Source organism: Phenylobacterium sp. LH3H17 (assembly GCF_024298925.1).
GTDB lineage: Bacteria > Pseudomonadota > Alphaproteobacteria > Caulobacterales > Caulobacteraceae > Phenylobacterium.
This window is the reverse complement of sequence record NZ_CP101283.1, coordinates 779,448-891,097: the sequence shown is the minus strand read 5'-3', so window position 1 is coordinate 891,097 and position 111,650 is coordinate 779,448. Positions and strand designations below refer to the sequence as shown.

Sequence of the window (111,650 nt, the reverse complement as noted above, 5' to 3'; positions counted from 1 at the left end):
TGGCGCGGCCGGCGCATGGATCCCATGCTGATGTTGGGGGGCGCCGCGCCGGCCTGAGCTCGGCTACCGCGCGCGCTTGTAGACCTCGCTAGGCCAGCGGCGGTGGGTCCAGAACCACTCGGCGGGACGTTGGAGCACCTGGGCCTCGATGAAGGCGTTGACCTTGCGCACCCCGGCCTCGATGTCGGCGGCCATGTCACCGGTCTTGGTGAGCGCGATGGGATCGTGGACCACCACGCGGAAGCGGGCCTTGTGCTTGCGCTGCACGGACATGGGCTGCAGCACGGTGTCGAACCGCAGGGCGAGGCGCGAGGGCCCGGGCGCGGTGTGGACGGTGCGGCCGAAGAACGGGGCCGCCACCCCGCCGTTGAACTTCTGGTCGTTCATCAGGGCCACGGACTCGCCACGCCCCAGGGCGGCCAGGAGTTCGCGCGCGCCGTCGCCGCCCTTGGGCGCGAAGTAGCGGACGCCGTAGCGGAAACGATAGTCACGGACCCGCGCCTCCACATACGGGTTGTTCATCGCCCGATAGGTGATCTGGCTGACCACGGGCGAATTCACGATCACCGCGGGCATCACCTCGAAATTCGAGAAATGGCCCGAAACGAACACCACGGGCTCCTTCTTGGCGGCGATCTGCCGCAGGCGCGCGGCGTTCACCACCTCGACGCGATCCGGGTCGCCGATGATCCGGTCCATGATCAGCAGCTCCAGGAAGGTGCGGCCGGTATTGTCCCATTGGGCGCGCAGCAGGCGTCTAATCTCGGCGTCGGAGGCCTGCGGGAAGACGATGCGCAGGTTGGTCTCGGCGACCCGGTGGGCGCTGGTCAGCGGGCCTAAGGTCTTGAAAAACCAGGCGCCGAAGTCGGAGACCGCGTCCACCGGCAGGGCGCGGGCGAGCAGGATCACCGCGTCGAAGGCCAGGGCCTCGAGGCGCCAGAGGAAGTCCTGCCATCGGGACGGTCCAGCCTGCGTCATGTCCCTCTAGTAGTCGTGTCGTTCCCTTCCGTGCAACGCGAACTCCGCTCGCTTGGCGCGCGATTTGCGCGATCCAGCTCAAGCCGTTTCGTTTTGGGACGGCTCCAAGCAGATGCGAGGGGGGCGATATGGAGCCCATGGGCAACAACATCGACGTTCACCTGGGCAAGCGTCTTCGCCGGCGTCGCCGGCTGCTCGGCCTGACCCAACAACAACTGGCCGGCGCCTGCGGCGTCCGGTTCCAGCAGATCCAGAAGTACGAGTGCGGCGCCAACCGCATCTCCGCGGCCCGTCTGTGGCAGCTCTCCGAGGCCCTGGAAGTGCCGGTCGGCTACTTCTACGACGGCTTCGCCGAAGCCGCGCAGCGCGAGACCGCGGGCGAAGGTGAAGCCGGCGGCGAGATGTTCGCCCGCAAGGAAACCCTCGACCTGATCCGCGCCTACTACCAGCTCGGCGAGCGTCCGCGCCGCCGCCTCCTAGACCTCGCCAAGTCGCTCAACGGCGACCATCCCATCGCCTGAGCCCAACGCGACATTGGCGACCCGCGGGCCCTGGGGGGGGATTTCGCGGGGACCGGCGGCGGGGTAAAGCGGGAGCCATGCCCGACTCCATCCTCGCCGCCGGCCGTCTTTTCGAACTGGACAGCTTCCTGATCGAACTCAACGCCGCCTCGGCGGCGGCCATCGAACCGCTGTTTCGCGCCGACCACGGCCTGGAGGACAAGGGCGGGCTCAAGGGCTTCGATCCCGTCACCGCCGCCGACAAGGGCGCGGAGGCCGCGATCCGAAAACTGATCTCGCAGCGCTATCCCGACCACGGCGTGATCGGCGAGGAATACGGCGAGGATCGCCCCGACGCCGAGTTCGTCTGGGTGCTGGATCCCGTCGACGGCACTCGGGCCTTCATCGCCGGCCTGCCGCTCTGGTGCACCCTGATCGGCCTGCGCCACCACGGGAAACCCGTGCTCGGCTCCATCGGGCAGCCCTATCTCGGCGAGCTCTATATCGGCCATGCCGGCGGTTCGCGGCTGATCTCGCGCGGCGCGAGCCGGCCGCTGAAGGTTAGGCCCTGCCCCAAGCTCACCGACGCCATCATCTCCACCACCGATCCGGAGGGCTGTTTCGACGGGCCGGAACTGGGCGCCTGGACCCAGGTGCGGGCCGCCGCCAAGCTGGCGCGGCTGGGCTGCGACGCCTACGCCTACGCCATGGTCGCGGCGGGCACGATGGACATGGTCATCGAGGCCGGCCTGAAGTCCTGGGACATCGAGAGCGCCATCCCGTTGATCGCGGGCGCGGGCGGCCTGGTCACCGACTGGCGCGGCGCGCCGGTCGGCCAGCACGGGGGCCAGATCGTCATCGCCGGCGACCAGGCCTGCCTCGACGAGGCCCTGGTCGCCCTGCGACGGTCGGCGAAATAGCTACTTCTTCGGCGCCGGCTTCTTCGCGACGGCGGGCTTCTTGGCGGTCGCGGGCTTGGCGGCGGCTTTCGGCGCTGGCTTGGCCGCTGCGGGCTTGATCGCCTTGGGGGCGGCCGGCTTCGCGGGCGCCTTCTTCGGCGCGGCGGCCTTAGTCGCGGGCTTGGTGACGGCGGGCTTCGCGGCGACTTTCGCAGGCGCCGTCTTGGCCGGCTTAGCGGCCGCCTTCGGAGCCGCGACCTTGGCGGCGGCGGCCGGCTTCGCGGCGGCTTTGGCGGGAGCCTTAGGCGTGGCGGCCGGCTTCGGCGCGGCCGCCTTGGCAGGGGCCTTCTTCGCCGCAGGCTTCGGAGCCGCGGGTTTCGGGGCCGCAGCCTTGGGCGCCGCAGGTTTCGGAGCTGCCGGCGCGGCGGGCGCCGGAGTGGGAGCCGGGGTGGGAGCCGGAGCGGCGGCCACCGGAGCGGGCGCCGGCGCGGCGGCGGGAGCCGGGGCCGGGGCCGGGGCCGGGGCCGGGGCCGGGGCCGGCGACTTGCCCGTCAGAGCGTCGAACGCCCGCAAGAAGATGTTCCGCATAGTGTCCGTCTCCATCAGGATTTCGTGGTAGGCGCCCTGCACATCGAGGAACTCGCCCTTCGGCAGTTTCGCGGCCACGGCCCTTTGCGCATCATTGTCGACAAGCTTGTCTTTTTCCGCCGAGCAGATGACGACCGGAATCGCCACGCTTTTCAAGTTCCCCGCCTGGCCGAGATAGGCGGTCGCCCGGAAGGCGAAGTCCAGCCAGCCCCAGGTGGGGCCGCCCAGGGCCAGATCCGGATAGGCCGCGACCTGAGCCTGGGTCCGCGCCCAGCGGGCGCGGTCATGGGTGAGCACGTTGGTCTCGAAGGTCTCCGTCGCGTTGGACGGCGGCCGGGCGTAGCGTCCGCCGCGGCCCAACAGCACGTTGAGGCCGGCCAGCCCGCGGGCGATCACCAGCGGGATATTGCCGGTGCGCACGCCTAGCATGGGCGCGGAGAGCACCGCGCCCTCGAAGTGCCTGGCCTGGCCGTGGGCGAGCGCCAGCAGGGTCAGGCAGCCGCCCATGGAGTGGCCGAGGGCGTACCACGGCTTGGGCAGGCGCGGGCCATAGGCGGCCAGCAGGGCCTCGAAGTCGCGCAGGAAGGCCTGATAGCCGTCGGCGTGGCCGGCCAGACGATCGCGCAGGTCGCGATGCGACAGCCCCTGGCCGCGCCAGTCGTGGGTCAGCACCACGAAGCCGCGGGCCGTCAGCTCCTCGACGACCTCGAAATACTTTTCAATAGGTTCGGTGCGTCCGCCGCTCAGCACCACCGAGCCCAGGACCTTCCCCTTGGCCGGGAACAGGGCCGCGCGCAGGCGGGCGCCGCCGGCGCCGCTGAACCAGTCGGCCTCGCCTCCCTGCGGGATCGGCGCGGTGGGGGTGGCGATAAGGGGTGCGGTCACGGACGTCTCATCCGAGCTTGGAGAACAGCGCTTGCATCTGGGGCTGCAGCGACATGGCCAGCCCCATGTCCGACAGCTTCAACCGGCCGGTCATCACCGCGGTCATGGGATCGAGCTGCCGGCGGCCCAGGGCCTCCAGGTCGGCATGCTTGACCGATAAGGTCAGGTCGGCGGGCTTGTCCTCATTGGTGACCGCGCCGCCGTCGATGTGGATGAAGCCTTCGCCGCGCAGGTCGATCTTGAAGCTCTTGCCCAGACCCGCGTCCTCGCCGACTGCGGCCTTCACACGCTGCGTCAGTTCCTGAAGGGTCGCCATACGGGGATCGTCTCTCACGGGGAAGTGAGCGGCACCTTCGCCCCTGGCGAGCGGCAAGTAAACGGCGCCGCTAGGGTTCCAGTTGAAAAGCGCCACCGCGCCCGTCGATCACTCCGCCTAGGCTGGCGGAGAGGCCGCCGTGGCGGCAGGCGCCGGGCAGGTCTCGGATATCCGCCTAGCCTCGGTGGTCGCCCGGCCGCTGAGCGGCAAGCCCGACCAGGAGGTGTCGATATCGGCAACCATCTTGAAGGTTGTCGGCGAATAGGAACCGGTGGCTTCCAGCAGGGCGGTGTGGCCGTTCCTGGTGGCGCACTTGCCCTTCAGCGTGATCTTGCCGCCTTTGAAGATCCTCGTGGGATAGTCGCATTTGTAGTGGCGGTTGGACGGCCCCATCATGAACTTCTGCACCTCCGAGGGGGTGATGCATCGGTTCTCTTTCTTTGTCTGGCTGATCACCGCGCTGACCTTGTTGGTCACCGCCCAGTAGCCGGGCAGGATCGCGCCGTCCTGGGCGAACGCCGGGACGGCGAAGGCGCCGGCCACGAGGGCGGCGAAGAGGGGCGTGCGAAGCATTCCTGGCCTTTAGCGTGAAGCGACCGTGCCGTTCTAGCCCGGACAAGATGGCCCATTTCTGACGCCGGCCGCGAGGTCCCGTTCATCTGGCGCGCGGCAGCCGTGAGTGGCGGTGAGCTACGAGGGCTTCACGAACCGCAGGGTCATCCGATCGCTCTCGCCGATCTCGTCGTACTTGGCGCGGTCGAAGGCCGGATCCTGGGGCTCGCCGCGCGGCGCGGTCAGGCGCACGGGCGGCAGGGTCCAGACCCCGAAGGGATGGCTGCGCGTATCCTTGGGGTTGGCGTTGATCTCGCTGGCCTTGTCCAGGGCGAAACCGGCCTCCTGGGCCAGGCGCACCGCATAGGCCTGATCGACATAGCCGTCGGCGGCCAGGGCGTCCTGCACCCCGCCGGGCGCGGCGCGGTGCTCCTCCACGCCGAGGACGCCGCCAGGCTTCAGCGCCGCGAAGGCGTCACGGAACGCCTTCTCGACGATGCCCGCCGCCATCCAGTTGTGCAGATTGCGCAGGAAAAGCACCAGATCGGCGGTCCCGGCCGGCGCCACCGGACCGCTGGTCGCCCCGAAGGCCGTGATCTCCACCGCGCCATAGAGCTTGCGGTCGGCTTCCAGCTTGCGGCGGAAGGCCTCGACGGTCTCGACGGCGGCCGGGTCGGCGGGCTCCAGATTGGCGGCGATCAGCTTGCCGTCGTTGGCCGCCAGATAGGGCGCGAGGATATCGGTGTACCAGCCCGCGCCGGGCCAGAACTCCACCACCGTCTGGCCGGGTTTGAGGCCCCAGAATTCCAGGCTCTCGACCGGATGGCGCCAAGGGTCGCGGGCCTTGTCGGCGGCGGTCCGCCAGCTTCCGGCCACCGCGTCCTGCAGGGTCATGGCGTCCTTGACAGGAGCTGCGGGCGCGTCGGCCTTGCGGCCGCACGAGGCCAGGGCGAGCCCGCTCAACAGGGCGCTTCGGCGCGAAAGCAGGGCCATTGAATTCAAGGAATACGCCCCATTCGAAGAACCACCGTCCGGGTTAGACTGACCCGAGACGGTGGTCAAAGCGTGGCTACTTCTTCACGAAGCGCAGGGTCATCCGGTCGCTCTCGCCGATGGCGTCGTATTTTGCGCGGTCGAAGGCGGGGTCTTGGCTGCGCCCGCCCTGTACGGTCCAGCGCGACGGCGGCAGGGTCCAGACGCCGAAGGGATGGTCCTTGGTGTCCTTGGGATTGGCGTTGACCTCCGACTTCGCGGCCAGCTTGAAGCCGGCCTTCTCGGCGGCGGCGATCACATTGGCCGTGGAGACGTAGCCGTCGCGGGCGTCGGCGATCTGGTCGCGGGTCGGATCGGCGCGGTGCTCCTCGACCGCCAGGACGCCGCCCTTCTTGAGCACCGTGGCGAAGTCCTTCATCGACTTGTCCATCATGCCCTCGGTCCACAGCCAGTTGTGGATGTTGCGCGCGGTGATGACCATGTCGGCCGAACCCGGGGCGCCGAGCGGGCCGGACACCGCGCCGAAGCCCACATAGGAGATCTTCCCGAACTTGGCCTCGTCGGCGTACTTGGCCTCGAAGTCGGCGCGGGCCTTGCGGCCGGCGTCGGTCATCTTCGGATTGGCGAGATCGCCCACCCCGGCCACATAGGTCCCGCCGGTGGCCTTGGCGTAGGGCGCCAGGATCTCGGTCCAGTAGCCGGAGCCCGGCGAGATCTCGACGATGGTCTGCTTGGGCTTGACGCCCCAGAAGGCCAGGGTCTCGTAGGGGTGGCGCGCGGGGTCGCGGGCGACATGGGCCGCGCCGCGCTCGGCGCCGGCGACGGCGGCTTTCAGCGCCTTGTCCTCAGCCGCGGCGGCGGGCTGGGAAAGCGCGATCAGCGCGCCGGCGGCGAGCAGTACAAATCGACGGGTGGACATCTTTCGAGCGCCTCAGCTGTTTGCGAATTGGGCGCGAGCCTAGTGTGCATCGCGATCCTGGCAAGGCGTCTTGCGAGGCCCCCCTTGAACCAGAATTCAGCTCTCCCACCTAAGCAGTCGAAGGCGCTGGACATCCGGGCCTTCCGGGCAATGCACGAGGCCGACTTGGCTCGCGCGCCGTCCGACAACATCGCAACCTTGCTTACTGAAGAAGGCTCAACATGCGCACTATCGACTTCTCCCCGCTGTATCGTTCGGTCGTCGGTTTCGACCGTTTGGCCGACCTGCTGGAAACCGCCCGCGTCGACGCGGCCGCCGGCTATCCGCCCTACAATATCGAGCGCACCGACGAGAATGCCTACCGCGTCGAGATCGCGGTCGCCGGCTTCCGTCCGGATGAACTGAACATCGAGGTCAAGGAAAACCTCCTGACCGTCCAGGGTCGCAAGGCCGCCAACGACGACCAGCGCAAGTACCTCCATCGCGGCCTGGCCGAGCGCAACTTCGAGCGCCGGTTCCAGCTCGCCGACTATGTGGTGGTCACCGAAGCCGCGCTCGCCGACGGCCTGCTCTCCATCTCTCTGAAGCGCGAGCTGCCGGAGGCCCTGAAGCCCCGCCGGATCGAGATCGCCACCTCGACCCAGCCCGACCTGATCGAAGGTGGGAAGGCCGCCTGACCGCCCCACAGCCAGGTGGACTTCCCTTCCGGGCGGCGCGCCCCCTCCGCGCCGCCCGCCCCCTTCTACGAACTGGCCGGCGCGAGTCATCGCGCCGGCCTTTTCTTGGTCTCACCAGCTGACCGCACGGCGGCGGCGGAGCGGCTGCCGGACCTGCCCGGAATTCCCGAGCTTCGCCACCGGCGAGCCGGACGGGTAGCTCAGAACGCCCCGCCGCGACCCTCGCCGGCGACGAAGCGGGCGGCGCCTTCGCGGGCCTCGCCCGACCGCAGGGTCTCGAGGCCGATGTCGACCTCGGCCTGCATCGCCGCCTCCCAGTCCAGCGACCACTGGCCGATGGCCGAGAGCCTGTCGTTGCGCAGGCAGGTCTGGGGAAAGGCCGACAGTTGGGCGGCGAGCTCCAGCGCCGCGTCGAGGGCCCCGCCGCGCGGCGCGATGCGGTTGGCCAGGCCGATGGCGTAGGCCTCCTGCGCCTCCACCGGCCGACCGGTGAGGATCAGGTCCATGGCCCGGGAGTGGCCGATCAGACGCGGCAGGCGCACGGTCCCCAGGTCGATCAGCGGCACGCCGAACCGGCGGCAGAACACCCCGAAGACCGCGCCCTCGGCGGCGACCCGCAGGTCGCACCAGGCCGCCACCTCGATGCCGCCGGCCACGGCGTGGCCCTCGACGGCGGCGATCACCGGCTTGCCGAGCGCCAGCCGGGTGCAGCCCATGGGCCCGAGGTCGCCTTCGCGTTTGACCGGATTGCCCCGCGCCTCGCTGACGCCCTTCAGGTCGGCGCCGGCGCAGAAGGTCCCGCCGCGACCCTGCAGCACCGCCACGTCCAGGGCGGGATCGGCGTCGAAGGTCTTGAAGGCGTCGTAGAGGGCCTGGGCGGTGGCGCTGTCCACGGCGTTGCGTCGCTCGGGACGCTCGATGGTGACGATGGCGGTGCGGCCGCGGGTCTCGACGCTGACGGTGTCCATGCTGGGTCTCCCGTTGAGATGACCCGAGACTAGCGGCTGCCCGGACGCCAGCCCACTGGAGACTAGGCGGCCAGCACGATCTCGAGGCCGACCGAGCCCGCCAGGCCCACGTCGCGCAGGCTGGCGCCGGTCATGATCGCCCTGGTGAAGTCGCTGCCGCGCAGGTCGGCGCCGTCGAGGATCACCCCGGTCATGTCGGCGCGCTGGGCGATGGCGTAGCGCAGCTTCGCCCCGCCCAGTTGCGAGGGCTGACTGCGGCTGGGGCCAAGCGGTAGCGGGGCGAAAACCGTGTCGCGCAGATCGGTCTTGATCAGGTTGGCGCCCGCCATCCGGACGCCCCGCAGGTCGCCGGAATCCAGGATCGCCCCGCGCAGGTCCGCGCCCTCCAGGTTGGCGCCCTGCAACTGGGTCCCCGTGAGGTCCAGGCCGACCATGATTGCGCCCTTGGCGCTCATGGCGCTGAGGCGCAGGCCACGCAGCTTGTCGCCCAGGGGCCGCAGGTCCTCGCCGTCCAGCATCGCCGGTTGTCCTTCCCGTCCGCCGGTCTTGCACCACAGGTGGTTGGACAGGGCTTGGTCCAGCAGCGACGGCGCCTTGGCCATGGCCTCGGAGGTGACCACTCCGATGGAACCCAGCATGTTGGTGGCGTCGGACAGCCGCGCGGCGCCGACATCGACGTCGCACAGCACCGTGCCGGAGAGGTTGGCGCCCTCCAGGTTGGCGCCGGCCAGATCGACCCCGTCGAAGATGGCGCCGGCGAAATTGGCGTCCTTGCAGTTGGCGCGGGCGAGCTTGGCGCCCTTCAGCGAGCAGTCGGTGAAGTCGGCGGCATAGGCCGAGGCCTCGTCCATCTGCGAGCCGTGCAGGGTCGCGCCGGCCAGCACGGCGTTGTCGAGCTGGCCGTGCCGGCGCTCGTGCGACAAGGAGGCCAGGCCCTTGCTGGGATGCGGGATGGCGATCTGGCCGATGCGGAAGTCCGCCTGGCTGAGATCAGCGCGGCTGAGGTCGGCTCCGCGCAGGCAGGCGCCGCGCAGATCGGCGCGCGTGAGGTTGGCGTGACGAAGGTCGGCCTTGCGCAGGTCGCAGCCGAACAGGTTGGCTCGCGAAAGGTTGGCCCCGACCAGCTTGGCGCCGTCGAGGATCGAGGCCGAGAGGTCGGCGTCCGAGAGGTCGCGCCCCGAGAGCTCGGCCCGGGAGAGGTCGACGAACCGCAGGGCGGCCCGTTTGCCGCCGGGCTTGCCGGCGACGAAGCGCTCGTGAGCCACGACGATCATCTCGATCTCACCCGCAGAAAGCTTGCGGCGACCCGACAGCCCGATGGCGCTCACGGAACGATCTCCCTCTTAACCTCACGATGCCGGTCGTCTACGCGCGGAAGACCGACTGAACCGTTAAGCCTACTGGGAGCCGTGCGGCTGACGCGTCAGATGGCGTCTTCCAGGCCCCGGGCGCCCCACTTCTGGGCGTTGGTGAGCACGGTCTGCTTGACCATGGCGTTGGTGAAATTGGCGCGGCTGAGATCGGCGTCGACCAGGATGGCGTGGCGGACGTCGGCGCGGGCGAGGTCGGCGTTCTTCAGGCTGGCCCCCGTCAGGTTGGCCGGCAGCATGCGGTCGGCGCCGATCAGCAGCGGTCCGAGCTGGGCGTCGCGCAGGTCCGCGCCCGACATCTTGGCCCCCACCAGCCGCGCGCCGCGCAGGTCGGCCCGGCGCAGGTTGCAGTTGCGCAGGTCGGCACCGTCGAGCTGGGCGCCCTGCAGCTGCACACCTTCCATGTCGAGGCCGTAGAACGTCGCCCCCTTGGCCGACAGCGCGGTCAGGTTGAAACCGCGGATGGTCTCCAGGGCCCGCAGGTCGGCGTTGTCGAACACGCTGGGCGTGCCCTCGGAGCCGCCGGTCTCGCACCACTTGGCGTGGTCGCGGATCATGGTCTTGTAGGGCAGGTCCTCGACGGACTTGCCCGAGGGCTCGTCCGTCAGGGCGCCGCGCATGTCGGCCTGGCTGACGTTCCACGCGAAGGTCTTGGCCCCGACGAGAATGCAGTCGCGCATGTCGGCTCCGGCGAGGTCGGCGCCCGACAGGTCCGCGCCGGCCATGTTGGCGCCGGACATATTGGCCTGCTTGAGGTTGGCCCGGACCAACTTGGCGTCCTTCAGGATCGCATCGCTGAAGTCGGCCTTGATCGCCATGACGCCGGACAGGCGCGAGCGCTCAAGATTGGCGCCGGCCAGGATCGCGCCGTTGGCGTCGCCCACCCGGTTGTGGTGCTCCAGCACCCGCAGGCCCTTGTCGCGGTCGACGGCGGCGATGGAGCCTTCGCGCAGGTCGGCCTCGAACAGGTCGGCGCCCGTGAGATTGGCGTTGCGCAGGCAGGCGCCGCGCAGGTCGGCCCGGCGCATGGAGGCGTCGGTCAGGTTGGAGTTCTGCAGGTCGGCGCCGAACAGGTTGGCGTGGTCCAGCCGCACGCCCTGCATATGGCAGTCGGCCATGATCGCGCCGGTGAAGTCGGCGTCGCAGAGATTCTTGCCGCGAAGATCCAGCCCCGACAGGTCACGCCAGGCGAACACCGCCCGGGCGCCGCCGGGCTTGGAGGTCCAAAGGCGGTCGTGCTTGGCGCAGATGGCTTCGAACTCGGTCTGTCCGAGCTTGGGAAGATCTGGAGTAGGCGCGGTCAGGATCGACATACGGAACTTGGGGAACCCGGGGAAACTGGGCCAATCCTACCGCCCGGCAATTAACACGCTCTTTCCGCCACTTAAGGCGGTTAGGGTGAATCGTCGCAGGGTCGATAGCCGACATAGAGCGCGCTGGCCTCGCCGGCCAAAACCCCCAGTTGAACCTCGATCCCGGCGGCACGCAGCCGTTCGGCGCCCTGTCCGGCGGCGAAGGGCGAGGCGTCCTCGCAGGCGATCAGCACCCGCGCCACGCGCGCGGCGACCAGTCGCTCCGAGCACGAAAACCCGCCCGACGAACGCGCCCCGCAGGGCTCTAGGGTGACATAGGCCGTGGCGCCCCGCGCAGCTTCTCCCGCTCGATCAAGGGCTTGCTCCTCGGCGTGCGGGCGCCCGCCCGGCGCGGTCGCCCCCTCCCCGACGATCTCGCCGGCCCTTACGATGACGCAGCCGACGGACGGGTTGTCCGCGGTCAGGCCGAGGTTGGTTCGCGCCAGCTCGATCGCGCGGCGCATGTGGTCCTGGTCGGTCGCGCTCATGCCGCCTGGGGCAAGGACGTGGCGCGGCTCTCGTCGAGGTAGCGCGCCGCGATCGGATTAAGGTTAGCGTCCAGGTCGATCAGCAACGGATTTCCGGTAGGGATCTCGACGCCGATGATCGCCTCGGAGTCGAGGCCGTACAGCAGCTTGACGATCGCCCGCAGCGAATTGCCGTGGGCGGCCACCAGCACGGTCTCGCCCGCCTTGAGGTGCGGCGCGATCTCCGCGTCCCAATAGGGCTGCACCCGCTCCAGGGTGGTCTTCAGGCTCTCGGTGTCCGGCAGGACGGCGCCGGTGTAGCGGCGGTCCTTGGCGAAGTCGAACTCGCCGCCGGGCGCCAGGGGCGGCGGCGGGATGTCGTAGGAGCGCCGCCAGATCTTCACCTGTTCGGCGCCGTGCTTGGCGGCGGTCTCGGTCTTGTTCAATCCCGTGAGGCCGCCGTAGTGGCGCTCGTTCAGCCGCCAGTCCTTGGTCTCCGGGACGAAGACCTGCCCGGCGCTGGTCAGCGCCAGCCACAGGGTGCGGATGGCCCGGGTCAGCACGGAGGTGAAGGCCCGGTCGATCGAGAGGCCCGCGGCCTTGATCAGCTCCCCGCCCTTGGTCGCCTGGGCCTCGCCCTCGGCCGTCAGGTCCACGTCGACCCAGCCGGTGAAGCGGTCATCGAGGTTCCACTGGCTCTGGCCGTGGCGGAGGAGGATCAGTTTCGACAAGCGCTTGGCTCCTTCAGCGGTTGCGAGCGGGCTAAGGGCCAGGGCCGCCAGCGTCAAGGCCCGCTGGCTCCTTGTCTAAGCGCCGTCTATATGTGCGCCGATGCTCAATCGCCTGTTCTTCCCGGCGCTCGCGGCGCTCGCCCTAGGTCTGATCGCCCTGGCGATGGTCTGGCCCCAGGGGCTGGGCGACCGGTCATGGGGACCGTTCGGCCGCCCGCCGATCCAGCGCACGCCGGAAATGCAGGCGGCGATGAAGCGCGAGACCGAGGCTTCTGAGCAGCGGCTGAGCCAGGCCCGAGCCGCCGTCTCCGACCTGCAGACCCAGGCGATCTCGCCGACCAAATGACGGACCCCGCCCGATGAGCAATTTCGACGCCGTCGCGGTGGCCCGCCGCGTGCTGAACACCGAGGCCGACGCGCTGCGCCTGCAGGCCGACGCGCTGGGCGCCGACTTCGTGCGCGCCGTCGATATCCTGGGCTCGGCCAAGGGCCGGATCGTCTGCACCGGCATAGGCAAGTCGGGCCACGTGGCGCGCAAGATCGCCGCCACCTTCGCCTCCACCGGCCAGCCGGCCTTCTTCGTCCACGCCACCGAGGCCAGCCACGGCGACCTGGGCATGATCGGGCCCGACGACGTGATCCTCGGGCTCTCGAAGTCCGGCGAGGTGCGCGAACTGGCCGATATCCTGGCCTACGCCACCCGCTTCCACATCCCGTTGATCGCGATCACCGCCTCGCTCGACAGCGCGCTCGGGCGGGCCGCCACCGTGGTCCTGGAGCTGGCCGACGGGACCGAGGCCACCGCGGAGGTCAATGCGCCGACCACCTCCACCACCTTGCAGATCGCCCTGGGCGACGCGCTGGCCGTGGCCCTGCTGGAGCGGCGCGGCTTCACGGCCAAGGACTTCAAGACCTTCCACCCCGGCGGCAAGCTGGGCGCAATGCTCCGCACGGTGGGCGACCTGATGCACGGCGCCGATCAGGTGCCGCTGGTGACGCCCGACACCCCGATGCGCGACGCCCTGATGGTGATGACCGGCAAGACCTGGGGCATCGTCGGCGTGCAGGGCCCGGACGGACGGCTCGTCGGAGTGATCACCGACGGCGACCTGCGCCGTCACTTCGACGACCTGGTGACCCATACCGCGGGCGAAGTGATGACGCCTGGTCCGAGAAAGACCGTGCCGCCCGGCATGCTCGCCTCCGAGGCCCTGGCCCTGATGAGCGATCCGCCGCCGTCGGTCACCGTCCTGTTCGTGGTCGACGAGGGCCGGCCGGTGGGAATTCTGCACGTCCATGACCTGCTTCGCGCCGGTGTGATGTAACCAATGTCGCAATCGCGAAGTTCATAGGCGGCGTTCGGATAGTCTTAAGGGTGGAACACCTTTAAACACGACGCCCGACACGATCCGATGGAGTTCCGATGCTGCCCGTTCCGCGCGCCGACCTGATCCCCAATACGATCGAGTACGAGAATACGCCGCTGGTGAAGGCCACCGGCTTCCGCGAATACGACGCGCGCTGGATGCTGGGGCCGGACATCAACCTGCTGGGCATCGAGGCCCTGGGCGTCGGCCTCGGGACCTATATCCAGGAACTGGGTCAGACCAAGATCGTGGTCGGCCACGACTACCGCTCCTACTCGACATCGATCAAGCAGGCCCTGACGCTCGGCCTGGTCTCGGCCGGCTGCGAGGTGGTCGACATCGGCCTGGCCCTGTCCCCCACCGCCTACTTCGCCCAGTTCGAACTGGACGCCCCCTGCGTGGCCATGGTCACCGCCAGCCACAACGAGAACGGCTGGACCGGGGTGAAGATGGGCGCGGAACGGCCCCTGACCTTCGGCCCCGACGAGATGGGCCGGCTGAAGGAGATCGTGCTGGGCGGCCTGGGTCAGTACAAGGCCGGCGGCTCCCTGACCCATGTCCAAGGCTTCGCCGAACGCTTCATCGCCGACGTCTCCAGCCGGGTGAACATCAAGCGCCCGCTTAAGGTGGTCTGCGCCTGCGGCAACGGCACGGCCGGCGCCTTCGCCGCCGAGGCCCTGCGCCGGATGGGCGTGGCCGTGGTCGTCGAGATGGACTGCGAGCTCGACTGGAACTTCCCGCGCTACAACCCCAATCCCGAAGACCACGAGATGCTGCAGGAGATGGCCAAGGCGGTGCGCGAATTCGGCGCCGACCTGGCCCTGGGCTTCGACGGCGACGGCGACCGCTGCGGCGTGGTGGACAACACCGGCGAGGAGATCTTCGCCGACAAGATCGGCCTGATGCTGGCCCGCGACCTGTCGGAGCTGCACAAGGACGCGACCTTCGTGGTCGATGTGAAGTCGACCGGCCTGTTCGCCACCGATCCGGTGCTCAAGAAGAACGGCGCCAAGACCGTCTACTGGAAGACCGGCCACAGCTACATCAAGCGCAAGACCGCCGAGCTGGGCGCCCTGGCCGGCTTCGAGAAGAGCGGCCACTTCTTCTTCAACGACCCCATCGGGCGCGGCTACGACTGCGGCCTGACGGCGGCCGCGGCGATCCTGGCGATGCTGGACCGCAACCCGGACAAGAAGCTGTCGGAACTGAAGGACGCCCTGCCGATCGCCTACACCTCGCTCACCATGTCGCCCCACTGCGCCGACGAGGTGAAGTACAAGGTCGTCGAGGACGTGGTGGCCGAGTACGAGGCTTTGGCCAAGGCCGGCGGCACGATCCTGGGCCGCAAGATCGTCGAGGTGATCACCGTCAACGGCGTCCGCGTGGCGCTGGCGGACGGCTCCTGGGTCCTGGTCCGCGCCTCGTCCAACAAGCCCGAGATCGTGGTGGTGGTGGAGAGCACGCAGTCGGACGCCGACATGCGCGCCCTGTTCCGGGAAGAGGTTAAGCCGCGCCTGGCCAAGCGGCCGCAGGTCGGCGCCTACAACCAGGAAGTCTGACCCAGGACCGTCGTTGGGCGCGGCTTTTGCTGCACCGCGATACGAATGTGCCGTTCTGGTTCGGCGTCGTGATTGCGGGTGCGGTCGCGGCGTGGTGAAAGGCGGCCGAACCCATTTATCGAGGATAGTCCATGCACGTCGCGATGATCGGAACCGGCTATGTGGGCCTGGTTAGCGGCGCCTGTTTCGCCGACTTCGGCCACACGGTCACCTGCATCGACAAGGACGCCAGCAAGATCGAGCGCCTGCGCGGCGGCGGCATCCCGATCTATGAACCGGGCCTCGACCTGCTGGTCGCCCAGAACGTCAAGGCCGGGCGCCTGTCCTTCGACACCGAGGCCGCCGAGGCGATCCACAAGGCCGACGCGGTGTTCATCGCCGTGGGCACGCCGTCGCGGCGCGGCGACGGGCATGCCGACCTTTCCTATGTCTATGCCGCGGCCAAGGAGATCGCCGGCCTGTTGAACGGCTTCACCGTCATCGTCACCAAGTCCACCGTGCCGGTCGGCACCGGCGACGAGATCGAGAAGATCATCCGCGAGGCCCGGCCCGACGCACAGTTCGCGGTGGTCTCCAATCCGGAGTTCCTGCGCGAGGGCGCGGCCATCGAGGACTTCAAGCGCCCCGACCGCGTGGTGGTCGGCACCGACGACCCGCGCGCCCGCGCGGTGATGACCGAGCTCTACCGCCCGCTCTATTTGAACGAGACGCCGATCGTCTTCACCACGCGGCGGACCAGCGAGCTGATCAAGTACGCGGCCAACGCCTTCCTGGCGCTGAAGATCACCTTCATCAACGAGATCGCCGACCTCTGCGAGGCGCTGGGCGCCGACGTGCAGCAGGTCGCCCGCGGCATCGGCCTGGACAAGCGGATCGGCAACAAGTTCCTCAACGCCGGCCCGGGATACGGCGGCTCCTGCTTCCCGAAGGACACGCTCGCCCTGGTGCGCACCGCCACCGACGCCGGCTCGCCCGTTCGGCTGATCGAGACCACGGTCAAGGTCAATGACGAGCGCAAGAAGAACATGGCCGGCAAGGTTTCCGACGCGCTCTCCGGCGACCTGGCCGGCAAGACGGTCGGGGTCCTGGGCCTGGCCTTCAAGCCCAATACCGACGACATGCGCGACGCCCCCAGCCTCGACATCATCCCTGCCCTGCAGGCCATGGGCGCCCGCGTCCAGGCCTTCGATCCCGAGAGCGGCCACGAGGCGCGCCAGCTCTTGCGCGACGTGGACTTCAAGGACAATCCCTATGACGTGGCCCACGATGCCGACGTCCTGGTGATCATCACCGAGTGGGACCAGTTCCGCGCCCTGGACCTCGACCGGGTGAAGCTGCTGATGAAGGCCCCCGTGCTGGTGGACCTGCGCAATATCTACAAGCCCGACGAGGTCCGCTCGCGGGGCTTCAAATACGCCAGCATCGGGCGTGCCTAGGCTCTTCCACGTCAGCGAGGAGGCCGGCATCGCGCGGTTCGCCCCGCGGCCGCCGCCTTCGACGGATTCCGGCGTGGAGGGCGACTGCGTCTGGGCGGTGGATGAGGACCATCTGGTCAATTATCTGCTGCCCCGCGACTGCCCGCGCATCACCTATGGCCGGGGACCCAAGACCACCGAGGCCGACGCCGAGCGCTTCCTGACGGGCGCGCGGCGGGTGGTGGCCTTCGAGGCGGCCTGGCTGGAGCGGGTGAAGGCCTGCACCCTGCGCGTCTATGAGATGCCGGTTGAAACGTTCGACCTGGCCCTGGGCGAGGCCGGTTACTGGATATCGCGCGAGGCCGTGATCCCGCTCGCCGAACGGGTGGGGACGGACCTGATCCGGACCCTGCTCGAGGCGGGGGCCGAAGTTCGGGTGTTGCAGGATTTCTGGCCGCTCAGCGACGCCGTGGCGGCTTCCAGCCTCGAATTCTCCATCATCCGCAAGCGCAACGCCTTCCCCCGGCGTTGAGCGCAAGCCGTTACGACAGCAAATGGATGAGGGTGTTGGCGATCCATACGGCGCCGGCCCAGAAGGCAACGCCCATAACGCCGACGAAGGCAAGGCAGGCGATAGAGCTCATGCTCTTCGTCTGGCCTCGCGACGAGCGCCCCATGGCGGGGTGTCGCGACATGTTTCACTCCCAGTTCGTTTCTAAAGTCGCGCCGGTCGAGCGGTGCGAACATTACGAGGCTGTCACAAATCATCCGGCTTGGATAGTGGCGTCGCCTCTCGGGAGATACGCGCCAAAGGCGACGCCAGTTCAGGCCTATGAAGCCAGGCCGGCTCGGTTAGAGTTCGGCCGCACTTGGGGAGCGCGCGCGTGCTGTCGCTGATCGGGATCGTCATCGTCGTTGTGGGCTTCATGGCCCGGCTCAATCCGCTGCTGGTGGTCACCGTGGCGGCCCTGGTCACCGGGGTGGCGGGCGGGATGGGGCCTGTGGAGGTGGTCGAGACCTTCGGCAAGGCCTTCAAGGAGAACCGCTATGTCAGCGTGGTCTGGGTGGTGCTGCCGGTCATCGGCCTGCTCGAGCGGGCCGGACTGCAGGAACGGGCCAAGACCCTGATCGGCGCGATCCAGGCGGCGACCGTCGGCCGGCTGCTGCTGCTCTATTTCGTCCTGCGCCAGGCGACGGCGGCGCTGGGCCTGACCTCCCTGGGCGGCCACGCCCAGATGGTCCGGCCGCTGATCGCGCCCATGGCCGAGGCCGCCGCCGAGACCCGCTACGGCCAGTTGGCCGACGACACCCGACAGACCATCCGCGCCCACACCGCGGCGGCCGACAATATCGCGCTGTTCTTCGGCGAGGACATCTTCATCGCCATCGCCTCGATCCTGCTGATCAAGGGCTTCCTGGAGCAGAACGGCATCATCGTTGAGCCGCTGCAGCTTTCGGTCTGGGCCATCCCGACCGCCGTCTGCGCCCTGGCCATCCACGGGACCCGGCTGATGCTGCTGGACCGGCGCCTGGCCCGCACCCTGGCGGATGCCCGATGATCGGACTGGAGCTCCTCTACGTCATCGCCGGCGCCTTCTTCGCCGCCATAGCCGTTCTCAGCGCCCGCGACGCCAGCAATCCGAAGCGTTTCAAAAATACAGCGTTCTGGGGTCTGTTCGCTGTCTGCTTCCTGTTCGGTTCGCATCTGCCCGACCTGGTCAACGGCCTCTTGGTGATCGCCATGGTGGCGGTGGCCGGGTTCGGCGGCCTGGGCCAAGGCGCCCCGGCCACCAGCAGCCCCGAGGCGCGCCGCGAGAGCGCCGCGCGCTTGGGGAACAGGCTCTTCCTGCCGGCGCTCGCCATCCCCGCCACGGCGCTGGCCGGGACCTTCCTCTTCAAGCGGCCGGAACTGGCCAGCCTGGTCGATCCGAAACAGGCCACCCTGGTTTCGCTGATCCTGGGGGTCTTCGTGGCGCTGGCGATCGCCATGCCGATGCTGCGCGCCAGGCCGGTCACGCCGCTGCAGGAGGGCCGCCGCCTGCTCGACACGGTCGGCTGGGCCGCCGTCCTGCCGCAGATGCTGGCGGCCCTGGGCGCCGTCTTCGCCGCCGCCGGGGTCGGGACCGCCATCGGCGCCCTGGCTTCGGAGTGGCTGCCGGACGGGAGTCAGCTCGCGGCGGTGGCCGCCTACACCTTCGGCATGGCGATCTTCACCATGATCATGGGCAACGCCTTCGCCGCCTTCCCGGTGATGACCGCCGGGATCGGCCTGCCGCTGATCGTCGTCCGCTTCGGCGGCGACCCGGCGATCATGGGCGCCATCGGCATGCTGTCGGGGTTCTGCGGAACCCTGATGACCCCCATGGCGGCCAACTTCAACATCGTCCCCGCCGCCCTACTAGAGCTCACCGACCGCAACGGGGTCATCAAGGCCCAGGTCCCCACCGCCCTCCTCCTGCTGCTCGCCAACACGGCCCTGATGTATGTCCTCGTCTTCCGCTTCTGAGCTCACCCCCGACCTCGCCGCGAAGTTCGCGCGGCTGGCGCTGGGCCACGTCACCAAGCCCTATCCCTACAAGCTCGACCATGTGATGGCCGGCGACGAGGACGTACTGGCGCCCCGGGTGCTGCACCCGATCTTCCACGGCAGCTTTGACTGGCACTCCTGCGTCCACGGCTACTGGCTGCTGGCCCGGCTGCTGCGGCGGTTCCCGGACATGGCGCCCGCCGCCGAGATCCGCGCCCTGTTCGACGCCAACCTGACCCTCGACAAGGCGGCCGGCGAGCTGGCCTATCTGGCGCGCCCGACCAGCCGCGGCTTCGAGCGGCCCTATGGCTGGGCCTGGCTGTTGATGCTGGGGGCGGAGCTGGAACGGCACGACGCGGCCTGGGGTCCGAACCTGCGCCCGCTGGCCCGGGCCTTCGCCGACCGGTTCAAAGCCTTCCTGCCGCTGGCCACCTATCCGATCCGCACGGGGGCCCACGGCAACACCGCCTTCGCGCTCTCGCTGGCGTCGGACTACGCCGCGCAGGTCGGCGACGACGAGCTCGACCGGCTGATCGCGGCCACCGCCAGGGGCTGGTACCTGGCCGACGCCGGCGCCCCGGCCTGGGAGCCTAGCGGCGACGACTTCCTCTCCCCGACCCTGGTCGAGGCCGAGTGCCTGCGCCGCATCCTGCCGGCCACCGACTTCCGGATCTGGTTCGCGCGCTTCCTGCCCGACGCCGCTGATCGCGCGCCCGCCACCCTCTTCACCCCGCCCACGGTCAGCGATCGCACCGACGGCAAGATCGCCCACCTGGACGGACTCTGCCTCAGCCGCGCCTGGTGCTGGCGGTCGATCGCCGGATCCCTGGACGCCGCCGATCCGGTCCGCGCCATGGCGCTGGCCGCCGCCGACCAGCATCTCGCCGCGGGCCTGGCCCACGTCGCCGGCGACTATATGGGCGAGCACTGGCTGGCCACCTTCGCCCTGCTGGCGCTGGAGGCGGGCGACGCCCCCTCTCGCTAGGCCGGGGCGTGGGCCGCCGCGTAGAGGTCGACCTCGACGAGGCGGCTCTCGATCTCGCCGGGCGTCAGGAACGAGCCGGTGAAGCTGTTGCGGGCCAGGGTCACCAGCTCGTCGCGGGTAAGACCCAGGGCATGGGCGGTGGAGATCCAGTTCTCGGCCAGATAGCCGCCGAAATAGGCCGGGTCATCGGAATTGATCGTGGCCTTGAGGCCCAGGCGAAGCATCCGCTTCAGAGGGTGGGACGGAAGCTCATCCACCACGCAGAGCTTCAGGTTCGAGAGCGGGCAGACCGTGAGCGGCACGGCCTCGGCGACCAGACGCTTCACCAGGTCGGCGTCCTCAAGCGAGCGGTTGCCGTGGTCGATGCGGTCGACGCGCAGCAGGTCGAGCGCCTCGCGGACATACTCCGGCGGCCCCTCCTCGCCGGCATGGGCCACGAGCTTCAGGCCCTGCTCGCGGGCGGCGGCGAAGACCCGGGCGAATTTCGAGGGCGGATGTCCCAGCTCCGATGAGTCCAGTCCCACCCCGGCGATGCGGTCCAGATAGGGCCGCGCCTGGTTCAGGGTCTCGAAGGCGGCTTCCTCGGACAGGTGGCGCAGGAAGCAGAGGATCAGCTTGGAGGTGACGCCGAGCGTCGTCCTGGCCTCCTCCATGGCCGCCAGCAGGCCTTCAGCCACGGTGGCGAAGGCGACGCCCCGCTCGGTATGGGTCTGGGGATCGAAGAAGATCTCGGCGTGGGTGGCGCCGTCCTCGGCCACCCGGCGGAAATAGGCCAGGGCCAGATCGTGGAAATCGCGCTCGGTCAACAGCACCCGGGCGCCTTGATAGTAGATGTCCAGGAAGTCCTGCAGGTTGGAGAAGGCGTAGGCCGCGCGCACCGCCTCCACATCGGCGAAGGGCAGTTCGATCCCGTTGCGCCGGGCGAACTCGAACATCTGCTCGGGCTCAAGGCTGCCCTCGATATGCAGGTGGAGTTCCGCCTTGGGCAGGCCGCGGATGAACGCTTCGAGATCGGGCATCACTCGACTCCAGACACCGGTGGGAATCGCCCACATGGCGAAAGTGTCTTCTCCCCATGTCCGAAAGACCAGCCCCGGCCATCCTCGCATCCGCTCATCCCGGCGGAGGCCGGGACCCAGTTTCAGCCGCTGCGCTTGTGGATTTCCCGTCGAGTCCCAGCCTTACGATCTGGGTCCCGGCCTTCGCCGGGATGAGCGGTGGTTTGTTCAGGCCGCGGCCTTCTTCACCGCACCGACGATTTCCCTGACCACCTGGCTGACCAGCTTCTCGTCGTCGCCCTCGGCCATGACCCGGATCAGCGGCTCGGTGCCCGAAGCGCGGACCAGGATCCGGCCCGTGCCGTTCAGGCGCAGCTCGGCCTCGGCGATGACCTCCTTGACCTGGTCGGTCTCCAGCGGCTTGCCGCCCGAGAAGCGGACGTTCTCCAGCTTCTGCGGAACCGGCTCGAACTGGTGTGCCAGCATGCTCATGGGCTGGCCGCTCTCCTTCAGCACCGCCAGCACCTGCAGGGCCGCCAGCAGGCCGTCGCCAGTCGTGGAGAAGTCGGACATTATCATGTGGCCCGACTGCTCACCGCCCAGGTTGAAGCCTCCCTCGCGCATGCGGACCATCACGGCGCGGTCGCCCACGGCGGTGCGCTCCAGCGTCAGGCTGCGCGCGTTGAGATAGCGCTCAAGGCCCAGGTTCGACATCACCGTAGCGACCACACCGCCCCCGGTCAGACGGTCCGTCTTCGCCCAGGCGTCGGCGATGATGGCCATGATCTGGTCGCCGTCGACCACGCGGCCCTTCTCGTCGCAGATCACCAGGCGGTCGGCGTCGCCGTCGAGCGCGATGCCGATGTCGGCGCGGAACTCCTTCACCGCCCGGACCATGGCCTCGGGATGGGTGGAGCCGCACTCCTCGTTGATATTGGTCCCGTTGGGATCGACCCCGATCTTCACGACCTCGGCGCCCAGTTCGTACAGCACCACGGGCGCCACCTTGTAGGCGGCGCCATTGGCGCAATCGATGACGATCCGCAGGCCCGCCAGGCTCAGCCGGCGCGGGAAGGTGGCCTTGGCGATCTCGACGTAGCGCGCCTGGCTGTCGTCGACGCGGGCGACGCGGCCCAGCTTGGTGGGGGCGGCCAGGCCGTCGGCCAGGCCCTGGTCCATCAGAGCCTCGATCTCCAGCTCGCGGGCGTCCGACAGCTTGTAGCCGTCCGGGCCGAACAGCTTGATGCCGTTGTCGGTATAGGGGTTGTGCGATGCCGAGATCATCACGCCCAGGTCGGCGCGCAGGGAGCGGGTCATCATCGCCACGCCCGGGGTCGGCATCGGCCCCAGCAGGCGCACGTCCATGCCGACGCTGGCGAACCCGGCCACCAGGGCGGGCTCGACCATGTAGCCCGAGAGCCGGGTGTCCTTGCCGATCACCACCATGTGCCGGCGGTCGTCCTGGGACATGAACAGCTTGCCCGCCGCCAGGCCCACGCGCAGCGCGACCTCGGCGGTCATGGGATGGCTGTTGGCCAGGCCGCGGATGCCGTCGGTGCCGAAATAGGCGCGCTTGCTCATGGGGTTCTCATGGTGCTCGATTGGGCCGCGAAACGATCCGAAACCCAGATTTAATCGACGCCGCGTTTGCGAATGCTAAAGGCGGCTCTGCGTTGAAGACTATCGACCTGCGCGCGTTTCGACAAAGGATGTGAAGCCACCATGTGCGGCATCATCGGCATCGTTGGGAATTCCTCTGTCCAGGAGCGGCTGATCGACAGCCTGAAGCGTCTGGAATACCGCGGCTATGACAGCGCCGGGGTGGCCGGGATGGTGGACGGCAAGCTCCAGCGCCGCCGGGCCAAGGGCAAGATCCGCGCCCTGGAGGACGTCCTGGCCGACGCGCCGCTGAACGCCACGGTCGGGATCGGCCACACCCGCTGGGCCACCCACGGCGCGCCCTCGGAAGCCAACGCCCACCCGCACAAGTCGGGCCGGGTCAGCCTGGTGCACAACGGCATCATCGAGAACTTCGCCGAGCTGAAGCGCGAGCTGGAGGCGCAAGGCCGCGTCTTCGAAAGCCAGACCGACACCGAGGTCATCGCCCAGCTGCTGGACTCCGAGCTGGACAAGGGCCTGGAGCCGCTGGCGGCCCTGAAGGCCACCCTGGACCGGCTGACCGGCGCCTATGCCCTGGCGGTGCTGATCGAGGGCGAGGACGAACTGGTCATGGGCGCGCGGCGCGGAAGCCCGCTGGTGGTCGGCTACGGCGAAGGCGAGATGTTCATCGGCTCCGATGCGCTCGCCGTCGGGCCCTTCACCAACAAGATCGCCTATCTGGAAGAGGGCGACTACGTCGCCATCGACCACGCCACGGCCCGTATCTTCGACGAGACCGGCAAGGCGGTCGAACGCAAGACCCAGGTCGTCTCGGCCTCTGCGGCCCTGGTGGAGAAAGGCAACTACCGGCACTTCATGGAAAAGGAGATCCATGACCAGCCGGAAGGGTGCCAGCGGACCATCGCCGCCTATGTGGACGCCCTCTCCGACACCACGACGATTCCCGGCGACATCGATTTCACCAAGCTGGACCGGATCCAGATCGTGGCCTGCGGCACGGCCTACATCGCCGGCTTGCTGGGCAAGTACATGATCGAGCAACTCGCCGGCCTGCCCGTGGACGTCGAGATCGCCTCTGAGTTCCGCTACCGCAACCCCGCGATCAGCGCCCAGTCCCTGGCCATCGCGATCTCGCAGTCGGGCGAGACCGCCGACACCCTGGCCGCCCTGCGCCACTGCAAGGCCGCGGGGATGAAGAGCGCCGCCCTGGTCAACGCCGTCCAGTCGACCATCGCCCGCGAGGCCGACGTAGTCTGGCCGATCCACTGCGGCCCCGAGATCGGCGTGGCCTCGACCAAGGCCTTCACCGCCCAGGTCAGTCTCCTCACGACCCTGGCCGTCGCCGCGGCCCGGGCGCGCGGCCGGATCGACGCGGCGGAAGAGAACCGGCTCGTCCGGGTGCTGCTCGAAGCGCCCCGCCTGATGGCGGAGTCGATCAATCTCGAGGAGGCTGTCCGCAACATCGCGTTGGAGGTCTCCAAGGCGCGCGACGTGCTCTATCTGGGTCGCGGCCCCATGTATCCCCTTGCCCTGGAAGGCGCGTTGAAGCTGAAGGAAATCAGCTATATCCACGCCGAGGGCTATGCCGCCGGCGAGCTGAAGCACGGGCCGATCGCCCTGGTGGACGAGGCGACGCCCATCGTCATCCTCGCCCCTTTCGACAGCTATTTCGAGAAGTCTGCGTCGAACATGAGCGAGGTCATGGCGCGGGGCGGTCAGGTGATCTTCATCACCGACCCCGACGGGGCCAGGCACGCGCCCGCCGGGGCCAAGGTGGTGGTCACCGCGCCCAAGTGCGATCCGCTGATCGCACCGCTGGTGATGTCCGCCCCCATCCAGCTCCTGGCTTATTACGTCGCCGTCCAGAAGGGCGCCGACGTCGACCAGCCGCGGAATCTCGCCAAGTCGGTGACGGTCGAGTAACTCCCCCCGGTGGATTTAACGCCCGCGCTCGGCTAGTCCGAGGGGCTGTGACTGGAGGGCCTGCATGACCAGACGTGTGCGCAAGGCGGTGTTGCCGGTGGCCGGATTGGGCACGCGGGTGCTCCCCGTGGCCCGGGCCACGCCGAAGAACCTGCTGAACGTCTTCGACCGCCCGATCCTCTCCTATGTGGTCGAGGAGGCCCGCGCCGCCGGCATCGAGCACTTCGTGTTCATCACCAGCCGCGGCCAGGGCGCCATCGAGGACTATTTCGACGGCAATCCCGAGATCGAGGGCGCGCTGGAGGCCAAGGGCAAGCACGACGTCCTGGCCGAGGTCCGCCGCGACATCCTGCAACCCGGCTCCATGAGCTTCGTGCGCCAGATGGCGCCGCTGGGGCTGGGCCACGCGGTCTGGTGCGCCCGCGACGTCATCGGCGACGAGCCCTTCGCCGTCATCCTGCCCGACATGCTGATGGCCGCCCAGACCCCGGCCCTGGCCCAGGCCGTGGCCGCCCACGACAAGGTCGGCGGCAATATCGTGGTGGTCGAGGCCGTGCCCGACAGCGAGACCCACAAGTACGGCATCGTCGCCCTGGACGGCCGCGAGGGGCGTCTCAACCGCATGACCGGCATGGTGGAGAAGCCGCCCGTCGGGACCGCGCCCTCGAACCTGATCATCTCGGGCCGCTATATCCTGCAGCCGGAGATTTTCGAGCTGCTGGAACGCCAGGGCAAGGGCGCGGGCGGGGAGATCCAGCTCACCGATTCCATGGCCGAGCTGATGAAGTCCCAGCCGTTCCACGCCCTGGAATATGACGGCGTCACCTATGACTGCGGCGACAAGATCGGCCTGTTGCGGGCCAATGTCGCCTTCGCGCTCGCCCGTCCCGACCTGGGCGAGGCCGCCCGCGCCGCGATCACGGCCCTGCTCTAGGCCGGCCCGTTGCGGCTGTTCATCTACGGCTACGGTTTCGCGGCCCAGGCGCTCACCCGCAGGCTCCAGCCGCAGGGCTGGAACATCTCGGCGACCTTTCGCAGGCCCGAGGCCGCCCAGGCGATGACCGCCCAGGGCGTCGACCCGGTCGCCGCCGACGACATCGGCGGCGTGGCCGAGCACCTTGCCAGGACCCAGGCCATACTGATCGCCGCCCCGCCTGGTCCGGAGGGCTGCCCGGCCCTGCAGGTCCTGGTTCCGGCCCTGGCCCGCGCCGAGGCCTTCCCCGACTGGATCGGCTATCTGTCCACCACGGGGGTCTATGGCGACCGCAAGGGGGGCTGGGTGTTCGAGGACAGCCGCCTGGCCGCCCAGTCCACCGAGGGCGCCCGCCGGGTCGGCGCCGAGCGCGACTGGCTGGAAGTGGGCCGCGGCATGGGTCTGACGGTGACCGTTCATCGGCTGCCCGGCATCTACGGCCCCGGCCGGTCGGCCTTCGACCGCCTGCGCGAGGGCAGGGCCCGGCGCGTCGCCGCCCCGGGCCAGGTGTTCAGCCGCATCCATGTGGACGACCTGGCCGCGGGCCTGGACGCGTCGATGGCCCGGCCGCGGGCGGGCGGCGTCTACAACCTCTGCGACGACGAGCCCGCGCCCAACAGCGAGGTCGTGGCCTATGCCGCGCGGCTGCTCGGGATGGAGCCGCCGCCGGAGGAGCCCCTCGACCTGGAGGCCATGACACCCCAGGCGCGGCGCTTCTACGCCGAGAGCAAGCGCGTGGCCAATGCGCGGGCCAAGGCCGAGCTCGGCTGGCGACCGCTCTATCCGACCTACCGCGAGGGCCTGGCGGCGATCCTTGCGGCCGGCGGCTGACCGAGCCCCAGATCCTCCCCTTCTGGGGGAGGTGGCGCGTCGCCCTCTTCGGCGACGTGACGGAGGGGGCTGAAGCCCACAAGCCAGGGTCAAAGTCCCCCTCAGTCAGCTTCGCTGACAGCTCCCCCAGAGGGGGAGCATCTAGACCCCCGCCACCGCGCTCAGCGCGAGGCCGCCCAGGGCGCAGGCCATGAGCGTCGGGACCAGGCCCAGCTCGAACCGCAGCATGGCCAGCATCGCCGCCACGGTGAGCACCGCCGCGCGCCAGTCGAGGCTGGCGAGGTCCGGGAGGTCGACGCCCCCAAGCTCCACGACCCGCCGGAAGAGGACGTGCAGGGCGAACCAGACGGCGAGGTTGGCGATCACCCCCACGACAGCGGCGCTGATCGCCGCAAGCGCCGCGCCGGCCGCCTGATGGCCGCGAAGCGCCTCGGCGTAGGGCGCGCCCACGAAGATCCACAGGAAGCTCGGCGCGAAGGTGACCCAGGTGGTGAGCAGCGCTCCCAGACAGCCGGCCAGCAGAGGGTCCAGCCCGCCCGCATTGCGATAGGCGGCCAGGAAACCCACGAATTGCAGGACCATGATCAGCGGCCCGGGCGTGGTCTCCGCCAGCCCCAGGCCGTCGGCCATCTCGCCGGGGCTCAGCCAGCCGAAGCCGTCGACGGCGGCCTGGGCCACATAGGTCAGGACCGCATAGGCGCCCCCGAAGGTCACCACGCCCATGGTCGAGAAGAAGCCGGCGATCTTGGTCCAGACGCTGGCCTCGCCGAACAGCGCGAACAGCACGGCGACGGGCGCCAGCCAGATCGGCAGCCAGATCGCCGCCACCCGCAGGGCCCGGCCGCGGGACGGGACCAGGTGGGGCGCCTCGCCCCGGGCGATGATCCGGTCCACCAGCCCCGGCGTTTCGTGGTCGATGTCGTGGCCGTTCGCACCGCCGCCGAACAGGCCCGGCGCCGCCCATCCCAGGGCCGCGGCGAGCGCCACCACCAGCGGAAACGGCACGTTCAGGACGAACAGGCCCAGGAAGGCCGCCACGGCCACGGCCAGGGCCGCGCGCGACTTCAGGGCCCGACGGCCCACACGCAGCACCGCCTCGGTCACGATGGCCAGCACCGCGCACTTCACGCCCAGGAACAGGCCCTCGGCCACCGGGGTCGCGCCATAGACGACGTAGAGGATGCTCAAGGCCAGCATCACAACCGCCCCAGGCAGGACGAAGAATATCCCCGCCAGCAGGCCGCCCGCCGTGCGGTGCATCAGCCAGCCGACATAGGTGGCGAGCTGCTGGGCCTCGGGGCCGGGCAGCAGCATGCAGTAGTTGAGCGCGTGCAGGAACCGCCGCTCGCCGATCCAGCCGCGTTCCTCGACCAGCACCTTGTGCATCAGGGCGATCTGGCCGGCCGGGCCGCCGAAGCTCAGCAGGCCGATCCGCGCCCAGACCCGCGCCGCGGCCCAGAAGCTCGGCAGGACGGGGGGTTCGGTCACGCGACGTCCTCCACGGCGGCGATCAGCCGGGCGATGTCCCGGGGTCGCGACAGCCGGTGGTCCCCGTCCTTGATCAGGCTGAACACCACGTCGTGGCCGCGGATCGCCTGGGCCAGTTCCAGGGCGTGGCGCCAGGGCACGTCGGGATCCTCGCCGCCCTGCAGGATGCGAACCGGGGCGTCGACGTTCACGGGGCCCGGCAGGATCGACCAGCGCGCGCCGTCCTCCAGGAGGGTCGCGGTGATCGGATAGGGGTCGCCGTAGTCCGACGGCCGCATCCAGACGCCGGTGGCCTTGAGCTCAGCGCGGCCGGCGGCGGTGATCTCCGGGCCCATCAGCTTCTCGGTGAAGTCGGGCGCCGGGGCGATCAGCACCATCGCCTTCACGTGCTCCGGCGCGGCGGCGGCCACCAGGCAGGCGATCCAGCCGCCCATGGAGGAGCCGACCAGAACCGCCGGGCCGGGCGCAAGCTCGTCCAGCACCGCCAGCGCGTCCTCTCGCCAGCGGGTGATGGTCCCCTGGGCGAAGTCGCCGTCGGACTCGCCATGGCCGAAATAGTCGAACCGCACATAGGCGCGGCCGAGGGCCAGGGCCCAGTCGGCCAGGGCCTGCGCCTTGGTCCCGGCCATGTCGGACTTGAAGCCGCCCAGCCAGACCACGGTCGGTCCGGCCCCGGCGACGCGGCGCCAGGCGATCCTCGCCCCGTCGGGCCGCTCCAGGAATCCGGCTGTCTCGGTCATGGTGTTCTCATAACGCAAGGATGTGACGGCGCGAACGCCGCGCGGGCCTTTACCAAACGTGGGCTTACGCTATGCAAGGCGGCGTGACGCTGCCCCCAGACTTCACCCTATTGCAGGTTGTCCCCGAGCTCGAAACCGGCGGGGCCGAACAGACCACCATCGATGTGGCCCACGCGGTCGTGCGCGCCGGCGGCAAGGCCCTGGTCGCGACGCGCGGCGGGCGCATGGCTTCGCGACTGGAAGCCGACGGCGGACGCCTGGCCCAGATGCCGGTCCAGACCAAGAATCCGCTGGTGATGCTGGGCAACGCCGCGCGGCTGGTGGACCTGATCCGCAAGGAGAAGGTCTCCATCGTCCACGCCCGTTCGCGCGCGCCGGCCTTCTCGGCCCTGTGGGCGGCCCAGGCCACCAAGACGCCGTTCGTGGCCACCTATCACGGGGTCTACAACGCCAAGAGCGGGCTCAAGCGCTGGTACAACGCGGTGATGACCCGCGGCGACCTGGTGATCGCCAATTCCGACTACACCCGCGACCACGTGCTGTCCGAGCATCAGCTCGACCCGGCCCGGATCGTCTCGATCCCGCGCGGCATCGACCTGGAGCGGTTCAATCCCAGCTGGGTGACCCCCGAACGGGTCGAGGCCCTGCGCCGGGCCTGGGGGATCGTCCCGGGGGACCGGCGGGTGAAGCTGCTGCTGGCCGGCCGCCTGACCCGGATCAAGGGCCACCTGATGATCGTCGAGGCCGCCGCCCGGCTGAAGGCGCAGGGCCGCAAGGATTTCGTCATCATCTTCGCCGGCGACGACCAGGGCCGCACCGACTACCGGCTGGAGATCATGTCCGCGATCGCCGCCCACGGCCTGGAGCGTGAAGTCCTGGTCGTCGGCCACTGCGACGACATGCCGGCCGCGTACCAGGTCTGCGACATCGCCATGCTGCCCACCACCAAGCCGGAGTCCTTCGGGCGCACGGCGGTCGAGCCGCAGGTGATGGGCAAGCCGGTCCTGGCCTCCGACCATGGCGGCACCACCGAGACCGTGCTCTCGGGCGAGACCGGCTGGCTGGTCAAGGTGGACGATCCCGACGCCTGGGCGACCGCCATGGCCAAGGCCGCCGATCTCGGACCCGGCCGCCTTGCCGCCATGGGCCAGGCCGCGGCCAACCGCGCCCGCCGGCTCTATTCGGTCGACGCCATGTGCCAGGCCACCCTCGAGGCCTACGAACGCGTGCTGGCGGCGCGCGCCCCGTGAGCCGCGACATCCGCAACGTCCTGGTGATCAAGCTCTCGGCCCTGGGCGACTTCATCCTGGCGCTGGCCGCGATGAAGAAGATCCGCGAGGCCCACCCCAAGGCGCGCATCACCCTGCTGACCACCCCGCCCTTCGAGGCGCTGGCCAAGTCCTGCCCTTATTTCAATCGGGTGGAGACCGACGGCCGGCCGGAGGGGCCCAGCGCCTGGCTGCAGCTGCGCCGCCGACTGAAGGCGGCGCGCTACGACCGCGTCTACGACCTGCAGACCTCGGCCCAGTCGGCCCGCATCTTCCACCTGCTGCGCCCCTTTCCGCCCGAGTGGTCGGGGATCGCGCTGGGCTGCTCGCTGCCGCACAAGAACCGGCGGCGCAATTCGATGCACACACTGGAGCGCCAGGCCGACCAGCTCAAGTCGGCCGGCATCTGGCCCGACGCCCCGACCGAGCCCGGCAGCGCCCCGCCGCCGGACCTTTCCTGGGTGGTGCGCAACGCCCGCCAGGAGCGTCCGGTCCCCGGCGGAGTGAGGCCGCGGCCCTACGTGATCTTCGTGCCCGGCGGTTCGGAGCACCGGCTGGACAAGCGCTGGCCGGCCGAGCGTTTCGCCCAGCTCGGCAAGAGCCTCTACGACCGCGGCTTCGACATCGTCATCATCGGCGGCCCGCAGGAGAGCGCGCTCGCCCGCCAGATCCAGAAGTCGGTCGGCCAGGCCCGCGACCTGACCGGGCGCACCGACTTCGCACGGATCGCCGCCCTGGGCGCCCGCGCGGCCCTGGTGGTGGGCAACGACACCGGCCCGCTGCACCTGGCGGCGGCCACCGGAGCGGCCACCATCGTGCTTTTCTCCAGCGCCTCGAACCCGGCGCTTTCGGCCCCGCGGGGCCACGTGACCGTGCTGCAGTCCCAGAACCTGGCCGATCTGGCTGTGTCCCAGGTCCTACAGGCCGTCAACGCACTGACGCCATCTGCCTAGCCGCGCTTGATTGGGGGGACTCCCTTCGTCATATACTGGCTGGAACGACCGGCGCCCTCTCGCGCCGGGCGCGTTTCGCGTTGAAACAGCCCTAGGAGCGAAAGCCTATTCGCCGCCCCATGCAGTCGCCGCCCGTCAAAGACGGGCCGCGTATCAATGAAGACATCCGCGTCCCCAAGGTCCTGCTGATCGATCAGCACGGCGAGAAGCAGGGCGTGATGCCCACCTCGTCGGCCATGGAGGCCGCGCAGGAAGCAGGTCTCGACCTCGTCGAGATCGTTCCGAACGCCGATCCGCCCGTCTGCAAGATCCTGGACTACGGCAAGTTCAAGTTCCAGGAGCAGAAGAAGAAGAACGAGGCGCGCAAGCGGCAGAAGGTCGTAGAGATCAAAGAGATCAAGCTGCGACCGAACATCGACATCCACGACTACGAGGTGAAGCAGCGCTCGATGCACCGCTTCTTCGAAGAAGGCGATAAGGTGAAGGTGACCCTGCGCTTCCGTGGTCGCGAGCTCGCCCACCCCGAACTGGGCATGAAGCTGCTGCAAAAGGTGAAGGCCGACTTCGAGCCGGTGGCCAAGGTCGAGTACGAGCCCCGTATGGAAGGCCGCCAGATGATCATGATCCTGGCTCCGCGCTAACCGCGCCCTCCACGAGACAGAACCAGCGGCCGTCCTTCCAGGGCGGCCGCTTTTTCTTGGCCGCTTGCCAGCCGCGATGCGAATCAATACTTTAGGGCATGCTAAACCAAGGAAACCAATCCCTCGACCTGATGTTCCAGGCCCTGTCCGATCCGGGCCGGCGCAACATGATCGAGCGCTTGAGCCGCGGCCCCGCCTCGGTCAGCGAACTGGCCCAGCCGTTGGACATGACCCTGTCGGCTGTGGTCCAGCACCTGGCGGTGCTGGAAGCCAGCGGACTGGTGAAGTCGGAGAAGGTCGGCCGGGTGCGCACCTGCACGATCCAGCCGGACCGGCTGCAACTGGCCGAGCAGTGGATCAATGCGCGCCGCACATCCTGGGAGAAGCGCCTGGACCGGCTGGGCGACTTCCTGGCCGAGAGCGAAGAACCCAAGACCTGAAGGCGCCGCCTTGGCCGTCCCGTCTACGACCTAGCCATTCAGAGAAAATACTTAAGTCATGACTTGACCATCGCGCGATCGGTCGATACTTAAGTACATGCTACAGCACGCGACCTCGCTTGATCTCGCATTCCAGGCCCTGGCCGATCCCGTCCGGCGCGCCATGGTGGAGCAGTTGAGCCGCGGACCGGCCACGGTCAGCGAACTCGCCCGACCGCTGGCCATGTCGCTTTCGGCGATCGGCCAACACCTACGGGTCCTGGAGACCAGCGGACTCGTCCGCTCCGCGAAGGTCGGCCGCCTGCGGGATTGCTGGATCGATCCGGCTGGACTGCTCGTGACCGGCCGATGGATCATCGCGCGTCAGGCGAGCGTGGCGCGCACCCTCGAACGGCTCGGCGAGCATCTCGCCGCCCCGACAGACCCCTGGAGAGACCCATGACCCAACGTTCCGTCGTCCACGCCACCTTCGTCGTGGAACGCACCTATACGGCCACGCCCGCCCGGACCTTCGCGGCCTGGGCCGATCCCAAGCTCAAAGCGCTGTGGTTCCCCGCCGCGGAAGAGGCCGGCTACGAGTTCGACTTCCGCGAGGGCGGGCGGGAGTACAGCAAGGGCAGGGACTCGGAAGGCGGGGCGCTCTACACCTTCGCCGTCGACTATCGCGAGATCGTGCCCAACGAGCGCATCGTCTACGCCTACTACATGGACATGGACGAGGTGCGGATCTCGGTCTCCGTCGCCACCATCGAGTTCCACAAGCACGGGGCCGGAACCCGCATGGTGGTCACCGAGATGGGCGCCTTCCTCGACGGTCACGACAATGTCGGCCAGCGCGAACACGGCACCAACTGGCTGATCGACCGGCTCGGCGAGTCGCTGAACGAGGTTCCCGCCACCGCCTGATCGTTTCGCGGAAGTCCGACCTGGGCGGTCGGGCTTGCCGCAGGGCGCGGCTCCCCTTAACACCGATCACATGTCCGACACCGCGCCGCAGGGGGCGTCGCCGCCGTCCTCGATGGCGGCGCCGTCTCTCATCGCCGTCATCTTCATCAATATGCTGGGCTTCGGGATCATCGTCCCGTTGCTGCCCTTCTACGCCAAGTCGTTCGAAGCCCCGCCCTGGCAGATCGCGCTGATCTTCTCGGCCTATTCGGTGGGGGCGTTCTTCGGCGAGCCGTTCTGGGGCCGGCTGTCGGACAAGTACGGCCGCAAGCCGCTCCTGATCTCGACCATCACCGGCAACTGCCTCTGCTACCTGGCGCTCGCCTTCGCACCCAATATCTGGGCGGCCTTCGCCATCCGGCTGCTGGGCGGGCTGGCGGCCGGCAACGGGGCGGTGATCCAGGGCTATATCGCCGACGTCACCCCGCCGGAGAAACGGACGCGGCTGCTGTCCTACCAGGGCGCGGCCTGGAACGTGGGGCTGATCTTCGGTCCGATGGTGGGCGGGATATTCGCCCACCCGGACGCGGGTCCCGTCGGCTTCCGACTGCCGCTGTTCATGGCCTCGGGCCTGGCGGCGCTCTGCGTCATCGGCATCATGGTGTTCATCCGCGAGAGCAAGACCCGCGAGCAGACCATCACCCACCGGCCAAGCCGCTGGTCGGCCATCGGCGATGTGATCCGCCACCCGATCATCGGTCGGCTGATGCTGTTGACCTTCCTGGTGGGCTTCGCCTTCACCGGCATCGAGAGCACCTTCGGCCTCTGGGCCCAGGCGAAGTTCGAGTGGGGGCCGCGCGAGATCGGGGTCTGCTTCGCCTTCGTCGGCGTCTCCGCCGCCGTGACCCAGATGTTCGTCACCGGGCGGCTTTCCGAGCGGTTCGGGGAGGGCCGGATGCTGGCTCTTGGCATGGGGATCACCGTGCTCTCGGCCGCCGGCCAGACCATGTCGCCCGGCGGCGGCGTCACGATCGCCCTCATGTGCCTCACCGCCGTCGGACAGTCCGTCGCCTGGCCCAATGTCGGCTCGATGATCTCTCAAACCGCCGACCCGCACCGCCAGGGACAGATCCTGGGACTCAACAACGCCACCGGCGCCCTGGCCCGGGTGGTCGGCCCCTTCTGCGCGGGACTTATCTTCCCGATGGCGATCGACGGCCCGTTCATCATGGGCGCCCTGGTGGTCGCGCCGGCCATCTTCCTGGCCCTGGCGGCCAGCCGGCGGGTCGCCGCGGCCCGCACGGAGCGGCAGGAATGAGCCAGGGCCCGGCGGCGCCGCCGCAGGATCGCCGCGCCCTGTTCATCCTGCTGTCGGTGACCTTCCTCAACATCGCGGGCTTCGGCCTGGTGATCCCGCTGCTGCCCTTCTTCGGCAAGGCCCTGGACGCGCCGCCGTGGCAGGTCGCTCTGCTGTTCTCGGCCTTCTCCTTTGGCCAGTTCCTGGGCGAGCCCTTCTGGGGACGGCTGTCGGACCGCATCGGGCGTCGGCCGGTGCTGATCGTCACCATCGCCACCGCGGCGCTCTGCTACGTGGCCCTGGCCTTCGCCCCGACCATCTGGCTGGCCTTCCTCGCCCGGTTCGCCAGCGGGGTGTTCTCGGGCAACATCTCGACCCTGCAGGGCTGCATGGCCGACATCACCCCGCCCGCCCAACGCGCCGGCCGCATGGGGGTGATGGGCTCGGCATTTTCGCTGGGCTTCATGACCGGCCCGGCCCTGGGCGGCCTGCTGGCCCAGCCGGAACTCGGGCCCATCGGCTTCCATATCCCACTGTTCGCCGCGGCGGGTTTCGGCCTGGCCTCGGCGCTGGGCGTCTTCCTGTTCGTGAAGGAGACCCGGCCGCCCACGGGCGAGGCCCGCCCCCACGGCCGCCCGCCGGCCCTGCGCGAGGCCTTCGGCCATCCGATCATCTCGCGGGTGATGATCATCTCGTTCGTCATCGTCTCGGGCTTCGCGGGCATCGAGGCGACCTACGGCCTGTGGACCGAGGCTCGCTTCGGCTGGGGGCCGCGCGAGATCGGCCTGGCCTTCATGGTGATCGGGGTGATCGGCGCCTTCGCCCAGGGGATGGGCACCTCGATCCTGGTCCGGCGGTTCGGCGAGGCCCGGGTGCTGATCGCGGGCCTGACCCTGATGTTCATCGGCATGTTCGTGCAGTTCGCGTCCTTCGCCTGGCCGATGGCGGTGCTGGGCCTGGCTATCGTCGGTTTCGGCCAGTCGATCTGCTTTCCGAACCTTGTGGGCCTGATTTCCATCGCCACCCCGCCCGACCGGCAGGGCGAGATGCTGGGCCTCAACATGTCCAACAACGCGCTCGCCCGGATCGGCGGGCCGATCTATGCGGGGCAGCTGTTCTCGCTGGTCTCGCCCGGCGCGCCCTTCGCGCTCGGCTGCATCCTGATCCTGCCGGCCCTGGTCCTGGCCTTCCAGGTGCTGAGGCGGGTCCCACGTCCCTAGCGGGCGAAGAGCCCGGCCAGCAGGTTGATGGTCAGGGCCACCACCACCGTGTTGAAGACGAAGGCCACAAGGCCATGCAGGCCGCCGACCCGTCGCAGGGCCTTCGAGGTGAAAGCGATGTCCGCCGTCTGGCACGCCACGCCGATCACCAGCGAGAAATGCAGGAAATCCCAGTAGTCGGGGGCCTCGCCGCCCGGGAACAGCAAGCCGCCGGCGTCCGCCCCGGCCCTGTCGTCCGGGGCGTAGAACTCGTGGGCGTAGTGCAGGGCGAAGACGATCTGCACCAGGAACCAGGACGCCGCCACGGTGGCGAACACCAGGGCCACCCGCAGCCCCTTCATCAGCCCCGACTCGGCGCTGGCGGCCGAGAGTTCGGCGGCGATCACCCCGATGCTGGCGGCGGTGGCGAGGATCACTAACCCCAGGATCACCGCCTGGCCCTGATCCTGGGTGGCCGCCACAGCGCGAATCCGGGCTGGGGGCGCGCCCCACATCATGTGCAGGCTGGCCGCGATGAAGCTGAGGCAGGTGGCCGTCCAGCCGATGACCCCGGCGGTGACCGGGTCCGGGCCGGCGGGCGCCGCGCCGCAAGCGAGACCCACCACGAGGCCGAAGAGGAAGGCCCCCATCAGGCGTGGTCGCGCCCTGAAGGCGCCCAGCAGGCTTTTCGAACGATCGGAACTCATCGAAAGGTCGCTCCCGCGTGCCAGGCCTCTATAACCCATGCCGTCCGGCGGCGAACGCAAGGACACCAAACCCTTGCCTTCCCTCACCCTTTCGCGTATTTGCCCCGCTCTTCGGAGTCGTCTGGCCAAAAGGCATGCCAGGGCGGCTCATCAATACGCCAGAGGACGGGCCCTTAGGGTACCGCAAGTGAAATGCCCAAACTGAAGACCAAGTCAGGCGCGAAGAAGCGCTTCAAACTGACCGCGACCGGCAAGATCAAGGCCGGCGTCGCGGGCAAGCGCCACCGGCTGATCAGCCACAGCGCCAAGTACATCCGTCAAAATCGCGGCACCAAGGTGATGAGCGCTTCGGACTCGAAGACGATCAAATCCTACCTGCCCTACGGATTGTAAGAGGAGCGCTGACAGATGGCTCGCGTTAAAAGGGGCGTCACCGCCCACGCCAAACACAAGAAGGTCCTTGAGCAGGCCAAGGGCTTCTACGGCCGCCGCAAGAACACCATCCGCACGGCCAAGGCCGCGGTGGACAAGGCCGGCCAGTACGCCTACCGCGACCGCAAGGTCCGCAAGCGCAACTTCCGCTCCCTGTGGATCCAGCGGATCAACGCCGCGGCCCGCATCGAGGGCCTGACCTACGCCCGATTTATCCACGGCCTGGATCTGGCCGGGATCGAAATCGACCGCAAGGTCCTCGCGGATATCGCGGGCAACGACCCGATCGGCTTCAAGGCCATCGCCGACAAGGTTCACGCCGCGCTGGCTTGAGGTCGTTTGGGAGCTTCGGCTCCGCAAGCATTCAAGAGCCCTTCGGCGTGATCCGCCGGAGGGCTTTTTGCTGCCCTCTTCCCGCAACTCGACGCTCCCTCTAAAGCAGCCGTGTCATGACCGATCTCACCCAATTGGAAGCCGAGCTCTCGGCCGCCGTCGCCGGCGCGTCCGACCTCCAGGCCCTCGAAACCATCCGCGTCGCCGCCCTCGGAAAGTCCGGCTCGATCTCCGAGCTGCTCAAGTCCCTGGGCTCGATGAGCCCCGACGAGCGCCGCGAACGCGGGCCGTTGATCAACGGCCTGCGCGACCGCGTGCAGTCCGCCATCGCCGCGCGCAAGGCCGGCCTGGAGGCCGCCGAGCTGGACGCCAAGCTCGCCGCTGAGCGGGTCGACCTCACCCTGCCCGCCCCGCCGCGGCGCAAGGGCAGCGTCCACCCCACCATGCAGGTGATGGACGAGATGATCGCCGTCTTCGCCGAGATGGGCTTCTCGGTGGCCGAGGGGCCGGACATCGAGACCGACTTCAACAACTTCACGGCGCTCAACTTCCCGCCCAAGCACCCGGCGCGGGAGATGCACGACACGTTCTTCCTGCCCGAGGACGCGAACGGCGAGCGCAAGGTGCTGCGCACCCATACCAGCCCCGTCCAGGTGCGCGTCATGCACCGGGTCAACGAGCAGCTCCCCTCCTGGGTGGCCAACGGCCAGGAGCCGCCGATCCGCGTCATCGTGCCTGGCCGGACCTTCCGCAAGGACTCGGACCAGACCCACACCCCGATGTTCCACCAGATCGAGGGTCTGGTCATCGACCGCGCCATCCACATGGGCCACCTGAAGTGGACGCTCGAGACCTTCCTCGGCCGGTTCTTCGAGACCCCGGACGTGGTCACCCGCTTCCGTCCGCACCACTTCCCGTTCACCGAGCCCAGCGCCGAGATGGACGTCCAGTGCGACCGCTCCGGCGGTGAGGTGAAGATCGGCCAGGGCTCCGACTGGCTGGAGATCCTCGGCTGCGGAATGGTTCATCCCAACGTGCTGCGCAATGTCGGTCTCGATCCCGACGTCTGGCAGGGTTTCGCCTTCGGCTGCGGCGTCGACCGGCTGGGGGTGCTGAAATACGGCATGCCCGACCTGCGCGACATGTTCGCCAGCGACGTCCGCTGGCTGGAGCACTACGGCTTCAGTCCCTATGCGGCGCCGAACCCGGCCACGGGGCTGAGCTGATGCAGCTGCCGACCAGCGCCTTCGCCACCACCGACTGGTCGGCGATCGAACCCGTCCAGCACCCCGGCGAGACCGGTCACGCCACCTGGCGGACCCTGACCATGGGCGATGTCCGGATTCGCCGCGTGGACTACAGCCCCGGCTATCTGGCCGACCACTGGTGCGACCGTGGGCACATCCTCTTCGTCATCGACGGCGAACTCGACACCGAACTCAAGGACGGCCGCCGTTTCAAACTCACCGCCGGCATGAGCTATCGGGTCTCGGATTTCGGCGACCCGGCGCACCGCTCCTCTTCCGCCGCCGGCGCCCAGCTGTTCATCGTGGACTGACCATGAAATTCACCCTCTCCTGGCTCAAGCAGCACCTCGAGACCAACGCGACGGCCGCCGAGGTGGTCGAGGCCATGACCATGGCCGGCCTCGAGGTCGAGCACGTGAACGATCCCGCGGCCAAGCTCGCCGCCTTCTCGGTGGCCAAGGTCGTCGAGGCGGTCCAGCACCCCAACGCCGACCGCCTGCGCGTCTGCCAGGTCGACACCGTCGACGGCCGCAAGGAGATCGTCTGCGGGGCCCCGAACGCCCGGCCCGGCCTGACCACCATCTATGCGCCGCTGGGCGCCTATGTGCCCGGCTCGGGAATCACGCTGGAGGCGCGTCCCGTGCGCGGCGTGGTTTCCAATGGCATGCTCTGCTCGGCCGCGGAGCTGGAGACCGCCAGCGAGTCCGACGGGATCATGGAGCTTTCGGACGACCTGGCCGTCGGCACCCCGGCCGCGCAGGCGCTGGGGCTGGAAGCGGTCATCGATTTCGAGGTCACCCCCAATCGGCCGGACTGGCTGGGCGTGGTGGGCATCGCCCGCGACCTGGCCGCCGCGGGCCTGGGCGTGCTGAAGGACGTCGGCGTCGAGCCGGTCCCCGGCAAGTTCCCCTGCCCCGTCGCCATCCGCCTGGACGGCTCGGACGCCTGCCCGCAGTTCGCCGGCCGGCTGATCCGCGGCGTCAGGAACGGGCCGTCGCCGGCCTGGCTGCAGCAGCGGCTGATTTCCATCGGCCTGCGGCCGATCAACGCCCTGGTCGACGTCACCAACCTGATCACCTACGACCGCGCCCGGCCGCTGCACGTCTATGACCGCGCCCTGATGGTCGGCGACGTGATCGAGGCGCGGCTCGGCCGGCGGGGGACCGGTGGCGAAGTCTCCGCCGACCATCCGACACCGACCGCCCATAGCGACGAGCAACTGATCGCGCTCGACGGCAAGACCTACGACATCACGCCTGAGATGAGCGTCATCGCCGACGCCGACGGCAAGCGTCCGATCGGCCTGGGCGGGATCATGGGCGGGACCTCCACCGGCTGCTCGGAGGCCACCACCGAGGTCTTCCTCGAGGCCGCCTGGTTCGACCCGATCCGCACCGCCCAGACCGGGCGTACGACCGGGATCAATTCCGACGCCCAGTACCGCTTCGCCCGCGGCGTGGACCCCGAGAGCCTGGTTCCCGGCATCGAGCTGGCCACCCGGCTGATTCTTGAGCTCTGCGGCGGCGAGGCCTCGGAGATCGTCGTGGCCGGCGAAGCCCTGCCTCCGCCGGCGCCGATCGCCTTCGACCGCGCCTACGTAAAGCAACTTTCGGGCCTTGAGCTTCAACCCCAGCGTATCGACGACATCCTGCGCGATCTCGGCTTCCACCAGGAGGCCGACCTGGTCTTCCCGCCGTCCTGGCGGCGCGACGTGGAGGGCAAGGCCGACCTGGTCGAGGAGGTGGCGCGGATCGAGGGCTATGACGCCCTGCCCGCCCTGCCCCTGCCCGAGATGGCCAAGCCGGCCGGCGGCGTGCTGACCGTGCGCCAGGCCCGCCTGCGCGCCGGCCGCCGGGCCATGGCCGCCAAGGGCTATGCCGAGGCCGTCACCTGGAGTTTCTGCAAGCGCGAGACCGCCCGCCTGTTCGGTGGCGGGGCCGATGCGCTGGTGTTGACCAACCCCATCGCCGCCGACCTGGACTGCATGCGGCCCTCGATCCTGCCCAACCTGATCGAGGCGGCGGGACGCAACGCCCGGCGCGGTTTCGCCGACGTGGCCTTGTTCGAGATCGGCCCGTTCTACATGGGCGACCAGCCGGCCGACCAGGTGACCAGCATCGCCGCCGTCGTCGCGCCACATCCGCCGCGGCGCTGGGACGGCGTGGCCGCCGATCCGTTGTTCGAACTCAAGGCCGATCTCCTCAGCCTGCTGGACGACCTTGGCGCGCCCGTGGCTTCGCTGCAGGTGGTCCAAGGCGGCCTGTCGGACTGGTGGCACCCCGGCCGCTCGGCCGCCCTGCGGCTGGGCAAGTCGACCCTGGTCGAGTTCGGCGAGCTGCACCCGCGCATCATCAAGGCGCTGGACGCCGAGGGCCCGATGTACGGCTTCGAGCTGGTCGTCGATTCCATCCCTGAGCCGAAGAAGAAGGCCGCCAAGTCCAAGCCGGCCCTGGAGCTCTCGCCCCTGATGCCGCTGTCGCGCGACTTCGCCTTCGTGGTGGACGCCGACAGGGCGGCGGGAGACCTGGTGCGCGCCGTGGCAGGGGTCGACAAGGCGCTGATCTCAGGCGCGCGGGTGTTCGACGTCTATCAAGGCCCAGGCGTGCCGGAGGGCTCGAAGTCGGTGGCCGTGGAGGTCACCCTCCAGCCCCGGGAAAAGACCCTCACCGACGCCGAGATCGAGACCCTCTCGGCCAAGGTCGTCGCCGCGGCGGAAAAGGCGGTCGGGGCCAGGCTGCGGGGGTAGTTCTCCGCAAGGGGTGACGTCGGGAACGAGGCTAGATCCTCCCCCAGCGCGCAGCGCGGTTTGGGGGAGGTGGCGCGTCGCCCTCTTCGGCGACGTGACGGAGGGGGCTGAGGCCCGCCAACCCCGCCATTTGACTTCCGCCGACGTCACCATGGCCTCCTGCCGCCCATGGAGATCAACGGCGTCGCGCACACCTTCATCACCGCGGGCGATTTCGAGGCGTCCGTGGCCTTCTATCGCCGGCTCTTGCCCTTCCTCGGCCTGCGCGAGGTGGCCGACAGCATCGACACCTATTACTGCGTCGGCGGCCGCACGGGGTTCGGCGTCCGCCGTCCCGATCCCGAGCATGCCGGCGCGCGGTTCGAGCAGTACAGAGTGGGCCTGCATCACCACTGCTGGCGCGCCCGCGAGCGCGCCGACGTCGATGAGCTGCACGCCTTCCTCGTCACCATAGGGGCGAAGATCGTCCACCCGCCGCAGGATGAACCCTGGGCGCCGGGCTACTACGCGGTGCTGTTCGAGGATCCCGACGGGGTCCGCCTCGAGCTCAACCACGTCCCGGGGCGCGGCCTGTTCGACACGGCCACGCAGCGGGTCGGGGCAAGCCTCGATGAACGCTAGACCCTTTCCGGTCAGAAGGAATCATCTGACCGGATGAAAAGGGTCTGTCTTAAAATGCTTAGAGCGTGACGGCCGCCTGAACCGGCGTCCACTTCAGGCTGTCACGCTCTAGAAGGGCAGTAGCCGCCGGGTGCGGGAAAAGCCGAGATAGCCGACATTGGCGCCCAGCCGCAGACCGACGCCCGCGCGGATCGGCGCCAGGGTGATGTCGTCGGAGCGCAGGTAGTTCACGCCCAGGCCGGCGATCAGATAGGCCGCGCCCTCCACGCCCGGGAACCGCTGGAAGATCACTTCCGGGTACTGGAGATTGTAGCAGAGGGTGAAGACCCGGCTGGCGTTGCCGCCCAGGTCCCAGCCAATCGACGGGCCCTGCCAGAAGACCTCCATCGGCTCCTTGCCCTTCATGTAGAGCAGGCCGCGTCCATAACGGGCCCCGACCGTGATCGCCCCAGCCGCTTCCTCGCCGGCGATATAGGCTGTGGGCGTACCGTTATCCTGGAAGACCCGCTCGATGGCGCCGCCGGCAGCTTCCGCGGCCACGCCCAGGAAGTCCGAAGCGGTGGTGACGAGCTCTTCGCGCGTATAGGGCTCGGCCGGCGGATAGTTGGCGCCGCCGTGCGGAGGCGAGCGGCCGGCCGCGGGATCGCGCGGTTGGGCGGTGGCGCAGCCGGCGCTCGCGAGCGTGGCGATGCTGGAAGCGATGAGCGTGCGGCGATCCATGGCGCGGTATCCTTTAGAGCTTGGGCAGCCTCCCATCCCCGAGCGGCATGAATGCGGCGCTCAGGCTTAACGTTGGATTAACCATGGCCGCGCGGCCCCTTTCTTGCTCTCTCCCCCAGAGGGGCGAAAAAGTGCGCCGGTCTCGCCTCCGACGCGGAATGTGCTAAAGCCCGCCCACAATGACGACGCCCCTCTCCCACATCCGCAACTTCTCCATCGTGGCCCACATTGACCACGGGAAATCGACCCTGTCCGATCGCCTGATCCAGGAGACCGGCGGCCTCACCAAGCGTGAGATGACCGAGCAGGTCCTGGACAACATGGAGATCGAGCGCGAGCGCGGGATCACCATCAAGGCCCAGACGGTCCGCCTCGACTACAAGGCCCGCGACGGCGAGACCTATGTCCTGAACCTGATGGACACCCCCGGCCACGTGGACTTCGCCTATGAGGTCAGCCGTTCGCTCGCCGCCTGCGAGGGCTCGATCCTGGTGGTGGACGCCAGCCAGGGGGTCGAGGCCCAGACCCTGGCCAATGTCTACCAGGCTATCGACAACGATCACGAGATCGTCCCGGTGCTCAACAAGATCGACCTGCCGGCCGCCGAGCCCGAGCGCATCCGCCAGCAGATCGAGGACGTGATCGGCATCGATGCGTCGGAGGCCATCCTCTGCTCGGCCAAGACCGGCGAGGGTATCGCCGACGTGCTGGAAGCCGTGGTCACCCGCCTGCCGCCGCCCAAGGGCGACCGCGAGGCGCCACTGAAGGCCCTGCTGGTCGACGCCTGGTACGACCCGTATCTCGGCGTGGTTGTCCTGGTGCGCGTCCTGGACGGCGTGCTGAAGGCGGGCATGAAGGTGCGGATGATGAACGCCGGGGTCACCCACCAGGTGGACCGGATCGGCGTGTTCAAGCCCAAGCAGACCGAGGTGGCCGAGCTCGGCCCCGGCGAGATCGGCTACATCACCGCCCAGATCAAGCAGGTGGCCGACGCCGCCGTGGGCGACACCATCACCGACGAGAAGCGCCAGACCGCGACCGCCCTGCCCGGTTTCCGCGTGGCCCAGTCGGTAGTGTTCTGCGGCCTCTTCCCGGTGGACGCCGCCGACTTCGAGGACCTGCGCGCCGCCATCGGCCGACTGCGCCTGAACGACGCCTCTTTCACCTACGAGATGGAGACCAGCGCGGCCTTGGGCTTCGGCTTCCGCTGCGGGTTCCTCGGGCTACTGCACCTGGAGATCATCCAGGAGCGGCTCTCCCGCGAGTTCGACCTCGACCTGATCGCGACCGCCCCCAGCGTGGTCTACAAGATCGGCCTGACCGACGGCTCGGAGATGGAACTGCACAACCCGGCCGACCTGCCTGACCCGGTGAAGATCGCCACCATCGCAGAACCCTGGATCAAGGCGACGATCCTGACGCCGGACGAGTATCTCGGCTCGGTGATCAAGCTCTGCCAGGACCGCCGCGGCGAGCAGCGCGAGCTCTCCTATGTCGGGACCCGCGCCCTGGTGGTCTACGACCTGCCGCTAAACGAGGTGGTGTTCGACTTCTACGACCGGCTGAAGAGCGTCTCCAAGGGCTACGCCTCCTTCGACTACGCCATCGAGGGCTATCGGACCGGCGACCTGGTGAAGATGTCGATCCTGGTCAACGCCGAGCCGGTGGACGCCCTCTCCATGCTGGTCCACCGCGACCGCGCCGAGGCGAGAGGCCGCGGCATGGTCGAGAAGATGAAGGACCTGATCAGTCCGCACATGTTCCAGATCCCGATCCAGGCGGCGATCGGCGGCCGCATCATCGCCCGCGAGACCGTCCGCGCCCTGCGCAAGGACGTGACCGCCAAGTGCTACGGCGGCGACGCCAGCCGCAAGCGCAAGCTGCTGGACAAGCAGAAGGCCGGCAAGAAGCGCATGCGCCAGTTCGGCAAGGTCGAGATCCCGCAGGAAGCCTTCATCGCCGCGCTGAAGATGGATGCCGACTAGGGTTGAAGCCCAGTTGCCCCCCGGCCCCGAAGCCGCCTAAAAACCGCCTGGAAGCTTGAGCATCAAGCCGTGACTTTCGAGGGGAGCAAACACATGCGCAAGACCATCGTCCTGGCCCTGGCGGCCGCCGCCCTGCTGACCGCTGGCTGCAACACCGTCGCCGGCGTCGGCAAGGACGCCCAGGCCGCGGGCCGCGCTGTGACCGACACCGCCAACGACATGAAGAAGTAGCCGGCTCAGGCGTCCTCCTCGCGGGACGCCTGCTCGGCGATTCTGGCGGCGTCCTCCGGCGGGACGCCCGGAGCCTCACGTGCGCCGTCCTCCGCCTGGGTGGTCGGGCCGACGTGGCCGTGCACGGGCTTCGTGGCCGGGCGGTCGGACTCTTCCGGGTTCATGGCGAAGCTCCTCTGCATCCTAGGAAGAGATAGGCCCGCCGGTGGGTTCCGCAATCGGACCGCGAGCTGCGGGGGAAATTCCCACAACCTGAAATAAACGACTGATTAGGTAGGACGTTTCGCCGCGCATCGGCGCAATCCCTGACCGGAACTGGCGTTGCTGCGGACCCGTTCCCCCCTGCGACAGCCGCGACGCTTCCCACCGCGAACTATGGAGCGCATACGGCCAAGCATCATTTTTCGCAAATGGCGTAACATGTTCGTCCAGTCGATGTTCCGGGGTCTGAAGGGCCGCTGTCCCAACTGCGGGGACGGCAAGCTCTACTGGGGCTACCTGAAGGTCGAACCACGCTGCAATTCCTGCGGCCACGACCTGGCTCGCTATCCGGCCGACGATGGCCCCGCCTATTTCACCATCCTGATCGTCGGGCACCTGATCGTGGCGCCGCTGCTGTTCTTCTCGATCATCTGGCATGCGCCGACCATGTACGTATTGCCGGCCATTCTGATCCCCCTGGCCATCGTGACCCTGGCCCTGCTGCCTCGGGTGAAGGGCGCCTTCATCGGCCTGCTCTTCGCCATCGCTCACAAGGAGGGCGAGGCCGCCCTCCACATCCGCGACGTCCCTGACCCGCGCCGTTAAGATTTGGGACCACAAGGTTAAGGTTTGGAACCTTCGCCATAGAGGATCGTTCGTTCCGCCTGACATCTCGTCGGGGCTTTTGGGAGACGAACAACCATGTCGCTCGGCACAATCCTGCTCATTGTCTTGGTCCTCCTGCTGATCGGCGCCTTGCCGACCTGGGGCCACTCGCGCTCGTGGGGCTATATCCCCTCCGGTGGGCTCGGCCTGGTCCTGGTGATCGTGCTGATCCTGGTCCTGATGGGACGCATCTAGCCTTTCGCACACGCCGCGAGGCGCCCTAACGTCTCCCCCGGACATGGTTCGGGGGAGACGGCATGAGCGAAACAGGGGTCGACACCCAGGCGCCCAGGGACATCCTGACGCCCGGCCTCACCCCGCTCGCTCGCGCCAAGGCGATCCTGGGCGGATCGGCGGGCAACCTGGTCGAGTGGTACGACTGGTTCGCCTATTCGTCCTTCGCCCTCTATTTCGCACCCCACTTCTTCCCCAAGGGCGACCAGACCGCCCAGCTGCTGCAGGCCGCGGCCATCTTCGCGGTCGGCTTCCTGGCCAGGCCCGTGGGCGCCTGGCTGATGGGGCTCTATGCGGACCGTGCGGGGCGCAAGGCGGCCCTGACCCTGGCGGTGGCCATGATGTGCGCCGGCTCGCTGCTGATCGCCGTCGCCCCCGACCACGCGGCGATCGGGGCCGCCGCCCCGTTGATCCTGTTGCTCGCCAGGCTGCTGCAGGGCCTGTCGGTGGGCGGGGAATACGGCGCAAGCGCCACCTACATGTCGGAGATGGCCGGCCGCGCCCGGCGCGGCTTCTGGTCGTCCTTCCAGTACGTGACCCTGATCATGGGCCAGCTGGTGGCGCTCGCCGTGCTGATCCTGCTGCAGCAGTTCATGGACAAGGCCGACCTGGAGGCCTGGGGCTGGCGCATCCCCTTCGTGATCGGCGCGGGCCTGGCCGTGGTTGTGTTCTGGATCCGCTCGGGTCTGGAGGAGAGCCCCTCGTTCCTGGCCGGACAAGCCGAGGGCGCGCCGCGCTCGACCACCATGCTGCTGTTCGTGAACTACCCGCGCGAGAGCGCGATGATCTTCGTGCTGACGGCCGGCGGGTCCTTGGCCTTCTATGCCTACACGACCTATATGCAGAAATTCCTGGTCAATACGGCGGGCTTCGCCAAGGACACGGCCACCGCGATCACCGCCGCGGCCCTCTTCCTCTACATGTGCGCCCAGCCGCTGTTCGGGTGGATGTCCGACAAGGTGGGCCGCCACCGAACCATCGCCTTCGCCTTCGCCGGCGGGGCCCTGGCCACCTATCCGGTGATGTCGGCCATCGCCCGGTCCGAGGCCCCCATGGCCGCCTTCGGCCTGATGACCTTCCTGCTGGTGATCCTGTCCGGCTACACCTCGGTCAGCGCCGTGGTGAAGGCGGAACTCTTCCCGGCCCATGTCCGCGCCTTGGGCGTGGCCCTGCCGTACGCCATGGGCAACGCCATCTTCGGCGGCACCGCGGAGTACGCGGCCCTCTGGTTCAAGAAGGAGGGCATGGAGAGCGGCTACTACATCTATGTCTCGGTGATCATGACGCTGGCCTTCCTGGTGGCGCTGCGGCTGCGCAACACCAACCGCGAGAGCCTGATCACCGAGGACTGAGCCGATGACGTTCCTGGACGCTCTCACCCCGCTGGACCTCGTCGCCCTGGCCGTCTTCGCGGTCGCCTGGCTGGCCTATGAGCCGCTGCTGAAAGCTGTCGCCCGCGGCAAGGGACTGATCAACACCGACATGACCGTCATCCGCCTGGCCTGGATGCGCAACATGGCCGGGCGTGAGAACAAGTTCATGGACGGCCAGATTCTCGGCCACACCCTGAACTCGGCCTCCTTCTTCGCCTCTTCGAACCTGATCCTGATCGCCGCGGCGGCCGGCGCCCTGTTCGGCGGCGAACGGACCTTCGAGAGCGCGTCCAGTCTGATGGTGCTGAAGACCTCCTCGCGCCTGCTGTTCGAGGCCCAGGTGGCCCTGGTGGTCCTGACCCTGGCCCGCGGGCTGCTCGACTTCATCTGGTCGATCCGCCAGATGAACTACTGCTTGGCGGTGATCGGCGCGGCGCCCGAGACGGAGGACATAGCCTCGACGCGGCCCTACGGCGAGGCCGCCGCCAGGCTGATGAACCCAGCCCTGTCATCCTTCAATCGCGGGGTGCGCGGCTACTACTTCGCCCTGGCCGCCGTGGGATGGCTGTTCGGACCGCAGATCTTCCTGCTGCTGACCTTCCTGGCCGTGGCCCTGCTGGTGACCCGCCAGCGCCGATCCCCCGCCGCCCGCGCCATCGCCGAGGTGCGGCGGCTGCTGGAGCCCTAGAGGCCGAGCTCGGACCGCTGGAGCCGGGTCAGCCGCGCCGCGACCAGAGCATGGGCCGTCACCAGCCAGCCCAGAACCTCGCCGTCGTCGAGGCCTTCTAGATCGTCGAACGCCACCCATTTGGCGCGCGCCAGATAGGGAGCCGGCCGGGCCTGACCGGTCTCGACCAGGACCTCGTAGGCCAGGTCCGTGACCTTCAGCGAGATCGCCCCGCCTAGACCCGCGATGGCGAATATACGACCGCCGATCTTGAAGACCCGCGCCCCCCCCCACTGGACGACCCTGGTCGCCGCCGGCAAGGCCAGCGCCGCGGCCTCGAACTGCGAGGGCGTCACGCCAGGCCCAGCTCGGCGTGGGCCTTCTTGGTCAGCTTCGCGGCGATCATGCCATGGGCGGTGGTCAGCCAGGAGGTGAGATCGGCGTGGGGCGCCGCGGCCGTATCGACGGCGACCCACTGCCCCTTGGCGCAATGGGGCGCCTGGCGACCGACGCCGCTCTCGGTCAGGGCCATGAAGCCGATCTCGGTGACCTTGAACGATACCGACACGTCGCCGCTGATGGCGAAGACCTTGCCGCCGACCTTGAAGACATCGGACTCGCCCCACTGGATCACCTTGGTCACCGCGGGCAGACCCATGGCGAAGGCCTCGAGCTGCGCGCGGGTCACGCCGGCAGGCCCAGCTCGGCGCGAGCCTTGCGGGTCAGCTTCTCTGCGGCGAAGGCCTTCGGCGTCACGCCTGGACGCCGACGCCGATCGGGCAGGTCACGCCGGTGCCGCCCACGCCGCAATAGCCCGCCGGGTTCTTGGCCAGGTACTGCTGGTGATAGTCCTCGGCGAAGTAGAATTCCGGCGCCTCGGCGATCTCGGTGGTGATGGGGCCATAGCCCTTGTCGGCCAGGGCCTGCTGATAGGCGGCGAGCGAGGCCGCCGCGGCCGCGGCCTGGGCGTCGTCATAGGGATAGACGCCCGACCGGTACTGGGTGCCGATGTCGTTTCCCTGGCGCATGCCCTGGGTCGGATCGTGACCCTCCCAGAACACCTTCAGCAGGTCTTCATAGGTCACCACGCGCGGGTCATAGACCACCAGCACCGCCTCGGTATGGCCGGTGCGGCCCGAGCAGACCTCTTCATAGGTCGGGTTGGGCGTGACGCCGTTCACATAGCCGACGGCGGTCACATAGACGCCAGGGACCTGCCAGAACTTGCGCTCAACCCCCCAGAAACAGCCCATGGCGAACTGCGCCAATTCCAGGCCGTCGGGATAGGGGCCCTTCAGCGGGCGGCCGTTGATGAAGTGGGTCTCCGCGGTGGGCAGCGGGCCCTGGCGGCCCGGCAGGGCGGTCGCCGCGGTGGGCAGGTCGAGGGGCTTCTTGCCGAAGAACATGATAATGGCGCCTGTTCGCGATCGGGTATTCCAACATAGGAGCTGTCGGGGCCGATTGCACTCGTCGGCGTCGGCTGACGAGGGCCGGGTTTCGTGGCAAGCTCGGCGAAAGTCCCCAGGGAGGACGCGACATGGCGCGGTTTCGTAAGATCCTGTCAGCAGGGGTGGCGTTCAGTCTGACGCTCGGCGGCGCGGCGTTCGCCGCCGGCGGCGGGGGTGGCGGAGGCGGCGGCATGGACATGCCTTCGGCCTCGGGCCCGACCTATGATCCGGCGGTGGAATACGCCAAGGGCGTCTCGGCCCTGAATGGCCAGAACTACAAGGACGCCGAGAAGTCATTCAAGCGCGTGGTCGAGTCCGCGCCCACCAGCGCCGAGGCGTGGCGCCTGCTGGGCGTCGCCAACCTGGCGCAGAACGACTTCAAGGGCGCCAAGCGCGCCTATGAGAAGGCCGTGAAGCACGGACCCGACGATATCGCCGCCCGCCAGGGCCTGGGGGTGTCGCTCGCGGGCTTGAAGGACGCCAAGGTCCAGGAACAGCTCGACTGGCTGAAGGCCAAGTCCGACGCCTGCGCCGGGACCTGCGGCGACGCCGCGGCGCTGAAGGCGGCGCTCACCGCCGTCGAGAGCGCCAAGGCCGCCGCGCCCAGCGCCGCGTTGCAGAAGCCCCTGCTGTTCGCCCAGGCCGGCGACCACGCCTACCTGCAGGCGGTGGGGCTGATCAACGAGAAGCGCTACGACGAGGCCCTGGCCTCCCTCGACCGGGCCCGCGAGGCCTTCGGCCCGCACCCGGACGTGCTCACCTACCAGGGCTACGCCTGGCGCAAGAAGGGGGCCTTCGACCGGGCCGAGACCTATTACCGCCAGGCCCTGGCCATCGCCCCCGACCATCGCGGCGCGACCGAGTACTATGGCGAGTTGAAGGTCGAGCGCGGCGACATGGACGGCGCCAAGGTCATGCTGGCCCGGCTCGACCGGTCCTGCGCCTATGGCTGCGCCGAGGCCGAGGAGCTGCGCCGTTGGATCGACGCCGGCGGCGAACCCAAGCACTAGGCCTGGCGGCGGCCCTGGTGGCGGCTGGCGCCGCCCCGGCGGCGGACGTGCCGCTGGCGGCGATGCGCTGGCTGGCCCTGGGCGCTGATCCCGTAGCGCTGCTCACCCAGGAGCCGACCGAGTGCCTGGCCCCGCCCGCCGATCCCGCCCTGGCGCGATCGGTGGAGGTCGGCCGCGCGGCCTTCCGCACACCGCTGCTGCTGGGCGGCCAGGCGGCGCGGGCCGGAATCAGCTGCGAGAGCTGCCATCGAGCCGGGCGGAGCAATCCTGACTTCCGCTTCCCCGGGGTCTCCGGCGCCCCGGGCACGGCCGACGTCACCTCGTCCCTGTTTTCCTCGCACCGTGGAAACGGGGTGGACGATCCCAACCCGATCCCCGACCTCTCCGGTCCGCGCGGGGCGCTGAAGGTGGCGCCCGGCGAGGTCGGCCCCTTCGTCCGCGGCCTGATCGTCGAGGAGTTCGACGGTCCCGAACCGTCGCCCGCCGTGCTGCGGGGCCTAGCCGACTATGTCCGCGCACTCGCCCCGCAAGCCTGCCCCGCCGCCGCGACCCGGCCGCTCTCCGCCCAGGACCTGATGGCCGACGTCCGCCGGGCGATCGCCGCCGCCCAGTCCGCCGAGGACGCGACGACCGCCGTCTTCCTGGTCACCGCCGCCCGCGCCCGGCTGTTCCTCCTGGACGAGCGCTACGCGCGCCTGGGCCCCGAACGCAACGCACTGCGCCGCGCCGACCGAGAGCTGGCGGACATCGCCCAGTCCCTGCGCGAAGGCAGTCCCGACGCCCGGATCCGACTGGCCCGCTGGCAGGCGCGAACCCCAGCCCTGGAGGGCCGCCTGCGCCGCGCTGAGCGCCGTTCCCTACTGGATCCCGAAACCCTGGCCGCCGCGCTGTAACGCCGCTTGCCCGCGTGGCCGTCATGAGTATATTGCGCGCCTTCCGCTGGGGGCCAAGGCCACCCTCGGTGAGGTGAGGTGGCGGAGTGGTCGATCGCGCACGCTTGGAAAGCGTGTTTACGGGAAACCGTAACGAGGGTTCGAATCCCTCTCTCACCGCCACCGGTCAAGTGGCGATAAATTATAAATGAAATCAATATCTTGGGAGATGACGCTGTGCGGCGCGTACCCCTTGGCGTACGCCAGAACGTGCCCTGACGCTGCGGTTTTCCTACTAGGCGTATTCCTACCGACCCTCTGTTGTGAACGCACACCGGGCGCTCGTGGCCGAGCACAAAGTTGCAGGTAGGCGCGCAGGATCAGGCTGGCTCCTTGCAGCGTGCAGTGAGATTCTGCAGTGGAATTGAAAGTTTATCGAGGATATGATGTCGCTACTTTGGGCCGGAGATCAGAATCCACTATGCGCCTCGTGATCTTTGGCGCCGGCGACCTTGCCGAGATCTGCCATCACTACTTTACGAACTATACGGAGCACCGGGTCGAAGGGTTTCTCGTCGATGATGACTACCACACCCGGTCGCATCTCCTCGACCTACCTGTGCTGCCCGCACGCGACGCCATCACCACCTGGCCGCCGGGCACGCATGAGATGTTCGTCGCGATTGGCTATGGCGGCGGAAACCTGAACCGGGAGGCAAAGTGCCAGGAGATGCGGGCGCGCGGCTACCGCCTCGCGAGTTTCATCCATCCCACGGCTGTCGCGGACGGGCTTTCGATGGGTGACAACTGCCTCGTGTCAGAACACGCCGTCGTCCAACCGTACTCCCAGTTGGGCGACGGGGTCATCGTGCGCGCGGGGAGCATCATCGGGCATCATGCTACTGTGGGGAACTACTGCTACGTCGCCCCCGGCGTGACCATGGGAGGGGGATGTCGCATCGGGCGCCGCGTGTTCCTGGGTTTAGGCGTGCTCGTGCGCGACAGGATTCTTGTGGCCGATGATGTCGAAGTCGGCATGGGCGGCGTGGTAACGAAGACTGCGGACCGGCCTGGCCTCTATATGGGCTGCCCGGCGCGGCGCGTCCCCGGGCGCCGGGAACCTTCTCCCGGCTGATCCCCGAGAAGATCGGCGGCCTTGTCCCCGACCATTATCAAGAGATCGATGATGCTCACGTGTGGATCGAAGGGCTCGGCGATCTGGGCATAGATCGGATAATCGGGATAGGTCTTGTAGGCCAAGTCGATGCCGGCCGCATCCCAGAGCTCTGGCTGGATGTAGCCTTTCGCCGAGGGGCCGGAGAGGTATCGGGTGCCTCCGAGCCGGCGCGTAAGGTCGATCAACCTCTCGTCCTTCGCGCCGCTCGCGCCCAGTTCCGAAGATCGGACAGTAGGCGTGGAGATCTTGAGCCGCGCCATGACCCGTTGGCAGAGATCGACATCGAGGTCGGCGAGCCGGTGATGCCGGGCGTAGGTCTCCTCAAGCATCGCAAGAGCCTCGTCGAGGAAGGGGGAGGCGCGGTAGTTCTCCTTCAGAATTCGAGCATGTGTGGCACACCAGTCGGAGGTGGAGGAATCGATCTCGACATCCCGGATTAGGTCGCTTCGGGACGCCCGGACGGGGACGGTCAACCACCGTGAGGCGCCGTCCCGCGTGCGGATGCGGTTGCGGTTGCGCCAATCCCGCGTCGTGTACTGGACATCGTCGAGGAAAACGAAGACGTCCACGTCGCGGATGAAGTCAAAATATCCCCGCCAGGGGATGAAGTTCGGTTGAATGATGCCGACGGTGGTCACGTCATCTCAGCCTTCGAAGAAGCCATGCACCGCGTGTATCACGCGGTCGACCTCATCATTCGTCATCGCATTGTAGAGTGGCAGACGGAGAAGGCGGTGCGCGAGATCCTCGGTCACCGGAAGGCTCGGAGGGGCCTCCAGATGGGCGCGCGCGAAGGGCGCTGTATGCAGCGGCACGTAGTGGAAAACCGCCTGGATCCGGAGACTCGCAAGGTACGCGATCAGCCGTTCACGTTCCTCTGTTGATCGCAGGAACATGAAAAAGATGTGGGCATTATGATCGCACAGGGGTTCGACACGCGGCAGCCGGACGGCGCCGCGATCCTCCAGATCCTGGAACGCCGCCATGTAGCGGGCATGGATCGCGCGCCGCCGGGCGGTTAGTTCGTCGAGCTTCTCAAGCTGTCCCAGAAGGAAGGCCGCGGTCAGACCCGACACCGAGAAGGACGATCCGATATCGACCCAGGTGTACTTGTCGGCACTGCCACCGAGGAAAGCTTTACGATTGGTCCCCTTGTCCCGGAGCATGTGCGCGCGCTCGAGATAGGCCGGATCGTTGACAATGAGCGCGCCGCCTTCGCCGCATCCGACATTCTTGGTTTCGTGGAAACTCAAGGCTGCCAGTGCTCCGGCGGAGCCGACCCGCCGGCCACCGCGAGACGCACCGATGGCCTGGGCGGCATCCTCGACAAGAACGAGATCGTTGGCTCGTGCAAGCTCCCCGAGGCGCTCGAGTTCGCAGCCGACGCCGGCGTAGTGAACGGGAAGGATTGCCTTCGTGCGCGGCGTGATCGCCGCCGCGACCGCCTCCGGGTCAATGTTCATCGTCCCGGGTAGCACGTCCACGAAGCATGGCCGCGCGCCCCGCAGGACCATCGCATTCGCGGTCGAAACGAAGGTGAAGGAGGGCATGATGACCTCGTCGCCGGGACCGAGGTCGAGCAGCATCGCGATCATTTCGAGGGCGGCGGTCGCGGACGGTACGAGCAGTACACCCGCGGCCTTGTAGTGACAGGTGAGCCAGTCTTCGCAGGCCCTGACGAACCGGCTGGCTGGTCCGACTTCTCGTTCCGAGATGGCCTGCACGACGTACTCAAGTTCCCGGCCCAGCGGCTCGAGCCTGTTGAACGGGATCTTTGGAGTGGCCGAGGGGGCGGGCGACACCAGCTCCACTGGGCCCCTCATCCCCTGACCGTGTCTCGAACGTGACGCATCCGGACCCGCCCTGCGATCGGATCCTCCGGGTCATCGGGATCGGCGAGCGTCGTAAGGTCCCAGAGATTGACCAGGAGATTGTATTTCATGCGTGCGTTCTTCGCAGGAACCGAGCCGTGGACAAGCAGGGGATCAAAAAGGATGCCGTCTCCTGCTTCCAGTTCGAGAAGCCGCGTCCCGGATGAATCGTAGGCGCTGTCTGGCACGAAGGGCCGTGCTGGATCTGACGTATCGTGAGCAATAAGGCCGCCGAGGTGACTCCCTGGAACCACGAGGAGCGACCCGCTGGTGGCGCTTGCAGGCCGGAGAGTGGCCCAGACCCGGAACGCCCGCCGGCACGGAGTGGCGTAGTCCTGGTGCATCGGAAGGAGATAAGTGTCCTCGTCCGGCACGTCCGCACGTATGGTGGGATAGGCGACGAGAGCCTCGTAGCCAAGCCAGTCGAGAACGCCGGCCGTCTCCAGGGTGGATACCACGTGATGACCCATTTCTTGGACGACACGGAGGTGCTTGAGGTTCGAGAAGAGCGCCTGGCGATATGCGCCGCCCAAGCGCAGTAGATCCGCGATGGCGTCGGGCTCCCCCTGCGACCGTCCCCGCTGGTTCAGCCCAGCCCGGCCTATAATTTCAAGATCAGCCTCGAACCGGGCGCACATCGTCTCCGGAACGACGCCGCCCAGCACGACGAACCCGTCCCTAAGTAACGCGTCGAAATCTACGTTCACTTGGCTGCCCCCAACCACACCCGATGGAGGCCGTATAATACTTGTGACTGTGTGGACAAACCCCGAACGTGCCGCAACTGCTTCGGTGAGCGCAGTCTATACCGGGGCCCCGCATTGTTAACCGGCCTCACACAGTTGCTCGGAAGGGCGGGAGCCCGCGGGGAGCGCGACTGATTGCTTCGCGAGGTCCTGCTGCCGAGCCAAGGCGTCGAGACTCGAAGGCAGCCTGCGATCACCCGGACTGAGCAGCTGTGAACCGCCGCTGTGTCAGATCCACGAACCGGTCGATCGTCGCTTCGCTCTCGCAGGCCATCTCTTCGAGAAGACCGGCCACGAGGTGCTGGGTCGCCCGTGCGTGATCGAAGTGGTCGAACCCGTAGGAAACCCCGAAGCGTGCGATCCGCCGCGTCGCTATGTAGTCGTCGTGACTAGAGAAGTATTTTGGCATGACGATGCTGAGGCAGCCACAGAGTGCCGCGTATTGGGCATACATGGTCATCTCGTCATAGCAGTAGAAGGTATCCATTCTATTGAACGCGTCGGCAATTTCCTCATGACTCTTGTCGTCGAGGCAGACCGAGCCACGAAGATCATGCACGATGTCGCGGTCCCTGCCTTTCCGGATCATGTAACAGGTCCCCGATCGGTTTACGCTGCCTCGGTTTGAGTAGACTGGATTGATCTGCCAGGCTGTGAGGAGAGGCGCGCCTCCGGTCAGCGTGGGATCATCCGAGAAGTTTCCGGCTTTGAAGTACATCTCCCCGGATGTGGGACGGAAAGGATGGATAAGTCCGGGCTTGTTCAGCAGCCACCGGACCACGTATTTCGCGTCAAGAGGATTGCCCTGGACTACTTCCGGATAGACGACGATGGCCTCGCCCACAGAACGGCCCCGACGCAGCCAGTCAGGATGGGGCCTGGGCGGTTTCGCGAACTTCGGCGGAAACAGCCACCTCGACAGCCGGGCACGACGTCCAGGATTGTTTATGGGCGGCATAGGACTCAGTTGTACCGAGTGGCCGAGTTCTTGAAGCCGCCCCGCGAGCCTGTGCAGAAAGAGACTCCCACCGTTGTTCTCATCGTAACTGGGCGCACATACAACGTAATCGAGACGCTTAGTCACCATCAAGACCTCACTACCAATCGGCTCCCAGAGAAGACACCTCAACTCTGAACGCTTTCGGAGGACCAGTTCTAGCTCTCAATTATTACCCGGGGAGGCACTGTCAGCGCAAAAGTTTAGGGCCTGCTGACCGACGCGCCGTGACCGCGCCAGATGGCTCGATCGACCAACTCGTCCCGCTTTTTCGACAGCTCCGCGAGCGGCCAACCGCGATGTCCCAACACTCGGAAGGTTCTCACAAGCTTGATCTTGATTTAAGAACAAACACTGAACATTTGTATTGCGAACGCCAGCGTCGCCAGAGACCACGCCGAGGAGTTCTACATGCCTCACGGCGACGACGAGCACCAAGAGGTCGGCGACGGCTTGGCCTGAGCCCCGCACCCACCCCACCCAAAGCGCTGCCAGACCGGCGCCTGAGTCAGGTCGACGCAACTTCGGAACCGCCTCCGGCGAGCTGCGTTGACGCCTTGAGTAGGGGTGTCACGGTCAAGGTTCCTCGCTGAGTTTCGAGCCTGCGGGGCTTGATGGAACCTCGGCCGGAGAGCGCTCTGCGAAACGAACTGTCGGGGAAATCTGCACATGTCCGCCATCGCCAGCCTGGAGCCCCGCGCTGGGGGCCTCGACGTCCATCAACTTCTCGCCGCGTTGCGAGGCTTCCGCCGGGGCGATTTCTCCGTGCGCCTGCCGAGCGATCTCAGCGGCGTCGATGGCGAACTCGCCGAGGCGTTCAACGACGTCGTCGATCTGAACGACCGGCTGAGCAAGGAATTGGCGCGGCTCGGCGAGGTGGTGGGCAAGCAGGGCAAGATCAACCACCGCGCCGCCCTGTCGGCCGCGGCCGGCTCCTGGGCGGAGAACATCCACGCGGTCAACGACCTGATCACCGACATGGTCCATCCGACCGCCGAGATGGCGCGGGTGATCGGGGCGGTGGCCAAGGGCGACCTCTCACAAACCATGGATCTGGAGAACGAGGATCGGCCTCTGCGCGGCGAGTTCCTGCGGACCGGCCGAGTGGTCAACACCATGGTCGGCCAGCTGGGCTCCTTCGCCTCGGAAGTGACCCGGGTCGCGCGCGAAGTCGGCACCGAGGGCAAGCTGGGCGGCCAGGCTCAGGTGAAGGGCGTCGCCGGCACGTGGAAGGACCTCACCGACAACGTGAACCTGATGGCCGCCAACCTCACCGGCCAGGTGCGGAACATCGCCGAGGTGACCACCGCCGTCGCCAATGGCGACCTGTCGCGCAAGATCACCGTGGACGTGAAGGGCGAGGTGCTGGAGCTGAAGAACACCATCAACACCATGGTGGACCAGCTGAACTCCTTCGCCTCGGAAGTGACCCGCGTGGCCCGCGAGGTCGGCACCGAGGGCAAGCTGGGCGGTCAGGCCAATGTGCGTGGCGTGGCCGGCACCTGGAAGGACCTGACCGACAACGTCAACCTGATGGCCGCCAACCTGACCGGCCAGGTCCGCAACATCGCCGAGGTCACCACCGCCGTCGCCAAGGGCGACCTCTCCAAGAAGATCACCGTCGACGTGAAGGGCGAGATCCTGGAGCTCAAGTCGACCATTAACGTCATGGTCGATCAGCTGAACGGCTTCGCCTCCGAAGTGACCCGGGTGGCCCGCGAAGTGGGCACCGAGGGCAAGCTGGGCGGCCAGGCGCGGGTGGAAGGTGTCGCCGGCACCTGGAAGGACCTGACCGACAATGTGAACTTCATGGCCGCCAACCTCACCGGCCAGGTCCGCAACATCGCCGAGGTCACCACCGCCGTGGCCATGGGCGACCTGTCGAAGAAGATCACCGTCGATGTGAAGGGCGAGATCCTGGAGCTGAAGAACACCATCAACGTCATGGTCGATCAGCTGAACGCCTTCGCCTCGGAGGTGACCCGCGTGGCCCGCGAGGTCGGCACCGAGGGCAAGCTGGGCGGTCAGGCCAACGTCACCGGGGTCGGCGGCACCTGGAAGGACCTCACCGACAACGTCAACCTGATGGCCGCCAACCTCACCGGCCAGGTCCGCAACATCGCCGAGGTGACCACCGCCGTCGCCATGGGCGACCTGTCGAAGAAGATCACCGTCGACGTGCGCGGCGAGATCCTGGAGCTGAAGAACACCATCAACACCATGGTGGACCAGTTGAACTCCTTCTCCTCCGAGGTCACCCGCGTGGCCCGCGAGGTCGGCACCGAGGGCAAGCTGGGCGGTCAGGCCCAGGTCCGCGGGGTGGGCGGCACCTGGAAGGATCTCACCGACAACGTGAACTTCATGGCCGCCAACCTGACCGGCCAGGTCCGCAACATCGCCGAGGTCACCACCGCCGTGGCCAATGGCGACCTGTCGAAGAAGATCACCGTGGACGTGCGCGGCGAGATCCTGGAGCTGAAGAACACCATCAACGTCATGGTCGATCAGTTGAACGGCTTCGCCTCGGAAGTGACGCGGGTGGCGCGCGAGGTCGGCACCGAAGGCAACCTGGGCGGCCAGGCCCAGGTGAAGGGGGTCGCCGGCACCTGGAAGGACCTCACCGACAATGTGAACTTCATGGCCGCCAACCTGACCGGCCAGGTCCGCAACATCGCCGAGGTGACCACCGCCGTGGCCATGGGCGACCTCTCCAAGAAGATCACCGTCGACGTGAAGGGCGAGATCCTGGAGCTGAAGAACACCATCAACGTCATGGTGGACCAGCTGAACTCGTTCTCGTCCGAAGTGACCCGGGTGGCGCGCGAAGTCGGCACCGAGGGCAAGCTGGGCGGCCAGGCCCAGGTGAAGGGGGTGGCCGGCACCTGGAAGGACCTGACCGACAACGTCAACCTGATGGCCGCCAACCTGACCGGCCAGGTCCGCAACATCGCCGACGTGACCACCGCCGTGGCCAAGGGCGACCTCTCCAAGAAGATCACCGTCGACGTGAAGGGCGAGATCCTGGAGCTGAAGTCGACCATCAACGTCATGGTCGATCAGCTGAACGGCTTCGCCTCCGAAGTGACCCGCGTGGCCCGCGAGGTCGGCACCGAGGGCAAGCTGGGCGGCCAGGCCCAGGTCCCCGGCGTGGCCGGCACCTGGAAGGACCTCACCGACAATGTGAACATGATGGCCGCCAACCTCACCGGCCAGGTCCGCAACATCGCCGACGTGGTCACCGCGGTGGCCCAGGGCGACCTGAAGCGCAAGCTGACCCTGGACGCCAAGGGCGAGATCGCGTCCCTGGCCGACACCATCAACGGCATGATCGAGACCCTGGCGACCTTCGCCGACCAGGTCACCAACGTGGCCCGCGAAGTCGGATCGGAAGGCAAGCTGGGCGGCCAGGCGCGGGTGCCAGGGGCCGCGGGTCTCTGGCGCGACCTGACCGACAACGTCAACGAGCTGGCCGCCAACCTGACCACCCAGGTGCGCGCCATCGCCGAGGTCTCCACCGCCGTGACCAAGGGCGACCTGACCCGCTCCATCACCGTGGAGGCGTCCGGCGAAGTCGCGGCGCTGAAGGACAACATCAACGAGATGATCCGCAATCTGAAGGATCAGACCCTGAAGAACACCGAGCAAGACTGGCTGAAGACCAACCTCGCCCGGTTCAGCCGCATGCTGCAGGGCGAGCGCGACCTCTCGACGGTCTCCAACCTCGTGCTGTCGGAGCTGGCGCCGCTGATCAACGCCCAGCACGGCCTCTTCTATGTCTCCGACCGCGACGAGGACGGCGAGCCGGTGCTGAACCTCGCGGCGAGCTACGCCTTCAACCCGAAGCAGCCGCCCGCCGCCCAGCTCCGGCCCGGCCAGAGCCTGATCGGCCAGTGCGCCGTGGAGAAGGAGCGCATCCTCCTCACAAACGTCCCCAAGAAATACCTCCAGGTCACCTCCGGCCTCGGCGGCGCCTCGCCGCATAACATCGTGGTCCTGCCCGCCCTGTTCGAAGGCGAGCTGAAGGCGGTGATCGAATTGGCGACCCTGGGCGAATTCAACGAGACCCAGCAGGCCTTCCTGGATCAGCTCATGGAGTCGGTCGGCATCGTGCTCAGCACCATCGCCGCCAACATGCGCACCGAGGGCCTGCTCACCCAGTCACAGCTCCTGACAGCCGAACTGCAGGCCCAGCAGGGCGAGCTGAAGACCACCAACGACCGGCTGGAGCAGCAGGCGGCCTCGCTGCGGCAGTCCGAGGAGCTGCTGCGCAGCAAGCAGGACGAGCTGCAGCAGACCAACGCCGAACTTGAAGACAAGGCGCGGCTGCTCTCGGATCAGAACCAGCAGGTCGAGGCCAAGAACCACGAGGTCGAGCAGGCGAAGATGGCGCTGGAGGAGAAGGCCGAGCAGCTGGCCCTCACCTCGAAATACAAGTCGGAGTTCCTGGCCAATATGAGCCACGAGCTGCGCACGCCGCTCAACAGCCTGCTCATCCTGTCGAAGATGCTGAGCGAGAACGCCCAGGGCAACCTCAGCGACAAGCAGGTGGAGTTCGCCAAGAACATCCACGACGCCGGCACCGACCTGCTGGGCCTGATCAACGACATCCTCGACCTGTCGAAGATCGAGTCCGGCACCGTCACCCTGGACATCGGCGAGATGTCGTTCGGCAGCCTGCGCGACCAGATGGACCGCACCTTCGCCCAGGTCGCGCAGGGCAAGCGCCTCGACTTCACCATCGAGATCGACAAGGCCCTGCCCCGGGCCATGTATACCGACGACAAACGCCTGCTGCAGGTGATCAAGAACCTGCTTTCGAACGCCTTCAAGTTCACCGAGAGCGGCTCGGTGAAGCTGAGCGTCTCCCGAGCCGGCCTGGGCTGGACCCCCGGCAACGAGCACCTGAACACCGCCGGCCAGGTCCTGGCCTTCTCGGTGCAGGACACCGGGATCGGCATTCCGGAAGAGAAGCAGCGGCTCATTTTCGAAGCCTTCCAGCAGGCCGACGGCACCACCAGCCGCAAGTACGGCGGCACGGGCCTTGGCCTCTCGATCAGCCGCGAGATCACCCGCCTGCTCGGCGGCGAACTGCGCGTTGTGTCCACGCCGGGCGAGGGCAGCACCTTCACCCTCTATGTGCCGCTCAACTTCAGCCCGGCCTCCCAGCCGGCGGCGGGACCACGCGGTCCTGCGGTCGCACCCCAGCCGTTCCGGCTGTCCTCGACCGCCGCTGTCGAGGCCGAACTCACCGACTCCGTGGTCGACGACCGAGACCAGATCGAACCCGGGGCCGGCGTGGTCCTGATCGTCGAGGACGACCCACGCTTCGCCTCCATCCTGCTGTCGCTGGTGCGCGACGTGGGGTTGAAGGGCGTGGTGACCGGCGAGGGGTCCGCCGTTCCGTCGCTTGCCCGGCGCTTCTCGCCCGAGGCGATCCTGCTGGATATCGGCCTGCCCGACATGGACGGCCTGGCTCTGCTGGACCTGCTGAAGCGAACGGCCGACACGCGCCACATCCCGGTGCACGTCATTTCCGCCGACGACCAGGGCGGGCTTGGCCTCTCGATGGGCGCGGTCGGATTCACCAGCAAGCCCGTCGCCCGCGAGGCGGTGATCTCGACTCTCGAAGCCTTGCGCGCCATCGCGGCCCAGACTCCCCAGCCAGTGCTGTTCGTGGGCGCCGCGTCGAGCCCGGTGGCCGAGACGCTCAAGGAGGCCTTCGGCGAGGTCCATCACTATGCCGAGTTGTCGGCCGTTCCTGACGCGGCGCTCACCGGCGACCAGGGCTGCCTGGTGATCGATGTCGGCCAAGGCCCGGTGGCGCAGATCGTCGACCAGCTGAAGCAACGGCGTGCGCGGAATGGCGTGGCGGTCCTCTACGCCTCGGAAGACCTGTCGGCCGAGGATGAGCGCCGGATGCGGCTGGCGACCTTCAGCGGCCTGGCGCGGCTGGCGCGCACGCCCGAGCAGCTGGTGGAGCACACGACGATGCTGCAGCACGCGCCCGTGGCCGACCTCTCGGCGCCGGCGCGCGCTATGTTGAGCCAGGGACGGCACGCCGATGCCGTGCTCACGGGCCGAACCGCGGTGGTGATCGATGACGACATCCGCAACATCTTCTCGCTGGCCAGCGCGCTTGAGGAATATGGCGTCGAACTGCGATACGCCGAAAGCGGGCGGGCCGGGCTGGAGCTGCTCGACGAGATGCCGAGAGTGGACATGGTGCTGGTCGACATCATGATGCCGGACATGGACGGCTATGAGACCATGCGGGAAATCCGGTCCCGGGCGAAATTCTCCGAACTCCCCATCGTCGCCGTCACCGCCAAGGCCATGAAGGGCGACCGCCAGAAGTGCATCCAGGCCGGGGCGTCCGACTATGTCTCCAAGCCCGTGGACATCGACCGGCTGATCTCGGTGCTGCGGGCCTCGGTGCAACGCGCCGACGCCCTTAGAAGCGCCGGGCAGAAGCTCCCGTCGCTGCTTCCGACCGTCGGCTGAGATGATTGAGGCCGTCGCCAACCTGAGCATCGAGCCGCTGCCCGGAGAGCGGCGGCCGACGACGCGGATTCTGATCGTCGACGACGACGAGCGCAATGCGTTCGCCGCCAGCCAGGCCCTGGAGTCGCTGGGTCAGGAGCTGATCGTCGCCCGGTCGGGCGAGGAGGCCCTGCGCTTCCTGCTGACCGAGGACTTCGCCGTCATCCTGCTCGACCTGCACATGCCGGGAATGGACGGCTACGAAACCGCCCGCATGATCCGCCTCCGACGGCGCAATCGCGAGGTGCCGATTGTCTTCCTCACGGCGGTGTTCCGCGACGAGGCCCACATCTTTAAGGCCTACTCCGCCGGCGCCGTGGACGTGGTCTTCAAGCCGGTCGACCCCTTCATCCTGCGCTCGAAGGTCCAGGTGCTCGTGGACCTCCATCTGAAGACCCTGGAGCTGGCCAGGCAGTCCGAGCAACGAAGGCTGCTCCTGGAGGAAAACGCCAAGGTCCACGCCGAAAAGCTGGCGGCCGAGCGGGCGCTGCGGCTCAGCCAGGAACGCCAGGAGCAGATCCTGCGCGCCCTGCCCGTGGTCTTCCACTCGCGGACCGCCGAAGCGCCCTATGCGGCCACATTCGTCAGTGACAGCGTGCTGGGCTTGACGGGCTTCCCCCCGTCGCGCTTCGTCGACGAGCCCGACTTCGCGACCGGGCGGATCCATCCGGACGACCGGGCCGCCGTCGAAGCAGCCCAGGCCGAGGCGCGCACCAAGGGCGTCTATTCCTGCGAGTACAGATGGCTCTGCGCCGACGGCGTCTATCGCTCCCTGCTGGACCAGGGCGTGCTTGCCCCGGCCGAGGAGGGCCAGCCCCCGACCGTGTTCGGCACCCTGCTCGACAACACCGATCGCCGCCGACTTGAAGAGGACCTCGCCCAGGCCCGGAAGATGGAGGCCGTCGGTCAGCTGACGGGCGGCGTCGCCCACGACTTCAACAACCTGCTGACCGTCATCCTGGGCAATGTCGACCGGCTGCAAAGACGGGTCGATGGCGACGAGAAGCTCGGTCGCTATGCCGAGGCGATCCGTTTCGCGACGGATCGAGGCAGTGCTCTGACCCGGCAGCTTCTGGCCTTCTCGCGGCGCCAGCATCTCAATCCTCGGACCATCGAGTTGAACGCCCTGGTGACGGAATTCATGCCCCTGCTCCGCCAGGCGGTGGGAGACGGGGTCACGGTGGTGGCCGACCTAGCCAAGACTGACCTGCACGTGCTGCTCGACGCGGCCCAGTTCGAAACGGCGCTGCTGAACCTCGCCGTCAACGCCCGCGACGCCATGGCCTCGGCCGGAACCGTCTCGATCGAGACGCTCGTCCAGGGCGAAGAGGTCGTCATCCGTGTCGCCGACACCGGCAGCGGGATGGAACCCGATATCGCCGCCCGCATCTTCGAACCCTTTTTCACGACAAAGGAGGTCGGACTGGGTTCGGGGCTGGGCCTGAGCCAGGTCTATGGCTTCGTGCGCCAGTCCGGCGGCCAGGTGTCGGTCGAGAGCGCTCCAGGCCACGGCGCCCGTTTCGAGATCCGCCTGCCCCGATCGTCCGTCGCCGCCTGCCCGCCAGTGGTCAAGGCGGCTACCCCCGTCGTGGTCGGCGGGACTGAGCGGATCCTGGTGGTCGAGGACGATCCCCACGTCCTGGCCCTCACCGAGGAAAGCCTGCGGACGCTCGGCTACGCCGTGATCACCGCCGACTCCGCCAACGCGGCCCTGGGCATCCTGCAGCAGAAGGTGAAGCTCGACCTGCTGTTCTCCGACGTCGTCATGCCGGGCGGCATGACGGGATTCCAGCTGGCCCAACGGGCTCGCCAACTTCGACCCCAGCTGAAGGTCCTGCTCACCTCCGGCTACGTCGGCGACGCCGCGAAGGCCTGGGGCGATTCCTTTCCGTTGCTAGACAAGCCCTATGAGGCTCCGGCCCTGGCCGCGCGCCTCCGCGCCATCCTCGATAGCGACGCGCCCGCCCTGGCCAATTCCTGATCGCCTAGCGAACCGCTGACGGAAAGCCGAAGCTCAGGCTGGAGAAGACGGTGTCGAAGTCGACCTCGCTCGCCGCCGGGGCCGGCTTGGTCCAGACCACGTTCAGAAGCCAGCTCCCCGTCTCCGGCATGGGGAAGCTCGCGCGTCCCGCCTCGTCCGTAAGCCTAGTCGCCACAGGCGCCTCGTCACGATCAAGGTCGGTGAGCTTGATCAGCGCGCCCGCGATCGGCCGGCCCTCGAAGAGCACGCGAACGGGCAAGGCCGTGGGCCTGGGCTCGGCATAGGGGGTCACCTCGGGCACGATTTCCAGGGGGAGGCCTATCGCCTGCGTCGCCGGCTCCTGCGCGCCCGCCGATCCCACCTGCACGATCGCCTTCGCCACCCGGCCGTAGCGCTCCGAGCCTTCGGCCCCGGTGCGGCCGGAGCCAATCCGCGCCTCCAGGGCGGGGGTCAGCCCCTCGGCCTTGAGGTAGGCGTTGAACCGGGCCGCGGGGAGATGGCTGCGCGCCCGATTGTCGGTCTCGAGCGCCAGCACATAGGCGCCGGGCGCCGGAAGGCGGATGACCCCGTCCGCCTTGTCGCCGCCAAGGCGCAGCGACGGCCTGAGGTCGATCGCCGCCGCGTCCGGTCCGCTGGCCGAGAACCGGATGATCCGGCCGAGCGGGATGAGCGAGCGCTGCCGATCGTCGCCGTGGCCCACCTGCAGGGTCATGGGCGTCGCATGGCCCGGCTCAAGGCGGAAGGCTTCCGGCTGGATCCAGAAGTCATGGGCCGCCGCGGGACCGCCGAACATCAGGGACAAGGCGAAGGCGAACGGCGCGCGGCTCATGGGGCGGAGGCCTTGGCGGGCGCGGCCAGGAAGGGAAACACCGCGGTGGAGTGGACCTGGTCGTCGCGGTCGACGCCGTCGTCGACGCCTGCGGTGGAGCCGTTCACCAGCAAGGACCGATAGACGTCGACCGCATCATAGTCCGGCGAACGGCCGCCGCAGTCGCCGCGAAGCTCGCCTCGCCCGCCCAGCGCGGCGAGTTCGACCGCGAACAGCTGGGTGCAGACGCGCGAGATGCCGTTGACCCAGAGCCGGTCGTCGGCGAGCAGGACCGCCATCAGCAGGTAGCGTGACGCCGAGGGCGATGGCCCGGCCAGGAACTGATCGCCACAGCGCCCGTCGAGTCCGTCATAGAGCCCCAGCGATGTCTCGATTTCCGGAATGAACGGGTCGGACGTCGCCGGCGTCGCCCGGTTGTATTGCTCCTTCAAGACGTCGCCGACCTCGGCGGGACCCAGGGTCGCCAGGAGGGCGTTGCCCGTCAGCGGCCGGCCCATGCGGTCGATCCGCTGGCCGCCGGCGGTGGCCGTTTCGGCCCAGACCGCGAGCATGTCTCCGCCGCCATTCACGACATCCAGGTCGACGGAGATGACAAGCGAGGCCGGCGTCCAGCCTGCCAGGAGGTTCCTGGCCGGGCCGCCCTCGGTTTGTCGCCACCGCTCCAGGATCGTCCGCGAGGTCGCCGCGTCGAACCTGGGACAGCCGGCCGCGTCCTTCGTCGCGCCGTTCCGCACCGCGTCGGCCGCGACGTTGTAGGCCTCGCGCGTGCCCCGCACGTTGTTGAAGAAAGGGTCATCGCGCAGACCGGCGAAGACCCGGAAGCGGCGACTGCGTCCCTCGATCCCGGCGGGCTGTGAGGCGTCTCCGCGCACGTGGCCCGCCCCGCCCGCCCGGCATTGCGTTTCACCGCCCACAAAGCGGCAGTCGATCGACGTCGTGGTGGTGGTCTTGCCGAACCGCGGCCCGCTGTCGACGTGGAACACGTACCGGTGCTTGTCCGAGAAGCTGTGACCGACGATCGTCATGGCCAGGTTCAGCCGTCGGCCATCAGGCGAGGTCCAGGCGAACACGTCGCCGATGTCCAGGCGAGCATCGGCGATCACGCTGGGGGTGTCGCGATGGTCCGCGGCATGGGCGCTGGACGCCGCCCCCAAAGCCAGCAGCGCCGCAACGGCCGCCCTCACCACAATCGAACCTCGCACCGCGCGCGCCTCCGTGAACCTCTCGAAGCCGGCAGCTAGCCCGGAGGCGCGAGGGCGCGCTGTCAGGATCTTTAGCGAGATTGCGGCGCGGGGCCGCTCGGCCTCACAGGTCCAGGCGATAGATCCGGGCGGCGGTCCCGGAAAACAGGGCCGTCTTCTCGTCGGTCGAGCAGCCCTTGGCCAGCAGCTTGAAGGCGTTCCAAAGGACGTCGTAGTCGCAGCTGCCTATGTCGACGGGAAAGTTGCTCTCGAACATGCAGCGCTCGACGCCGAAGGCCTCGATGCAGGTCTCGATATAGGGCTTCCACTCCGCCGCCAGGGCCTCCGACGAGGCCGGCGGATCGGACATGAACGAGGCGAAGCCCGGGAACACCATGGCCAGCCCGCCCAGCTTCATCGCCACATTGGGCAGGGCGCCAAGCTTCAGGATGTTCTCTCGCCAGATCGGAAAGCGTTCCTCCCGCCGGCCGGTATAGCTGGCGATGCCGAGCGGGGTGCCCACATGATCCAGCACGATCTGGGTCCCGGGGAAGGCCCTGGCGAGGTCGATCAGGTCGGGAAGCTGCGGCTCCAGCATCCAGGCGTCGAAAGAGAGCCCGAGCGGGGCAAGCTGCGCGAACCCCTCACGGAACTTCGGCGACAGGTAGAGCCCGCCTCCCTGCCGGGCGAGCGGTCCCAGCACATCCTTGTCAGGATCGGACGACGCCGATTGGCGGATGCCGCGGAACCGGCCGCCGCCGGCCGCCATATGAGCCTCCAGCACCTCGGCGACCGCGCCGCCGAGGTTGCAGTCGGCGTGGCCGACGATGCCGGCGCAGGCCAGGACGTCGCCATAGAGGCCGCTGGCCGACATGGCCGCCACCCCGTTCACGAACTCGGTCTCGCCCACCGGCCGCATCGCCGCCGGACCCCGGCTCCGGTACATGGAACCGCACTCCATGTAGACGGTCGCGATGACGTTGTGGCCGGACTTCATGTCGGCCAGCAGTTCCTCCAGCAGGTAGCGCGGGACGCGGCGGATCACATGCTCGAAGCCGTGCTTGGGCGGCGGCAGGGCCGCGACCAGGGCCGCGGGCCGATCCCACAGGTGATGATGCGGATCGACGATCGGCAGGTCGGGCTCGAGGATGGGCTCTTTCACGCGGCTGCCTCCTGCAGGATGGCGTCGGCCATCAGGGTCTGTGTGGTCGCCTGCAACGCCGGGGCGGTCTCGCTCAGCAGCTGGACCATGCCGACGAAGATCAGGTCGTTTTGCGGATCGACCCAGAACCAGGTCCCGGCCGCGCCGTCCCAGTGATAGGTCCCCCGACCCACCGGTATGCCGGCCGCCTCGGGATCGGTGAACACCACCCCATTGAAGCCGTAACCGAAGCCGGGCCGGATCTGCTGCTTTCCGACACCCCAGCCCTGGCGCAGCATCTCGTCCGAGAGCTGGTTGGTCATCATCAGCCTGACGCCCTCGACGCTGACGATTCTCCGTCCGGCGAACTCGCCGCCGTCCAGCAGCATCTGGGCGAACCGGGCATAGTCGCCCGCTGTGGAGATCAGACCGCCGCCGCCGGAGGCCAGGGCCGGCGGCGCCGCATGGTCGGGCAGCAGCGGATTGTTGGCCAGCGGAACCAGGCCTCGGCTGGCGCTGAAGCGATAGAGCGTCGCCAACCGAGCCTTCTTCTCCGGCGGGGTGTGGAAGGCCGTGTCGACCATGCCCAGAGGTTCGAAGATCCTCTCCCGCATGAAATCCGGCAGGCTCCGGCCGCTGAGCTTCTCGATGATCGCGCCCTGAAGGTCCATGGAGAGGCCATAGACCCAGCGGGTTCCCGGCTGGAAGGCGAGCGGAAGGCCGGCCATCCGCCGCGACATCTCGGCCAGATCCGCCGCGCCCCAGACATCGGCCGCCTGATAGAGCGTCTCCAGGCCGCCAGCCGGGGTGAAACCGTAGATCAGGCCCGCCGTGTGGGTCAGCAGTTCGCCCAGGGTGGGGGCGTGGTCGGGGTCGTGCAGGGTGACGGCGCCCGCCGCGTCCAGGCCGCCGAACACCTTCACATCGGCGAACTCCGGCAGGTGCCTGGCGATGGGGTCGTCCGGCGACCAGAGGCCCTGGTCGTGCAGGATCATCATGGCCACGGCCGTCACCGGCTTGGTCATGGAGAAGATGCGGAACATGGTGTCCGCCGCCATGGGTTCGCCGCCGGACAGCTCCTTCTTCCCGAGCGTGCTGACGTGGGCGACCTTGCCGTGTCGGGCGGTCAGGGTGACGAGGCCGGCCAGCACCCCCTTGTCGACCAGTCCCTGCAGATAGGCGTCGATGGCGGCGAGGCCGGCGGGGGCGAGACCGACCTCAGCGGGGGCCGTGGGTGAAAGATCACGCGTCATGGGTCTGCGCCTGGCGGGCCAGCACCGCGGCCCGGATGAGCGGCAGGCGGTCATTGCCGAAATACATGTCGTCCTTGCCGACGAAGATGGTCGGCGACCCGAAGCCGCCGCGGGCCATCACCTCCTCGGTGTTCAACCGAAGCTGCTCCTTGATCTCCGGGGTGGCGATCCCCGCCAGGAAGGCCTGGCCATCGACGCCAACCGCTTCGCAGATCGCAGACAGCACCGCGTCCTGCGAGATGTCGAGATTGTCGCCCCAATAGGCCTCGAACACCTTGGTGGCGAAAGGGACCAGCTTGCCCTGCGGCGCCAGCCAGATGCAGCCGCGCATGGCCTTGACGCTGTTCACCGGGAACACCTTGGGCGGGAACGTAATGGCGATCCCGGAGTGGCGCGCCCAGTCCTGCAGGTCCTTGCCCATGTAGCGGGCCTTGGCCGGGACCGGCGTCGCGCGCTGCTCATAGACTGACGGATTGACCGTGTTGAAGATGCCGCCCACCAGGATCGGCCGCCAGGTCACCTCCACCCCCAGCTCCTTGGCCAGAGGCTGCAGGTTGTGGAAGGCCAGATAGGTCCACGGGCTGGAGCAGTCGAAGAAGCACTCGATCATGTGGCGGCCTTTTCGCTGACGATCCCGAACAGGTTCTTCCTTGTCTCGGCGTCCATCTCGCCGGGCCGCGCCATCTTGCCCACCGCCGTGCCGGCCGCCACCCCGGGCCGCGCCCGCACGGTGGCGAACCAGCGCTTCACGTTGGGATAGTCATCCAGGGTGAAGCCCTGCGCCTTGTGGGTGATGATCCAGGGGAAGCAGGCCATGTCTGCGATGGTGTACTCATCCCCCGCCACATAGGCGCCGGTCCGGCCGAGCTGGCCGTCCAGCACGCCGTAGAGCCGGGCCGCCTCGCGCCCATAGCGGTCGATGGCGTAGGGTATCTTCTCGGGCGCATAGAGCTTGAAGTGTCCGTTCTGCCCCAGCATCGGCCCCAGGCCGCCCATCTGCCACATCAGCCACTCGATCGCCGTGGTGCGGCCGCGCAGGTCGGCGGGCAGGAACCGGCCGGTCTTTTCGGCAAGATAGATCAGGATCGCGCCGGTCTCGAAGACGCTGACCGGCGGACCGCCGCCCGGCGGGTCCCGGTCGATGATCGCCGGGATGCGGTTGTTGGGGCTGATGGCCAGGAAGTCCGGCGCGAACTGCTCCCCGCGCCCCAGGTTCACCGGATGGACCTCGTACGGCAGGCCGCACTCCTCCAGCATGATGGAGATCTTCCAGCCGTTCGGCGTGGCGGCGTAGTAGAGATCGATCAAGCGCGTCCTCCCGGGCCTCTGGTCGGGCCTTGAGGACAGACTACTTGGCTCTCCCCGCCGCGCCAGCCTCTGCGCGCAATCAGGCGGCCTCTAGCCGGTGTTGCGCAGGCCCGCGGCGATGCCGTTGATGGTCAGATGGATGCCGTCGCGCACCGCCTCGGTGTCCTCGCCGCCTCGCCGGCGCCGGATCAGCTCGATCTGCAGATGGTTCAGCGGATCGATATAGGGCAGGCGCGAGCGGATGACCGCGGCCAGGTCCGGGTTCTTCTCCAGCAGGGCCGATTGTCCGGTGATCGCCAGCAGCGCCTCGACCGTGCGGTCCCACTCGGCGCGGATCTCGCCGAACACATGGTCGGCCAGGGCGCGATCCTCCACCAGGCCCGCATAGCGGCCGGCGATGGCCATGTCGCCCTTGGCCAGCACCATCTCCATATTGGCGAGCGCCGAGGAAAAGAACGGCCAGGTCTCGTGCAGCTCGGCCAGTTTCCCGATCGGCGCGCCCGAGCGGGCCACCGCCGAACCGAAGCCGTACCAGCCGGGCAGCAGGGCGCGCGACTGCGACCAGGAGAACACCCACGGAATGGCGCGAAGACCCTCGATGCTGCGCTTGGCCTGGCGCGAGGTCGGCCGGCTGCCGATGTTCAGGTCGGCGATCTCGCTGATCGGGGTGGCGGCGAAGAAATAGTCCACGAAGCCGGGCGTCTCGTAGACCAGGGCGCGGTAGGCGCTCATCGCCTCCCGCGCCAGGCCGTCCATGATCCCGGCGTGCGGCGCGGCCAGTTCCGACTTGGCCGGCTTGCGCAGCGAGGCAAGCACCACCCCGGCGGCCAGGGTCTCCAGGCTTTGCCGCGCCAGTTCGGGATCGGCGTACTTGTTGGCCACCACCTCGCCCTGCTCGGTGATGCGGATGCGGCCGGCGATGGTGCCCTGGGGCTGGGCCAGCAGGGCGTCGAAGCTGGAGCCGCCGCCTCGCCCCACAGCCCCGCCGCGGCCGTGGAACAACTGCAGGCGCAGGCCGGCGTCGCGCATGACCTCGGCCAGGGCCAGTGAGGCCTGGTGCAGCTCCCAGGTGGACGTCAGGTAGCTGCCGTCCTTGTTGGAGTCCGAATAGCCGATCATCACCTCCTGGATGCCCACCGGTCCGACCAGTTGGCGGATCAACGGCAGGGCCAGATAGCGGCGCATGATGTCGGGCGCGGCGCGCAGGTCGGCGATGGTCTCGAATAGCGGCTCGGCGAACACCTGGGTCCGCGCCGGGTCGCCCGGCGTGAACAGTCCGACCTCCTTGAGCAGCAGGTAGACTTCCAGCAGGTCCGAGATCGAAGTGGTGTTGGAGACGATGTGGGCGCGGATCGCGTCGCGACCGTAGAAGTGCTTCAGGTCGGCGGCGGCGGTCAGGATGTCGTACTCCCGCCGGGTCTCCTCGCTGTAGTCGGCGAACGGCGTGTGCAGCAGGCGGCCATGGGACAGCTCCGCCAACAGCAGCTCGCAGCGCGCGTCCTCGTCCAGGGACTCATAGTCCGCACAGACCGCCGCGCCCTTCAGCAGCTCGCCGACCACCCGCGCGTGCACCGCCGAGTTCTGGCGCAGGTCCAGCCGGGCCAGATGGAAACCGAAGATCTCCACGGCGCGGATGAGGTCGGGCAGCGGGCCGCGGGCGAAGGACGGACCATGGCGGGCCAGCAGGCTGTCCAGCACCGTCTGGAGATCGCCGCGCAAGGCGTCCGGACTGTCATAGGGCTGAGCAGGGCCGGCGGCGCGCCGCGCGGGCGGCTCGCCGGTCAGCAGGGGATAGGTGGCCGCCAGCCGCGCATAGATGTAGGTGAGCGCCCGGCGATAGGGTTCGTCGGCCCGGTGCGGCGAGGGATCCGGGGAGGCGTCGGCCAAGGCCTGCAGCTCCGGCGTGACGCTGGCCAGGCTGGCGGAGATCGACAGCTCCGCGCCCAGGTCGTGGATCTTGTCCAGGTACATCCGCAGGGCCGCTCGCGACTGACGCGCCATGGCCTGGCGCATCACCGCCTCGGTCACATTGGGATTGCCGTCGCGGTCGCCGCCCACCCAGGACCCGACCCGCAGGAAGGACGGCAGACGCGCGGGATCGCCCAGCACCTCCAGCCAGTGGGCGTAGAGCCGCGGCAGCTCCGGCAGGAAGCTGCGCTCGAAATAGGAGACGGCGTTCTCGATCTCGTCGCCGACCCCCAGCTTGACGTTCCGCAGCAGCCGGGTGCGCCAGAAGATCGCCACCTGGCGCATCAGTTCTCGCTCGAGCCGCGCGCGGTCGGTGTCGGTAAGGGCTTGGTCGTAGGCGTCCAGGTCGTCGGCGATGGCGCCCTGGCGGTCGAGGATGCTCTTGCGCCGCACCTCGCTGGGGTGGGCGGTGATCACCGGCGCCACCAGCGCGCCCTCCAGCAAGGTCATCACCTCGTCGACCCCGACTCCCTGCGCCTGCAGGGCCCGCAGCGCCCCGGCCAGGGTGTCGGCGCGCGTGTCGCCCCCGCGCCCTCGGCGGCGCTGGATCTGGTCCTCGGCGATATTGGTGATCTGCAGGAAGCAGGCGAACGAATGGGCGAAGCGGACGGTGTCGGGCGGGCTCAGCCCTCCCAGCCGGCCGGCCATCAGCTTTGCGGCCGCCTCGGTGCCCTCGCGGTGGAAACCGACCGAGGCCTGGCGGATTTCCTCGATCTGGCTGAACACGGCCTCGCCGTCCTCGGCGCGGATCACGTCGCCCAGGATGCGTCCCAGGAAGCGGACATTGGCGCGTAACAGGTCGGGTAGGGACTGGGTCATTCTCGCCGGCGATGTTGACTTGGGGGAAGCAACGAGGCCTCCGCGCCCCAAGGACCACCGCGTGCCCGCCATGTGAAGTCCCTTCGCCGCGATTGGCGCGGCTATCCGGCCATGTCCAGAATAGTCGCCCACTCCTGGGCCGTAACGGGCGAAACCGAGAGACGCGACTGACGAACAATCTTCATGTCGGCGAGTTCCGGACGGGCCTTGACCTCCGCCAGGCTCACCGGTCGCTTGAGGGGCCCGACCGGGCCGATCTCCACGGCCACGAAACGGCCGGAGGCGTCGCCGGGATCAGGGAAGGCCTCCTTCGTCACCTTGGCCAGTCCCACCGCCGCCGGGCCCGCGCCCGAATGATAGAACAGCACCTGGTCGCCGACCTTCATGGCCTTCAGGTTGAGCGCCGCGGTGTTGTTGCGCACGCCGTCCCAGACCGTCCCGCCATCGCGCACCAGGTCGTCGAACGAGTAGGTGTCCGGCTCCGACTTCACCAGCCAGTACCGAGCTTCCGATGCCATGACGTCCCTCATCCGCAGCCTTGCCGGAGCGGAAGATCACTGCTCGCCCGCGCCTTGTCGAGACGGGCTTGTCCCGACCCCACGTAAATCGCCTACGGTCTCCGGAACATCCCGCCAGGAGGACGCGCGCATGTCCCACGCCTACGAGCACATCCTCTGCGAGGTGGCCGATGGAATCATGCAGGTCACGCTCAACCGGCCCGACAAGCTCAACGCCTATACCGCCACCATGGGCGCCGAACTGGCCGCGGCCTTCGACGATGCTGACCGCGACGACGCCGTTCGGGTCGTGCTGGTCACCGGGGCCGGGCGCGGCTTCTGCGCGGGCGCGGACATGTCGGCGGGCGCGGGCGCCTTCGACACCACCTCCGCGGAGGGTTCGGTCTCGTTCGGCGATGTATCCAAGGGGCGAAGCGGCGGCTCGGGCATGGTGGGTGCGGTCTATGAGTGCCGCAAGCCGTCGATCGCCGCCTTCAACGGCGCCGCCGTGGGAGTCGGCCTGACGCTCACCCTGCCGATGGACATCCGGATCGCGGCCGACACGGCGAAGTTCGGCTTCGTCTTCGCCCGCCGCGGCCTGGTGCCGGAGGCCGGCAGCGCCTGGTTCCTGCCCCGGATCGTAGGCATCTCCCAGGCCCTGCGTTGGTGCCTGGACGGCGCCCTGTTCTCCGCCGACGACGCCCTGAAGGGCGGCCTGGTAAGCGAGGTCGTTCCCGCCGCCGACCTGCTGCCTCGCGCCCGGGCCATCGCCCGCTCCATCGCCGACAACACCGCGCCGATCTCAGTCGCCTTGACCCGCCAGATGCTGTGGCGGCTGTCCGAGGAACCCACCCCCTATGGCGCCCTGAAAGTCGACGGCGCGATGGCCATGGCGCTGGGCGCGACGCCGGACGTCCGCGAGGGCGTGGCCGCGTTCCTGGAGAAGCGTCCGCCTCGGTTCGCGGGCCGGGTCTCGACGGACATGCCCTCCAGTTATCCCTGGTGGGACCGCTGATCTAGGCGGTCTGTTCGGCGCTGACGCCCAGCTCGCGCATCATCGCCTCGCGCATGACGAACTTCTGCACCTTGCCGGTCACCGTCATTGGGAACTCGGTCACGAAGCGCACATGGCGCGGGATCTTCTGGTGGGCGATCTGGCCCTGGCAGAAGACGCGCAACTCATCATCGGTCAGGGTCTGTTCCGCCGCCAGGATCACCCAGGCGCAGAGCTCCTCGCCATAGCGGCTGTCGGGCACGCCGAACACCTGGACGTCCTGGATCGCCGGATGCCTATAGAGGTACTCCTCGATCTCACGGGGATAGAGGTTCTCGCCGCCGCGGATCACCATGTCCTTGATGCGCCCGACGATGTTGCCGTAGCCCTGGTCGTCCAGGGTGGCGAGGTCGCCGCTGTGCATCCAACCCTCGGCGTCCTTCACCGCAGCGGTCTGGGCCGGCTCGTCCCAATAGCCCAGCATCACCGAATAGCCGCGGGTGCAGAGTTCGCCCGAGACGCCTCGCGGGACGATGTTCTCGGCCTCGTCGACGATCTTCACCTCCAGGTGCGGATGAACCCGGCCGACGGTCGAGACGCGGCGCTCGAGGGGATCGTCGGTGCTGCTCTGGAAGCTGACCGGACTTGTCTCGGTCATGCCGTAGCAGATCGTCACCTCGGCCATGTTCATGCGGGCGATCACCTTGCGCATCACCTCTACCGGGCAGGGCGAGCCGGCCATGATCCCGGTCCGCAGGGAGCTGAGGTCGAACTCGGCGAAACGCGGGTGGTCGAGTTCGGCGATGAACATGGTCGGCACCCCGTAGAGCGCAGTGCAGTGCTCGGCCGCCACCGTCTCCAGGGTGGCCAGGGGATCGAAGCCCTCGCCGGGATAGACCATGGCGGACCCGTGGGTCACCGCCGCCAGGTCGCCCATCACCATGCCGAAGCAGTGGTAGAGGGGGACCGGAATGCAGATGCGGTCGTCCGGAGTGAGCTTCAGGGCCTGGCCGACCAGATAGCCGTTGTTGAGGATGTTGTGGTGGCTGAGCGTGACGCCCTTGGGCGCGCCGGTGGTGCCGCTGGTGAACTGGATGTTGATGGCGTCGAAGGGCGAGAGTCCGGCTTCCGCCGCCCGCAGCGCATCGAGGTCCGCGCCGGCCACCTCGATGTCGGCGAAGGACACGGCCCCGGGAAGGGTCTTGCCGCCCATCTGGATCAGCAGGCGCAGGTGGGGCAGGCGCCCGGCCTTCAGCGCGCCCGGCTCGCTCGTGTCCACCTCCGGCGCCAGGGCGCGTATCATCGCCGGATAGTCGCTGGTCTTGAACGGCGGCGAGATCACCAGCCCCGCGCAGCCCACCTTGTTCAGCACGAACTCCAGCTCCGAGAGCCGGTAGGCGGGATTGATGGTCACCAGGATCAGGCCGGCCTTGGCCGCGGCGAACTGCGTGATCGCCCACTCCGCGCGGTTCAGCGACCAGATTCCCAGCCGGTCACCGGGCGAGAGGCCGCTGGCCAGCAGGCCGGCGGCGAAGGCCTCGCAACGGGCGTGGAGCTGCGTCCAGGTCAGTCGCCCATCCTGGGCAGGACAGACCAGGGCGTCGCGGTCGCCCCACTGGCGAGCCGCCTCATCCAGCGCCTGACCGATCGTGAGTTCCAGCAGCGGCGGCTCTGCGGCGCCGCGCACCAGGCTTTCCAAGATCTCTCTCCCGTTGCGGCGATATGGGTTCGCCGTCTTTGTGAGCATGTCAGCCAACCGGCGCCGGCTCCAGCGAATCCGAGGTTGGTCGACGTGGCGACGCCCTCGCCAGGAACCCCTTGGCGGCCCCGGCGGAAGGGCGAATATGCTTATCTCAACGGTGCGAGCCCGGGCCCCCTTAGCCCGGCGAAGGCCGAGGACGAGAGGGGCGAAAGATGGCTCTGACCCTGCAACGGCGTTTCGTGACGCCCCAGGCCGACGAAACCCTGGAGCAGCTCGCCACGCGCGCCATGCCCGATCACCCGCTCGCCCAAGCGATGGAGCAGATCCAGGGCTGGAATCTCCACATATTCGCCATGCGCAAACCGCGGGGCCTGCTGTTGGGCAGCGACGTGGTGTTTGTCGAGCCGCCGCTGGCATGAGCGGCGCGGCGCTTCAGCGGGCGGCCGTCGCCGACGCCGAGGCGATCATCGAGAGCGCCGTGGTCAGCGCGGCTCACGATGGTGAGGCCGAACTGGTCGTCACGCTGCGCCATGCCAACGGCGCGCTGGAGACCGTGGCGCTTGAGCCCGACATCGCCTTTCACCTGATGAACATCTGCGGCGTTGGCGAGGCGGCGGCCCTGGCCGGCCATCCCTGGCGACGAATCCTGGAAGGACTCTGAGCATGTACGACATCGTCATCCGCAACGGCTTGGTGGTGGACGGCACGGGCGAGCCGGGCTTCCGCGCCGACGTCGCCATCCGGGACGGCAAGATCGTCGAGGTCGGGTCGGTCGAGGGCGAGGGCCGCCGCGAGATCGACGCAGCGGGCCGCGTGGTAGCCCCGGGCTTCATCGATCCCCACACCCATTTCGACGTCCAGCTGCTGTGGGACGGCGCCGCCAAGCCCGCGCTTGAGCATGGCGTCACCTCCATCGTGCCCGGCAACTGCTCGCTATCCCTGGCGCCCCTGAAGGCCGCCGACCGGCGGGCCGTGGTCGGCATGTTCCAGCAGATCGAGGAAATGCCGCCCGAGGCGTTCACCGAGGCCTTCGACTGGACCTGGGAGGACTTCGCCGGCTACCGCGACGCTATCGCCAAGAATCTGTCGATCAATGTGGCGCCCCTGGTGGGTCACAGCGTGATCCGGGTCTGGGTCATGGGCGAGGCCGCCCAGCAACGCACTGCCAACGCCGCCGAGATCTCCGCCATGCAGGACCTGCTGCGCGAATGCCTGGCCGCGGGCGCTGTGGGGCTCTCCACCAGCTTCGTCGACGTCGACGAACGCGCCCGCCCGGTGCCGAGCCGTTTCGCCGACTCCGCCGAGCTCGACGCCCTGTGCGCGGTGCTGGGCGAGTATGGCCGGATGCTCCAGGTGGTCCCGGAATTCTACGCCACCGACATCACCATCGCCCGCATCGACCAGCTCTCCGAACTGTCCCTGCGCCATAACATCCCCACCACCTTTTCGCCGGTGTTCGACAACCGGGGCAGCCCCAACAACGTGCCGCGCACCCTGGCGCGGGTGGAGGAGCAGTTCGCCCGCGGCGCACGGGTCTGGCCGCAGATGCAGACCCGGCCGATCGACATCAGCTTCTCGCTGCGCCGGCCCAGCCTGTTCTTCGCCAGCCTGCCCGGCTGGATCCGCACCCTGCGCCTGCCCATGGCCGAACGGATCGCCGCCCTGAAGGATGAGGCCACCGTGGCACGCCTGATCTCCGACGCCGGGGCCGACGGCGGCCTTGCGCGGATGGGCCATCTGACGGTGCGCGGCGGCGACGCCGCGCCGCCCGAGCTGACGGGCAAGACCCTGGCCGAGATCGCCGACCAGCGCGGCCAGGGCTGCGCGCGCGCCCTGATCGATCTGTCGCTGGAGCACGATCTCGACCTGGCCTTCCTGTCGGCGAACATGGGCCATGACGCAACCGACCGCATCGGCCCCATGCTGGCCCACCCGCTGGTTCACATCGGCGCCAGCGACGGCGGGGCCCACATCTCGTCGTTCTCGACCTATGGCGACACGGGCTACCTGTTCAGCGAGTTCGTCCGCAAGGGCCGGCACCTGACCCTTGAGGCGGCGGTCAAGAAGATCACCTCCGACACGGCCGAGATCTGGGGCCTCAAGAACCGGGGCCGCCTGGCGCCCGGTTGGGCGGCCGACGTGGTGGTGTTCGACGCCGCCACCTTGGGGCGCGGCGACGAGCGTCCGGTCTTCGACATGCCGGGCGACGGCCTGCGCTATGTCCGCGACGCCCTCGGGGTCGAGGCCGTCCTGGTGAACGGCCAGGTCGCCTATGCGGACGGCGCCTATACGAACGCACGCTCCGGCGTGATCTGCACCTAGCGGTTCAGCACCGCCAGGGCCGTTTCGGCCAGGGTGCGGGCGCCGCTATTGTCCGTACTCGGATCGCTGGTCCCGATGCCGTCCAGGTTCCGCTTGAACACGCCCTGCGAGATCGAGGCCAGGCGGAACAGCGAAAAGGCCAGGTAGAAGGGGAAGTCTTCGATCCCGTCGCGGCCCGTGCGCCGGCAATAGGCCGCCACGTGCTGCTCTTCGGTCGGGATGCCCGCGGCGGCCAGATCGATTCCGTCCAGGGTCCCCCAGCTCTCCGAGCGCGAGTGCCAAAGGATGCAAGTATAGGCCAGGTCCGCCAGGGGATGGCCCAGCGTCGAGAGCTCCCAGTCCAGTACGGCGATGATCCTGGGCTCGGTCGGGTGGAACATGACGTTCTCCAGCCGATAGTCGCCGTGGGCGATGGTCACGGGACCCTCGGCGGGGATGCGCCCCGGCAGCTGTTCGATCAGCGCCTCCATGGCCGGCATGGTCTCGGTCTCGGCGCCCCGGTACTGCTTGATGAAGCGCCCGATCTGGCGCTCGAAATAGTTGCCTGGCCGGCCGAAGTCGCCAAGCCCCACCGCCACGGGGTCGATGGCGTGCAGCCTGGCGAGGACGGCGTTGAGCTCGTCATAGATCGCGCGCCGCTCGGCGGGCTCCAGCCCCGGCAGCCGCGCATCGCGGAAGATCCGGCCCTCTAGGAAATCCATGACGTAGAAGCTGGTCCCGATGACGGCGTCGTCCTCGCAGAGCGCCCGCATGCGCGGGACCGGGAAGCCCACCTCGCCCAGCGCCTTCATCACCCGGTACTCGCGGTCCACCTGGTGGGCGCTGGCCAGCAGCAGGCCCGGCGGCTTCTTGCGCAGGACGTAGCGTGCCCCGCCGGCGCTCAGCAGATAGGTCGGGTTCGACGCCCCGCCCTTGAACTGGCTGACGCTCAGGGGGCCCCGATAGCCCTCGACATTGGCCGCGAGCCAGCGGTCCAGGGCGGCTTCGTCCAGCCGGTGGGCGGCTCTCACCTCCCCTAGGTTCGGCGTCCCCGGATCCGCGCTCATGTCATTCTCCGCCCTGGTTTCGGACGACCCTACCCCCCTTCCCCGGCGGCGGGCCAAGGGGGCTTCGCTGACGCGGCGAAAAGGGGTCATCCTGGGGTGCGATGGGAGGACCCTCATGGCCCTGATCGAGACCGCCGACTTCGTCCACGTGCTCTACGGCGTGCACGACCACATCGCGCGCATCACCCTCAACCGGCCCGAACGCCGGAACGCGCTCAATCCGCGCGCCTATGCCGAGATCGAGGCCGCCTTCCGCCACGCCAGCGCCGACCCGGAAGTCCGCTGCGTCCTGGTCACCGGCGCCGATCCGGCCTTCTGCTCGGGCGAAGACGTCAAGGAAATGATGACCGGCGAGGCGCCCGCGGGCCCGCCCCGTCCGCCGCGGGTGAAGTTCGAACCGACCCCGGCCGCCATGGCCGTCATCGACTGCGAGAAGCCTGTGATCGCGGCGGTCAACGGCGCGGCGGTCGGCTGGGGCATGGAACTCGCCCTCTACGCGGACATCCGCATCGCCTCGGAGAAGGCGGTGTTCGCCGAGCTGTTCATCAAGCGCGGCCTGATCTGCGACGTCGGCGGATTGTGGATGCTGCCGGCCATCGTCGGTCCGGCCAAGGCCGCCGAGCTGCTGTTCACCGGCGATCCCATCGACGCCCGGGAGGCCGAGCGCATCGGTCTGGTCACCGACACCGTGCCGCATGACGCGTTGCTGCCAAGGGCCGAGGCCATGGCCGCCCGCATCGCCGCCAACCCGCCGCTCGCCCTGCGCTACATGAAGCAGGGCCTGCGCCGCACCACCCACGGCGACCCGCGCGAGATCGGCGGCTGGGCCATCGAGATCATCTATCGCCTGTTCGCCACCGAGGATCACCGCGAGGGGGTGAAGAGCTTCCTGGAAAAACGCCCGCCGGTCTTCACCGGCCGCTAGGGCCTCTGGACTCGACGCCTCTGGGATGGTGTCACGACGAGGTCTGAGTTTGGGAGCGCGCGCCTTGCGGACCTTCGGCCTGATCCTGTTCCTGGTCCTCGCGACGGCGGGTTCCGCCCAAGCCGCCGATGACCTCGCCGCCTGGAAGCGCCAGGCGGGCAATGTGACCATCGTCCGCGACGACTGGGGCATCGCCCACATCACCGGCAAGACCGACTCCGACGCGGTGTTCGGCCTCGTCTACGCCCAGGCCGAGGACGACTTCAACCGGGTCGAGACCAATTACATCAACGCCATGGGCCGCCTGGCCGAGGCCGAGGGCGAGTCGGCCATCTGGCAGGACCTGCGGATGAAGCTGTTCATCGATCCGGTCGAGCTGAAGGCGCAGTATGCCCGCAGCCCGGCCTGGCTCCGCAAGCTGATGGACGCCTGGGCCGGCGGGCTGAACTACTACCTCGCCACCCACCCCGAGGTGACGCCGCGGGTGATCAAGCGCTTCGAGCCCTGGATGGCGCTGAGCTTCTCCGAAGGCAGCATCGGCGGCGACATCGAGCGGGTCTCGCTCAGCCAGCTCGAGGCCTTCTACGGTAAGAAGACGGTGGCCATGGCCGCCGACGAGACCGGCGCCGTGTTCAAGGAGCCCACCGGCTCCAACGGCTTCGCCATCGCGCCCTCCAACACCCGGGACGGCAAGGCCCTGCTGCTGATCAATCCGCACACGTCTTTCTTCTTCCGCTCCGAGGTGCAGGTGACCAGCGGCCAGGGGCTGAACGCCTATGGCGCGGTCACCTGGGGCCAGTTCTTCGTCTATCAGGGCTTCAACGAGCACGCCGGCTGGATGCACACCTCCAGCGGCGTCGACGTGGTCGACGAGTTCGCCGAGACCATCGCCAGGTCGGGCGACAAGCTGACCTACCGCTACGGGGCCGAGACCCGGCCGGTCACCGTCAAGACCATCGCCGTCCCCTACAAGGCCGCCGACGGGACCATGGCGACCCGCACCTTCGCCACCTACGCCACCCATCACGGGCCGATCGTGCGCGAGGCGGACGGCAAGTGGATCGCCACGGCCCTGATGAACACCCCGGTGGCGGCCCTGCAGCAGTCCTTCCTGCGCACCAAGACCACCGATTATGCCAGCTTCCTCAAGGTGGCCGAGCTCAGGGGCAACTCGTCCAACAACACCATCTTCGCCGACGCCAAGGGCCAGATCGCCTATCTGCACCCGCAGTTCATCCCGAGGCGCGACGACCGGTTCGACTACACCAGGCCGGTGGACGGCTCCGACCCCGCCACCGACTGGAAGGGCCTGCATGCGCTCTCCGAGGCGCCGGCCCTGCTCAACCCCAAAACCGGCTGGCTGTTCAACACCAATGACTGGCCCTGGTCGGCTGCGGGTCCCGATAGCCCGCGGCGCCGCGACTATCCGCGCTACATGGACACCGCCGGCCCCAATCCGCGCGGGGCCCACGCGGCCCTGGTGCTGACCGCCCGCAAGGACTTCACCCTGCCGACCCTGATCGAGGCGGCCTACGACCCGTACCTGCCGGCCTTCGCGCGTCTGATCCCCGCCCTGGTCGAGGCCTATGACGCCACGACGGGCGCCGACCCCTTGAAGGTCAGGCTCGCCGACCAGGTCGCCGCCCTGCGCGCCTGGGACTATCGCTGGTCGGCGGAGTCGACGGAGACGTCCCTGGCGGTGTTCTGGGGCGAGGCGCTGTGGGCCGAGGCCGGTCCCGCCGCCAAGGCCGCGGGGATCAGCGTCTACGACTACATGGCCACCCGCACGACCCCGGAGCAGAAGCTCACGGCCCTGGCCAAGGCCGCCGATCGGCTCACCCAGGACTTCGGGTCCTGGAGGACCACCTGGGGCGAGATCAACCGCTTCCAGCGCCTGACCGGCGACATCGCCCAGCCCTTCGACGACGCGGCCCCCAGCATCCCCGTGCCCTTCACCTCGGCCCAGTGGGGCTCGCTGGCCTCCTTCGGCGCCAAGCGTTACCCGACCACCAAGCGCTATTACGGGACCAGCGGGAACAGCTTCGTCGCCGCTGTCGAGTTCGGCCCCAAGGTCAAGGCCTTCGCCATCACCGCCGGCGGCGAGAGCGGCGACCCCAGGTCCAGGCACTTTAACGACCAGGCCCTGCGCTACAGCCAGGGCGCGCTGCGGGAGGTGTACTTCTATCCAGAGCAGCTCAGGGGAAAGACGGAGCGGACGTATCGGCCGGGGGAGTGAGGGGCTTTCGGCCTAGTAGGCTGTCGTGCGCCTTCCGTCGGATGGGCTGGGCGGGAACAGTAGGGCCAAAAGACCGCCGTACGCCTTGCCTATGTCGTCCGATAGGAAATGATCCACGCGATAGTCGTCGCCGAGCTCGGCACGAGCCTTTTCCTGGTTCGGCCTGAGCTTCCTGTGCGAGTCGCCCATCTTGGCCTCGACTATCTTATTGGGCCCTGTCCGGTGGTCGGTGCGGGTGAGCGATCCGTCCTTCAGTCTCAGCCCCTTATCAACGTCCGTCACGGCAAGACCACGCGTTCGCGACAGAGATCGGGACAGGAGTTCCCCCAGCTCGCCCTTCGAAATCCAGTCGCCTGGCGCATTTGCGGACTTGGCGAATGGAAGTTCGTTCGCCCAGCGGGCGCCCAGGACGTGCCCGTATCGGCCGATCACGCTTCCCAAGCCGGCGTCGGCGGCCACCGCCCCCGAACTGATGGGCTCGCCGGTGAGCATGCTTCGAACCCTGTGGGTCATCGCGGCTTCTGCCGCTGCGCCTCTAACAGGGCCGCCGTAGAGGGTCGTAAGCGCTCCAGTCAAACCCCCGGCCGCTGAACTCGCCAAGTCCTCCGGCCGGCTCAACCGCCCGGCCGAGCCGTCCGTCACGATCTGGCCCGCCATGCTGACGCCAGAGCCAGCGCCGCCGATCGCCGCCTGCGGACCAAATCGTTGAAGCATCGCGTCTCTTGTCCAGCCGGTCGCCTTCGAGGTCAGGGGGGCCAACCGTTTCGCTGGGGGCGCAATGCGAAGCGCGCTCGGTAGCAGACGGGCGCCAAGCTGGACGCCGCGAACACCGCCTTGAGCCAGACCGCCAAGGCCCCCCGTCGCAGCGATCGATCCAACGGTTCCGATTATCTCGCCGGCGACCCGCGCGCCGCGATGGTGTTCAGCGTCATATCGATCGCGCGCGTCCTCGCGAGCGAGGTTGGCGTGGTAGCGGTCGACCCACCGGTCTCCGCCGTCGCCCGACAGCGCGTTGACGGCTGCTGTCGTATGGTTGGCTATACCTAAGGTCGCGGCGTCCACCGCGCCATTTAAGCCCGCGCCAAGCTTCGCGTTCCAGTCAGTACGGGCCGGCGGCGCTGGCGTCCCTCTCGGCGCCGGTTCAGCACCAGCAATCACTGGCCGGGGACGGGGCCGAACCGACGCCGCGCCCGCCCTGGCCTTCGGGGGAACGGCCGCAGTCTTCCGCTGCGTGCGAACGTCGTCAAGAACCTTCAAGGCTCGCGGTGAAAGCGCGGCGAGCTCCCTTCCGAGATCCGAGCCGCGTCTAACGGCTTCCTGTCGGACCTCGGCTATCTTGTGCCGCCCAACTTCGAGCCCCTCAACGGCGGCCCGATAGTAGACGTCGAAGGGATTCGCGGACGCGCGCGGCGTCGTGCCTCTGCCAGTCGGCATGTTGGAATTCTCCAATGTGATGGAAATGTCTGCTGGGCGCGACGAGCCTCGTGGAGGCGGAGCACGGCCCGGGTACTCCACCTCTCATGCGCGATTTGACCATAGACACTCCCTCTATGATTGTCTAGAACAGAACAGGAACATTTGGAGGGCGATCGATGTGGCTATTGGCGTACGGTCCGGCGATCTTGGGCGTGTTGTGCTACAGGCGCTGGGAATTCTGGCGCTGGGTGGTCGCGATGTTCGCCTGGCAGGCCGCCGCCGCGTTCCTGTTCGCCTCGCACGGAACGCCGGATCATCCGGAAGGCGACGGCCTGATCATCCGCGCGATCATCCGCGCCACGAATAACGGGCCGGAAGTCGCGGCGGTCGGAGTTGTCTTCCTGGTCGCGTTCTATGTCGGCGTCGTGATCCTCGTGAACGCCATGCGCCGCGCGGCGAGCGCGCCTCGATTGGACGACGGCGAGACAGGAAACGCGTCCAACGGCCGCAAGGGCCTGGAACTGGTAGGCTTGACGCTTCTGCTCTTGGCGATGATCTATCTTTCGCCGAGAGAAGCGCCGCCGACGCTGCAGCTGAAATCGGAAGAGGGCGCTGTGCTCGACGAGATCACCGCCACGCTCAATGCCGACTTGCCTAAGAAGTTAGACGACGTCACGACCCTGGTTGGAGTGTCACGATCAGGAACGACCTTGATCTACGACTACAAGGTCAACCAACCCCGGCCGACGGCCGAAGCCTTCGCTGACGATTTTCGCGCGGTCTTGGCGCCAGAGGTCTGCAAGGCTCAGAAGCACACCCTCGCAAGCGGCTTCAGCTACCGATACCGGTACGTATTCTCCGGCAATCCGCAGCCTTTGGACTTCCTTGTCGATAGGGCCGAATGCGCCCCCCTTTAAGGGCGCATCTCACCCAGCCTGGGCGGCCTTTGCGCACGCTTCGAGTCCATCGAGAAGCGACACCACATCCTCCTCCGTCACGTGCAGGTGCGGCGCAAACCTCACCGACGTCCCCCGCTGGCTGACGAACACGTTCTTCGCCCGCAGCGCGCCCACGAGGTCGCCGGAGAACCCCTCCGGCATCCGCGCCCCGAACATGTGCGGGCAGCGCAGCTCCGCCGGCGGCAGGGTGAAGCCTAGGGCCTCGAGGCGCTCGGCGATCTGGGCGTTAACCGCGCCCAGGGCCTCGGCGATGGCCGGCACGCCCCAGGCCTGGAGTTGCTCCAGGGCCGCCAGGGCGCCGGGCAGGACGGTGGTGGCGCAGGTCTCGCCCACGTCGAAGCGCCGCGCGCCGGGGCGGTAGGCGTCGCTGTAGCGGACCAGGTTGGCGAAATCGCTGGCATTGTCGCGGACCAGCCAGGTCTCCTCCAGCGGTCGCGCCTCGCGCCAGGCCGGGGCCACATACATCAGGCCAAACCCGTAGGGGGCGAGCAGCCACTTGTAGCCGGCGGCCACCAGGAAGTCGGGGGCGACGGCCTGCAGGTCCAGCGGCAGGGCGCCCAGGCTCTGGGTGGCGTCCAGCACCAGGACGGCGCCGACGGCGCGGCAGGCGGCGCCGATAGCCACGAGGTCCAGCCGCGCGCCGTTGGTCCAGTGGCAGTTGGCCAGCGCCGCGACCTTCACCCGCGGCCCGAGGTGGGCGAGGACCGCGGCGGTCCAGTCACCGTCGGCCGGGGTGGCGACGGTGACCACCTCCGCGCCGCGCTCCCGCGCCGTCCGTCGCCAGGGCAGGACATTGGAGGGGAACTCCTCGTCCAGCAGCAGGATCTGGTCGCCGGACCGCAGGGTGGGCTCGATGGCCCGGGCCGCGGCGCTGATCCCGTAGCTCGCCGCCGGGATCACCGCCCAGCCGTCGGCCCCGCCGCCAAACAGGCCCGCGGCCAGCTCCCGCGCCCGTTCGGCGTCGGCGAAGAAGTCGTCCGGGGTCCGCTCCCAGGGCCGGCTCTTGGCGCCGGCGGCCACGACCAGGGCGTCGCGCGAGGCGTTCAGCAGCGGGGCGTTGTAGGCCGTGTTGAAATAGGCGATCCCGGCCGGGATCTCGAACAGGTGGCGTTTCGAGGTCAGCATGTCGGCGTCCTAACGCGGGCCACGGCGGGCGGCCAGTCGAAGCTTCGCCGACTTGATGCGGCCGCAAATATATTGCACTGCACCATCTAGAGCCGCGCCTGTGCGCGGGAGGATCTCGGATGCGCCCGCAAGCAACCAGACCGGCCGCCCCACACGCCAAGCGCACCGGCGTCGCCCCGCCTGAGACCCACAGGTCGTGCGCCACGCCTTTCGAGAGCGTGGCCCTGCTGCTGCAGGGCGGCGGCGCCCTGGGCGCGTATCAGGCCGGGGTCTACGAAGCCCTGCATGAGGCGGGCATCGAGCCGACCTGGATCGCCGGCATCTCCATCGGGGCCATCAACAGCGCGATCATTGCGGGCAATCCGCGCGAGCACCGGGTCGCCAGGCTCCGCGCCTTCTGGGAGCAGGTCAGCGCGGCGCGCGACGGCGGCTGGGCCGATCAATGGACCAGGCTGGTGACCTTCGACGCCGCCCGAGGCTGGCTGAACCAGTTGGCGGCGGGACAGATCGTGGCCGGCGGGGTCCCTGGCTTTTTCACCCCGCGCCTGCCGCCGCCCTATCTGACCCCGCCGGGCTCTCCCGGAGCCACCAGCTGGTACGACGCCGCCGCCCTCCGCTCGACCCTGGAGCGGCTGGTCGACTTCGACCTGATCAACGCCAAGGCCATGCGCTTCAGCGTCGGTGCGGTAAACGTCCGCACCGGCAATTTCGCCTATTTCGACAACGAGATCGACACGATCGGCCCCGAGCACGTCATGGCCAGCGGCGCGCTGCCGCCGGCATTCGAGGCGGTGGAAATCGAGGACGAACTCTACTGGGACGGCGGCCTGGTCTCGAACACGCCCCTGGACTGGGTGCTGTCCGCCCATTCGGCCCTCGACACCCTGATCTTCCAGGTCGACCTGTGGAGCGCCCGCGGCGATGCGCCTCGCGACCTGTCGGAAGTGGCGGTGCGGATGAAGGAGGTGCAGTTCTCCAGCCGCACGCGGGCGGCGACGGACACCTTCCGAAGGCTGCAGCACTTCCGCGCCACCTTCAACGAGCTGCTGGCGAAGATGCCGCCCGAACTGGCCGCCACGCCACAGGCTCGAATGCTGGCGGAGGCCTCCGACCCCGCCGTCTACAACATCATCCAGCTGGTCTACCGCTCGCCCACCTATGAGGGCCAGTCGAAGGACTATGAGTTCTCCCGCCGAACCATGGAGGAGCACTGGCTCGCCGGGCGGCGGGACGCGCTCGCCACCCTCGCCCACCCCGAGGTGCTGATCCCGCCCACGGCCGCCCATGGCGTCGAGGTCTACGATTTCGTGACCCCGTCCGCGCGCGTCGCGCCTCCCAGCAAGAAGGAATAATGATGAGCCTCACGGACAAGGTCGCCGTCGTCACCGGCGCGGCCAGCGGCATCGGCAGGGACATCGCCAAGGCCTTCCTCGCCGAGGGGGCCAAGGTCGTCATCGCCGATCTCAATTTCGACGCCGCCAATGCGACGGCCAAGGAATTCGATCCCAGCGGCGAGCGGGCGATGGGCGTGGCCATGGACGTGACGGACGAGGCCCAGGTCGAGGCCGGAATCGAGGCCGCGGCGGCCCGTTTCGGTGGGATCGACGTCCTGGTGTCCAACGCCGGCGTCCAGATCGTCGGGCCGTTGGAGACCTTCGCGTTCAGCGACTGGAAGAAGCTGCTGGCCATCCACCTGGACGGCGCCTTCCTGACCACCCGCGCCTGCCTCAAGCACATGTACGCCCAGGGTCGCGGCGGGACGGTGATCTATATGGGCTCGGTCCACTCCAAGGAGGCCTCGGTGCTGAAGGCGCCCTATGTCACCGCCAAGCACGGGCTGGAAGGCCTGACCAAGGTGGTGGCCAAGGAGGGCGCCGCCCACGGGGTCCGCGCCAACCTCATCTGCCCGGGCTTCGTACGCACGCCCCTGGTCGAGAAGCAGATCCCCGAGCAGGCCCAGGCCCTGGGCCTCAGCGAGGCGGATGTGATCAAGAAGGTGATGCTCAAGGACACCGTGGACGGCGAGTTCACCACGGTGGACGACGTGGCGCGCACGGCGGTCTTCCTGGCCGGCTTCCCGACCAACGCCCTGACCGGTCAGTCGATCGTGGTCAGCCACGGCTGGTACATGCAGTAGCTCAGACGACGCGGCGTGTCCGCAGCTGGCGGCCGTCGCGGGCCAGGGTCTCGATCTGGCGGTCCAAGGCCTCCAGCTCGGCGCTGACCTGGCTGCGGCGGTTGCGCAGGCGGCGCAGCACATAGTCGAGATTGTTCTCCGGCGGCGCGCCGCTGTCCTGCAGCTCCAGTCCCTCCCGGATCTCCGGGATGCTGAGCCCGCAGCGGCGCAGGTCGACGATCTGGGCCAGCCGGGCCTGGGCGTCGGCGTCATAGATGCGGCGGTTCTGGCGGTCGCGGGCCGCCGTGATCAACCCCTCCTCCTCATAGAACCGGATGGCCCGGGGCGAGACGCCGTAGCGCCGGGTGAGGGCCGAGATCTGCACGCGGCTCTGGATCGACATGTGCATCAGGCAAACTCCACGAGGATTTCATCTGCGGCGACGGAGTCGCCGGCGGCGGCCCCGACAGTCTTGACGGTTCCGTCGCGCTCGGCGCGGATGATGTTCTGCATCTTCATGGCCTCGACGATGGCGACCTGCTCGCCGGTCTTGACCTCCTGGCCGACGGTGACGTCGAGGGAGACCACCAGGCCCGGCATGGGCGACAGGATCATCTTCGACGTGTCGGCGGCCTGTTTCGGCGGCAGCTTCTCGTGCAGCTCGGCCGAGCGGGGGGTGAGCACCAGGACATGGGCGGAGGCGGCGCGGTGGCGGACGGCGAAGCCCTCGGCCAGCGGCTTGACCTGGGCGGTGAAGGCCGTGCCGTCCAGCCGGCCGCGGAAGGTGGGTTGGCCGGGCGTCCAGGCGATCTCGGTCAGGGAGAGCTTGCGGTCCTCGCCCAGGAACTCGATCCGGAAGGCGTCGCCGCCATTGGCCAGCCGCACCAGGCGGCGTTCGCCGTTCTCGATCACCACCCACTCGTCGCGCACCAGCTGAGGCGCGCTGCGGGCGGTGAGCGTGGTGTGCATGGCGCAGGCGACGGCGGCCATCAGGTCGCGCTGGAAATCGGTGGGCGAGGTTCCGTGGAAGCCCTGCGGGAACTCGTCCTTGATGTAGTTGGTCGACAGCTGGCCCGAGCGGAAGCGGTCCTGGTCCATCACCGCGGCCAGGAACGGGATGTTCTGGCCCGGGCCCTCGATGTGGAAGTCCTCCAGCGCCCGGCCCATGGCGTCGATGGCCGCCAGCCGGGTCGGCGCCCAGGTCGAGAGCTTGGAGATCATCGGGTCGTAGAACATCGAGATCTCGTCGCCCTCGCGCACGCCGGCGTCATTGCGCACCACGATCTCGCCGAGCTTGCCCTCCTGGGGCGGGGCGTAGCGGACCAGCCGCCCGATCGAGGGCAGGAAGCCGCGATAGGGATCCTCGGCATAGATCCGGCTCTCGATCGCCCAGCCGTTGATCTTCAGGTCCGCCTGCTGGAAGGCCAGCTTCTCGCCGTAGGCTACGCGGATCATCTGCTCGACCAGGTCCAAGCCCGTGATCAGCTCGGTGACCGGATGCTCCACCTGCAGCCGGGTGTTCATCTCCAGGAAGTAGAAGCTCTTGTCCTGACCGGCCACGAACTCCACCGTGCCGGCCGAGTCGTAGGCGACCGCCTTGGCCAGCGCCACGGCCTGGGCGCCCATGGCCGCCCGGGTCGCCTCGTCCAGCAGCGGGCTCGGCGCCTCCTCGATGACCTTCTGGTTGCGGCGCTGGATCGAGCACTCGCGCTCGAACAGGTGGACCACGGCGCCGTGCTTGTCGCCCAGCACCTGGATCTCGATGTGCCGCGGGCTCTCGATGAACTTCTCGATGAAGATGCGGTCGTCGCCGAAGCTGGACTTGGCCTCCGAGCGCACCGCCGGAAAGCCCTCCTCGACATCCTGGCGGCTCCAGGCCACCCGGATGCCCTTGCCCCCGCCCCCGGCCGAGGCCTTGATCATCACCGGATAGCCGATCTCCTCGGCGATCCTGACCGCATGGTCCGTGTCGTCGATCTCGCCCACATGGCCCGGCACCACCGAGATCCCGGCCTTCACCGCAAACAGCTTGCTCTGGATCTTGTCGCCCATCGCCTCGATGGCGCCCGGGTTGGGACCGATGAACACGATCGCCTCATCGGCCAGCCGCCTGGCGAAGCCCGCGTTCTCGCTCAGGAACCCGAAGCCCGGATGCACCGCCTCGGCCCCGGTCTCGCGGCACGCCGCCACGATCTTGTCGGCCACCAGATAGCTCTCGCTGGCCGCCGCCCCGCCGATGAACACCGCCTCGTCGGCCAGCTCCACCGCCAGCGAATCCGCATCGGCCTCCGAATAGACCACCACCGTCGCGATCCCCAGCCGACGGCACGTCCCAATGATCCGAACCGCGATCTCGCCACGGTTGGCGATGAGGATTTTCTTGAACATCGGCTAGGCCGCCATCTCGGTTTCCAGGGCTTTCAACACGCCGAGGGCGGCGTCGACCGAACTCGGCTTCGGCGAGAGGGCGCATTCCAGCTCGACGATGCGGTCATTGAGCGCCTCGCAGGCGCAGGCCAGTTGTTCGGAGGGTCCATGCCGGCGGCCGACCGCCACGATCCGGCGGATCTGGTCCAGGCCCAGGCCCGCCTCGCGCAGGCGCAGGATGAACAGCAACCGGTCGCGCTCGGCCAGGTCCAATCGGCGGCGGTTGGCGCGGTTGCGGTGCGGCTTGATCAGGCCGACGTCGTCATAGTGACGGATGGCGCGGGGGGTGACGCCGTAGGTGCGGCTGAGCTGGGTGAGCGAGAACTCGGGGGAGATGGACATCGCGGTTCCTACAGCGGGATATTGTCGTGTTTTTTCCAGGGATTGGAGAGCTGCTTGCCGCGCAGGTTCTTGAGCGCGCGGGCGATGCGGCGTCGGGTGGCGTGGGGCATGATGACGTCGTCGATATAGCCGCGGGAGGCGGCGACGAAGGGGTTGGCGAAGCGGGCCTTGTAGTCGGCCTCGCGCAGGGCGATGGCCTCGGGGCTCTCGTTGCGGAAGATGATCTCCACGGCCCCCTTGGCCCCCATCACCGCGATCTCGGCGGTGGGCCAGGCATAGTTGACGTCGCCGCGGATGTGCTTGGAGCTCATCACGTCATAGGCCCCGCCATAAGCCTTGCGGGTGATCAGCGTGATCTTCGGCACGGTGGCCTCGGCATAGGCGAACAGCAGCTTGGCCCCGTGGCGGATCAGACCGCCCTGCTCCTGCTTGGTGCCCGGCATGAAGCCCGGCACGTCGACGAAGGTCACCAGCGGGATCTCAAAGGCGTCGCAGAACCGCACGAAGCGCGCGGCCTTGCGCGATGAATCGATGTCCAGCACCCCGGCCAGCACCTGCGGCTGGTTGGCGACCACGCCCACCGGCTGGCCGTCGATGCGCCCGAAGCCGCAGATGATGTTCTTGGCGAAGCCGTCGGCGATCTCGAAGAAGTCGGCCTCGTCCACCACCTTAAGGATCAGCTCCTTCATGTCGTAGGGCTTGTTGGGGTTGGCCGGGATCAGGGTGTCGAGGCTGGGCTCCTCGCGCAGCGGATCGTCGTAGCTCTGCCGCACCGGCGGCTTCTCACGGTTGGAGAGCGGCAGGAAGTCCACCAGCCGGCGCACCTGGGTCAGGGCTTCCAGGTCGTTCTCGAAGGCCCCGTCGGCCACCCCCGACTTGATGGCGTGCACCCGGTAGCCGCCCAGCTCCTCGTGGGTCACCTCCTCATGGGTCACGGTCCGGACCACGTCGGGGCCGGTGACGTACATGTAGCTGGTGTCCTTCACCATGAAGATGAAGTCGGTGATCGCCGGGGAATAGACGTCGCCCCCCGCGCACGGTCCCATGATCACGCTGATCTGCGGGATGACGCCTGAGGCCAGGGTGTTCTGCAGGAAGATGTCGGCATAGCCGGCCAGCCCGTCCACCCCCTCCTGGATCCGCGCCCCGCCCGCGTCGAACAGCCCGATGATCGGGGCCCCCACCTTCAGGGCCTGCTCCTGCACCTTGACGATCTTCTGGGCGTGGGCGTTCGACAACGACCCGCCGAACACCGTGAAGTCCTTGGAGAACACGAACACCAGCCGGCCGTTGATATTGCCCCAGCCGGTCACCACCCCGTCGCCGGCCACCTTCTGCTCGGCCATCCCGAAATCGCTCGCCCGGTGCTCGACGAACATGTCGAACTCCTCGAACGACCCCTCGTCCAGCAACAGGTCCAGCCGCTCGCGCGCCGTCAGCTTGCCCTTGGCGTGCTGGCTCGCAATCCGACGCTCGCCCCCGCCAAGACGCGCCTCGGCACGGCGGCGTTCGAGTTCTTCGAGCACTTGCTTTGCGCCGGACGGCGCCAGGCTGCCAACGGGTTTATTCACGGCGATGACCCGGGTTGAAGCGTCCCGAAAATGGAGCGCATCGCCGCGATAGGCGCCTCGGCAGGTGACGTCACGTGAATAGAGGCGCTATTGTAAAAACCGCGCTTCACAAAAATACAAACTGCGAACTTGCGAATGCAACAGAAACTCTTTGTCGGCCCCAAGGTCCGCCGCCTGCGCGAGGCACGCGGATGGAAGCTGGAGCCCTGCGCCACAAGGCTTGGCGTCTCGATCAGCTACCTCTCCCAGATCGAAGCCAACCAGCGGCCGGTCACGGCCAGGGTGTTGATCGCCATGATGCGCGTGTTCGATGTGGACGCTCAATCCCTCGACGCCGACGACGACCAGCGGCTGATCGCCGACCTGCGCGAAGCCACCGCGGAATGGACTGACGAGGCGCCTGCCCCCTCCCTGGCCGAGTTGAAGCATGTGGTGACCAACGCCCCCAACTTCGCCCGCCACTATCTCGACCTGCACCGGGCCCACCGCCGGGCCGGCGAGCGCCTCAACGCCACCGACGAGGCCATCGCGCTCGACGAGACCGTCGCGGCCAGCGCCCTGTTGCCCTATGAGGCAGTCCGCGACTTCTTCCACTACAAGAACAACTACATCCACGCCCTGGACCTGGCCGCCGAGGCCCTGCACGGCCGCTGCGGCTTCAGCCCCGACGTGCCGCTGGAGACCGCGCTGGAGACCTATCTCCGCGACCGCCTGAAGGTGCGGGTGCGCCGGAGCGCCGCTGGCGACCTCATGCGCCGCTTCGACGCCGGGACACGCGAACTGCTGCTCAACGCCGCCCAACCGGCGGAGACCCGCTCATTCCAGATGGCCTGCCACATCGTCGCCGTGGAGCTCGGCGAACTGATCGAGGCGGAGTTGGCGGTCTCGGAGCTGCGCAGCCCCTCGGCCGTGGAGATCTGCCGGATCAGCCTGACCAACTACGCCGCCGGCGCCCTGCTGCTGCCCTACGAGACCTTCCGCCATGCGGCCCAGGACCTGCGCCACGACATCGACCTGCTGTCGCTGCGCTTCCAGACCAGCTTCGAGCAGACCTGCCATCGGCTGAGCACCCTGCAGCGGCCAGGCGCGCGCGGCGTGCCGTTCTATTTCGTGCGCGTCGACCCGGCCGGGAACATCACCAAGCGCCACAGCGCCACCCGCTTCCAGTTCGCCCGCTTCAGCGGCGCCTGTCCCCTGTGGAATGTGCACGAGGCCTTCGGCCGCGACGGGCGCATCCTGACCCAGGTGGCCGAGATGCCGGATGGGGCCCGCTATCTCTGCCTGGCCTGGGGGATCCTCAAGCGCTCCGGCGCCCACGGGACCCCCGACCGCCGCTATGCGCTCGGCCTCGGCTGCGAGGTGCAATACGCCGACGCCCTGGTCTATTCCGACGGGGTCGACCTGAAGGGCCCGCCCGAGCGGATCGGCGTAAGCTGCCGCATCTGCGAGCGCGACGACTGCCAGCAGCGCGCCTTCCCACCCGTGGACCGGGGCTTCACCGTCTCGCGGTCGGAGCGCTCGATCGTGCCTTTCTCGCTCACCACGCCCAATCGCGACAGCTCCCGCTCCTAGACCCCGCCCTCCCGAGCCCGGATTGACTCCCGCCTCGCCCCGCGTAATACATCGTATTAAATCGGGAACGGCAGAATGCCCGCCATCGGAACCGCACGTGTCGAAGGGGTCACCGAGGGCACGGTCGACCAGTTGCTGTCGGTGGCCGAGCAGCTGTTCGCCGAGCGCGGAGTCGCTCAGGTCGCGCTCACGCACATCGTCGCGCAGTCCGGCCAGAAGAACCGCTCGGCGGTGCACTACCATTTCGGCTCACGCGCCGGCGTCCTGGCTGCGGTGATGAACCGGCGGCTGGCGTCCATCAACGCCCGGCGTGAGGCCCTGATCGACGCCTTGCAGCCGGACGCGGCGCCGCTGGATGTCGTGCGAGCGATCAGCGCGCCGCTTGGCCTGGCCGTGATCGAAGCGCCCTGGGGCGGCGACTATCTCAGCATCCTGGCCCAGGTGACCTTCCACCCGCAGCTGCTTGGCGAACGCGGGCTCGATAATGCCCTGCTGTCGGGCGTCCGCCGCGGCAAAAGGCGGTTGGCCAAGGCCGCGCCGCACCTGCCCCCCGCCTTGCTGGACCAGCGCCTGACCTGGCTGACCGACAGCATCGTCTTCGCCATGGCCCGCTGGGCGCGGGACACGCCGAAAGCCCGGCAGACCCCCGCGGCCATGGCTGCGCTCATCGAACACCTCGCCGCCTACGGGACCGCCGGCCTGCTGGCGCCCGATCCGACCCCGGAGATCACCCCATGACCAAGAAGACCCCGTCCGGAGAAGACTTCCAGGGCGTCATCGGACGCACCATTCCGGAGTCCCAGCCCTGGTGGCCAGCATCCAGGATCAAGCCGGGCTCGCCCAATGTGGTGCTGGTGGTGCTGGATGACACTGGCTTCTCCCACTTCGGCTGCTACGGCTCGACCCTGGCCACGCCGAACATCGACGCGCTCGCCGCTGGCGGGCTGCGCTTCACGGGCTTCCACACCACCGCCCTCTGCTCGCCGACCCGGGCGTGCCTGCTCACCGGCCGCAACCACCACGCGGTCGGCATGCGGGCGATCTCCAACTTCGACACCGGGTTTCCGAACATGCGCGGCGCCGTCCCGCGTTCGGCCGCCACCCTGGCCGAGATCCTGCGCGACAACGGCTATGGGACCTACGCCACGGGCAAGTGGCATCTGGCCCCGATGGCGGAGTGCTCGGCGGCGGGCCCCTACGCCAACTGGCCGCTGCAGAAGGGCTTCGACCGCTATTACGGCTTCCTGCAGGGTGAGACCGACCAGTTCTTCCCAGAACTGACCCACGACAACCACTTCATCGACGCGCCCGGCGGTCCGGAAGACGGCTACCACGTCTCCGAGGACATCGTGGACCGCTCGGCCGGCATGATCCGCGATCAGGTCTCCCTGGTGCCGGAGAAGCCGTTCTTCCTCTACCTGGCCTTCGGGGCCATGCACTCGCCTCATCAGGCTCCGCAGGCCTATCTCGACAAGTGGCGTGGCAAGTTCGACGCCGGCTGGGACGTGGCGCGCGAGGAGTGGTTCGCGCGCCAGAAGGAACTGGGAATCATCCCGCCTGACACCAGGCTGGCGCCGCACAATCCCGGCGTCCGTCCGTGGGCGGAGCTTTCGGTCAACGAGCAGCGCTTCGCCGCCCGCCTGCAGGAAGCCTTCGCCGCCATGTTGGAGCACACCGACGACCAGATCGGCCGGCTGGTCGCCTTCCTGAAGTCCATCGACCAGTTCGACGACACGCTCTTCATCGTCATGTCCGATAACGGCGCGAGCCAGGAGGGCGGCGCCACGGGCGTGCTCGACGAAATGAAGTGGTTCAACGGCATCCGCGAGAGCGTCGACGAGGCGGTCCTGCGCCTGGACGACATCGGTGGCCCCAACAGCCACTGCAACATCCCCTGGGGTTGGGCCCAGGCCGGCAACACCCCGCTGAAGTGGTACAAGCAGAACACCCACGGCGGCGGGGTCCGCGACCCGCTGGTCATCCACTGGCCGAACCGCGTGAAGGCCGGCGGCGAGACCCGCGACCAGTTCTGCCACGTCATCGACATCGCCCCGACCATCCTCGACGCCCTGGGACTCGAGACCCCCGCCGTGGTGGCCGGCGTGCCGCAGATGCCGGTCCACGGGATCAGCCTGGCGCCGACCTTCGCCGACCCCGCAGCAAAGCTCGACCGTGGGCCGCAGTATTTCGAGATGCTGGGCCACCGCGGGATCTGGAAGGACGGCTGGAAGGCGGTCACCCACCACGACCAGGGCAAGCCCTTCGACGACGACCGGTGGGAGCTCTACCACCTGGCGCAGGACTTCTCGGAGTATGAGGACCTGGCCGCGACCCACCCGGAAAAGCTCAAGGAGCTGGTCGACCTCTGGTGGGCGGAGGCCGAAACCCACGGTGTCCTGCCGCTTGACGACCGCAGCGCCATGGCCCTGTTCCGCGCATCCATGCGGCCGGGACTGCCCTCCTCGCGCCGCCGATTCGTCTATTATCCGCCAGTCTCGCACCTGGTCAGCGAAGCCTGCCCGCCGGTGGCCCGAGGCTGGACCACCAGCGTCACCATCGACCATCCGAAAGGCCACGGCGACGGCGCCCTGATCGCCCGAGGCACGCTCAACAGCGGCTTCGCGCTCCTCGTCAAGAACGGCCGGCTGGTCTTCGACTACAACGACTTCCACCACCACAGCCGGGTCGCGGCCGAATCGCCCCTGGCGCCCGGCCCGCATGAGATCGTGCTCTCCGTCACCCGCAACGCCGAGGGTGGTGGCGACATCGTTCTCAGCGTCGACGGCAAGGTGGAGGCGACCGGCAAGGTCCGACGCCTGCTCTACATGATCTCCACCATCGGCATGGACCTGGGCCGCAGCCTCTCGCCGGTCACCGACGACTATGTCGCGCCCTTCACCTATCCCGGCCAGATCGCCAGGGTGGCGTTCGAGATCCCGCAGGACATGCCCAGGGGCGAGGTCAAGGCCCAGGTGCGGGCGGAGATGACCCGGCAGTAGGCCGCCCGGTTCAGCGGTCGCCGAAGGGTGGGTCCTGCTCCGGCTGGGGCGGCGTCTGGATCGGGGCGGGAGCCGGGATCAAGGCGTCGATCGGATCAGCGACCGGCGGCGGAAGCGGCGCGGCCCGCGGCGGGCCGACTGGGATCGGCTGCTTCGGGACCCGTTTCAGTGCAACGCTCATGAAGCCGCGCCAGAGCTCCGCCGGCGCCCCGCCGCCGGTGACCCGGCCCATGGGCGCCCCGTCGTCCCGGCCCATCCAGACCACGGTGGTGAAGCCGCCCGTATAGCCGGCGAACCAGGCGTCCCTATAGTCGGACGTGGTGCCGGTCTTGCCGGCCAGGTCGTAGCCCGGGATCGCGGCCCTGGTTCCCGTGCCGGAGGTGATCACGGTGCGCAGCATCAGGTTCAGGTCGCTGAGCGGCGGATTGGCCACCACCGGCTGCGGCGGCATGGCCTTGCGTTGGTAGAGCATGGCCCCGCCGGTCGTGCGGATGCGCTCGATACCATAGGCGGTCACCCGATTGCCCCCGTTCGAGAAGGTCGCATAGGCCTGGGCCATCTCCAGCGGCGACACCAGGGTGGTGCCCAGCGCCATGGCCGGGTCGGTGTTGATCGTCGAGACGATGCCAACCCGGTGCGCCGCCGCCGCCACGGTGGGGCGGCCCACCTCGTCGGCCAGTCGGGCCGCCACGGTGTTGATCGACTGGGCCAGCGCCACCTGCAGGGTGATCGGCCCCAGATATCCCTCGTTGTAGTTGCTCGGCGACCAACTCCCGATGGTCACGGGCTCGTCCACCACGGGCATTTCGGGAACCCGGCCGGCCTCCAGAGCGGCCAGATAGACGAACGGCTTCCAGGCCGAGCCGGCCTGCCGCTTTGCGGTCACCGCCCGATTGAACGGGCCCTTGGCGTAGTCGACGCCGCCGACCATGACCCGCACCCGGCCCTGTCCGTCCAACGCGACGAGCGCGGCCTGCGACACCTGCTGGGCCTGATGGCGCGCCAGGACGGAGCTGGTGGTCGCCGCGGCGACGCTCTCCAGGCCTAGGTCGAGGGTGGTCTCCACCACCACGTCCTGCTTCGGCTGGCCCACCAGCTGGCGACGCTGGCCGTCCAGCCAGTCGATGAAGTACTGGGCCGAGGCGGTGGACGCCGACGGGGCGACCCTCAATGGCCGGGCGCTCGCCTTGGCGCGCTGGGCGAGCGTGATGGCCCCGATCTCGACCATGGCGTTCAGCACCAGGGCTGCACGCTGGGCCGACCGCTGCGGCTGTTCCGCCGGGTTGTAGTTGGTTGGCGACTTCAGCACCCCCGCCAGGGTCGCCGCTTCCTGGATGGTCAGGCGCGCGGCCGGCTTGTTGAAATAGCGCTGCGACGCCGCCTCCAGCCCATAGGCGCCGGACCCGAAATAGACCCGGCTCAGATAGAGGGCGAGGATCTGGCGCTTCGAGTAGGTGCGCTCCAACTGAACGGCGTAGAGCAGTTCCATCGCCTTGCGCTCGACCGTGCGGTCGGAGGTCAGGAACAGGTTGCGCGCCAGCTGCTGGGTGATGGTCGAGGCGCCTTGGGTCGCGCGCCCCTCGTTGACGCCGGCGATGATCGCCCGGCCGATGCCGATCGGATCGAAGCCGGTGTGCTCGTAGAACCGGCGGTCCTCGATGGCGATGAAGGCGGCCGGCACGTGCGGCGGCAGCTTCGCCAGGTCTACGGGAGGGCCGTAACGCCCGCCGCGCACGCCCAGCATGGCGCCGGACCGGTCGACATAGGTGACCTGCGGATCGCGCCGGATCTCCGGCAGGCGCGGCAGTTCCGGGGCGCCCGCGAGCAACGATGCGGCGGCGGCGAACACGATCACCAGGCAGGCTCCAGCGTGGCGAGGGTTCCATCACCCGGCCGACCGCTTCCTTCTGTCGCCTCGGCGACCGCCGGCAAACATAATTCGCGGTAATATGGATTAAGGCTTCGGGCGCCGCGACGATCGGCCCGCCGACGCCGGAAAGGCGACGCTCTGACACCTTTGGGTAAGGGCTACGTGCTTAACTACGTCGACTTGGAGAGCCGCGTGCGGAATTTCGTTCTCGATAACGCCAGCGAACTGGAGCGACGGTCGATCTCGCGCGCCGGGGATCGCCGCGTCAGTCCGCGCGAGAGCGTCAGCCTGCCGGCCTTCCTGCTGCTGGCCGGCGGCGAACTGGTCTCCTGCACCATTGTCGACCGGTCCCTCGAGGGCTTCCGCATCGATCTCGGCGAGGCCGGAGCGACCGTTCCCGACGACTTCCTGATGGTCGACATCCTGGGCGGCATCGGCCACGAGGCCCTGGTCGCGTGGCGCGGAGGGTCGTTCGTCGGCGCCCGCTCGCTGCGCCGCCACGACCTGCACGAGCCCCAGGCAGGCGCCGCCGCCGAGCTGAAGAAGGCCTGGGCGCGCGCCCTGACCTAGCCCCGGTTCAGGCCGCTTCGGTATGGCTCTCGCTCAGGGCCGCCGCCACCTGGGCGCTCTCGATCTCCAGGGCCGAACCGACCTCCGGCGCGAGCGTCCGGCCCCGCTCGATCTCGCGGCGGACGAAGCGGCAGAAGCGATCGGCCTCCACGTAGAAATGCACGTTGGACTGCGGATGGTCGGCCCAGTAGTCGGAAGCCACTGCCCGCAGGTCGGGGCCGAGCGCCTTGCACAGCCGCGGTGTGTTGAGCGCCAGGGGCGCCAGCCGGTTGGCGCGGTAGACCATGCAGGAGCAGGCCATTCCGGGATGGCGCACGATCCCCTCCAGTCGACCGGCCTCCAAAGCGGTGAGCTGGTAGCGGCGCATCAGCAGCGAGGGGTCGATCTTCACCGCCATGCACAGCTCCGGCGAGGCGGTGAGGTCGGCGAGCGCCTGCTGGAAATCAGCCAGCATGGGCCAGCCTCCGGCACGGGGCCCAGGTCTCCGCGAGCTCATGCATTCGCTCAAGTTCCGGGATCAGGCCGTCCGCCAGGTCCTCGTAATAGGTCTCCTGGAACTCGAAGGTGATGGCCCGCAGGTTGGGGAAGCCCGCCACGTGGGCGAAGGCGGTCTCCCAGACGGGCTCCGGCGTCAGGCTGGAATGGCTGTCCATGTAGAAGCCTGCGAAATCATCCCCGCCGCCCAGGTGGATCTCGATCACCGCGGCCGGGTCGAGCTGGGCGATATAGGCCTCGGGGGTCTCGCCGCCGTTGCGCCAGTTCACATAGAGGTTGTGCAGGTCCAGGAGGGTCTCACACCGGTCCTCGGCGTGCAGCCGGTTCAGGAACTGCGGCTCGCTCATGTCGGGGTCGGGGACCGGGGTGAAGAAGGCGCCGTTCTCCAGGGCGATGGGACAGCCCAGGGCCTGGCGCAGTCGCGCGGCCTTGCCGGCCACGATCCCATAGACCTCGTCGTCATAGGCGATGGGCAGGCCCAGGCCCGCCTGGGCGTTGGGCACGGCGCCCTTGGGGGTGATGAAGACGCTGAGGTGCTCGCTGAACCAGGAAAACCCGATGTCGGCGGCGAGCTCGGCCACAGCGTCGACGAAGGGCTCATCCAGCGGCATGGCGCTGGGCAGGGAGAGGCCGATGCCGTGCCCGGCCGTCAGCCGTCCCTCGGCGCAGCGACGCAGCTCGTCGATGGCGCCCAGGGTGCGGTGGAAGCGGCGGCCCTCCGCGTTGGGACCGAAGTCGTACCAGAGCCGGTCGGGCATGACGCCCAGATATTCCACCAGGCCCGGCGCCCGGGCGATCAGCAGCGGGCTCACAGGATTGTAGAGCAGTCCGACGGCGGGGCGGGTCATGGCGGTCCTGCCTGCAATTGAAGGATCCGGCCCCGCCCTTCGCGGGTCGAGGGCGGGGCCGGAGACGTCAGCCGAAGCGTTGGCCGAGATCGACGCGGATCACGTCCTCGAAATCGTCCTCGATCACGACCTTGATCCGGCCGGACAGGCAGTTGCAGCCGGTATGCTTGTGGATCAGCTCCAGGATCGACTTGCTGACGATGCTGAAGTCCTTGTCGACGAAGTCCCCCGGGGTCGAGACCTTGAGGACGGAACTGTCTAGCCCCTTGACCAGACTCATTTGGGCATAGCGCCCCTTTGTAGTGGCAGCGGCAGTCATGGGTGTTTCCTCCAAGAAACGCCCGGAAGTCATATCACCAAAAACAATGTTCGCCGATCAATAATACTTGATCTATTGGGAGTCTTGGTAAATGAATACTAACCACGATACCTATAGCAACGCTTGTTTACTCTAATTCTGAGTACAGACACTGCCTGTCTCCGTAATTGTCAAGCTTGACGCATGGTCCGCCCTGATCTGGGAGACATCTTCAGCCTGCGCTTCATGATCTGGGCAGCCAGATTTGGCTGCGCGCCCACACAACCGGCCGGCTATGTGGGCGGCAGGGCGCCTACGAGATACGGGGCGCAGGTGGCGACCATGGCAGGTTCCGGCCAGTCACCTACCGACAGGCGCTGAAATTCGCGCCTGGGCCTAGCGGGGTCGGATACCGTGATATCGCCGGTTTCGCTAGGCTGGGTCGCCGGATTTCCGCGCCCGGCTGATGATCAGCGAGAAGGTGAGGCCCACCAGAACCAGGTGGCAGAACATCTGGTTGAGCACCGGGAACCAGCCGTGCGGCGGCTTCATGCCAGCCTGCGACAGCGGAACCACCAGGTAGTTCATGAAGAAGTAGAAACCGAACCCGAAGGCCGGGCCGGCGATCCAGGGATGGCGGTTCATGGCCGGCAGCCTGCGGCTGGCGAGATAGTAGACGGTCGCCGCCCCCAGCATGATCAGGGTGTGGGCCGCCATGCCCAGGGCCGCGGTGGCCGCCCCGCCCGCGAAGGCCGCCTTGCCCAGCAAGCCGCTGGCCACTGACTGCAGGATGCGCTCGGCCGGCACGCCCTTCAGGCCCCAGATGATGATCGGATTGGCGATGTCGAGGACGGCGGCGAGCAACCCGGCGCCCAGAATGGCTTCGATCGGGCGCAGGACGCGCCTGGGTGAATGCGCGCTGGTTGTGGTCAAGGGCGGGCCTCCCGGTGGGCGTTCAGGGAAAAAGTCGGGGCGGCGGAGGGGAAGCCGCCGCCCCGGAGAGGGCCTCTTGGACCTTAGAAGCGGAGCTTGATCTGTCCGAAGGCGCGGCGGCCGATCACGTCATAGCTGGACGGGTCGGTGCCGGACTGGACGTTCGGGGCGTAGAGACGCGGCTGCTGGTCGGCCACGTTGTTCAGGCCCAGCTTGAGCTCAACGTTGTCGGTGATGCCCCAGGTGGCGTCCAGGTCGATGTAGTAGGTTGCCGGGACGTTGGAGGGGACGCCGGCCGTGCCGAGGAAGGTCTCGCCCTCGTACTGCCGGAACTGGCGGTTCTCCATGGCGTCGATGTAGCGGACGCGGGCGCCGAGGCTGAAGGCGTCGGTCGTGTAGCCCGACACGCCGATCTCGCCGAGCTTCCAGCGGACGTTGAGCATCCCCTTCCAGTCGGGGAAGCTCGTGCCGAGGCCTGCGCCGAAGTAGGAAATGGTGCCGGTGAAGTCGACGGCCGGCAGGTCGGACCGGTCAGCCTGCTTGTATTCCAGCACGTGGGTCAGCAGGAGGTTGGCCTGGATGGAACCCATCCAGTCTGGGGCCCCGAACCACTCCCAATCGAAGCCATAGTCGATCTGGAAGTCGAGGCCGGAGGTATCGATAAGGCCGCCGTTCTCCAATGGCCACGCCTGGTCCGGGTCCGTCGTAGCCGGGTTGTTGATACTGGCGCCGGTCAGGTTGCCGCCGGTCCGGGCGATACCGGCGCAGTAGAGATAGCTGTTGGAATAGGTCGGGTTGGTGCCGAAGTAGTTAAAGCAGGCAGCGAGCGCCGTGTTGGTGTCGAAGAGGATGATCGGGTCGGCGATCTTGATGCGGTAGTAGTCGATGGAGCCCCGCAGGCGGCTCGCCCACTGGTTTTCCCAGGGGGAGGACAGCGCGATGCCAATCGTGAGGGTGTCGGCGCTTTCAGGAGCAAGATCGATATTGCCCGACAGTTCGATGTTGGCCTGTGAGCCAGGCGCGGTCGGAGCGCCGGCCGCCGACACACCCTGAGCCGCGCAGAGTCCGCGCAGAGTGCCCGGCCCAGTTCCCGAGGCCTTCCAGGCGTTGGTGAACGCCGAGCAGGGATCGAGGATCTGCGGTGCGGACGCCGTGCCGACGAACAGTTCGGCGAAGCTCGGCTCACGAACCGCGCGCTGATACGAGGCGCGGATGCGGGCCCAGTCGGTAGCCTTCCAGTTCAGCTCGGCCTTGTAGGTCCACGAACCGCGGGTGTCGGTCTTGTTCCCAGTTAGCAAGTCCTCGAACTGCGCCTTGGAATAGCGGACGCCAAGCCCGAGTTCGAGACTCTCGACATAGGGCAGATCCTTGACGAGCGGGACCAGCGCCTCGGCGAAGATGTCGTTGAACGTGCTGGCGCCGGCTTCCGGATCGCCGACGTTGAAGCCCGAGAACGGACCTGGATTCGACAGGAACCGCAGGCTGTACTCCAGCTCCCGATGCTCGACGCCCAGGACGACGGGAACGGCGCCGGCTGGCGCTTCGAACAGGTCGCCGCTGATGAAGAACTGGCCGATGGTTTGCTCATAGAGCTCGCTGCGGGTGACCGGCGATTCCAGATAGGTGCGGCAGGAGCCTTGTAGCCCCCGGTCGCCGAAGAAGTTCTGGGTCGCGCAGGCGCCGTCGGAGCCCGCCGGGTTCTGGCCGGGGGCGCCCAGGATGTCGGTCAGACGCTGAGTGTCGATGTTGCCGAACTGGGTCCGGACAATCTCCGTCCGGCCCTGGCTGACATAGCCCTCGCCCTTCCAGTTCTCGCCGATCGGGAACTTCGCGCCGCCCATGAACTGGACCACGGTGTTCTGGAACTGAGAGGTCCGCGCGCCGAAGCCGAGCGGCCGGAAGCCGAACAGGAAGGGCTCGTTGGCGCCCGCGCCGACCAGCTTCGGGTCGTCGCCGGTCCGCGCGGCCAGCAGGACCTTAAGGTCGTTCGGGATGAACGGGTTGGTGACCGGCACGACGAGGCTGTTGCCGACGTTCTGGCCCGGCATGACCAGGGCCGAGGCGACCTGCTGGTTGGTGGCCGTGCCGATCGCCGCGGTGTTGACCGTGGGAATCGGGGTGGGCGCCAGGGCCGTGTTGGCGGTGTACTCGGTCCAGCCGGCCTGGGCGAAGACCTCCACGCCGCTGTCGAACTCGTAATTGATCTTCGTCATGAATGAGTAGCGATCCATGGGAAGCGTCAGCAGGTTCGGGGCGTCGAAGTTGTAGCTGTAGAAGTCCGGGTAGAAGCGCGTGTTGACGTTGACGTCGATCGGATACTTGAAGTTCTGGACCTGCAGGGTCGGATTGTTGGCCACCCCGGCGTAGTACAGGCTGCCGTCAAGATTGAAGCCCAGCGAACCCGAAGCGTTGCCCACCGCGCCCGTCACGCCGTAGCTCTGGAACAGGGTCTGGACCGCCGAGAGCGGAATGGGGTTGCTGGAATTGAAGCGGATCGCGCCGGCCGGCGGCGTGCCGGTCGTCGAGGTGGCGAGGGCGGCGAACGGACGCTGGCCCTTGGTCACGCCTTCGCGGACCGACCGGTCGAAGCCGAAGATCGCGTTGCCCTTGCCGTCGGAGAAGTTGCCGCCGAGCACCGCCGAGAACTGGTACTCCTTGGCGTCATGATACTCGGTGGCGTCCGAGTAGCTGGCGCGCACGTCCAGGCCTTCGAAGTTGTCCTTGAGCTTCAGGTTGACCACGCCCGACACGGCGTCGGCGCCGTAGGTCGCGCCCGCGCCGCCGGAGATGACCTCGATGCTGCCGATCATGGCCTGCGGGATGGTGTTCACATCCACCGTCAGGGTGTTGGCCGAGAACATCGGACGGCGGCCGTCGACCAGGACCAGGTTGCGGATGGAGCCCAGGCCGCGCAGGTCGATGTTCGCCTGGCCGGCGTTGCCGGGGTTGTTGGAGGTCATCGTCCCCGCCGGGCTGACCTGCGGCAGGGTGTTCAGATAGGTGTCGAGGGTGATGTCGGCGTTGGCCACGGCGGCGTCGCCGGTCACCGTGGTGATGGGGCTGGCGGCCACGAAGTCCTGCCGGACGATGCGCGAGCCCGTGACGACGACTTCCTGAACTTCCTCCGCCTCCTGCGCGGCGGCGGCTCCGGCCGCGAGCAGGCTAATGGCGCCGGTCAGGATCGTGGATGCCAATAGGCGCCCGCGGTTGTTGCGATTGATCATGGATATCCCCCAGGACATGACAGTGTTGATCGCCGTTGTGGCGGTCTCTACAACCTGTCGGTTTTGGAATTTTTCGTACGCGTTACTGTATAGTGTCCATAATAGGCGCGAATCCCTGAGCACTCGGCCAAGCTGCCAAGTGATTTAAACTCGGATTGTCGCGAAATTGCCTCAGTTGTTACACTTCCTACATTGTGTATGGTTTCCTATGTAACCAACGCGACCTTGGGTGCGGGCTTGGGATCTAGGCGGCGTCCAGCCACCGATCCCCGTCGGCGCCCTCGATCGTGCGGGCCGCCTCGTAGGAGATTCGGCCGAAATAGGTCCGAAGCCGCTCCAGCGGCTCGGGACGCACCGAATAGATGTTGAGCGAGCCCGTGCGCCGGCAGGTGACCAGGCCCGCATCGAGGAGGACTCTCAGATGGCGCGAGATGGCGGCGCGAACGACCGGGAACCGGCTGGCCAGCTTGCCGACGCAGAGCGGCCGGGCGCTGAGGTGCACAATGATCTTATGCCGGATAGGATCGGAGATCGCGGTGAGCAGCGACTGTTCGATATCGTCCGGGGAACGGGGAATGCGGCGGTTCACTGGAACCACCTCGGAACCGCGAATTGCGGAGTGCGATCGATGAGTGACATCAACGCCTCGAGACCAAGCCGCGGACCATGCGCCGCGCAGATCGAGGCTCTGCGTCACGGGCCCGGAAGACTTGGGCGCAGTTCGGATTTTTACCCGATGGGAGCCCGATGATGGCCGACGACGGCAGCCAACGGACCGGCGAAACCACGACCTTCGCGCCGCATCGCCGACTGGACCTCGCCAACGAGCACGACTTCCAACTCGGGGCCTTCCGGGTGCGCCCGGCCTATCGCGAAGTGCGTCGCGGCGACGTCATCGACATCCTGGAACCGCGCGTGATGCAGGTGCTGGCGGCGCTCGCTCGCCGCATGGGCGCGGTGGTGTCCCGCGACGAACTGCTGCGCGACTGCTGGGGCGATGTGTCGGTCACCGACGACTCCCTGCACCGCTGCATCGGACGCCTGCGAAAGCTTTCCGAGAGCGACGACCGCGGCTCGTTCGTCATCGAGACCGTACCGCGCGTCGGCTACCGCCTGGTTTCCGCCGATCTGGTCGACAGGCCCGACATCCAGCCCGCGCGGCCGGCCGACCCGGCGCCGAAGGTCTCGGCGCGGCGTCTGGGCCACCTGCCCCTGCTGGCGCTCGGCGCACTTGCCGTGGCGCTGGTCGCGGCCGGCGGCTGGTGGCTTATGAACCGAACCGAAACCTGGCGGGTGGCCGGCTTCGAGAGCGTCGCCGACACCCTGGCCTACGAGTCCCAGCCCGCCCTCTCTGCGTCGGGCGGCCAGGTCGCCTATACGATTGGCCAGGACGGCAAGGATCAGGACATCCTCGTGCGCAACATCCGCGACGGTTCGACCGCCCTCCTGGTGGGCGGGCCGACGGCCGACACCTCGCCGGCCTGGTCACCAACCGGCGACCGCCTGGCCTTCGTCCGCGTCGTTCCCGACACGCCCTGCCAGATCTTCATCAAGACCCTGCCCAGCGGCCCCGAACGGCGGCTGGCGACGTGCCGCAATTTCGAGACTTCGAAGATCGTCTGGGCGCCCGACGGAGCGCGGCTCTATTTCATCGACCGGCCCACGCGCAGCGCGGCGCGGCGGATCTATTCCGTCGCCGCCGAGGGCGGGACCGTGACGGCGGTCACCTCGCCGCCGGCATGGATGCGAGGCGATCGCGATCTGGTGATCTCGCCCGACGGCCGCAGCCTGGCCTTCATCCGCCTCGCGGCGATCGGGGTGTCGGACATCTATGTGCAGGACATCCGCGGCGGGGCGGCCAGGCGGATCACCCATGACGGGGCCGAGGTCGCCGGTCTCACCTGGTCGTCCAGCGGCGGATCTCTGTTCTTCGCCTCGAACCGTAGCGGCGATTTCGGAATCTGGAGCGTGGCAAGCGACGGCGGCGAGCCCATCCGGCTAGGCTCGGGGCTGCGCGAGGTTCGCAAGCTCTCGACGGGCGCCAACGGGGCGCTGGCCATGGAGCTGGTCGATGTTCGCGCCAATCTGGCGGAGGTCGGCGGCGAGCTGATCACCAAGGAGGCCGGCGTCCAGTGGGCGGGCGACATCTCGCCCACCGGCGTGCTTGCCTTCGTCGCCGACACCCGGGCCGGCCGCTCGGTCTGGACGCGCGCGCCGGGCCAACCGGCTCAGAAGATGACCTTCTTCCAGGCCACGCACATCGACGACCTACGCTGGTCTCCCGACGGCCGCCGCCTGGTCTTCGTGGCCGCCAGCCACGGTCGCTACGGGGTCTACGAGATCGCCGCCGGCGGCGGGCCGCCGCGCATCCTGTTGAGCGGCGACTACGAGATGACCTCGCTGAGCTGGGAAGCCGATGGACAGACCGTGGTGCTGGCCGCCAAGCGCGGCGGCGTCCGCCGCCTGTGGCGCCTGGACACCCGCAAGCCCGGAGACCTCACGCCCGTAACCGGGCCGGGCTGGACGGCCGTCCGGGCCTCCCCGTCGGGCCTGCTGGCCATGAAACAGGACATGCCCGGCATCTGGAAGCTGAACGCCGACGGGAGCGGCGCCCAGCGGCTGAGCGACAGCCCGGGCTTCCCCACCAACGCCTGGATCGTCCAGGGCGACCGCCAGTTCTGGCTGGACATGCCCCGCGGCCGCACCCCGGTGATCATGACCTCTAGCGTCGATGGCGGCCCGGTGACCGTCGTCGCGGAGGCGCCCAACGCCACCTCCTATTCCGGCCTCGCCATCGATCCCGCGACGGGGGCGATGATCTATACCCGCCAGGTCCACATGGATATCGACATCGGGATGATGCGGCTGGAGCGGGTGGGGTGACGGCAGACCTGCGGCCGCTGAAGCCGGCCGACCTCGCGGCGGCCGCGGCGCTTCAGGACGCGGTCTACCTGCCGCTCTATCGCGAGCCTGCTGAGATCCTGGTCAGCCGGCTGGAGATCGCCCCCACCTGCTGCTGGGGGGCGTTCGGCGATGACCGGCTGATGGCCTACGTCCTCAGCCACCCCTGGCCGGCCGCCGCCCCGCCCGCCATCGGCACGGCCTTGGGCGCGCCGCCGCCCGGCGACAACTGGTTCGTCCACGACCTCGCGATCGGCGAGGCCGCCCGCGGCCTGGGCCTGGGCCGCGCCCTGGTGCGAAGGGCCGCCGACGCCGCCCTGGCGCTTGGCCTCGTCCGGGGCGACCTGATCGCCGTGCAGGGCGCCGGCGGCTTCTGGGCCAGGATGGGCTATGCCGACCCGCCCGACCTCCCGGCGGCCCTGGCCGCCAAGGTCGCCGGCTACGGTCCCGACGCCCGCTACATGACCGTGCGGCTCGCCGACCTGAAGGCCTAGTCGGCGAACACTTCTCGCGCGGCCTGGACGAACCCGCTGGTGCGATAGCGCGCGGCCGGATCGGCATAGGCCAGGCCCAGGATGCGGCGCGGCGTGAAGCCCTCCAGGCGCACGCGGGCGACGCCGGGGTCGCGATGCCCGTCGGGCATGACCGTGATCCCGAGCCCGGCCCGCACCAGGCCCATCACCCGGTCGTCGCTGACGCCCCGATAGCTGAAGAAGGGGCGCACGTTGCGCTCGATGAAATACCGGCTGGTCTCGGCCAGGACCTCGCAGTGGCGGCGGACCATCATCACCTCGTCGGCCAGCTCCTCGCCGCGCAGGCTGTCGGCCTGGGCCAGCCGATGGCCGGCCGGCAGGGCCAGGCTGTAGCCCTCCTCGCACAGCCGCTCGGCGCCGAACCGGTCGGAGGCCGGCCGCAGGATGGTCAGGGCCGCGTCCACGCGGCCGCGGTCCAGCAGGCTCAGCACCTCGCGTTCGGAGCCCTCAAGGAGTTCGATCTGTTCGTCGCCGGCGCGCCGCGCCAGGGTCTGTTCCAGCAGCGCCGTGGGGATGGTGGACAACACCGCAACCCGCAGCTGTTCCGGCCGCGCCGCGCCGGAGACCGCCGCCTGGGCGAGGTTGAACTCGTGCTCGATGCGCCGCGCGTGAACCAGGAACCGGCTGCCCGCCTCGGTGAGGTGGACCCGGCGGTTGGTGCGGTCGAACAGCCGCGCCTGCAGCTGTCCCTCCAGCTTGGCGATCCCGGCCGAAAGGGTCGGCTGCGCTACGTTTTCCCGCGCCGCGGCCCGGCTGAAATTCCCGGTTTCTACAATCGCCAGGAAGTAGCGGAGGAGGTAGCGGTCCATGATAGATCAAACCTATCATGTCGATCATGTACGTTCAATTTTGTGGATTGTTCACGAGCCGCTAGTTTTGCGAGGTTGCGTACAGACCGCCCTCCAGAAGGCAGATCGAACATGTCCGGCCCAAGCTTCCAGTTCGGCCTTGGCGAGACCGCCGAGGCGATCCGCGAGACCACCGCCCGCTTCGCCGCCGACCGCATCGCCCCGATGGCCGCGCAGATCGACGCGACCAACACCTTCCCCCGGGAGCTGTGGCCGGAGATGGGGGAGCTCGGCCTGCATGGGATCACGGTGGAAGAGGAGTTCGGAGGCCTGGGCCTGGGCTATCTTGAGCACGTGCTGGCCATGGAGGAGATCAGCCGCGCTTCGGCCTCGGTGGGCCTGTCCTACGGCGCCCATTCCAATCTCTGCGTGAACCAGATCCGCCGCTGGGCGAGCCCGGAACAGAAGCGCCGCTACCTGCCGAAGCTGATCAGCGGCGAGCACGTGGGGTCGCTGGCCATGAGCGAGGTGGGCTCCGGCTCCGACGTGATCTCCATGAAGCTGCGGGCCGAGCATCGCGGCGACCGCTATGTGCTCAACGGAACCAAGTTCTGGATCACCAACGCCCCGCACGCCGACACCCTGGTGGTCTACGCCAAGACCTCTCCCGACGAAGGCAGCCGCGGCGTCACCGCCTTCCTGATCGAGAAGGGCATGAAGGGCTTCAGCGTCTCGCCCAAGCTGGACAAGATGGGCATGCGCGGGTCGGACACCGCCGAGCTGGTGTTCGAGGACTGCGAGGTTCCCGAGGAGGCCGTCATGGGCCCGCTGAACGGCGGCGCGGGCGTGCTGATGAGCGGTCTCGACTATGAGCGCGCCGTGCTGGCGGCCGGGCCGCTGGGCATCATGCAGGCCTGCCTCGACGTGGTCCTGCCCTATGTCCGCGAGCGCAAGCAGTTCGGCAAACCCATCGGCTCGTTCCAGCTCATGCAGGGCAAGATCGCCGACATGTACGTCGCGCTGAACTCCGCCCGGACCTACGTCTACGCCGTGGCCAAGGCCTGCGACGCCGGGCTCACCACGCGGTTCGACGCGGCCGGCGCCATCCTGCTGGCGTCCGAGAACGCGGTGAAGGTCAGCCTGGAGGCCGTCCAGGCCCTGGGCGGCGCCGGCTACACCAAGGAGTTCCCCGTCGAACGCCTGGTCCGGGACGCCAAGCTCTACGACATCGGCGCGGGGACCAACGAAATCCGCCGCTTCCTCATCGGCCGGGAACTGCTGGGCGCATGACCAAACTCGCCACCGCCATCGACCGCGCCGGAGCGGCCTTCCAGACCAACGACGCCCACAACCGCGCCCTGGTCGATCAGCTTCGGGAGCGCGCGGCCTATGCGGCGCTCGGCGGGCCGGAAGCCTCGCGCCACCGCCACGCCTCGCGCGGCAAGTTGCTGCCGCGCGAACGGGTCGAGCGCCTGCTGGACCCCGGCTCGCCGTTCCTGGAGGTCGCGCCGCTGGCGGCGCACGGCCTCTATCACAACGAGGCGCCCGGCGCGGGGGTCATCACCGGCATCGGGCGGGTCTCGGGCCGCGAAGTGATGATCGTCGCCAACGACGCCACGGTGAAGGGCGGCGCCTACTTCCCCATCACCGTGAAGAAGCACCTTCGGGCCCAGGAAGTGGCGCTGCAGAACCATTTGCCCTGCGTCTATCTGGTGGATTCCGGCGGGGCGAACCTGCCCCACCAGGCCGAGGTCTTCCCCGACCGCGACCACTTCGGCCGCATCTTCTATAACCAGGCGCGGATGAGCGCGCAGGGTATTGCGCAGATTGCCTGCGTCATGGGCTCCTGCACCGCCGGCGGCGCCTACGTCCCGGCCATGTCCGACGAGACGGTGATCGTCCGTGGCCAGGGCACCATCTTCCTGGGCGGCCCGCCTCTGGTGAAAGCCGCCACCGGCGAGGTGATCACGGCTGAGGAACTGGGCGGCGCCGACACTCATGGCCGTCGTTCCGGCGTTGTCGATCATGTGGCCGAGGACGACGAGCATGCGCTCACCATCGTGCGGTCCATCATCGCCAACCTGAACTCCAGGAAGGTCGTGGACCTAGACCTCGCTGAGCCCCGCGAGCCCGCCTATGACCCCGAGGAGCTCTACGGCATCGTCCCCACCGACGTGCGTGCGCCCTATGACGTGCGCGAGGTGATCGCCCGCATCGTCGACGGTTCGGACTTCGACGAGTTCAAGGCGCTCTACGGCACGACCCTGGTCACCGGCTTCGCCCGCATCTGGGGCCAGCCGGTGGCGATCCTGGCCAACAATGGCGTTCTGTTC

General features: G+C 68.3%; 105 protein-coding genes and 1 tRNA gene (1 of these 106 only partly in view). 57 read left to right on the top strand and 49 right to left on the bottom strand.

All coding sequences use genetic code 11. The features are described 5' to 3' along the window. Positions 1 to 63: 63 nt before the first annotated feature. A complete protein-coding gene (locus M9M90_RS04375; RefSeq protein ID WP_254835949.1) occupies positions 64 to 978 on the bottom strand; it encodes a lysophospholipid acyltransferase family protein in 915 nt (304 codons plus the stop codon). Positions 979 to 1,106: 128 nt separating this feature from the next. Here M9M90_RS04375 and M9M90_RS04370 point away from each other — a divergent pair, with 128 nt between their 5' ends. After that, positions 1,107 to 1,499, top strand: a complete 393-nt coding sequence (locus tag M9M90_RS04370; RefSeq protein WP_254835948.1) for a helix-turn-helix domain-containing protein — start codon at positions 1,107 to 1,109, stop codon at positions 1,497 to 1,499. A 77-nt stretch (positions 1,500 to 1,576) separates the two neighbouring features. Next, complete coding sequence (gene hisN / locus M9M90_RS04365; protein ID WP_254835947.1) at positions 1,577 to 2,398, top strand: histidinol-phosphatase; 822 nt, start codon at positions 1,577 to 1,579, stop codon at positions 2,396 to 2,398. On the opposite strand, the gene M9M90_RS04360 is transcribed toward hisN, so the two are convergent. The 5 genes from M9M90_RS04360 to M9M90_RS04340 form a co-directional block, all read right to left on the bottom strand. Continuing rightward, positions 2,399 to 3,850 (bottom strand): alpha/beta fold hydrolase, encoded by a 1,452-nt coding sequence (locus M9M90_RS04360; RefSeq protein ID WP_254835946.1) that lies wholly within the window; start codon positions 3,848 to 3,850, stop codon positions 2,399 to 2,401. It lies immediately after the preceding gene. 7 nt (positions 3,851 to 3,857) lie between these two features. Next, entirely contained in the window at positions 3,858 to 4,166 is a 309-nt protein-coding gene (locus M9M90_RS04355; RefSeq protein WP_254835945.1) for an SCP2 sterol-binding domain-containing protein, read from the bottom strand. Positions 4,167 to 4,283: 117 nt separating this feature from the next. Next, the gene (locus M9M90_RS04350) at positions 4,284 to 4,739 is read right to left on the bottom strand and encodes a DUF3617 family protein (RefSeq protein WP_254835944.1); all 456 of its coding nucleotides are present in this window, start codon (positions 4,737 to 4,739) and stop codon (positions 4,284 to 4,286) included. 117 nt (positions 4,740 to 4,856) lie between these two features. Then, entirely contained in the window at positions 4,857 to 5,711 is an 855-nt protein-coding gene (locus tag M9M90_RS04345) for a class I SAM-dependent methyltransferase (protein WP_254835943.1), read from the bottom strand. Between the two features lie 76 nt (positions 5,712 to 5,787). Then, the gene (locus tag M9M90_RS04340) at positions 5,788 to 6,630 is read right to left on the bottom strand and encodes a class I SAM-dependent methyltransferase (RefSeq protein WP_254835942.1); all 843 of its coding nucleotides are present in this window, start codon (positions 6,628 to 6,630) and stop codon (positions 5,788 to 5,790) included. 221 nt (positions 6,631 to 6,851) lie between these two features. Between M9M90_RS04340 and M9M90_RS04335 the strand changes: the two genes are divergently transcribed. Continuing rightward, complete coding sequence (locus M9M90_RS04335) at positions 6,852 to 7,307, top strand: Hsp20 family protein (protein ID WP_254835941.1); 456 nt, start codon at positions 6,852 to 6,854, stop codon at positions 7,305 to 7,307. A gap of 200 nt (positions 7,308 to 7,507) precedes the next feature. Here the strand turns inward: M9M90_RS04335 and M9M90_RS04330 are convergent, their stop codons facing one another. From M9M90_RS04330 to gpmA, 5 genes are all read right to left on the bottom strand, one after another. Beyond that, positions 7,508 to 8,275, bottom strand: coding sequence for a crotonase/enoyl-CoA hydratase family protein (locus M9M90_RS04330; RefSeq protein WP_254835940.1), 768 nt, complete (start codon positions 8,273 to 8,275; stop codon positions 7,508 to 7,510). 62 nt (positions 8,276 to 8,337) lie between these two features. Further along, positions 8,338 to 9,603, bottom strand: coding sequence for a pentapeptide repeat-containing protein (locus tag M9M90_RS04325; RefSeq protein ID WP_254835939.1), 1,266 nt, complete (start codon positions 9,601 to 9,603; stop codon positions 8,338 to 8,340). Between the two features lie 95 nt (positions 9,604 to 9,698). Then, complete coding sequence (locus M9M90_RS04320) at positions 9,699 to 10,958, bottom strand: pentapeptide repeat-containing protein (RefSeq protein WP_254835938.1); 1,260 nt, start codon at positions 10,956 to 10,958, stop codon at positions 9,699 to 9,701. Between the two features lie 80 nt (positions 10,959 to 11,038). Then, positions 11,039 to 11,485: a bifunctional diaminohydroxyphosphoribosylaminopyrimidine deaminase/5-amino-6-(5-phosphoribosylamino)uracil reductase RibD gene (locus tag M9M90_RS04315; RefSeq protein WP_254835937.1), complete on the bottom strand. Its 447-nt coding sequence runs from the start codon at positions 11,483 to 11,485 to the stop codon at positions 11,039 to 11,041. Continuing rightward, positions 11,482 to 12,195: a 2,3-diphosphoglycerate-dependent phosphoglycerate mutase gene (gene gpmA, locus M9M90_RS04310; protein ID WP_254835936.1), complete on the bottom strand. Its 714-nt coding sequence runs from the start codon at positions 12,193 to 12,195 to the stop codon at positions 11,482 to 11,484. Before gpmA ends, M9M90_RS04315 begins: the two co-directional genes overlap by 4 nt. A gap of 100 nt (positions 12,196 to 12,295) precedes the next feature. Between gpmA and M9M90_RS04305 the strand changes: the two genes are divergently transcribed. The 8 genes from M9M90_RS04305 to M9M90_RS04270 all read left to right on the top strand — a co-directional run bounded on the left by M9M90_RS04305 (position 12,296) and on the right by M9M90_RS04270 (position 20,048). Beyond that, entirely contained in the window at positions 12,296 to 12,541 is a 246-nt protein-coding gene (locus M9M90_RS04305; RefSeq protein WP_254835935.1) for a hypothetical protein, read from the top strand. A gap of 13 nt (positions 12,542 to 12,554) precedes the next feature. Further along, complete coding sequence (locus M9M90_RS04300; RefSeq protein WP_254835934.1) at positions 12,555 to 13,520, top strand: SIS domain-containing protein; 966 nt, start codon at positions 12,555 to 12,557, stop codon at positions 13,518 to 13,520. A gap of 98 nt (positions 13,521 to 13,618) precedes the next feature. Then, a complete protein-coding gene (locus M9M90_RS04295) occupies positions 13,619 to 15,121 on the top strand; it encodes a phosphomannomutase/phosphoglucomutase (protein WP_254835933.1) in 1,503 nt (500 codons plus the stop codon). A 131-nt stretch (positions 15,122 to 15,252) separates the two neighbouring features. Beyond that, entirely contained in the window at positions 15,253 to 16,557 is a 1,305-nt protein-coding gene (locus M9M90_RS04290; protein ID WP_254835932.1) for a UDP-glucose/GDP-mannose dehydrogenase family protein, read from the top strand. Then, on the top strand, positions 16,550 to 17,068 hold the full coding sequence (locus tag M9M90_RS04285; RefSeq protein ID WP_254835931.1) for a DUF6886 family protein: 519 nt from the start codon (positions 16,550 to 16,552) through the stop codon (positions 17,066 to 17,068). The genes M9M90_RS04290 and M9M90_RS04285 overlap by 8 nt, the downstream gene beginning before the upstream one ends. 352 nt (positions 17,069 to 17,420) lie before the next feature. After that, a complete protein-coding gene (locus M9M90_RS04280; protein ID WP_254835930.1) occupies positions 17,421 to 18,095 on the top strand; it encodes a DUF969 domain-containing protein in 675 nt (224 codons plus the stop codon). Continuing rightward, the gene (locus M9M90_RS04275; RefSeq protein ID WP_254835929.1) at positions 18,092 to 19,042 is read left to right on the top strand and encodes a DUF979 domain-containing protein; all 951 of its coding nucleotides are present in this window, start codon (positions 18,092 to 18,094) and stop codon (positions 19,040 to 19,042) included. Before M9M90_RS04280 ends, M9M90_RS04275 begins: the two co-directional genes overlap by 4 nt. Next, entirely contained in the window at positions 19,020 to 20,048 is a 1,029-nt protein-coding gene (locus M9M90_RS04270; protein WP_254835928.1) for a DUF2891 domain-containing protein, read from the top strand. Before M9M90_RS04275 ends, M9M90_RS04270 begins: the two co-directional genes overlap by 23 nt. Here M9M90_RS04270 and M9M90_RS04265 read toward each other — a convergent pair. Continuing rightward, positions 20,045 to 21,067, bottom strand: coding sequence for an adenosine deaminase (locus M9M90_RS04265; protein ID WP_254835927.1), 1,023 nt, complete (start codon positions 21,065 to 21,067; stop codon positions 20,045 to 20,047). The genes M9M90_RS04270 and M9M90_RS04265 overlap by 4 nt on opposite strands. Before the next feature lie 207 nt (positions 21,068 to 21,274). Then, the gene (glmM, locus tag M9M90_RS04260) at positions 21,275 to 22,627 is read right to left on the bottom strand and encodes a phosphoglucosamine mutase (protein WP_254835926.1); all 1,353 of its coding nucleotides are present in this window, start codon (positions 22,625 to 22,627) and stop codon (positions 21,275 to 21,277) included. A gap of 141 nt (positions 22,628 to 22,768) precedes the next feature. Here glmM and glmS point away from each other — a divergent pair, with 141 nt between their 5' ends. From glmS to M9M90_RS04245, 3 genes are all read left to right on the top strand, one after another. Further along, positions 22,769 to 24,589 (top strand): glutamine--fructose-6-phosphate transaminase (isomerizing), encoded by a 1,821-nt coding sequence (gene glmS, locus M9M90_RS04255; RefSeq protein WP_254835925.1) that lies wholly within the window; start codon positions 22,769 to 22,771, stop codon positions 24,587 to 24,589. A 64-nt stretch (positions 24,590 to 24,653) separates the two neighbouring features. Beyond that, the gene (locus tag M9M90_RS04250; RefSeq protein WP_254835924.1) at positions 24,654 to 25,523 is read left to right on the top strand and encodes a UTP--glucose-1-phosphate uridylyltransferase; all 870 of its coding nucleotides are present in this window, start codon (positions 24,654 to 24,656) and stop codon (positions 25,521 to 25,523) included. A gap of 9 nt (positions 25,524 to 25,532) precedes the next feature. After that, positions 25,533 to 26,393, top strand: a complete 861-nt coding sequence (locus M9M90_RS04245) for an SDR family oxidoreductase (protein WP_254835923.1) — start codon at positions 25,533 to 25,535, stop codon at positions 26,391 to 26,393. 141 nt (positions 26,394 to 26,534) lie between these two features. Here M9M90_RS04245 and chrA read toward each other — a convergent pair whose 3' ends face one another. Then, positions 26,535 to 27,881: a chromate efflux transporter gene (gene chrA / locus M9M90_RS04240; protein ID WP_254835922.1), complete on the bottom strand. Its 1,347-nt coding sequence runs from the start codon at positions 27,879 to 27,881 to the stop codon at positions 26,535 to 26,537. Then, positions 27,878 to 28,621: an alpha/beta fold hydrolase gene (locus M9M90_RS04235; RefSeq protein ID WP_254835921.1), complete on the bottom strand. Its 744-nt coding sequence runs from the start codon at positions 28,619 to 28,621 to the stop codon at positions 27,878 to 27,880. The genes chrA and M9M90_RS04235 overlap by 4 nt, the downstream gene beginning before the upstream one ends. An 83-nt stretch (positions 28,622 to 28,704) precedes the next feature. Here M9M90_RS04235 and M9M90_RS04230 point away from each other — a divergent pair, with 83 nt between their 5' ends. The 8 genes from M9M90_RS04230 (at position 28,705) to M9M90_RS04195 (ending at position 35,325) form a co-directional block, all read left to right on the top strand. Next, the gene (locus tag M9M90_RS04230) at positions 28,705 to 29,871 is read left to right on the top strand and encodes a glycosyltransferase family 4 protein (RefSeq protein WP_254835920.1); all 1,167 of its coding nucleotides are present in this window, start codon (positions 28,705 to 28,707) and stop codon (positions 29,869 to 29,871) included. Beyond that, a complete protein-coding gene (locus M9M90_RS04225) occupies positions 29,868 to 30,842 on the top strand; it encodes a glycosyltransferase family 9 protein (RefSeq protein ID WP_254835919.1) in 975 nt (324 codons plus the stop codon). The genes M9M90_RS04230 and M9M90_RS04225 overlap by 4 nt, the downstream gene beginning before the upstream one ends. Before the next feature lie 119 nt (positions 30,843 to 30,961). Further along, on the top strand, positions 30,962 to 31,483 hold the full coding sequence (gene infC, locus M9M90_RS04220) for a translation initiation factor IF-3 (RefSeq protein ID WP_254835918.1): 522 nt from the start codon (positions 30,962 to 30,964) through the stop codon (positions 31,481 to 31,483). Between the two features lie 98 nt (positions 31,484 to 31,581). Beyond that, positions 31,582 to 31,923, top strand: a complete 342-nt coding sequence (locus tag M9M90_RS04215) for a metalloregulator ArsR/SmtB family transcription factor (RefSeq protein WP_254835917.1) — start codon at positions 31,582 to 31,584, stop codon at positions 31,921 to 31,923. Positions 31,924 to 32,020: 97 nt separating this feature from the next. Beyond that, positions 32,021 to 32,365 (top strand): helix-turn-helix transcriptional regulator, encoded by a 345-nt coding sequence (locus M9M90_RS04210; RefSeq protein WP_254835916.1) that lies wholly within the window; start codon positions 32,021 to 32,023, stop codon positions 32,363 to 32,365. Next, positions 32,362 to 32,829: an SRPBCC family protein gene (locus M9M90_RS04205; protein ID WP_254835915.1), complete on the top strand. Its 468-nt coding sequence runs from the start codon at positions 32,362 to 32,364 to the stop codon at positions 32,827 to 32,829. The genes M9M90_RS04210 and M9M90_RS04205 overlap by 4 nt, the downstream gene beginning before the upstream one ends. A gap of 70 nt (positions 32,830 to 32,899) precedes the next feature. After that, complete coding sequence (locus M9M90_RS04200; protein WP_254835914.1) at positions 32,900 to 34,126, top strand: MFS transporter; 1,227 nt, start codon at positions 32,900 to 32,902, stop codon at positions 34,124 to 34,126. Then, entirely contained in the window at positions 34,123 to 35,325 is a 1,203-nt protein-coding gene (locus tag M9M90_RS04195) for an MFS transporter (protein WP_254835913.1), read from the top strand. The genes M9M90_RS04200 and M9M90_RS04195 overlap by 4 nt, the downstream gene beginning before the upstream one ends. Here M9M90_RS04195 and M9M90_RS04190 read toward each other — a convergent pair. Further along, complete coding sequence (locus tag M9M90_RS04190; RefSeq protein WP_254835912.1) at positions 35,322 to 36,011, bottom strand: DUF1345 domain-containing protein; 690 nt, start codon at positions 36,009 to 36,011, stop codon at positions 35,322 to 35,324. The two genes, M9M90_RS04195 and M9M90_RS04190, sit on opposite strands and share 4 nt — an antisense overlap. 192 nt (positions 36,012 to 36,203) lie before the next feature. Here M9M90_RS04190 and rpmI point away from each other — a divergent pair, with 192 nt between their 5' ends. The 6 genes from rpmI to M9M90_RS04160 all read left to right on the top strand — a co-directional run bounded on the left by rpmI (position 36,204) and on the right by M9M90_RS04160 (position 41,390). After that, complete coding sequence (gene rpmI / locus M9M90_RS04185) at positions 36,204 to 36,404, top strand: 50S ribosomal protein L35 (RefSeq protein WP_254835911.1); 201 nt, start codon at positions 36,204 to 36,206, stop codon at positions 36,402 to 36,404. A gap of 15 nt (positions 36,405 to 36,419) precedes the next feature. Next, positions 36,420 to 36,776 carry a 50S ribosomal protein L20 gene (rplT, locus tag M9M90_RS04180; protein ID WP_254835910.1) on the top strand — a complete coding sequence of 119 codons (357 nt, stop codon included), beginning with the start codon at positions 36,420 to 36,422 and terminating at the stop codon, positions 36,774 to 36,776. Positions 36,777 to 36,892: 116 nt separating this feature from the next. Beyond that, positions 36,893 to 38,002 carry a phenylalanine--tRNA ligase subunit alpha gene (gene pheS / locus M9M90_RS04175; RefSeq protein WP_254835909.1) on the top strand — a complete coding sequence of 370 codons (1,110 nt, stop codon included), beginning with the start codon at positions 36,893 to 36,895 and terminating at the stop codon, positions 38,000 to 38,002. Next, entirely contained in the window at positions 38,002 to 38,334 is a 333-nt protein-coding gene (locus M9M90_RS04170; RefSeq protein WP_254835908.1) for a DHCW motif cupin fold protein, read from the top strand. The genes pheS and M9M90_RS04170 overlap by 1 nt, the downstream gene beginning before the upstream one ends. Positions 38,335 to 38,336: 2 nt before the next feature. After that, on the top strand, positions 38,337 to 40,769 hold the full coding sequence (gene pheT / locus M9M90_RS04165; protein ID WP_254835907.1) for a phenylalanine--tRNA ligase subunit beta: 2,433 nt from the start codon (positions 38,337 to 38,339) through the stop codon (positions 40,767 to 40,769). A gap of 168 nt (positions 40,770 to 40,937) precedes the next feature. Further along, complete coding sequence (locus M9M90_RS04160; protein WP_254835906.1) at positions 40,938 to 41,390, top strand: VOC family protein; 453 nt, start codon at positions 40,938 to 40,940, stop codon at positions 41,388 to 41,390. A gap of 108 nt (positions 41,391 to 41,498) precedes the next feature. Here M9M90_RS04160 and M9M90_RS04155 read toward each other — a convergent pair whose 3' ends face one another. Beyond that, the gene (locus M9M90_RS04155; RefSeq protein WP_254835905.1) at positions 41,499 to 42,110 is read right to left on the bottom strand and encodes a DUF1134 domain-containing protein; all 612 of its coding nucleotides are present in this window, start codon (positions 42,108 to 42,110) and stop codon (positions 41,499 to 41,501) included. A 179-nt stretch (positions 42,111 to 42,289) separates the two neighbouring features. Between M9M90_RS04155 and lepA the strand changes: the two genes are divergently transcribed. Together lepA and M9M90_RS04145 are read left to right on the top strand one after the other, a co-directional pair. Beyond that, entirely contained in the window at positions 42,290 to 44,095 is a 1,806-nt protein-coding gene (gene lepA / locus M9M90_RS04150; RefSeq protein WP_254835904.1) for a translation elongation factor 4, read from the top strand. A 93-nt stretch (positions 44,096 to 44,188) separates the two neighbouring features. Next, complete coding sequence (locus M9M90_RS04145) at positions 44,189 to 44,326, top strand: entericidin A/B family lipoprotein (protein ID WP_254835903.1); 138 nt, start codon at positions 44,189 to 44,191, stop codon at positions 44,324 to 44,326. A gap of 5 nt (positions 44,327 to 44,331) precedes the next feature. Here M9M90_RS04145 and M9M90_RS04140 read toward each other — a convergent pair whose 3' ends face one another. Beyond that, entirely contained in the window at positions 44,332 to 44,490 is a 159-nt protein-coding gene (locus M9M90_RS04140; RefSeq protein ID WP_254835902.1) for a hypothetical protein, read from the bottom strand. 256 nt (positions 44,491 to 44,746) lie between these two features. Here M9M90_RS04140 and M9M90_RS04135 point away from each other — a divergent pair, with 256 nt between their 5' ends. From M9M90_RS04135 to M9M90_RS04120, 4 genes are all read left to right on the top strand, one after another. Further along, positions 44,747 to 45,133 (top strand): DUF983 domain-containing protein, encoded by a 387-nt coding sequence (locus tag M9M90_RS04135; RefSeq protein WP_254835901.1) that lies wholly within the window; start codon positions 44,747 to 44,749, stop codon positions 45,131 to 45,133. Positions 45,134 to 45,229: 96 nt separating this feature from the next. Next, positions 45,230 to 45,388 (top strand): DUF3309 family protein, encoded by a 159-nt coding sequence (locus M9M90_RS04130; RefSeq protein WP_254835900.1) that lies wholly within the window; start codon positions 45,230 to 45,232, stop codon positions 45,386 to 45,388. 62 nt (positions 45,389 to 45,450) lie between these two features. Then, a complete protein-coding gene (locus M9M90_RS04125) occupies positions 45,451 to 46,779 on the top strand; it encodes an MFS transporter (RefSeq protein WP_254835899.1) in 1,329 nt (442 codons plus the stop codon). A 4-nt stretch (positions 46,780 to 46,783) separates the two neighbouring features. Next, positions 46,784 to 47,488, top strand: a complete 705-nt coding sequence (locus M9M90_RS04120; RefSeq protein WP_254835898.1) for a DUF599 domain-containing protein — start codon at positions 46,784 to 46,786, stop codon at positions 47,486 to 47,488. Here the strand turns inward: M9M90_RS04120 and M9M90_RS04115 are convergent. From M9M90_RS04115 to msrA, 3 genes are all read right to left on the bottom strand, one after another. Beyond that, positions 47,485 to 47,823 carry an MmcQ/YjbR family DNA-binding protein gene (locus M9M90_RS04115; RefSeq protein ID WP_254835897.1) on the bottom strand — a complete coding sequence of 113 codons (339 nt, stop codon included), beginning with the start codon at positions 47,821 to 47,823 and terminating at the stop codon, positions 47,485 to 47,487. The two genes, M9M90_RS04120 and M9M90_RS04115, sit on opposite strands and share 4 nt — an antisense overlap. Further along, a complete protein-coding gene (locus M9M90_RS04110) occupies positions 47,820 to 48,155 on the bottom strand; it encodes an MmcQ/YjbR family DNA-binding protein (RefSeq protein WP_254835896.1) in 336 nt (111 codons plus the stop codon). Before M9M90_RS04110 ends, M9M90_RS04115 begins: the two co-directional genes overlap by 4 nt. Positions 48,156 to 48,219: 64 nt before the next feature. Next, the gene (gene msrA / locus M9M90_RS04105; protein WP_254835895.1) at positions 48,220 to 48,873 is read right to left on the bottom strand and encodes a peptide-methionine (S)-S-oxide reductase MsrA; all 654 of its coding nucleotides are present in this window, start codon (positions 48,871 to 48,873) and stop codon (positions 48,220 to 48,222) included. Between the two features lie 131 nt (positions 48,874 to 49,004). Between msrA and M9M90_RS04100 the strand changes: the two genes are divergently transcribed. The 4 genes from M9M90_RS04100 to M9M90_RS04085 all read left to right on the top strand — a co-directional run bounded on the left by M9M90_RS04100 (position 49,005) and on the right by M9M90_RS04085 (position 51,932). Next, complete coding sequence (locus M9M90_RS04100) at positions 49,005 to 49,925, top strand: lipopolysaccharide assembly protein LapB (protein ID WP_254835894.1); 921 nt, start codon at positions 49,005 to 49,007, stop codon at positions 49,923 to 49,925. Then, positions 49,892 to 50,818, top strand: coding sequence for a hypothetical protein (locus M9M90_RS04095; RefSeq protein WP_254835893.1), 927 nt, complete (start codon positions 49,892 to 49,894; stop codon positions 50,816 to 50,818). The genes M9M90_RS04100 and M9M90_RS04095 overlap by 34 nt, the downstream gene beginning before the upstream one ends. Positions 50,819 to 50,890: 72 nt before the next feature. Further along, positions 50,891 to 50,980: transfer RNA gene (locus M9M90_RS04090), tRNA-Ser, on the top strand. Between the two features lie 298 nt (positions 50,981 to 51,278). After that, the gene (locus tag M9M90_RS04085; protein WP_254835892.1) at positions 51,279 to 51,932 is read left to right on the top strand and encodes a NeuD/PglB/VioB family sugar acetyltransferase; all 654 of its coding nucleotides are present in this window, start codon (positions 51,279 to 51,281) and stop codon (positions 51,930 to 51,932) included. Here M9M90_RS04085 and M9M90_RS04080 read toward each other — a convergent pair. The 4 genes from M9M90_RS04080 to M9M90_RS04065 all read right to left on the bottom strand — a co-directional run bounded on the left by M9M90_RS04080 (position 51,875) and on the right by M9M90_RS04065 (position 55,435). Next, positions 51,875 to 52,612, bottom strand: a complete 738-nt coding sequence (locus tag M9M90_RS04080) for a WbqC family protein (protein WP_254835891.1) — start codon at positions 52,610 to 52,612, stop codon at positions 51,875 to 51,877. The genes M9M90_RS04085 and M9M90_RS04080 overlap by 58 nt on opposite strands. Before the next feature lie 6 nt (positions 52,613 to 52,618). Next, positions 52,619 to 53,785, bottom strand: a complete 1,167-nt coding sequence (gene rffA, locus M9M90_RS04075) for a dTDP-4-amino-4,6-dideoxygalactose transaminase (protein WP_254835890.1) — start codon at positions 53,783 to 53,785, stop codon at positions 52,619 to 52,621. A gap of 8 nt (positions 53,786 to 53,793) precedes the next feature. Then, on the bottom strand, positions 53,794 to 54,552 hold the full coding sequence (locus tag M9M90_RS04070; RefSeq protein ID WP_254835889.1) for a phytanoyl-CoA dioxygenase family protein: 759 nt from the start codon (positions 54,550 to 54,552) through the stop codon (positions 53,794 to 53,796). 232 nt (positions 54,553 to 54,784) lie between these two features. Then, a complete protein-coding gene (locus M9M90_RS04065; protein WP_254835888.1) occupies positions 54,785 to 55,435 on the bottom strand; it encodes a hypothetical protein in 651 nt (216 codons plus the stop codon). Between the two features lie 822 nt (positions 55,436 to 56,257). Here M9M90_RS04065 and M9M90_RS04060 point away from each other — a divergent pair. Together M9M90_RS04060 and M9M90_RS04055 are read left to right on the top strand one after the other, a co-directional pair. Continuing rightward, on the top strand, positions 56,258 to 62,089 hold the full coding sequence (locus tag M9M90_RS04060; RefSeq protein WP_254835887.1) for a HAMP domain-containing protein: 5,832 nt from the start codon (positions 56,258 to 56,260) through the stop codon (positions 62,087 to 62,089). A 1-nt stretch (position 62,090) separates the two neighbouring features. After that, positions 62,091 to 64,109, top strand: coding sequence for a response regulator (locus M9M90_RS04055; protein ID WP_254835886.1), 2,019 nt, complete (start codon positions 62,091 to 62,093; stop codon positions 64,107 to 64,109). 4 nt (positions 64,110 to 64,113) lie between these two features. Here M9M90_RS04055 and M9M90_RS04050 read toward each other — a convergent pair whose 3' ends face one another. The 8 genes from M9M90_RS04050 to M9M90_RS04015 all read right to left on the bottom strand — a co-directional run bounded on the left by M9M90_RS04050 (position 64,114) and on the right by M9M90_RS04015 (position 73,126). Beyond that, complete coding sequence (locus M9M90_RS04050) at positions 64,114 to 64,938, bottom strand: DUF4198 domain-containing protein (protein ID WP_254835885.1); 825 nt, start codon at positions 64,936 to 64,938, stop codon at positions 64,114 to 64,116. After that, positions 64,935 to 66,140 carry a DUF4331 family protein gene (locus M9M90_RS04045; protein WP_254835884.1) on the bottom strand — a complete coding sequence of 402 codons (1,206 nt, stop codon included), beginning with the start codon at positions 66,138 to 66,140 and terminating at the stop codon, positions 64,935 to 64,937. Before M9M90_RS04045 ends, M9M90_RS04050 begins: the two co-directional genes overlap by 4 nt. Positions 66,141 to 66,243: 103 nt before the next feature. Continuing rightward, the gene (locus M9M90_RS04040) at positions 66,244 to 67,281 is read right to left on the bottom strand and encodes an amidohydrolase (protein WP_254835883.1); all 1,038 of its coding nucleotides are present in this window, start codon (positions 67,279 to 67,281) and stop codon (positions 66,244 to 66,246) included. After that, positions 67,278 to 68,513, bottom strand: coding sequence for a serine hydrolase (locus M9M90_RS04035; RefSeq protein WP_254835882.1), 1,236 nt, complete (start codon positions 68,511 to 68,513; stop codon positions 67,278 to 67,280). The genes M9M90_RS04040 and M9M90_RS04035 overlap by 4 nt, the downstream gene beginning before the upstream one ends. Further along, positions 68,503 to 69,123, bottom strand: coding sequence for a 2-hydroxychromene-2-carboxylate isomerase (locus tag M9M90_RS04030; RefSeq protein WP_254835881.1), 621 nt, complete (start codon positions 69,121 to 69,123; stop codon positions 68,503 to 68,505). The genes M9M90_RS04035 and M9M90_RS04030 overlap by 11 nt, the downstream gene beginning before the upstream one ends. Beyond that, positions 69,120 to 69,821: a glutathione binding-like protein gene (locus M9M90_RS04025; RefSeq protein ID WP_254835880.1), complete on the bottom strand. Its 702-nt coding sequence runs from the start codon at positions 69,819 to 69,821 to the stop codon at positions 69,120 to 69,122. Before M9M90_RS04025 ends, M9M90_RS04030 begins: the two co-directional genes overlap by 4 nt. Positions 69,822 to 69,911: 90 nt before the next feature. Beyond that, positions 69,912 to 72,608 carry a phosphoenolpyruvate carboxylase gene (gene ppc, locus M9M90_RS04020; protein WP_254835879.1) on the bottom strand — a complete coding sequence of 899 codons (2,697 nt, stop codon included), beginning with the start codon at positions 72,606 to 72,608 and terminating at the stop codon, positions 69,912 to 69,914. 101 nt (positions 72,609 to 72,709) lie between these two features. Further along, positions 72,710 to 73,126 carry an EVE domain-containing protein gene (locus M9M90_RS04015; RefSeq protein WP_254835878.1) on the bottom strand — a complete coding sequence of 139 codons (417 nt, stop codon included), beginning with the start codon at positions 73,124 to 73,126 and terminating at the stop codon, positions 72,710 to 72,712. A gap of 130 nt (positions 73,127 to 73,256) precedes the next feature. On the opposite strand from M9M90_RS04015, the gene M9M90_RS04010 reads away from it, so the two are divergent. Then, a complete protein-coding gene (locus tag M9M90_RS04010; protein ID WP_254835877.1) occupies positions 73,257 to 74,120 on the top strand; it encodes an enoyl-CoA hydratase-related protein in 864 nt (287 codons plus the stop codon). A gap of 1 nt (position 74,121) precedes the next feature. Here M9M90_RS04010 and M9M90_RS04005 read toward each other — a convergent pair whose 3' ends face one another. Next, positions 74,122 to 75,798, bottom strand: coding sequence for an AMP-binding protein (locus tag M9M90_RS04005; RefSeq protein WP_254835876.1), 1,677 nt, complete (start codon positions 75,796 to 75,798; stop codon positions 74,122 to 74,124). 215 nt (positions 75,799 to 76,013) lie between these two features. On the opposite strand from M9M90_RS04005, the gene M9M90_RS04000 reads away from it, so the two are divergent. From M9M90_RS04000 to M9M90_RS03990, 3 genes are read left to right on the top strand one after another with little or no spacing between them, the layout of a single operon-like run. Then, positions 76,014 to 76,220: a hypothetical protein gene (locus M9M90_RS04000; RefSeq protein WP_254835875.1), complete on the top strand. Its 207-nt coding sequence runs from the start codon at positions 76,014 to 76,016 to the stop codon at positions 76,218 to 76,220. Continuing rightward, on the top strand, positions 76,217 to 76,462 hold the full coding sequence (locus M9M90_RS03995; RefSeq protein ID WP_254835874.1) for a hypothetical protein: 246 nt from the start codon (positions 76,217 to 76,219) through the stop codon (positions 76,460 to 76,462). Before M9M90_RS04000 ends, M9M90_RS03995 begins: the two co-directional genes overlap by 4 nt. 2 nt (positions 76,463 to 76,464) lie before the next feature. Next, entirely contained in the window at positions 76,465 to 78,123 is a 1,659-nt protein-coding gene (locus M9M90_RS03990) for an amidohydrolase family protein (RefSeq protein WP_254835873.1), read from the top strand. Here M9M90_RS03990 and M9M90_RS03985 read toward each other — a convergent pair. Continuing rightward, on the bottom strand, positions 78,120 to 79,169 hold the full coding sequence (locus tag M9M90_RS03985) for a phosphotransferase (protein WP_254835872.1): 1,050 nt from the start codon (positions 79,167 to 79,169) through the stop codon (positions 78,120 to 78,122). The genes M9M90_RS03990 and M9M90_RS03985 overlap by 4 nt on opposite strands. A gap of 115 nt (positions 79,170 to 79,284) precedes the next feature. Between M9M90_RS03985 and M9M90_RS03980 the strand changes: the two genes are divergently transcribed. Together M9M90_RS03980 and M9M90_RS03975 are read left to right on the top strand one after the other, a co-directional pair. Then, positions 79,285 to 80,094, top strand: a complete 810-nt coding sequence (locus M9M90_RS03980) for an enoyl-CoA hydratase/isomerase family protein (protein ID WP_254835871.1) — start codon at positions 79,285 to 79,287, stop codon at positions 80,092 to 80,094. Positions 80,095 to 80,158: 64 nt separating this feature from the next. After that, a complete protein-coding gene (locus M9M90_RS03975) occupies positions 80,159 to 82,330 on the top strand; it encodes a penicillin acylase family protein (RefSeq protein ID WP_254835870.1) in 2,172 nt (723 codons plus the stop codon). Between the two features lie 12 nt (positions 82,331 to 82,342). Here M9M90_RS03975 and M9M90_RS03970 read toward each other — a convergent pair whose 3' ends face one another. Next, complete coding sequence (locus M9M90_RS03970; RefSeq protein ID WP_254835869.1) at positions 82,343 to 83,764, bottom strand: hypothetical protein; 1,422 nt, start codon at positions 83,762 to 83,764, stop codon at positions 82,343 to 82,345. 158 nt (positions 83,765 to 83,922) lie between these two features. On the opposite strand from M9M90_RS03970, the gene M9M90_RS03965 reads away from it, so the two are divergent. Then, positions 83,923 to 84,663 carry a hypothetical protein gene (locus M9M90_RS03965; RefSeq protein ID WP_254835868.1) on the top strand — a complete coding sequence of 247 codons (741 nt, stop codon included), beginning with the start codon at positions 83,923 to 83,925 and terminating at the stop codon, positions 84,661 to 84,663. A 9-nt stretch (positions 84,664 to 84,672) separates the two neighbouring features. On the opposite strand, the gene M9M90_RS03960 is transcribed toward M9M90_RS03965, so the two are convergent. Next, positions 84,673 to 85,830: an aminotransferase class V-fold PLP-dependent enzyme gene (locus M9M90_RS03960; RefSeq protein ID WP_254835867.1), complete on the bottom strand. Its 1,158-nt coding sequence runs from the start codon at positions 85,828 to 85,830 to the stop codon at positions 84,673 to 84,675. A gap of 119 nt (positions 85,831 to 85,949) precedes the next feature. On the opposite strand from M9M90_RS03960, the gene M9M90_RS03955 reads away from it, so the two are divergent. Together M9M90_RS03955 and M9M90_RS03950 are read left to right on the top strand one after the other, a co-directional pair. Further along, on the top strand, positions 85,950 to 87,182 hold the full coding sequence (locus M9M90_RS03955) for a patatin-like phospholipase family protein (protein ID WP_254835866.1): 1,233 nt from the start codon (positions 85,950 to 85,952) through the stop codon (positions 87,180 to 87,182). After that, a complete protein-coding gene (locus M9M90_RS03950) occupies positions 87,182 to 87,967 on the top strand; it encodes a 3-hydroxybutyrate dehydrogenase (RefSeq protein WP_254835865.1) in 786 nt (261 codons plus the stop codon). Before M9M90_RS03955 ends, M9M90_RS03950 begins: the two co-directional genes overlap by 1 nt. 1 nt (position 87,968) lies before the next feature. Here M9M90_RS03950 and M9M90_RS03945 read toward each other — a convergent pair whose 3' ends face one another. The 4 genes from M9M90_RS03945 to M9M90_RS03930 are packed head-to-tail and all read right to left on the bottom strand — an operon-like array spanning position 87,969 to position 92,265. Then, the gene (locus M9M90_RS03945) at positions 87,969 to 88,355 is read right to left on the bottom strand and encodes a MerR family transcriptional regulator (protein WP_254835864.1); all 387 of its coding nucleotides are present in this window, start codon (positions 88,353 to 88,355) and stop codon (positions 87,969 to 87,971) included. Further along, positions 88,355 to 90,334, bottom strand: coding sequence for an acetyl/propionyl/methylcrotonyl-CoA carboxylase subunit alpha (locus M9M90_RS03940; protein WP_254835863.1), 1,980 nt, complete (start codon positions 90,332 to 90,334; stop codon positions 88,355 to 88,357). The genes M9M90_RS03945 and M9M90_RS03940 overlap by 1 nt, the downstream gene beginning before the upstream one ends. Before the next feature lie 3 nt (positions 90,335 to 90,337). After that, positions 90,338 to 90,715 carry a MerR family transcriptional regulator gene (locus M9M90_RS03935; protein ID WP_254835862.1) on the bottom strand — a complete coding sequence of 126 codons (378 nt, stop codon included), beginning with the start codon at positions 90,713 to 90,715 and terminating at the stop codon, positions 90,338 to 90,340. Between the two features lie 8 nt (positions 90,716 to 90,723). Further along, on the bottom strand, positions 90,724 to 92,265 hold the full coding sequence (locus M9M90_RS03930; protein ID WP_371876946.1) for an acyl-CoA carboxylase subunit beta: 1,542 nt from the start codon (positions 92,263 to 92,265) through the stop codon (positions 90,724 to 90,726). A 156-nt stretch (positions 92,266 to 92,421) separates the two neighbouring features. Between M9M90_RS03930 and M9M90_RS03925 the strand changes: the two genes are divergently transcribed. The 3 genes from M9M90_RS03925 (at position 92,422) to M9M90_RS03915 (ending at position 96,857) form a co-directional block, all read left to right on the top strand. Then, positions 92,422 to 93,858 carry a short-chain fatty acyl-CoA regulator family protein gene (locus M9M90_RS03925; protein WP_254835860.1) on the top strand — a complete coding sequence of 479 codons (1,437 nt, stop codon included), beginning with the start codon at positions 92,422 to 92,424 and terminating at the stop codon, positions 93,856 to 93,858. Between the two features lie 75 nt (positions 93,859 to 93,933). Further along, positions 93,934 to 94,596, top strand: a complete 663-nt coding sequence (locus M9M90_RS03920; RefSeq protein WP_254835859.1) for a TetR/AcrR family transcriptional regulator — start codon at positions 93,934 to 93,936, stop codon at positions 94,594 to 94,596. Next, positions 94,593 to 96,857: an arylsulfatase gene (locus M9M90_RS03915; RefSeq protein ID WP_254835858.1), complete on the top strand. Its 2,265-nt coding sequence runs from the start codon at positions 94,593 to 94,595 to the stop codon at positions 96,855 to 96,857. Before M9M90_RS03920 ends, M9M90_RS03915 begins: the two co-directional genes overlap by 4 nt. 10 nt (positions 96,858 to 96,867) lie before the next feature. Here the strand turns inward: M9M90_RS03915 and M9M90_RS03910 are convergent, their stop codons facing one another. Further along, complete coding sequence (locus M9M90_RS03910; protein ID WP_254835857.1) at positions 96,868 to 98,712, bottom strand: transglycosylase domain-containing protein; 1,845 nt, start codon at positions 98,710 to 98,712, stop codon at positions 96,868 to 96,870. A gap of 207 nt (positions 98,713 to 98,919) precedes the next feature. On the opposite strand from M9M90_RS03910, the gene M9M90_RS03905 reads away from it, so the two are divergent. Continuing rightward, a complete protein-coding gene (locus tag M9M90_RS03905) occupies positions 98,920 to 99,297 on the top strand; it encodes a hypothetical protein (RefSeq protein ID WP_254835856.1) in 378 nt (125 codons plus the stop codon). 7 nt (positions 99,298 to 99,304) lie between these two features. Here M9M90_RS03905 and M9M90_RS03900 read toward each other — a convergent pair whose 3' ends face one another. The 6 genes from M9M90_RS03900 to M9M90_RS03875 all read right to left on the bottom strand — a co-directional run bounded on the left by M9M90_RS03900 (position 99,305) and on the right by M9M90_RS03875 (position 105,684). Then, complete coding sequence (locus M9M90_RS03900) at positions 99,305 to 99,751, bottom strand: hypothetical protein (protein ID WP_254835855.1); 447 nt, start codon at positions 99,749 to 99,751, stop codon at positions 99,305 to 99,307. Continuing rightward, entirely contained in the window at positions 99,741 to 100,640 is a 900-nt protein-coding gene (locus M9M90_RS03895) for a DUF692 family multinuclear iron-containing protein (protein ID WP_254835854.1), read from the bottom strand. The genes M9M90_RS03900 and M9M90_RS03895 overlap by 11 nt, the downstream gene beginning before the upstream one ends. Positions 100,641 to 100,707: 67 nt before the next feature. Beyond that, the gene (locus M9M90_RS03890; RefSeq protein ID WP_254835853.1) at positions 100,708 to 100,959 is read right to left on the bottom strand and encodes a hypothetical protein; all 252 of its coding nucleotides are present in this window, start codon (positions 100,957 to 100,959) and stop codon (positions 100,708 to 100,710) included. A gap of 411 nt (positions 100,960 to 101,370) precedes the next feature. Continuing rightward, a complete protein-coding gene (locus tag M9M90_RS03885) occupies positions 101,371 to 101,871 on the bottom strand; it encodes a hypothetical protein (protein WP_254835852.1) in 501 nt (166 codons plus the stop codon). Positions 101,872 to 101,954: 83 nt separating this feature from the next. After that, a complete protein-coding gene (locus M9M90_RS03880; RefSeq protein ID WP_254835851.1) occupies positions 101,955 to 105,095 on the bottom strand; it encodes a TonB-dependent receptor domain-containing protein in 3,141 nt (1,046 codons plus the stop codon). Between the two features lie 244 nt (positions 105,096 to 105,339). Further along, positions 105,340 to 105,684, bottom strand: coding sequence for a helix-turn-helix transcriptional regulator (locus M9M90_RS03875; protein ID WP_254835850.1), 345 nt, complete (start codon positions 105,682 to 105,684; stop codon positions 105,340 to 105,342). Between the two features lie 158 nt (positions 105,685 to 105,842). Between M9M90_RS03875 and M9M90_RS03870 the strand changes: the two genes are divergently transcribed. Next, on the top strand, positions 105,843 to 107,978 hold the full coding sequence (locus M9M90_RS03870) for a winged helix-turn-helix domain-containing protein (RefSeq protein ID WP_254835849.1): 2,136 nt from the start codon (positions 105,843 to 105,845) through the stop codon (positions 107,976 to 107,978). After that, positions 107,975 to 108,490, top strand: coding sequence for a GNAT family N-acetyltransferase (locus M9M90_RS03865; RefSeq protein ID WP_254835848.1), 516 nt, complete (start codon positions 107,975 to 107,977; stop codon positions 108,488 to 108,490). The genes M9M90_RS03870 and M9M90_RS03865 overlap by 4 nt, the downstream gene beginning before the upstream one ends. Here the strand turns inward: M9M90_RS03865 and M9M90_RS03860 are convergent. Continuing rightward, complete coding sequence (locus M9M90_RS03860) at positions 108,487 to 109,338, bottom strand: LysR family transcriptional regulator (protein WP_254835847.1); 852 nt, start codon at positions 109,336 to 109,338, stop codon at positions 108,487 to 108,489. The two genes, M9M90_RS03865 and M9M90_RS03860, sit on opposite strands and share 4 nt — an antisense overlap. Before the next feature lie 111 nt (positions 109,339 to 109,449). Between M9M90_RS03860 and M9M90_RS03855 the strand changes: the two genes are divergently transcribed. Both M9M90_RS03855 and M9M90_RS03850 read left to right on the top strand, forming a co-directional pair. Beyond that, the gene (locus M9M90_RS03855; RefSeq protein ID WP_254835846.1) at positions 109,450 to 110,607 is read left to right on the top strand and encodes an isovaleryl-CoA dehydrogenase; all 1,158 of its coding nucleotides are present in this window, start codon (positions 109,450 to 109,452) and stop codon (positions 110,605 to 110,607) included. Beyond that, positions 110,604 to 111,650 carry the 5' portion of a carboxyl transferase domain-containing protein gene (locus tag M9M90_RS03850; RefSeq protein WP_254835845.1) on the top strand. It continues 546 nt past the right edge of the window, so only the first 1,047 of its 1,593 coding nucleotides appear in the window; the start codon lies at positions 110,604 to 110,606; its stop codon lies off the right edge, out of view. The genes M9M90_RS03855 and M9M90_RS03850 overlap by 4 nt, the downstream gene beginning before the upstream one ends.

Excerpts from the sequence above, each read along its gene's own strand:
- M9M90_RS04375 (WP_254835949.1), bottom strand. The coding sequence starts at position 978 with ATGACGCAGGCTGGACCGTCCCGATGGCAGGACTTCCTCTGGCGCCTC.
- M9M90_RS04370 (WP_254835948.1), top strand. The coding sequence starts at position 1,107 with ATGGAGCCCATGGGCAACAACATCGACGTTCACCTGGGCAAGCGTCTT.
- hisN (WP_254835947.1), top strand. The coding sequence starts at position 1,577 with ATGCCCGACTCCATCCTCGCCGCCGGCCGTCTTTTCGAACTGGACAGC.
- M9M90_RS04355 (WP_254835945.1), bottom strand. The coding sequence starts at position 4,166 with ATGGCGACCCTTCAGGAACTGACGCAGCGTGTGAAGGCCGCAGTCGGC.
- M9M90_RS04350 (WP_254835944.1), bottom strand. The coding sequence starts at position 4,739 with ATGCTTCGCACGCCCCTCTTCGCCGCCCTCGTGGCCGGCGCCTTCGCC.
- M9M90_RS04345 (WP_254835943.1), bottom strand. The coding sequence starts at position 5,711 with ATGGCCCTGCTTTCGCGCCGAAGCGCCCTGTTGAGCGGGCTCGCCCTG.
- M9M90_RS04340 (WP_254835942.1), bottom strand. The coding sequence starts at position 6,630 with ATGTCCACCCGTCGATTTGTACTGCTCGCCGCCGGCGCGCTGATCGCG.
- M9M90_RS04335 (WP_254835941.1), top strand. The coding sequence starts at position 6,852 with ATGCGCACTATCGACTTCTCCCCGCTGTATCGTTCGGTCGTCGGTTTC.
- M9M90_RS04330 (WP_254835940.1), bottom strand. The coding sequence starts at position 8,275 with ATGGACACCGTCAGCGTCGAGACCCGCGGCCGCACCGCCATCGTCACC.
- M9M90_RS04320 (WP_254835938.1), bottom strand. The coding sequence starts at position 10,958 with ATGTCGATCCTGACCGCGCCTACTCCAGATCTTCCCAAGCTCGGACAG.
- M9M90_RS04315 (WP_254835937.1), bottom strand. The coding sequence starts at position 11,485 with ATGAGCGCGACCGACCAGGACCACATGCGCCGCGCGATCGAGCTGGCG.
- M9M90_RS04305 (WP_254835935.1), top strand. The coding sequence starts at position 12,296 with ATGCTCAATCGCCTGTTCTTCCCGGCGCTCGCGGCGCTCGCCCTAGGT.
- M9M90_RS04300 (WP_254835934.1), top strand. The coding sequence starts at position 12,555 with ATGAGCAATTTCGACGCCGTCGCGGTGGCCCGCCGCGTGCTGAACACC.
- M9M90_RS04295 (WP_254835933.1), top strand. The coding sequence starts at position 13,619 with ATGCTGCCCGTTCCGCGCGCCGACCTGATCCCCAATACGATCGAGTAC.
- M9M90_RS04290 (WP_254835932.1), top strand. The coding sequence starts at position 15,253 with ATGCACGTCGCGATGATCGGAACCGGCTATGTGGGCCTGGTTAGCGGC.
- M9M90_RS04275 (WP_254835929.1), top strand. The coding sequence starts at position 18,092 with ATGATCGGACTGGAGCTCCTCTACGTCATCGCCGGCGCCTTCTTCGCC.
- M9M90_RS04270 (WP_254835928.1), top strand. The coding sequence starts at position 19,020 with ATGTCCTCGTCTTCCGCTTCTGAGCTCACCCCCGACCTCGCCGCGAAG.
- M9M90_RS04265 (WP_254835927.1), bottom strand. The coding sequence starts at position 21,067 with ATGCCCGATCTCGAAGCGTTCATCCGCGGCCTGCCCAAGGCGGAACTC.
- glmM (WP_254835926.1), bottom strand. The coding sequence starts at position 22,627 with ATGAGCAAGCGCGCCTATTTCGGCACCGACGGCATCCGCGGCCTGGCC.
- glmS (WP_254835925.1), top strand. The coding sequence starts at position 22,769 with ATGTGCGGCATCATCGGCATCGTTGGGAATTCCTCTGTCCAGGAGCGG.
- M9M90_RS04250 (WP_254835924.1), top strand. The coding sequence starts at position 24,654 with ATGACCAGACGTGTGCGCAAGGCGGTGTTGCCGGTGGCCGGATTGGGC.
- M9M90_RS04235 (WP_254835921.1), bottom strand. The coding sequence starts at position 28,621 with ATGACCGAGACAGCCGGATTCCTGGAGCGGCCCGACGGGGCGAGGATC.
- infC (WP_254835918.1), top strand. The coding sequence starts at position 30,962 with ATGCAGTCGCCGCCCGTCAAAGACGGGCCGCGTATCAATGAAGACATC.
- M9M90_RS04215 (WP_254835917.1), top strand. The coding sequence starts at position 31,582 with ATGCTAAACCAAGGAAACCAATCCCTCGACCTGATGTTCCAGGCCCTG.
- M9M90_RS04210 (WP_254835916.1), top strand. The coding sequence starts at position 32,021 with ATGCTACAGCACGCGACCTCGCTTGATCTCGCATTCCAGGCCCTGGCC.
- M9M90_RS04205 (WP_254835915.1), top strand. The coding sequence starts at position 32,362 with ATGACCCAACGTTCCGTCGTCCACGCCACCTTCGTCGTGGAACGCACC.
- M9M90_RS04200 (WP_254835914.1), top strand. The coding sequence starts at position 32,900 with ATGTCCGACACCGCGCCGCAGGGGGCGTCGCCGCCGTCCTCGATGGCG.
- M9M90_RS04195 (WP_254835913.1), top strand. The coding sequence starts at position 34,123 with ATGAGCCAGGGCCCGGCGGCGCCGCCGCAGGATCGCCGCGCCCTGTTC.
- M9M90_RS04190 (WP_254835912.1), bottom strand. The coding sequence starts at position 36,011 with ATGAGTTCCGATCGTTCGAAAAGCCTGCTGGGCGCCTTCAGGGCGCGA.
- rpmI (WP_254835911.1), top strand. The coding sequence starts at position 36,204 with ATGCCCAAACTGAAGACCAAGTCAGGCGCGAAGAAGCGCTTCAAACTG.
- rplT (WP_254835910.1), top strand. The coding sequence starts at position 36,420 with ATGGCTCGCGTTAAAAGGGGCGTCACCGCCCACGCCAAACACAAGAAG.
- pheS (WP_254835909.1), top strand. The coding sequence starts at position 36,893 with ATGACCGATCTCACCCAATTGGAAGCCGAGCTCTCGGCCGCCGTCGCC.
- M9M90_RS04170 (WP_254835908.1), top strand. The coding sequence starts at position 38,002 with ATGCAGCTGCCGACCAGCGCCTTCGCCACCACCGACTGGTCGGCGATC.
- pheT (WP_254835907.1), top strand. The coding sequence starts at position 38,337 with ATGAAATTCACCCTCTCCTGGCTCAAGCAGCACCTCGAGACCAACGCG.
- M9M90_RS04160 (WP_254835906.1), top strand. The coding sequence starts at position 40,938 with ATGGAGATCAACGGCGTCGCGCACACCTTCATCACCGCGGGCGATTTC.
- M9M90_RS04155 (WP_254835905.1), bottom strand. The coding sequence starts at position 42,110 with ATGGATCGCCGCACGCTCATCGCTTCCAGCATCGCCACGCTCGCGAGC.
- lepA (WP_254835904.1), top strand. The coding sequence starts at position 42,290 with ATGACGACGCCCCTCTCCCACATCCGCAACTTCTCCATCGTGGCCCAC.
- M9M90_RS04145 (WP_254835903.1), top strand. The coding sequence starts at position 44,189 with ATGCGCAAGACCATCGTCCTGGCCCTGGCGGCCGCCGCCCTGCTGACC.
- M9M90_RS04140 (WP_254835902.1), bottom strand. The coding sequence starts at position 44,490 with ATGAACCCGGAAGAGTCCGACCGCCCGGCCACGAAGCCCGTGCACGGC.
- M9M90_RS04135 (WP_254835901.1), top strand. The coding sequence starts at position 44,747 with ATGTTCGTCCAGTCGATGTTCCGGGGTCTGAAGGGCCGCTGTCCCAAC.
- M9M90_RS04130 (WP_254835900.1), top strand. The coding sequence starts at position 45,230 with ATGTCGCTCGGCACAATCCTGCTCATTGTCTTGGTCCTCCTGCTGATC.
- M9M90_RS04125 (WP_254835899.1), top strand. The coding sequence starts at position 45,451 with ATGAGCGAAACAGGGGTCGACACCCAGGCGCCCAGGGACATCCTGACG.
- M9M90_RS04120 (WP_254835898.1), top strand. The coding sequence starts at position 46,784 with ATGACGTTCCTGGACGCTCTCACCCCGCTGGACCTCGTCGCCCTGGCC.
- msrA (WP_254835895.1), bottom strand. The coding sequence starts at position 48,873 with ATGTTCTTCGGCAAGAAGCCCCTCGACCTGCCCACCGCGGCGACCGCC.
- M9M90_RS04100 (WP_254835894.1), top strand. The coding sequence starts at position 49,005 with ATGGCGCGGTTTCGTAAGATCCTGTCAGCAGGGGTGGCGTTCAGTCTG.
- M9M90_RS04085 (WP_254835892.1), top strand. The coding sequence starts at position 51,279 with ATGCGCCTCGTGATCTTTGGCGCCGGCGACCTTGCCGAGATCTGCCAT.
- M9M90_RS04060 (WP_254835887.1), top strand. The coding sequence starts at position 56,258 with ATGTCCGCCATCGCCAGCCTGGAGCCCCGCGCTGGGGGCCTCGACGTC.
- M9M90_RS04055 (WP_254835886.1), top strand. The coding sequence starts at position 62,091 with ATGATTGAGGCCGTCGCCAACCTGAGCATCGAGCCGCTGCCCGGAGAG.
- M9M90_RS04050 (WP_254835885.1), bottom strand. The coding sequence starts at position 64,938 with ATGAGCCGCGCGCCGTTCGCCTTCGCCTTGTCCCTGATGTTCGGCGGT.
- M9M90_RS04035 (WP_254835882.1), bottom strand. The coding sequence starts at position 68,513 with ATGACGCGTGATCTTTCACCCACGGCCCCCGCTGAGGTCGGTCTCGCC.
- M9M90_RS04030 (WP_254835881.1), bottom strand. The coding sequence starts at position 69,123 with ATGATCGAGTGCTTCTTCGACTGCTCCAGCCCGTGGACCTATCTGGCC.
- ppc (WP_254835879.1), bottom strand. The coding sequence starts at position 72,608 with ATGACCCAGTCCCTACCCGACCTGTTACGCGCCAATGTCCGCTTCCTG.
- M9M90_RS04015 (WP_254835878.1), bottom strand. The coding sequence starts at position 73,126 with ATGGCATCGGAAGCTCGGTACTGGCTGGTGAAGTCGGAGCCGGACACC.
- M9M90_RS04010 (WP_254835877.1), top strand. The coding sequence starts at position 73,257 with ATGTCCCACGCCTACGAGCACATCCTCTGCGAGGTGGCCGATGGAATC.
- M9M90_RS04000 (WP_254835875.1), top strand. The coding sequence starts at position 76,014 with ATGGCTCTGACCCTGCAACGGCGTTTCGTGACGCCCCAGGCCGACGAA.
- M9M90_RS03995 (WP_254835874.1), top strand. The coding sequence starts at position 76,217 with ATGAGCGGCGCGGCGCTTCAGCGGGCGGCCGTCGCCGACGCCGAGGCG.
- M9M90_RS03990 (WP_254835873.1), top strand. The coding sequence starts at position 76,465 with ATGTACGACATCGTCATCCGCAACGGCTTGGTGGTGGACGGCACGGGC.
- M9M90_RS03985 (WP_254835872.1), bottom strand. The coding sequence starts at position 79,169 with ATGAGCGCGGATCCGGGGACGCCGAACCTAGGGGAGGTGAGAGCCGCC.
- M9M90_RS03980 (WP_254835871.1), top strand. The coding sequence starts at position 79,285 with ATGGCCCTGATCGAGACCGCCGACTTCGTCCACGTGCTCTACGGCGTG.
- M9M90_RS03970 (WP_254835869.1), bottom strand. The coding sequence starts at position 83,764 with ATGCCGACTGGCAGAGGCACGACGCCGCGCGCGTCCGCGAATCCCTTC.
- M9M90_RS03965 (WP_254835868.1), top strand. The coding sequence starts at position 83,923 with ATGTGGCTATTGGCGTACGGTCCGGCGATCTTGGGCGTGTTGTGCTAC.
- M9M90_RS03960 (WP_254835867.1), bottom strand. The coding sequence starts at position 85,830 with ATGCTGACCTCGAAACGCCACCTGTTCGAGATCCCGGCCGGGATCGCC.
- M9M90_RS03955 (WP_254835866.1), top strand. The coding sequence starts at position 85,950 with ATGCGCCCGCAAGCAACCAGACCGGCCGCCCCACACGCCAAGCGCACC.
- M9M90_RS03950 (WP_254835865.1), top strand. The coding sequence starts at position 87,182 with ATGATGAGCCTCACGGACAAGGTCGCCGTCGTCACCGGCGCGGCCAGC.
- M9M90_RS03945 (WP_254835864.1), bottom strand. The coding sequence starts at position 88,355 with ATGCACATGTCGATCCAGAGCCGCGTGCAGATCTCGGCCCTCACCCGG.
- M9M90_RS03940 (WP_254835863.1), bottom strand. The coding sequence starts at position 90,334 with ATGTTCAAGAAAATCCTCATCGCCAACCGTGGCGAGATCGCGGTTCGG.
- M9M90_RS03935 (WP_254835862.1), bottom strand. The coding sequence starts at position 90,715 with ATGTCCATCTCCCCCGAGTTCTCGCTCACCCAGCTCAGCCGCACCTAC.
- M9M90_RS03925 (WP_254835860.1), top strand. The coding sequence starts at position 92,422 with ATGCAACAGAAACTCTTTGTCGGCCCCAAGGTCCGCCGCCTGCGCGAG.
- M9M90_RS03920 (WP_254835859.1), top strand. The coding sequence starts at position 93,934 with ATGCCCGCCATCGGAACCGCACGTGTCGAAGGGGTCACCGAGGGCACG.
- M9M90_RS03915 (WP_254835858.1), top strand. The coding sequence starts at position 94,593 with ATGACCAAGAAGACCCCGTCCGGAGAAGACTTCCAGGGCGTCATCGGA.
- M9M90_RS03900 (WP_254835855.1), bottom strand. The coding sequence starts at position 99,751 with ATGCTGGCTGATTTCCAGCAGGCGCTCGCCGACCTCACCGCCTCGCCG.
- M9M90_RS03895 (WP_254835854.1), bottom strand. The coding sequence starts at position 100,640 with ATGACCCGCCCCGCCGTCGGACTGCTCTACAATCCTGTGAGCCCGCTG.
- M9M90_RS03890 (WP_254835853.1), bottom strand. The coding sequence starts at position 100,959 with ATGACTGCCGCTGCCACTACAAAGGGGCGCTATGCCCAAATGAGTCTG.
- M9M90_RS03880 (WP_254835851.1), bottom strand. The coding sequence starts at position 105,095 with ATGATCAATCGCAACAACCGCGGGCGCCTATTGGCATCCACGATCCTG.
- M9M90_RS03870 (WP_254835849.1), top strand. The coding sequence starts at position 105,843 with ATGATGGCCGACGACGGCAGCCAACGGACCGGCGAAACCACGACCTTC.
- M9M90_RS03860 (WP_254835847.1), bottom strand. The coding sequence starts at position 109,338 with ATGGACCGCTACCTCCTCCGCTACTTCCTGGCGATTGTAGAAACCGGG.
- M9M90_RS03855 (WP_254835846.1), top strand. The coding sequence starts at position 109,450 with ATGTCCGGCCCAAGCTTCCAGTTCGGCCTTGGCGAGACCGCCGAGGCG.